Source organism: Litoreibacter sp. (genome assembly GCF_058136045.1).
The window spans coordinates 279781-365366 of the sequence record NZ_JBYVDD010000003.1; the positions used below are offsets into that span (position 1 = coordinate 279781).

At 56.1% G+C, this 85586-nt stretch carries 79 protein-coding genes and 2 tRNA genes (1 of these 81 running past the window's edge); 47 read left to right on the forward strand and 34 right to left on the reverse strand.

Features of this window, described 5'->3' with window-relative positions; all coding sequences use genetic code 11:
- The 4 genes from AC3Y7R_RS02710 to AC3Y7R_RS02725 all read left to right on the forward strand — a co-directional run.
- Positions 1 to 245, forward strand: partial view of a biotin transporter BioY gene (locus AC3Y7R_RS02710; RefSeq protein ID WP_490040467.1) — the end only. The gene continues 358 nt to the left of window position 1, outside the view; the window shows 245 of its 603 coding nt (coding positions 359-603); its start codon lies off the left edge, out of view; the stop codon is at positions 243 to 245.
- Positions 242 to 937, forward strand: a complete 696-nt coding sequence (locus AC3Y7R_RS02715) for a CoA transferase subunit A (protein ID WP_490040468.1) — start codon at positions 242 to 244, stop codon at positions 935 to 937. Before AC3Y7R_RS02710 ends, AC3Y7R_RS02715 begins: the two co-directional genes overlap by 4 nt.
- A gap of 3 nt (positions 938 to 940) precedes the next feature.
- Positions 941 to 1588, forward strand: a complete 648-nt coding sequence (locus AC3Y7R_RS02720) for a 3-oxoacid CoA-transferase subunit B (RefSeq protein WP_490040469.1) — start codon at positions 941 to 943, stop codon at positions 1586 to 1588.
- 180 nt (positions 1589 to 1768) lie between these two features.
- Entirely contained in the window at positions 1769 to 2245 is a 477-nt protein-coding gene (locus AC3Y7R_RS02725) for a GNAT family N-acetyltransferase (protein WP_490040470.1), read from the forward strand.
- Positions 2246 to 2687: 442 nt separating this feature from the next.
- Here the strand turns inward: AC3Y7R_RS02725 and AC3Y7R_RS02730 are convergent, their stop codons facing one another.
- From AC3Y7R_RS02730 to hemB, 3 genes are all read right to left on the reverse strand, one after another.
- A complete protein-coding gene (locus tag AC3Y7R_RS02730) occupies positions 2688 to 3245 on the reverse strand; it encodes a lipid-binding SYLF domain-containing protein (RefSeq protein WP_490040471.1) in 558 nt (185 codons plus the stop codon).
- 116 nt (positions 3246 to 3361) lie between these two features.
- Positions 3362 to 3748: a hypothetical protein gene (locus AC3Y7R_RS02735; protein ID WP_490040472.1), complete on the reverse strand. Its 387-nt coding sequence runs from the start codon at positions 3746 to 3748 to the stop codon at positions 3362 to 3364.
- Positions 3745 to 4743, reverse strand: coding sequence for a porphobilinogen synthase (hemB, locus tag AC3Y7R_RS02740; RefSeq protein ID WP_490040968.1), 999 nt, complete (start codon positions 4741 to 4743; stop codon positions 3745 to 3747). Before hemB ends, AC3Y7R_RS02735 begins: the two co-directional genes overlap by 4 nt.
- Before the next feature lie 197 nt (positions 4744 to 4940).
- Here hemB and AC3Y7R_RS02745 point away from each other — a divergent pair, with 197 nt between their 5' ends.
- The 6 genes from AC3Y7R_RS02745 to AC3Y7R_RS02770 all read left to right on the forward strand — a co-directional run bounded on the left by AC3Y7R_RS02745 (position 4941) and on the right by AC3Y7R_RS02770 (position 11698).
- Entirely contained in the window at positions 4941 to 5462 is a 522-nt protein-coding gene (locus tag AC3Y7R_RS02745) for a component of SufBCD complex (protein WP_490040473.1), read from the forward strand.
- Between the two features lie 54 nt (positions 5463 to 5516).
- Positions 5517 to 8963 (forward strand): transcription-repair coupling factor, encoded by a 3447-nt coding sequence (gene mfd / locus AC3Y7R_RS02750; RefSeq protein WP_490040474.1) that lies wholly within the window; start codon positions 5517 to 5519, stop codon positions 8961 to 8963.
- Between the two features lie 152 nt (positions 8964 to 9115).
- Positions 9116 to 9205 (forward strand) — tRNA-Ser (locus AC3Y7R_RS02755).
- A 131-nt stretch (positions 9206 to 9336) separates the two neighbouring features.
- A complete protein-coding gene (locus AC3Y7R_RS02760) occupies positions 9337 to 10242 on the forward strand; it encodes a hypothetical protein (RefSeq protein WP_490040475.1) in 906 nt (301 codons plus the stop codon).
- Positions 10243 to 10316: 74 nt separating this feature from the next.
- Positions 10317 to 10766 carry a hypothetical protein gene (locus tag AC3Y7R_RS02765; RefSeq protein ID WP_490040476.1) on the forward strand — a complete coding sequence of 150 codons (450 nt, stop codon included), beginning with the start codon at positions 10317 to 10319 and terminating at the stop codon, positions 10764 to 10766.
- A gap of 2 nt (positions 10767 to 10768) precedes the next feature.
- Positions 10769 to 11698 (forward strand): DUF4123 domain-containing protein, encoded by a 930-nt coding sequence (locus tag AC3Y7R_RS02770; protein ID WP_490040477.1) that lies wholly within the window; start codon positions 10769 to 10771, stop codon positions 11696 to 11698.
- A 27-nt stretch (positions 11699 to 11725) separates the two neighbouring features.
- On the opposite strand, the gene AC3Y7R_RS02775 is transcribed toward AC3Y7R_RS02770, so the two are convergent.
- Complete coding sequence (locus AC3Y7R_RS02775) at positions 11726 to 12634, reverse strand: LysR family transcriptional regulator (RefSeq protein ID WP_490040478.1); 909 nt, start codon at positions 12632 to 12634, stop codon at positions 11726 to 11728.
- A gap of 111 nt (positions 12635 to 12745) precedes the next feature.
- Between AC3Y7R_RS02775 and AC3Y7R_RS02780 the strand changes: the two genes are divergently transcribed.
- The 7 genes from AC3Y7R_RS02780 to AC3Y7R_RS02810 all read left to right on the forward strand — a co-directional run bounded on the left by AC3Y7R_RS02780 (position 12746) and on the right by AC3Y7R_RS02810 (position 20571).
- On the forward strand, positions 12746 to 13807 hold the full coding sequence (locus tag AC3Y7R_RS02780; protein ID WP_490040479.1) for a dipeptidase: 1062 nt from the start codon (positions 12746 to 12748) through the stop codon (positions 13805 to 13807).
- Positions 13808 to 13858: 51 nt separating this feature from the next.
- The gene (locus AC3Y7R_RS02785; RefSeq protein WP_490040480.1) at positions 13859 to 15454 is read left to right on the forward strand and encodes an ABC transporter substrate-binding protein; all 1596 of its coding nucleotides are present in this window, start codon (positions 13859 to 13861) and stop codon (positions 15452 to 15454) included.
- Positions 15455 to 16531 carry an ABC transporter permease gene (locus AC3Y7R_RS02790; RefSeq protein ID WP_490040481.1) on the forward strand — a complete coding sequence of 359 codons (1077 nt, stop codon included), beginning with the start codon at positions 15455 to 15457 and terminating at the stop codon, positions 16529 to 16531.
- Positions 16532 to 16542: 11 nt separating this feature from the next.
- Complete coding sequence (locus AC3Y7R_RS02795; protein ID WP_490040482.1) at positions 16543 to 17454, forward strand: ABC transporter permease; 912 nt, start codon at positions 16543 to 16545, stop codon at positions 17452 to 17454.
- Positions 17454 to 18311: an ABC transporter ATP-binding protein gene (locus AC3Y7R_RS02800; protein ID WP_490040483.1), complete on the forward strand. Its 858-nt coding sequence runs from the start codon at positions 17454 to 17456 to the stop codon at positions 18309 to 18311. The genes AC3Y7R_RS02795 and AC3Y7R_RS02800 overlap by 1 nt, the downstream gene beginning before the upstream one ends.
- Entirely contained in the window at positions 18308 to 19051 is a 744-nt protein-coding gene (locus AC3Y7R_RS02805; protein ID WP_490040484.1) for an ABC transporter ATP-binding protein, read from the forward strand. Before AC3Y7R_RS02800 ends, AC3Y7R_RS02805 begins: the two co-directional genes overlap by 4 nt.
- Positions 19052 to 19197: 146 nt before the next feature.
- The gene (locus tag AC3Y7R_RS02810; RefSeq protein ID WP_490040969.1) at positions 19198 to 20571 is read left to right on the forward strand and encodes an MmgE/PrpD family protein; all 1374 of its coding nucleotides are present in this window, start codon (positions 19198 to 19200) and stop codon (positions 20569 to 20571) included.
- Here AC3Y7R_RS02810 and AC3Y7R_RS02815 read toward each other — a convergent pair.
- Together AC3Y7R_RS02815 and AC3Y7R_RS02820 are read right to left on the reverse strand one after the other, a co-directional pair.
- A complete protein-coding gene (locus AC3Y7R_RS02815) occupies positions 20568 to 21335 on the reverse strand; it encodes a hydroxypyruvate isomerase family protein (RefSeq protein ID WP_490040485.1) in 768 nt (255 codons plus the stop codon). The genes AC3Y7R_RS02810 and AC3Y7R_RS02815 overlap by 4 nt on opposite strands.
- Before the next feature lie 53 nt (positions 21336 to 21388).
- Positions 21389 to 22606, reverse strand: coding sequence for a winged helix-turn-helix domain-containing protein (locus tag AC3Y7R_RS02820; RefSeq protein WP_490040486.1), 1218 nt, complete (start codon positions 22604 to 22606; stop codon positions 21389 to 21391).
- Between the two features lie 98 nt (positions 22607 to 22704).
- Between AC3Y7R_RS02820 and AC3Y7R_RS02825 the strand changes: the two genes are divergently transcribed.
- Together AC3Y7R_RS02825 and AC3Y7R_RS02830 are read left to right on the forward strand one after the other, a co-directional pair.
- Positions 22705 to 23466 carry an SDR family NAD(P)-dependent oxidoreductase gene (locus tag AC3Y7R_RS02825; protein WP_490040487.1) on the forward strand — a complete coding sequence of 254 codons (762 nt, stop codon included), beginning with the start codon at positions 22705 to 22707 and terminating at the stop codon, positions 23464 to 23466.
- Entirely contained in the window at positions 23463 to 24650 is a 1188-nt protein-coding gene (locus tag AC3Y7R_RS02830) for an FAD-dependent monooxygenase (protein ID WP_490040488.1), read from the forward strand. The genes AC3Y7R_RS02825 and AC3Y7R_RS02830 overlap by 4 nt, the downstream gene beginning before the upstream one ends.
- 465 nt (positions 24651 to 25115) lie before the next feature.
- Here the strand turns inward: AC3Y7R_RS02830 and AC3Y7R_RS02835 are convergent, their stop codons facing one another.
- From AC3Y7R_RS02835 to AC3Y7R_RS02845, 3 genes are read right to left on the reverse strand one after another with little or no spacing between them, the layout of a single operon-like run.
- Positions 25116 to 26099, reverse strand: coding sequence for a glucokinase (locus tag AC3Y7R_RS02835; RefSeq protein ID WP_490040489.1), 984 nt, complete (start codon positions 26097 to 26099; stop codon positions 25116 to 25118).
- 6 nt (positions 26100 to 26105) lie between these two features.
- Entirely contained in the window at positions 26106 to 27419 is a 1314-nt protein-coding gene (locus AC3Y7R_RS02840; RefSeq protein WP_490040490.1) for a GH1 family beta-glucosidase, read from the reverse strand.
- Positions 27419 to 28462 (reverse strand): substrate-binding domain-containing protein, encoded by a 1044-nt coding sequence (locus AC3Y7R_RS02845; RefSeq protein WP_490040970.1) that lies wholly within the window; start codon positions 28460 to 28462, stop codon positions 27419 to 27421. Before AC3Y7R_RS02845 ends, AC3Y7R_RS02840 begins: the two co-directional genes overlap by 1 nt.
- A gap of 283 nt (positions 28463 to 28745) precedes the next feature.
- On the opposite strand from AC3Y7R_RS02845, the gene AC3Y7R_RS02850 reads away from it, so the two are divergent.
- From AC3Y7R_RS02850 to AC3Y7R_RS02870, 5 genes are all read left to right on the forward strand, one after another.
- A complete protein-coding gene (locus tag AC3Y7R_RS02850; RefSeq protein WP_490040491.1) occupies positions 28746 to 30101 on the forward strand; it encodes an ABC transporter substrate-binding protein in 1356 nt (451 codons plus the stop codon).
- Between the two features lie 376 nt (positions 30102 to 30477).
- A complete protein-coding gene (locus AC3Y7R_RS02855; protein WP_490040971.1) occupies positions 30478 to 31497 on the forward strand; it encodes a carbohydrate ABC transporter permease in 1020 nt (339 codons plus the stop codon).
- A complete protein-coding gene (locus AC3Y7R_RS02860; protein WP_490040492.1) occupies positions 31497 to 32621 on the forward strand; it encodes a carbohydrate ABC transporter permease in 1125 nt (374 codons plus the stop codon). The genes AC3Y7R_RS02855 and AC3Y7R_RS02860 overlap by 1 nt, the downstream gene beginning before the upstream one ends.
- A gap of 21 nt (positions 32622 to 32642) precedes the next feature.
- The gene (gene bglA, locus AC3Y7R_RS02865; protein WP_490040493.1) at positions 32643 to 34295 is read left to right on the forward strand and encodes a beta-galactosidase BglA; all 1653 of its coding nucleotides are present in this window, start codon (positions 32643 to 32645) and stop codon (positions 34293 to 34295) included.
- Positions 34296 to 34311: 16 nt separating this feature from the next.
- Positions 34312 to 35418, forward strand: coding sequence for an ABC transporter ATP-binding protein (locus tag AC3Y7R_RS02870; RefSeq protein ID WP_490040494.1), 1107 nt, complete (start codon positions 34312 to 34314; stop codon positions 35416 to 35418).
- Here AC3Y7R_RS02870 and AC3Y7R_RS02875 read toward each other — a convergent pair.
- Positions 35415 to 35885 carry a GNAT family N-acetyltransferase gene (locus tag AC3Y7R_RS02875; protein WP_490040495.1) on the reverse strand — a complete coding sequence of 157 codons (471 nt, stop codon included), beginning with the start codon at positions 35883 to 35885 and terminating at the stop codon, positions 35415 to 35417. The two genes, AC3Y7R_RS02870 and AC3Y7R_RS02875, sit on opposite strands and share 4 nt — an antisense overlap.
- 106 nt (positions 35886 to 35991) lie before the next feature.
- Between AC3Y7R_RS02875 and edd the strand changes: the two genes are divergently transcribed.
- Entirely contained in the window at positions 35992 to 37797 is a 1806-nt protein-coding gene (gene edd, locus AC3Y7R_RS02880) for a phosphogluconate dehydratase (protein WP_490040496.1), read from the forward strand.
- A gap of 80 nt (positions 37798 to 37877) precedes the next feature.
- Positions 37878 to 38519: a bifunctional 4-hydroxy-2-oxoglutarate aldolase/2-dehydro-3-deoxy-phosphogluconate aldolase gene (gene eda / locus AC3Y7R_RS02885; protein ID WP_490040497.1), complete on the forward strand. Its 642-nt coding sequence runs from the start codon at positions 37878 to 37880 to the stop codon at positions 38517 to 38519.
- On the opposite strand, the gene AC3Y7R_RS02890 is transcribed toward eda, so the two are convergent.
- The 4 genes from AC3Y7R_RS02890 to AC3Y7R_RS02905 are packed head-to-tail and all read right to left on the reverse strand — an operon-like array spanning position 38520 to position 41304.
- A complete protein-coding gene (locus AC3Y7R_RS02890; protein ID WP_490040498.1) occupies positions 38520 to 39011 on the reverse strand; it encodes an enoyl-CoA hydratase in 492 nt (163 codons plus the stop codon).
- 35 nt (positions 39012 to 39046) lie between these two features.
- Positions 39047 to 39493: an anthrone oxygenase family protein gene (locus AC3Y7R_RS02895; protein ID WP_490040499.1), complete on the reverse strand. Its 447-nt coding sequence runs from the start codon at positions 39491 to 39493 to the stop codon at positions 39047 to 39049.
- 34 nt (positions 39494 to 39527) lie between these two features.
- Entirely contained in the window at positions 39528 to 40787 is a 1260-nt protein-coding gene (locus AC3Y7R_RS02900) for a ferredoxin reductase family protein (protein WP_490040500.1), read from the reverse strand.
- A 25-nt stretch (positions 40788 to 40812) separates the two neighbouring features.
- Positions 40813 to 41304 carry an EF-hand domain-containing protein gene (locus tag AC3Y7R_RS02905; RefSeq protein WP_490040501.1) on the reverse strand — a complete coding sequence of 164 codons (492 nt, stop codon included), beginning with the start codon at positions 41302 to 41304 and terminating at the stop codon, positions 40813 to 40815.
- A gap of 152 nt (positions 41305 to 41456) precedes the next feature.
- Between AC3Y7R_RS02905 and AC3Y7R_RS02910 the strand changes: the two genes are divergently transcribed.
- On the forward strand, positions 41457 to 41912 hold the full coding sequence (locus AC3Y7R_RS02910; protein WP_490040502.1) for a MarR family winged helix-turn-helix transcriptional regulator: 456 nt from the start codon (positions 41457 to 41459) through the stop codon (positions 41910 to 41912).
- Between the two features lie 18 nt (positions 41913 to 41930).
- Here the strand turns inward: AC3Y7R_RS02910 and AC3Y7R_RS02915 are convergent, their stop codons facing one another.
- Genes AC3Y7R_RS02915 through AC3Y7R_RS02925 form a run of 3 tightly spaced genes read right to left on the reverse strand, consistent with a single transcriptional unit; the run spans position 41931 to position 45097 of the window.
- Positions 41931 to 43091: a TPM domain-containing protein gene (locus AC3Y7R_RS02915; protein ID WP_490040503.1), complete on the reverse strand. Its 1161-nt coding sequence runs from the start codon at positions 43089 to 43091 to the stop codon at positions 41931 to 41933.
- 42 nt (positions 43092 to 43133) lie between these two features.
- A complete protein-coding gene (locus AC3Y7R_RS02920) occupies positions 43134 to 43931 on the reverse strand; it encodes an isocitrate lyase/PEP mutase family protein (protein ID WP_490040504.1) in 798 nt (265 codons plus the stop codon).
- Complete coding sequence (locus tag AC3Y7R_RS02925; protein ID WP_490040505.1) at positions 43928 to 45097, reverse strand: pyridoxal phosphate-dependent aminotransferase; 1170 nt, start codon at positions 45095 to 45097, stop codon at positions 43928 to 43930. The genes AC3Y7R_RS02920 and AC3Y7R_RS02925 overlap by 4 nt, the downstream gene beginning before the upstream one ends.
- Positions 45098 to 45344: 247 nt before the next feature.
- Here AC3Y7R_RS02925 and cysS point away from each other — a divergent pair, with 247 nt between their 5' ends.
- From cysS to AC3Y7R_RS02940, 3 genes are all read left to right on the forward strand, one after another.
- On the forward strand, positions 45345 to 46736 hold the full coding sequence (cysS, locus tag AC3Y7R_RS02930) for a cysteine--tRNA ligase (RefSeq protein WP_490040506.1): 1392 nt from the start codon (positions 45345 to 45347) through the stop codon (positions 46734 to 46736).
- Positions 46737 to 46812: 76 nt separating this feature from the next.
- On the forward strand, positions 46813 to 48429 hold the full coding sequence (gene cimA / locus AC3Y7R_RS02935; RefSeq protein ID WP_490040507.1) for a citramalate synthase: 1617 nt from the start codon (positions 46813 to 46815) through the stop codon (positions 48427 to 48429).
- Positions 48419 to 49171, forward strand: a complete 753-nt coding sequence (locus AC3Y7R_RS02940; RefSeq protein ID WP_490040508.1) for a squalene/phytoene synthase family protein — start codon at positions 48419 to 48421, stop codon at positions 49169 to 49171. The genes cimA and AC3Y7R_RS02940 overlap by 11 nt, the downstream gene beginning before the upstream one ends.
- On the opposite strand, the gene AC3Y7R_RS02945 is transcribed toward AC3Y7R_RS02940, so the two are convergent.
- From AC3Y7R_RS02945 to cobA, 3 genes are read right to left on the reverse strand one after another with little or no spacing between them, the layout of a single operon-like run.
- Complete coding sequence (locus AC3Y7R_RS02945; RefSeq protein ID WP_490040509.1) at positions 49168 to 50409, reverse strand: MFS transporter; 1242 nt, start codon at positions 50407 to 50409, stop codon at positions 49168 to 49170. The two genes, AC3Y7R_RS02940 and AC3Y7R_RS02945, sit on opposite strands and share 4 nt — an antisense overlap.
- A gap of 9 nt (positions 50410 to 50418) precedes the next feature.
- On the reverse strand, positions 50419 to 51720 hold the full coding sequence (locus tag AC3Y7R_RS02950; RefSeq protein ID WP_490040510.1) for a cobyrinic acid a,c-diamide synthase CobB: 1302 nt from the start codon (positions 51718 to 51720) through the stop codon (positions 50419 to 50421).
- On the reverse strand, positions 51717 to 52568 hold the full coding sequence (gene cobA / locus AC3Y7R_RS02955) for a uroporphyrinogen-III C-methyltransferase (RefSeq protein WP_490040511.1): 852 nt from the start codon (positions 52566 to 52568) through the stop codon (positions 51717 to 51719). The genes AC3Y7R_RS02950 and cobA overlap by 4 nt, the downstream gene beginning before the upstream one ends.
- 97 nt (positions 52569 to 52665) lie before the next feature.
- On the opposite strand from cobA, the gene AC3Y7R_RS02960 reads away from it, so the two are divergent.
- Genes AC3Y7R_RS02960 through AC3Y7R_RS02975 form a run of 4 tightly spaced genes read left to right on the forward strand, consistent with a single transcriptional unit; the run spans position 52666 to position 55715 of the window.
- Positions 52666 to 53709 carry a cobalt-precorrin-5B (C(1))-methyltransferase gene (locus AC3Y7R_RS02960; protein WP_490040512.1) on the forward strand — a complete coding sequence of 348 codons (1044 nt, stop codon included), beginning with the start codon at positions 52666 to 52668 and terminating at the stop codon, positions 53707 to 53709.
- Positions 53706 to 54437: a cobalt-precorrin-6A reductase gene (locus AC3Y7R_RS02965; RefSeq protein ID WP_490040513.1), complete on the forward strand. Its 732-nt coding sequence runs from the start codon at positions 53706 to 53708 to the stop codon at positions 54435 to 54437. The genes AC3Y7R_RS02960 and AC3Y7R_RS02965 overlap by 4 nt, the downstream gene beginning before the upstream one ends.
- Entirely contained in the window at positions 54424 to 55047 is a 624-nt protein-coding gene (locus AC3Y7R_RS02970; protein ID WP_490040514.1) for a DNA-3-methyladenine glycosylase family protein, read from the forward strand. Before AC3Y7R_RS02965 ends, AC3Y7R_RS02970 begins: the two co-directional genes overlap by 14 nt.
- Positions 55044 to 55715 carry an alpha/beta hydrolase gene (locus AC3Y7R_RS02975; RefSeq protein ID WP_490040515.1) on the forward strand — a complete coding sequence of 224 codons (672 nt, stop codon included), beginning with the start codon at positions 55044 to 55046 and terminating at the stop codon, positions 55713 to 55715. The genes AC3Y7R_RS02970 and AC3Y7R_RS02975 overlap by 4 nt, the downstream gene beginning before the upstream one ends.
- Here AC3Y7R_RS02975 and AC3Y7R_RS02980 read toward each other — a convergent pair.
- A complete protein-coding gene (locus tag AC3Y7R_RS02980) occupies positions 55681 to 56196 on the reverse strand; it encodes a hypothetical protein (RefSeq protein ID WP_490040516.1) in 516 nt (171 codons plus the stop codon). The genes AC3Y7R_RS02975 and AC3Y7R_RS02980 overlap by 35 nt on opposite strands.
- 204 nt (positions 56197 to 56400) lie before the next feature.
- On the opposite strand from AC3Y7R_RS02980, the gene AC3Y7R_RS02985 reads away from it, so the two are divergent.
- Positions 56401 to 56985, forward strand: a complete 585-nt coding sequence (locus AC3Y7R_RS02985) for an HNH endonuclease (RefSeq protein ID WP_490040517.1) — start codon at positions 56401 to 56403, stop codon at positions 56983 to 56985.
- On the opposite strand, the gene AC3Y7R_RS02990 is transcribed toward AC3Y7R_RS02985, so the two are convergent.
- On the reverse strand, positions 56982 to 57941 hold the full coding sequence (locus AC3Y7R_RS02990; protein ID WP_490040518.1) for a radical SAM protein: 960 nt from the start codon (positions 57939 to 57941) through the stop codon (positions 56982 to 56984). The genes AC3Y7R_RS02985 and AC3Y7R_RS02990 overlap by 4 nt on opposite strands.
- Before the next feature lie 191 nt (positions 57942 to 58132).
- Between AC3Y7R_RS02990 and zwf the strand changes: the two genes are divergently transcribed.
- From zwf to pgi, 3 genes are read left to right on the forward strand one after another with little or no spacing between them, the layout of a single operon-like run.
- Positions 58133 to 59587: a glucose-6-phosphate dehydrogenase gene (gene zwf, locus AC3Y7R_RS02995; RefSeq protein WP_490040519.1), complete on the forward strand. Its 1455-nt coding sequence runs from the start codon at positions 58133 to 58135 to the stop codon at positions 59585 to 59587.
- Positions 59584 to 60234: a 6-phosphogluconolactonase gene (gene pgl / locus AC3Y7R_RS03000; protein ID WP_490040520.1), complete on the forward strand. Its 651-nt coding sequence runs from the start codon at positions 59584 to 59586 to the stop codon at positions 60232 to 60234. The genes zwf and pgl overlap by 4 nt, the downstream gene beginning before the upstream one ends.
- Complete coding sequence (pgi, locus tag AC3Y7R_RS03005) at positions 60234 to 61835, forward strand: glucose-6-phosphate isomerase (protein WP_490040521.1); 1602 nt, start codon at positions 60234 to 60236, stop codon at positions 61833 to 61835. The genes pgl and pgi overlap by 1 nt, the downstream gene beginning before the upstream one ends.
- A gap of 51 nt (positions 61836 to 61886) precedes the next feature.
- Here the strand turns inward: pgi and AC3Y7R_RS03010 are convergent, their stop codons facing one another.
- From AC3Y7R_RS03010 to AC3Y7R_RS03025, 4 genes are all read right to left on the reverse strand, one after another.
- Positions 61887 to 62366: an acyl-CoA thioesterase gene (locus tag AC3Y7R_RS03010; protein ID WP_490040522.1), complete on the reverse strand. Its 480-nt coding sequence runs from the start codon at positions 62364 to 62366 to the stop codon at positions 61887 to 61889.
- A 5-nt stretch (positions 62367 to 62371) separates the two neighbouring features.
- Positions 62372 to 62445: transfer RNA gene (locus tag AC3Y7R_RS03015), tRNA-Gly, on the reverse strand.
- Between the two features lie 34 nt (positions 62446 to 62479).
- Positions 62480 to 64513, reverse strand: a complete 2034-nt coding sequence (locus tag AC3Y7R_RS03020; RefSeq protein ID WP_490040523.1) for an ASKHA domain-containing protein — start codon at positions 64511 to 64513, stop codon at positions 62480 to 62482.
- Positions 64514 to 64607: 94 nt separating this feature from the next.
- On the reverse strand, positions 64608 to 65366 hold the full coding sequence (locus AC3Y7R_RS03025) for a helix-turn-helix domain-containing protein (RefSeq protein ID WP_490040524.1): 759 nt from the start codon (positions 65364 to 65366) through the stop codon (positions 64608 to 64610).
- 134 nt (positions 65367 to 65500) lie between these two features.
- Between AC3Y7R_RS03025 and AC3Y7R_RS03030 the strand changes: the two genes are divergently transcribed.
- On the forward strand, positions 65501 to 65920 hold the full coding sequence (locus AC3Y7R_RS03030; RefSeq protein ID WP_490040525.1) for a hypothetical protein: 420 nt from the start codon (positions 65501 to 65503) through the stop codon (positions 65918 to 65920).
- Between the two features lie 61 nt (positions 65921 to 65981).
- Here AC3Y7R_RS03030 and AC3Y7R_RS03035 read toward each other — a convergent pair whose 3' ends face one another.
- The 4 genes from AC3Y7R_RS03035 to AC3Y7R_RS03050 form a co-directional block, all read right to left on the reverse strand.
- Complete coding sequence (locus AC3Y7R_RS03035; RefSeq protein WP_490040526.1) at positions 65982 to 67139, reverse strand: sterol desaturase family protein; 1158 nt, start codon at positions 67137 to 67139, stop codon at positions 65982 to 65984.
- A 116-nt stretch (positions 67140 to 67255) separates the two neighbouring features.
- On the reverse strand, positions 67256 to 68338 hold the full coding sequence (locus AC3Y7R_RS03040; RefSeq protein ID WP_490040527.1) for a dihydropteroate synthase: 1083 nt from the start codon (positions 68336 to 68338) through the stop codon (positions 67256 to 67258).
- 12 nt (positions 68339 to 68350) lie between these two features.
- Entirely contained in the window at positions 68351 to 69280 is a 930-nt protein-coding gene (locus AC3Y7R_RS03045; RefSeq protein WP_490040528.1) for a methylenetetrahydrofolate reductase, read from the reverse strand.
- A gap of 31 nt (positions 69281 to 69311) precedes the next feature.
- Positions 69312 to 69611 (reverse strand): virulence factor, encoded by a 300-nt coding sequence (locus tag AC3Y7R_RS03050; RefSeq protein WP_490040529.1) that lies wholly within the window; start codon positions 69609 to 69611, stop codon positions 69312 to 69314.
- Positions 69612 to 69871: 260 nt separating this feature from the next.
- Between AC3Y7R_RS03050 and AC3Y7R_RS03055 the strand changes: the two genes are divergently transcribed.
- Together AC3Y7R_RS03055 and AC3Y7R_RS03060 are read left to right on the forward strand one after the other, a co-directional pair.
- A complete protein-coding gene (locus AC3Y7R_RS03055) occupies positions 69872 to 71014 on the forward strand; it encodes a Ppx/GppA phosphatase family protein (protein ID WP_490040530.1) in 1143 nt (380 codons plus the stop codon).
- A gap of 71 nt (positions 71015 to 71085) precedes the next feature.
- Positions 71086 to 71829: an RlmE family RNA methyltransferase gene (locus AC3Y7R_RS03060; RefSeq protein WP_490040531.1), complete on the forward strand. Its 744-nt coding sequence runs from the start codon at positions 71086 to 71088 to the stop codon at positions 71827 to 71829.
- Here the strand turns inward: AC3Y7R_RS03060 and AC3Y7R_RS03065 are convergent.
- Both AC3Y7R_RS03065 and AC3Y7R_RS03070 read right to left on the reverse strand, forming a co-directional pair.
- Entirely contained in the window at positions 71826 to 72437 is a 612-nt protein-coding gene (locus tag AC3Y7R_RS03065; protein ID WP_490040532.1) for a class I SAM-dependent methyltransferase, read from the reverse strand. The two genes, AC3Y7R_RS03060 and AC3Y7R_RS03065, sit on opposite strands and share 4 nt — an antisense overlap.
- A gap of 72 nt (positions 72438 to 72509) precedes the next feature.
- The gene (locus AC3Y7R_RS03070; RefSeq protein WP_490040533.1) at positions 72510 to 72959 is read right to left on the reverse strand and encodes a YaiI/YqxD family protein; all 450 of its coding nucleotides are present in this window, start codon (positions 72957 to 72959) and stop codon (positions 72510 to 72512) included.
- A gap of 112 nt (positions 72960 to 73071) precedes the next feature.
- On the opposite strand from AC3Y7R_RS03070, the gene guaB reads away from it, so the two are divergent.
- The 3 genes from guaB to AC3Y7R_RS03085 all read left to right on the forward strand — a co-directional run bounded on the left by guaB (position 73072) and on the right by AC3Y7R_RS03085 (position 78107).
- Positions 73072 to 74520 carry an IMP dehydrogenase gene (gene guaB, locus AC3Y7R_RS03075; protein WP_490040534.1) on the forward strand — a complete coding sequence of 483 codons (1449 nt, stop codon included), beginning with the start codon at positions 73072 to 73074 and terminating at the stop codon, positions 74518 to 74520.
- A complete protein-coding gene (locus AC3Y7R_RS03080; protein WP_490040535.1) occupies positions 74521 to 75705 on the forward strand; it encodes an RsmB/NOP family class I SAM-dependent RNA methyltransferase in 1185 nt (394 codons plus the stop codon). It abuts the gene before it with no gap.
- A 71-nt stretch (positions 75706 to 75776) separates the two neighbouring features.
- The gene (locus AC3Y7R_RS03085) at positions 75777 to 78107 is read left to right on the forward strand and encodes a hybrid sensor histidine kinase/response regulator (protein WP_490040536.1); all 2331 of its coding nucleotides are present in this window, start codon (positions 75777 to 75779) and stop codon (positions 78105 to 78107) included.
- A gap of 38 nt (positions 78108 to 78145) precedes the next feature.
- On the opposite strand, the gene AC3Y7R_RS03090 is transcribed toward AC3Y7R_RS03085, so the two are convergent.
- A complete protein-coding gene (locus AC3Y7R_RS03090; RefSeq protein ID WP_490040537.1) occupies positions 78146 to 78901 on the reverse strand; it encodes a gamma-glutamyl kinase in 756 nt (251 codons plus the stop codon).
- 38 nt (positions 78902 to 78939) lie between these two features.
- On the opposite strand from AC3Y7R_RS03090, the gene recA reads away from it, so the two are divergent.
- The 3 genes from recA to AC3Y7R_RS03105 all read left to right on the forward strand — a co-directional run bounded on the left by recA (position 78940) and on the right by AC3Y7R_RS03105 (position 83163).
- Positions 78940 to 80046 carry a recombinase RecA gene (recA, locus tag AC3Y7R_RS03095; RefSeq protein ID WP_490040538.1) on the forward strand — a complete coding sequence of 369 codons (1107 nt, stop codon included), beginning with the start codon at positions 78940 to 78942 and terminating at the stop codon, positions 80044 to 80046.
- 173 nt (positions 80047 to 80219) lie between these two features.
- Positions 80220 to 82871, forward strand: coding sequence for an alanine--tRNA ligase (gene alaS, locus AC3Y7R_RS03100; RefSeq protein WP_490040539.1), 2652 nt, complete (start codon positions 80220 to 80222; stop codon positions 82869 to 82871).
- A gap of 1 nt (position 82872) precedes the next feature.
- Positions 82873 to 83163: a DUF1330 domain-containing protein gene (locus tag AC3Y7R_RS03105; RefSeq protein WP_490040540.1), complete on the forward strand. Its 291-nt coding sequence runs from the start codon at positions 82873 to 82875 to the stop codon at positions 83161 to 83163.
- Positions 83164 to 83235: 72 nt separating this feature from the next.
- Here AC3Y7R_RS03105 and AC3Y7R_RS03110 read toward each other — a convergent pair.
- The coding region (locus AC3Y7R_RS03110; protein WP_490040541.1) for a GcvT family protein at positions 83236 to 85586 on the reverse strand (2351 nt) is incomplete at its 5' end.

The following is an 85586-nucleotide window of genomic DNA, read 5'->3' on the forward strand; positions in this document are numbered from 1 at the left end:
GCGTGCTCGCCCGTCAGGGTTGGGATCGCTCGCCTCTCAAAATGGCTGGGGCCATGCTTCTTGGAAATATTGCAATATATGCCCCGGGATTGCTTTGGCTGGGTGTGTTTTATGGCTGGGATAAACCGATTTTGGCTTGGGGCCTGTATCCATTCATCATTGGCGACTTATTGAAATTGTCACTTGCCGCAATGCTTATCCCTGCAGCGTGGAAATGCATCAAAAGCAATAAAGGTTTAAAATGAGGAAAATATACACCAACGCCACCGAGGCTCTTGAGGGGGTCTTGAGTGACGGGATGTTAATCGCAGCGGGTGGATTTGGCCTTTGTGGTATTCCCGAATTGTTGATTGAGGCAATTAAGCGGGCTGGCACCAAGGGCCTCACATTTGCCTCTAACAATGCGGGCGTTGATGATTTTGGTATCGGGATTTTGCTCCAGACCAAGCAGGTCAAGAAAATGATCTCTTCCTATGTTGGCGAAAATGCTGAATTCATGCGCCAATATTTGAGTGGTGAGTTGGAGCTTGAATTTACCCCACAAGGTACATTGGCCGAGCGTATGCGTGCTGGCGGTGCTGGCATCCCCGGTTTTTATACCAAAACGGGCGTTGGCACAGTGATAGCCGAGGGCAAAGAGCACAAAAAATTCAATGGTGAAACTTATATCATGGAAGAAGGTATCGTTGCCGATCTTGCCATTGTGAAGGCATGGAAAGCAGATGAAACTGGCAATCTGATATTTCGTAAAACGGCGCGTAACTTTAATCCTCCTGCCGCTATGTGTGGCAAGATTTGCATTGCGGAGGTTGAGGAAATTGTACCCACGGGCAGTCTTGATCCTGATCTGATCCATCTGCCGGGGATTTATGTGCACCGTCTTATTCAGGGCAATCATGAAAAACGTATCGAACAACGTACAACGCGGGAGGCTTAGGCAATGTGGGATCGCAATCAAATGGCTGCGCGCGCAGCTCTTGAACTCGAAGATGGTACTTATGTAAATCTTGGTATTGGCATTCCGACTCTGGTGAGCAACTTCATTCCAGAAGGCGTAGAGGTAACGTTACAGTCAGAAAACGGCATGCTCGGTATGGGTCCATTTCCAACTGAAGATGAGATCGATGCTGACCTAATCAATGCTGGAAAACAAACCATCACAGAACTACCGCAAACTGCCTACTTCGATAGCGCTACATCTTTTGGCATGATCCGTGGCGGCAAAATTGCGATGGCGATCCTTGGTGCGATGGAAGTCGCTGAAAATGGCGACTTGGCCAATTGGATGATTCCGGGCAAGCTGGTTAAGGGCATGGGCGGGGCGATGGATTTAGTTGCAGGTGTTGGGCGTGTGGTGGTGGTTATGGATCATACAAACAAACACGGCGACAGCAAAATTTTGCCTGTTTGCACTCTACCTCTTACCGGCAAATCTGTAGTAGATCGGATCATCACCAATCTTGGCGTTCTTGATATTGTTGAAGGCGGCTTGAAAATCATTGAAGTCGCTGATGGTGTCACCGAAACCGAGCTACGTGCCGCAACAAAGGCCAAGATAATTCAACATAACCGTCACTATGGGGCATAATATCTTACCTAATTTTTACCCCATATCGGGGTCGTTTGCGGGAGAGTGTGAAATCCTACGTTAGTGCGTAGCAGCCGTTCGTGCAGCGCGCAGCAAATTCACTGAAGAGTCCCTTAGTGACAACGTTTTGCAATGCGGCAAGGTCTGCTTCTAAAGCGTTCTCGGAAAAGGAATAACGACTTGGAGAACACTGTCGCCATTCGGTATATTTTAGAAACCGATCATGGCCAGTGGCAAGTGCTGTGGGATCAGTACAATGAGTTCTATGGAAGAGCTGGCCCGACTGCACTTTCAGAGAATGTTGTTCAGTCCACTTGGCGAAGATTTCTCGAACCAAGCGAGCCCATGCATTGTTTGGTTGCCGAGTACGAAGGACGGCTTGTTGGCCTTGCTCACTATGTATTTCACAGAAACACTATTACGATAGAAAACACCTGCTATCTTCAGGACGTCTTTTCAACACCTACGCTACGTGGAAAAGGTATTGGGCGCAAACTAATTGCAGCGTTTTACAGCCAAGCTAGGCAAGCGGGAACTGTCGGGGTTTATTGGCATACTCATTCATCAAATAAGACCGCGATGAGCCTTTACGATAAGGTGGCCACGAACACTGAATTTGTTGTCTACAGGCATTCTATTGATACGAAGAATATCTGAAGCAGCCCTTCACGAGAGTGGCCTGAACGGCAACTAAGTCCCCCGACCTGTGAATTCGCGGTTTTAGATTTTCTGCGGCCTGCTCGAATGGCTGCAATCTCCGTCGCGTTGCAAACAAAAATTAGTCGGCAGTGCAGCATTTTCGGTGCTGCGAGCGCGTGCAGCGAAAATTCGAGACTTCTGCAATGGGCTCAAACCAGCCGTTAGCTGCAACATACACCAAAGTCCAGTTTGGGCCATTCGCTCGACTTTGCAAAGGCCACTACCTGCGCATAACTGCCGTTTAACACTTCAACCACAAATTACGATTTCGATTCAGCATGTCGGGCGATCATATCAACCCAAAATACGGATACTCGATTAATATTAGCTGAGAGAGCGGGGGCGCTGCCCCCGCGCCCCCGGGATATTTTAGGAACAATGATAGGGTGAAAGCGCGCGTCTAGGGGATGATGCGCGTGTATTTGTTGCCCTCGATTGTGGCACCTGCGATCAGGCCTGCTTGGCCGAAGACCACTGCAATCACGGGTGTCAGCGCCGTGGTGGTATCGACACCGAGGTTGCCGCCCTCGTTGGACACTGCGTAGCGCGCGTCGGCGCCGACCGTCCAGCCCGGCGCGCGGCGGAAATCACTGAGTGCTTCTTGTGTCATGAAGAACAGCGCGTGGGCATATTGTTGTGCGCCGATTTGGAAGCCGAATGTCGCCGCAGCCGTGGAGTAGTAATCCACCGTGGTGTCATTGACCCGCAACGCGCCGCGCCCATAAGAGCCGCCGACGCCAAAGCCCGCTTCCGAGATCAGCGGCATCATCAAGATGCCCGACGCCTTATTGGCGAGGTCCGTTGTGCCGCCAACATTGTTATAAAGGTAATCAAAGGCGCTATCGACGCGGGCGTCGATTTTAGCGCTGCCTTGTGAATTTATACCGTTGCCACAGGCCGCAAGCAAAGATGCGCTGCCGGAGGTCGCAAGAAAATTGCGCCGAGTTAGAATGCTCATGGAATCCGCCTATATTTATACTGCTCATGGCCTCTGAAACTGGGCCTTGTGGATAAAATACGCCGATTGGGCCGCGTTGTCACGCGAATTGCGTGACGCCGGTGGCGGGGTTTTGCCTACTCCGGCGGTATGGCGTCTGCATAGGTGGCCACAATTGCGGCGTATGCCTGTGGCGGGGACAACGTGAACACGCCTGCTTTGCCCTCGTCAAATACCGCGCGCCAAGCTTTGTAACCTTGCGTGAAAGCATCGGTGGTGGAGACCCCCTCCATGACCAGCTCAGCGCCCGTGAAAGCGGCGGCGGACAATGGCGCGTGGTCAACCTGAGGCCAGCCCTCATCTTCGGCATCATTTGAGGGCGCTAAAGTTACAGAGATGACCGCGCTATTGGCCGCATCCGCGCCCAAGTCTGCGGCGCTATCAATGTGCCCGATGGTGACGATCAATTGCGGGGTGTCATCGGTTCCCTCAAAGCTCCAAACCTGCCCTGTCGCGAGGGTCATGTGTTTAACAGCTTGGCGGCTTGTGGGGCGTAATAGGTCAAGATGCCGTCGCAGCCCGCGCGCTTGAAGGCCATTAGGCTTTCCATCATCACCTGTTCTTCGTTGATCCAGCCATTCGCGCCAGCGCCTGCGATCATCGCGTATTCGCCGGAGACTTGGTAGGCGTAGGTCGGCACGCCGAACTGGTCCTTCACGCGGCGACAAATGTCTAGGTAAGGCAAGCCCGGCTTGACCATGACCATATCCGCACCCTCGGATAAATCGCGCGCAACAAGACGCAAGGCTTCATCAGAATTGGCGGGGTTCATTTGATAGGTTTTCTTGTCGCCAACGAAAACGCCGGATGCGCCCACCGCGTCGCGGAACGGGCCGTAAAACGCCGAGGCATATTTGGCCGAATAACTGAGAATGGCCACATCTTGGAAGCCGTCAGCCTCCAGCGCGCCGCGCATCGCGCCGATGCGCCCGTCCATCATATCGGATGGGCCAAGGATATCCGCACCGGATTTTGCCTGTGCGAGGGCCATTTTGACCAGCGCGTCAACGGTCTCGTCGTTGACGATGATCCCGTCACGCACAAAGCCATCATGGCCGTTAATATTATACGGATCGAGCGCGATGTCGGTCATGATTGCCATTTCAGGCACCGCAGATTTGATCGCCGCCGTGGCGCGATTGGAGAGGTTGTCCAGCGACCATGCCTCCGCGCAGCTTTCAGTTTTCCGGGCTGGGTCAACATAGGGAAAGATGCAAATTGCCGGAATGCCAAGGCTATACGCCTGCTTGGCGGCCGTGACCGCGCGGTCAATTGTTAGTCGCGATACGCCGGGCATTGAGGCAATCGGATGGGCGTCATTGTCGCCCTCCATGACAAAAATTGGCCAGATCAGATCATCCACGCTTAAGGTGTTTTCCGCCATCAGGGCGCGCAAGGCGGGTGTGCGGCGCAGGCGTCGCAGTCGGGAAGTCGGGTAGGGGGCGGTGATCGGTGTCAGGCTCATCACAGGGGACTTTCTTGGGCGTGTTTGAGGTCGCGGTATTCACGCTTACAGTGGTGGCATGATTGCGGCATCATCTCAAGCCTTGGGTTTGGCTATTAACCCCCGTGAAACCCGCGGCTTGGCCTTTCCATCGCCGCAATGGCGCTCTAGGGTGCGCGCTCACGATCACCCCGTTGCACAAGGCCTTACGCGTGGATTTCTACACAACTGTTTTCGAGCTTATCAACATGCGCTCCTTCTCCAATCTTTGGTTCTGGATTATGCTGGCTTATGCGTGGTCTGCTGCGTCGCATTACGTGATCGGCGTGCCGTTTGATATGTTGGCGCGGGCGGCAAAATATGGCGGCGATCTGGAGACGGACCTCAAGGATTTGGTGCGCATCAATGCCGCTCGCTTCATCTACATTGCTGACATGTCCGGGTCCTGGCTGATTGGTTTTGCCTTCTTTGCGCTGACGGGCTTGGGGCTATTGGGCTTCGTCTACGGGCTGGAAATTTGTCAGGCTTTGTTCTTGATTGCAGCCCCGATGGCGGTGGTTTTCGCCCTTTCCGTGCGCTGTGCGCGCCGAATTGATCATAGCTCTATCAGTGATATTCGCTTGAAATTGAAACGCCACAGGTTGGCCGTTCAAGTGATTGGCATGTTTTCAATCCTTGTGACCTCAATGTGGGGGATGTTCCACAATCTGTCTGTGGGCGTGCTGGGTGGGTGATGAAGCCGTCGTCACCCGATATGAAGTCGTCACCCGATATGAAATAGGTCTGCTATGAAGAAAATGATCACCGTCTCTGGTGCCCCCGAGGGCTTTGACGCGCAGCTTGTGTTGCGCGAACTGGAACGTGGGCCGGTGATCCATGTTGCGCGCGACGATAAACGCATGGCTGCGATGCGCGCGGCGTTGCGGTTCTTCGCGCCCGAGGTTCTGGTGCTGGATTTCCCCGCTTGGGACTGCTTGCCCTATGACCGCATGTCGCCCAATGCCGATGTTGCGGCGGCGCGCATGGCAACGTTGGCAGGACTGGCACAAGGCCTGCCGGGACCGTTTGTCTTGCTGACGACATTGGCGTCTGCGACGCAATATGTGCCTGCGCGCGAGGTGCTGGAGGGCGCGTCATTCGTCGCCGAAGTGGGGCGTCAAATTGATGAGGCGGCCTTGCGTAGCTATTTGGTTCGTATGGGTTTTTCACAAAGCCCAACCGTGATGGAGCCGGGCGATTACGCGATCCGAGGTGGCATCATCGACATCTACCCGCCGGGCGATACAGGCCCCGTGCGCCTTGATCTGTTCGGTGATGTTCTGGACGGCGCGCGCAGCTTTGATCCTGCCACGCAACGCACCGTCCAAAAGTTGGACCGCATTGAGCTGGCACCTGTGTCGGAGGTCATTCTTGACGAGGCTGCGATTACGCGGTTCCGGCAAAACTACCGCATCGAGTTTGGTGCGGCTGGCACGGATGATCCGCTTTACGAGGCGGTTAGTGCTGGGCGAAAACATCAAGGGTTGGAACATTGGCTGCCGTTCTTTCATGCCCGCCTAGAGACCATTTTTGACTACCTGCCCAATGCGTCTGTGATGCTGGATGACCAAACAGAGCCGTCACGTTTGGCACGTTGGGACAGTATCGCGGACCAATATGATAACCGCACCGAGGCGCTGAAATCCAAGGCCCGCGTTGATAGCGTTTACAAGCCGGTTCCTCCGGGACTGCTGTACCTTGACGATGCTGCATTTAGGACGGCGCTGAGTGATACGCGTGTGGTGCAATTGGCGGCCTTGCCACAGGCAACGGGCTTTGGGGTGACGGATGCGGGCGGGCGTATTGGGCGCAACTTTGCACCGGAGCGTCAATCAGAAGATATAAATATTTTCAGTGTCTTGGCTGATCATCTTAATGCACTTCGCGCGGATAAGCCTGTGGTGATTGCCAGCTTCTCGGACGGCGCGCGCGAGCGGCTTCAGGGGTTGTTAGAAGACCAAGATATCCATGATGTTAAGCTGATACCCTCGTTCAAAGATGTCCGTGAGAGCGGTATTTATTTGACCGTTTGGGGGCTGGAGCAGGGCTTTACCTCGGCTGATCTTGCTGTGGTGTCCGAGCAGGACGTGCTGGGGGATCGCTTGATCCGGCGGGCACGCAAGGTGAAGCGGGCCGAGAACTTCCTGACCGAGACCCAAAGCCTGTCGCTGGGCGAGCTGATTGTGCATGTGGATCACGGCATCGGGCGCTATGTTGGGCTTGAAACCGTTACCGCCGCTGGCGCGCCGCATGAGTGTATTTTGCTGGAATATTCGGGCGGGGATCGGCTGTATCTGCCGGTTGAAAACGTCGAATTACTGTCGCGCTATGGCCATGATGAGGGGCTGCTTGATAAGCTAGGCGGCGGCGCTTGGCAGGCCAAAAAGGCCCGCCTAAAACAGCGTATCCGCGATATGGCCGACCGCCTTATCCGCATCGCCGCCGAGCGTGAATTGCGCCGCGCCCCGATTATTGAGGCCCCAGATGACATGTGGGAGGCCTTCTGCGCGCGCTTCCCCTATGACGAGACCGAGGACCAGTTAACTACTATTGAGGCGGTGATGGACGACCTTGCCAAAGGCCGCCCAATGGACCGCTTGGTCTGCGGCGATGTGGGCTTTGGCAAAACCGAAGTGGCGATGCGCGCGGCCTTTATTGCCGCCGCCTCTGGCATGCAGGTGGCGGTGGTTGTCCCCACAACATTGCTGTCGCGCCAACACACGCAAAGCTTCAAGGATCGCTTCCGTGGCTTCCCGATCAACGTGCGTCAACTGTCGCGTTTTGTTGGCACCAAAGAGGCCGCCGAGACCCGCAAAGGGCTGGCCGATGGCACCGTGGATATTGTCATCGGCACCCATGCGGTGATGGCCAAACAGGTGCACATCAAGAACCTTGGCTTGCTGGTTGTTGATGAGGAGCAGCATTTTGGTGTGCAGCACAAAGAGCGCCTCAAGCAGTTGCGATCCGACATTCACGTCCTGACATTATCGGCCACACCGATCCCGCGCACGCTGCAGCTTAGCCTGTCAGGGGTGCGTGAATTATCCATCATCGGCACGCCGCCGATTGATCGGTTGGCGATCCGCACTTATGTGTCGGAATTTGATACGGTTACGATCCGCGAGGCGCTGCTGCGCGAGCATTACCGTGGCGGGCAAAGCTTTTATGTAGTGCCGCGCGTATCAGATTTGCCCGACATTGAGGCATGGATGAAAGAACAGGTGCCAGAGGTTAAATATCTGGTGGCGCATGGTCAGATGGCACCGGGCGAGTTGGACAGCCGGATGAACGCCTTTTACGATGGCAAATATGACGTGCTGCTGGCCACAACTATTATCGAGAGCGGCATCGACATCCCAACCGCCAACACGATGATCGTGCACCGCGCGGATATGTTTGGCCTAAGTCAATTGTACCAAATCAGGGGCAGGGTGGGGCGCTCCAAGACCCGCGCGTATGCTTATCTGACGACAAAGCCACGCCAGAAATTGAACGCGGTTGCGGCCAAGCGCCTGCGGGTTTTGGGCTCGATTGATAGCTTGGGGGCAGGGTTCAACATTGCCTCGCAGGATTTAGACATTCGTGGCGCAGGCAATGTTCTAGGCGAGGAGCAATCGGGCAATATGCGCGAGGTTGGCTTTGAGCTGTACCAGTCCATGCTGGAAGAGGCGGTTGCCAAAATCCGCTCTGGCCAGATGGAGGGCCTGAGCGAGATTGACGACCAATGGGCACCCACCATTAACCTTGGTGTGCCAGTGTTGATCCCTGATACCTATGTGCCTGATCTGGACGTGCGTTTGGGGCTGTATCGTCGCCTAAGTGGGCTGACCACCAAGGTGGAGCTAGAGGGCTTTGCTGCCGAGTTGATCGACCGCTTTGGCAAGTTGCCGCGTGAAGTGAACACGCTAATGTTGGTGGTGCGGATCAAGGCGATGTGCAAACGCGCAGGTATCGCCAAGCTGAATGCAGGCGAGCGCGGGGCGACAATCGAGTTCCACAACAACAAGTTCGCCAAGCCCGAGGGGCTGGTGTCCTACCTGCAAGATGAGAGCAAAATGGCCAAGCTGCGCGACAACAAAGTTGTAGTGCGCGGCGAGTGGAAGCGCGAAGTCGACAGGATCAAAGGGGCTTTTGCTATCGCACGCGATCTGGCCGAATACGCAGGCACGTTCAAGCGGGCTAAGAAGGCAAAGTAGGATAATATTCGCAGGGATATTGGCGGCATCCCCCGTAATGTGATGTAATGTAGCCACTTTTTAGGCGATCCACACTTCGAGGCATATTTTGGGAAAAAGAGGCCAGTTGCCCCTTGCGCTTCCCCCGATATTTTAGCTACACCCTGCGCCACGGACAGGTGGCCGAGTGGTCGAAGGCGCACGCCTGGAAAGTGTGTAGGCGGGAGACCGTCTCCAGGGTTCGAATCCCTGTCTGTCCGCCATCATTCTTCCTTTGGTATACCTCGTGTGCTTCCCTGATGATACGCATGGGCGCAAGCCGCCGCTGAGTGTGCCTTTGACACGTTTAAACTTATGTGCGAGCTTTTTGTATTGATTTTAGGAAGTATTTGATATGCCACAGGATTCAGCCGACTCGGCAGAGATGCGATGTCCGGGAAAAATGGAGAACATTATCGTTCTCGGCTCGGAGCAATCTTACGATTTATTTTGGTTGAAAATGATGTTTTTCAGCCCCGGGTTTGGGTTGGCGCAGGGCGTGCTCTCGGTGCCACGCTGGACCCATGCGGACAGGACCACCGTTTTATATGTCCCGCACGGGTATTCGCGCTCCGAGCTTCTTGCGCTGGAGTTCTTGCGAACCATAGGCATTCATCTGGAGGCAATCTCGTCGGTCAGTGATTTGACCACCTATCTGAACACCCGCACGATTGATGGGGAAGAGTATGACATTCTCAGGTTGCTGTTTATTTGCCACGGGCTGCCGGGAAAATTTGCGCTGAATTACAGCGGCTCCCCCAGAGTGGATTTGACGACCAGAAACATGACCGGCATTAATGCCAGCAGCTTTTGCCAACATGCGCGGATATATTCGTATGCCTGCCGGACTGGTGTTTGGCGGGCGTTTGAAAACTTCAGCAGTCTTGCGCAGGCAGAGCCGGAGAACTCCTTGGCGCAAAAGATGGCGACGCATCTAGGTGTACCGTTCCATGCCTTCTATACCCGCACCTTGTTTGCCGAATGCATTCGTGACCCGGCAGATAGCACGACAATTGCTGCGGCGTGCAAAAGCAAAAGGGTTGGGCATGAGGGCAGCATTCTAAACCTCAATGCAGAGTTTGATGCCTTGCCACACGCCGGGCAGGGAACTTCCTCGGGTTGGAGCCCGTTTTCTAGCGGGCAGGAAAAAGAAGGCACGTCCGAATACTCGCTTTGGCGCAAGGCAGGGGGGCGTAACATGCCTGTTGCCGCGTCTTCACCGACGGGTTTGCCGGGCGCTATGGCGGTGTTTACCCCATGACAATACGCCGAAAAATAATGATTGGTGGCACAGCCTGTGCCGCTGCAATTGGTCTTTTTTACGGGTATGCATTTATGACAGATTTTGAGCAAAACGACTTTTGCCGCATTTTAGATAAGGCCGAGTTCAGCCGTCTGGAGGCGGCGTGGGCAACGGATGTGATGCAAAAACCGGGTGACGGAATTTTGGTGCGCCTGAAAATCGAGACTGATCTGCCGCAAGACGGCAAACAGTTGCTTTCGATCTCTTTGGGCAGTTTGGCGGATCCGAACGGTATCGAATACAAAGGGCCGCGCCACGATGAGGTAGAGCTTCGCGTGGCCTTGGCGCCCGATGAGGACAGCTTTCCGGTTTTTCCGTCAGTCCAGCTCTTGACCCCCGCGCGTCGGGCGGTTTGCGTGTGGGAGGCAGAGCAGGGGTTTGACGTGGAGCGCGGCGACGAGGTGGTTCGCAAACGTCTGATTTTGCACACGCAGCGCAAAGCGGGCGTCATGGGCTCGATCGAGATATTGGACGATACTTAGACATGGTGCGCCATGAGGCAATTGCGGGTGTTGTTCCATTAGAGGTGCAGTTTCCGGCCCCCGATGGGCCGCTTGAATTGCCGCAGGGGTTGCAGCTTGCCTTGTTTGGCACGTCGGATACCCCGACGTCTTGCTATTGTGTGCTGGATGCCGGACAAATTCCCAACCTTGCGGAAACTCTGGCACGCTCGGGTCTAGAGCATAAATGCCTTTTCTCGGGGCAATTGGCGGAGGAGCTAAGCGAGGTTTCCCCGTGGCTGGTCCGCTTGGATGCGGCCAAACGATTTACCCACGACCTGTTTACTGCATCCGACGCGCCGTGGCATCTGTGGGGCAAATCGCGCTTTATTATACTGCGCTCTGGTGCAGGGTTTCATGACCTTTGGAAGCATTTTCGCGGGGTAACCCGGATCAAGGATGCGCGGGGAAAAGGGTATTATTTCCGGTTCTGGGAGCCGGCCTATTTCGGGGCGGTTCTGAAGCAAGGAAGCCCAGAGGAGGCGTGCAGGCTGGCCCCGCCTCAGCTGATCACTGAGGCGCTAATGCCGAAGAAAGGCAGCTTGGAAATCATAGCACTGGCAGCCATGAGCACGCCACGCCCAACCGCAGAATTTATTCTGAGCGACCCGCTGCGTGATGTGTTCAGTGAGGTGGCGTTGAGCCTGTTCTATGAGCAGATGGAGGTCAGTTTTTGTGCAAGCGGACGTATGAGCGCGGAGTTGTTCACGGACTGCTTGCAGGATGCTTTGCGTGCGGGATTTCGGGCAAAAGACGTCTTGGAAGCCTTAATGGATTGGTGCGCCGAGCAAAAAGTGAACTTATTACAACAGCCTTGGGCCCGTGCATCTTTGAGTGCCAGCACAGGTTTTGAAGACGTCTCAAGATTGGGTCAACTAAGGCGCGCCAGTCGAAGACTTCTGCCTAACGGTTGAGTGCAGGGCGTTTCGCGAAGTGCAACCTTAGGCCTTTTGCGAGAATGGATCCTTGGAGGTGTGCAGTCGCAGATGTCTGATGAAGGCGCGTGCGATACTTGGCGTTGGGCGGTGGTCAGGCGTCACAAAATAGCTGCGGTAATCTATCTGCGAGGCAAAAGGGCGAAACACCACATCGTCGGCGCGGTAGTGAACCACAGGAAACGGGTTCACGATGGCCAGCCCCAGCCCCTCTTTGGCCAGATCAACTGCGGCAAAAGAGGTCGAGGCTTCGGCCACAATGCGTGGCTCGGCGCGCGCGCCATGCAGGACTTTTTCCAACTGGGCACGTCGGGCATGGCGGTGCGGCAAAGCAATCAAGGCCTGCTCATGCAAGTCCTCGGGATGTATTGTCGTGTTGCCGCTCAAAGGGTGGGTCGGGCACATGGCACAGACGGCACTGGACGTGCGGTAAGGTGTCAGCTGCACGCCGTCACGCGACAGCTCAACCCCAGTTAGGCCAAGGTCAAACCGCCCATCCAAAATGCCACGAATAACCTCTTCAGACGGGGCGACTTCTAGGCTGATGAAATAGCGGGGATTGGCTTTCAGGAAGGTCGCGATGTGGTGCACCAAGAAACGGTGAGCGTAGGTTGGCGGTGCTATAATACGCAGCGTTTCTTGCGCGGGTTCCGGCGGCCCGTCAATCCGGTCTAGCGCCACAAACAAGGGGTCAAGACGGCGGTTGAGCAGAGCCGCCTCATCGGTCGGGCGCAACCGGCCGCCGTCGCGCTCGAACAATATGCGTCCGGTGCGCGCCTCCAGGCTGGCAATTGAGCGGCTCACGGCGGATTGTGACAACCCAAGCCGAATGGCGGCCTTGGAGGTTGTCCCGCTTTCCATCAAGGCGCGAAGGGCCTGATACTCGGGCAAACTGTGCCAAGTTTTGGTCGCCATGCCTGCCTCTGCGTAAATATCATTGATGTATGATCTATTATCATACTAATTCCTATGGTCCATGAGGAAATATCGGGTAACGTTGGCGTTGTTCTGGGGGGACCACCTAAATTGACCAATCAAACTGTTCCGACATTTTTCGACGGCCACAATGATGTATTGCTAAAATTGCACCGCGCGGGCGGGCTGTCGGCGACTGAGACTTTTGTAACCGGGCGTGAGGGCGCAATCGACTTGCCGTCGGCGGCGGCTGGCGGATTTGGCGGCGGCTTCTTCGCGGTTTTTGTGCCATCTCCGATTGATCTCGAGTTCAAATTCGACGAAATGACCAAGCCCGCTTATGATTTGCCCTTGCCCGACCCGATTGACTGGGAGGATGCATTCCCCGTCGTGATGGCGCAGGCCGCGATCTTGTTTGATTTGGAAAAACGCGGTGCCTTGACCGTATGCCGCAGTGCCGCGGATATCCGTGGGGCTTTGGCGGCAGGGAAAATGGCCGCGATCCTCCATATTGAAGGCGCGGAAGGGATCGATGCGGATTTGAATACGCTTGAGGTGTTGTATCAGGCTGGTTTGCGGTCCGTCGGTCCGGTTTGGAGTCGCTCCACAGCTTTTGGCCACGGTGTGCCGTTTCGCTACCCAAGCAGCCCTGATATTGGACCGGGGTTAACGGATCACGGCTTGCGCTTGGTGAAGCGCTGCAATGAGTTGGGCATCATGGTCGACTTGTCCCACCTGAACGAGGCGGGATTTTGGGATGTGGCGCGCCACTCGACCAAGCCGCTGGTGGCGACGCATTCGAATGTGCATGCGATCAGCCCGCACAGCCGCAACTTGACTGACAAACAGCTTGCCGCCATCCGCGAAAGTGATGGCATGGTCGGGTTGAATTTTGCGGTGGCTTTCTTGCGCGATGACGGGCGCATGTTGGCGGATGTGCCGTTGGAGCAGATGATCCGCCATCTGGATTACTTGATTGAACATCTGGGCGAGGACCGTGTTGGTTTTGGCTCGGACTACGATGGTGCCGTCGTGCCGCAGGATTTGACCTCCTGCGCGGGGTTGCCCAAACTAAGACAGGCAATGGCAAAGCATGGCTATGACGATGCGTTAATGGCCAAGCTATGCCACAAGAATTGGTTACGTGTGCTGGAGAAAACTTGGGGGGAATAACCCCCGTTGCACGTAATTTTATACTGAAACAGAACAGGAGAGGTTCTAACAATGAATGCACTTAACAAACTACTGACAAGCGCCGCGATCGGCCTTGCTGTGGGGGTTACATCCTTCGCTGCTTTCGCTGAAACACCAGCTAACATGCTGGTTATCGCCAACCGCATCGATGATGTGACAACAATTGACCCGGCTGAAAGCTTCGAGTTTGCAGGCTCCGATATTAGCCGCAACATCTATAGCCGCTTGGTTATTCTTGATCCAAAAGATCTGGCTGCAGGCTATCAGCCTGATCTGGCCACCAGCTGGGAAGTCTCCGAAGATGGCAAGACCATCACCTTCACCATGCGCGAAGGCGTTAAGTTCCAGTCCGGCAACCCTGTGCGTGCCGAAGATGCGGCATTCTCGCTGCAACGCGCTGTTATCTTGAACAAAACACCTGCGTTCATCTTGGGCCAGTTTGGCTTCACCCCTGAAAATGCCACACAGACCATTAAGGCTGACGGCAACAAGCTGACCATCACAACGGACAAAAAATACGCAACGTCCTTCGTGTTGAACTGCCTGACCGCTACTATTGGTGGGATCGTGGACAAAGAAACCGTCATGGCTAATGAAGTCGACGGTGACATGGGCAACACATGGTTGAAAACCAACTCCGCAGGTTCCGGCCCCTACACATTGGCCAGCTGGAAGCCAAACGAGAGCGTTACCCTGACTTCAAACGCTGACTACTACGCCGGCGCGCCAGCAATGGAGCGCGTTATCGTGCGTCACGTCCTTGAAAGTGCTTCGCAGCGCCTTTTGCTGGAACGTGGAGATATTGATATCGCACGTAACCTGAACCCTGAAGATATCGCAGGTGCGACCAAAGCCGACGGCGTTAAAGTTGTGGACGAGCTGAAAGGCCGCCTGATGTATATGGCGCTGAACCAGAAGCACCCTGTGCTGTCCAAGCCAGAAGTGCGTCAAGCGTTCAAATATCTGATCGACTATGAAGGCATGCGCGACAGCTTCCTGAAGGGTCAGTACACAATTCACCAAAACTTCCTGCCAGCTACTTACCTTGGCGCGTCGGATGAGAACCCGTTCTCTTATAACATCGAGAAAGCCAAAGAACTGCTGGCTGCCGCTGGTGTTGAAGGCCTAGAAGTCGAAATTGGTGTTCGTGAAGCGCAAGAGCGTATCGAGATCGGCCAAGCGTTCCAAAATGCTGCCGCTCTGGCTGGCATCAAAGTGAACATCACCGTGGGCACTGCCAAGCAAATCCTGGCACGCTACCGTGCGCGTGATATCGACATCTACCTTGGTGCATGGGGTCCAGATTATCCTGATCCACAAACCAATGCTGGCACATTTGCCTATAACCCAGACAACTCTGATGCAGCCAATGCAACAGGTCTTCTGGCGTGGCGTACAGGTTGGGATGCTGGCGGGTTGACCGAAAAAGTCGAGGCTGCTGTGACCGAAGGCGAGCGCGAAAAGCGCGTGCAGATGTATCTCGACATTCAAAAGGAATTTCGTGAAATCTCACCTTTCATCATGATGTTCCAACAGATCGAGCAATCAGCAATGCGCAACAATGTATCTGACTGGTCAACTGGTCAGGCTGTAACTGCTGCTGCTTATTGGCAGGTTACGAAGTAAATGGCCCTCACTGAGGATCACAACGAGGGGCGCCCATCACGGGCGCCCCTTATCGAGACGGTTTGGCCGTTTGTGAAGAAAACTCTGCTGACGCTCGGCTCTATTGCTGTGACGCTGCTGGGGTTGTTGTTCATCACCTTCATCATCGGGCGCATCATGCCGATTGACCCAGTTCTGGCCATCGTTGGCGAACGGGCGGCGCAGTCCACTTATGATGCTGTTTACTATCAGCTCGGCCTCGATAAGCCGTTGCTTGTACAGTTTTTCTACTACCTATGGGATGTGATCCATCTGGATTTCGGCATCTCATTGTTGAACGCGCGGCCTGTGTCCGAGGACATTGCGCGCGTCTTTCCCGCCACGTTGGAACTTGCCACTATTGGCATCATCATCGGCATCGTTTTGGGTGTGCCCCTAGGCGTGCTTGCCGCCGTGCGCAAAGGCTCGTGGATCGACCAAATTGCCCGCGTTTTGGCCTTGGTCGGCTACTCCATGCCCATCTTCTGGCTGGGCCTTATGGGTTTGCTGGTGTTTTACGGCGTCTTGGGTTGGGTCGGTGGACCGGGCCGCGTTGGCATCTTCTATGTTGATGTCGTGCCCAGCGTCACAGGCCTCATCTTGGTTGATGCTTTGCTGGACGCCAACTGGGACGTGTTTAAAGACGCGCTCAGCCACATCATCTTGCCGGCCTCACTGCTGGGCTATTATTCGCTGGCCTATATCAGCCGGATGACACGCTCGTTTATGCTGGAACAACTCAGCGCCGAATACATCACCACCGCGCGCGTCAAAGGCATGTCGGAATGGAATGTCGTGTGGAAACACGCCTTCAAGAACATCCGCATCCAATTGATCACCGTCATCGCCCTTAGCTATGCAGGCCTACTCGAAGGCTCGGTGCTGACCGAGATCATCTTTAGCTGGCCCGGCATCGGCAGCTATATCACCACTGCACTGCTTAGTGCCGATATGAATGCCGTTCTTGGTGGCACAGTTGTTGTCGGCTTGGTGTTCATTGTGCTCAATATTTTCTCGGATCTGCTTTATCAGGTCTTTGATCCTCGTGCGAAGAAATAGGGGACTGATAGATGTCTGAGACACAATCATTACGCGCATGGCTGCTGACCGATACACCGACCTCACGCCGTCACGCCAAACTGTCGGCGCTCTATCAGGGCTGGCTGTCGTTTCGCTCCAATTCAATGGCCATGGTCGGCTTGGGCATCCTTCTATTGCTTTTGCTGATGGCCGCGGCCGCGCCACTATTGGCCCCGCATGATCCGTTCTCCCAAGACCTTGGCAACAGGCTTGCACCGCTCTGGGGCAAGGACCATATCTTTGGCACCGATAGCTTGGGGCGCGATATCCTCTCGCGGCTGATCTATGGCTCTCGCATCACGCTCTATATCGTGGCGCTGGTGGCCCTGATCGCGCCTATCGCTGGGCTGCTCGTGGGCACCGTGTCTGGCTATGTTGGCGGTTGGACCGATACCGTCTTGATGCGTATCACCGATATTTTCCTCGCCTTCCCACGCCTCGTCCTCGCGCTGGCTTTCGTCGCCGCCCTTGGCGCTGGCATCGAGAACGCAGTGCTCGCAATCTCGCTCACCGCTTGGCCGCCCTATGCACGCATCGCGCGCGCCGAGACGCTGACAATCCGCTCGACCGACTATATCAGCGCCATCCAGCTGCAAGGTGCAGGGGCGATGCGCATCATCACCAAACATATCTGGCCGCTGTGCATTTCCTCGCTGATCGTGCGCGTTACCCTCGATATGGCGGGCATCATTTTGGCCGCTGCGGGGCTTGGCTTCCTTGGCCTTGGCGCGCAACCACCTAGCCCTGAATGGGGCGCTATGATCTCGGAGGGGCGCCGTTTCATCCTTGATTACTGGTGGGTTGCGACCGTGCCGGGCTTGGCGATTTTCACCGTATCCCTTGGCTTTAATCTACTTGGTGACGGGCTGCGCGATGTGCTCGATCCAAAGGCAGGTGAATAATGACTACTCTTCTTGATGTTCAAAACCTTTGGGTGAAATTCCCGTCACGCCAAGGCGTCTTCGATGCTGTGCGCGGGGTCTCATTCACCCTTGGCCGCGAACGCTTAGGCATTGTTGGCGAAAGTGGCTCGGGCAAGTCCATGACGGGCCGCGCCATTTTGCGCCTGATCCGCTCGCCCGGCATTGTCGAGGCAGACCATATCAACCTTGATGGCGTGGACCTGCTTAAAAAGTCCGAGAAAGAGATGCGCGCCGTGCGGGGCCAGAAAATCTCGATGGTGATGCAAGATCCCAAGTTCTCACTGAACCCGGTGATGAACATCGGCAACCAAATCATCGAGGCCTACCGGATGCATAATTCGGTCTCCTACCAAGACGCCTATAAGAAATCCCTCGAGATGCTAGAAGCCGTCTCGATCCGTGACCCCGAGCGCGTGATGCGCGCCTACCCCCACGAGATGTCGGGCGGCATGGGCCAGCGCATTATGATTGCGATGATGCTAATCCCGAACCCCGAAATCTTAATCGCGGACGAGCCAACATCAGCCCTCGATGTCTCCGTTCAGCGCCAAGTTCTCGATATCATGGACGGCTTGGTCAAAGATCGCGGCATGGGGCTGATCTTCATTAGCCACGACTTAAACCTTGTGGCGGACTTTTGTGACCGGGTGTTAATCATGTATGCAGGGCGCATCGTCGAAGTCTGCGACGCCAAGAAACTACATGATGCAAAACACCCCTATACGCGCGGCTTGCTGAATTCGCTGCCGCGCCTTGATGCCCCTCGCGCGCGCCTTGATGTGCTGCAACGTGACCCGGAATGGTCCCAAACCCCAAGTGTGAGTGGCCAGATATGAGTATGGTAACAATCGACGCGCTGAACGTCTGGTTCGGGACGAAACGTGACCGCGTTGATGCGGTGGTGAATGCGAGTTTCACCGTCGAGAAGGGGGAAAGCTTCGGCCTCGTTGGCGAAAGTGGCTCGGGTAAATCGACCATTTTGCGCGCTATCACCGGGCTTGCCCCGAACTGGTCCGGCAAGATGAGTGTCGACGGAAACGCCATTGGGCATGGCGCGCGTCCAAAGGCGTTTTTCAAGCAGGTGCAGATGGTTTTCCAAGACCCCTATGCATCCCTGCACCCGCGCCATTCCGTCGACCAAGTACTGGGCGAGACGCTGCATTTGCACGGGTTCAAAGACATTGATGACCGCGTGGTGAAACTGCTCGATGATGTAGGGCTTGGGCAAAAATTCCGCTTTCGCTATCCGCATCAACTTTCAGGTGGGCAACGCCAGCGTGTAGCCATTGCGCGGGCCTTGGCCCCGTCACCGGAGCTGTTGTTGCTGGACGAGCCGACCTCGGCGCTTGATGTCTCGGTGCAGGCGGAAATCCTGAACCTGCTGGCGGACCTCAGGGCGGAACTGGGGCTAACTTATATGATGGTGTCGCATGACCTTTCGGTTGTTGGCCATATGTGTGACCGGCTGGCAGTGATGAAGGATGGCGAGATCGTTGAGGTCTTGGGCGTTGAGGCGTTGCGCGAACAAAAGGCGGTACACCCGTATTCGCAACATTTGCTGCAAGCCTCAGTCTGACCAATACGCAGGCCCGCAAGCTCCAAAGATGTCGTTTCTGGCTGGTTTTTCCGTAAATCAAGCCTGTTTGCCCGCCTCAAACGGGTCATATTTGCCCTGTGTAGGGCGGGAATGCCCTTTCAAAGAGGGGCAAGCCTGTGACTGACATGCAATCTTTGACACAGCCATCACCGCGGATGATTGATCTGGCGCGCTGGTTGCGGGATCTTGATAGCGATGCTTTACCGGTTGAGGTTTTAACCACCGCCAAACTGTTGGTTCTGGACCTGTTGGGCGTATTGGCCGCCAGCCATCCCCTTGATGCCGGACGCATCGCCCGTGATCACGCGGTAAAACACTGGGCGGCTGGCCCCGAGGCCCCTCAGGCGCGGCTTGCCTTTGATGGGCGCAGCGCCTCGTTGCCGGGGGCTGCATTTGCCATGGCCACGCAACTCGATAACCTTGATGCCCATGACGGCTGGCAACCCTCCAAAGGCCATGCGGGCGCGGCCCTGTTGCCCGCATTGCTGGCGCTGAGCGAGGATGCACCACATCTCTCCGGCCGCGAAGCCTTGACCTTGATGGTCGCTGGCTATGAGATTTCCTACCGCGCGGCGGCGGCGCTGCATGGCACCGTGCCGGATTATCACACCTCGGGCGCATGGAACGCACTTGGCTGCGTCGCCATGGGCGCGCGGCTGCGCGGGGTCTCGGATCAAGTGCTGCGCCACGCCTTGGGGATCGCCGAATACCACGCCCCGCGCAGCCAGATGATGCGCGAAATTGCCAACCCGACCATGCTGCATGACGGCACCGGATTTGGTGCGCCGGTGGGGCTCTATGCGCTGCTTATTGCCGAGGACGGCTTTACCGGCGCGCCCGCTGCTACGGTCGAATTTGGCGATGCTGCGGGCTATTGGAGCGATTTGGGGCAGGTCTGGCTAACCTGTGCGCAATACGTGAAACCATACCCTATTTGTCGCTGGGCCCATGCCCCGATTGATGCGGCTCTGGGGCTGCGTGAAGCCTATGAAATTGACCCGCAAGATATTGTATCCATTGATATTTACACCTTCCGCTATAGCGCCGAGTTGAGCGCCTCGGTGCCCAAAACCTCTGCCGCTGCGCAATACTCTTTGGCTTGGCCCGTGGCTTGTGCCTTTTTGCGCGGGGGGGTTGGCGTGGATGAAGTGCGTGCGCCTAGTTTTAGCGACCCTGAGTTGGTCCGGCTCACCAAGTTGACCCGCGCCCATGTAGATAAGCAATTCGAGGCAAGTTATCCCAGCCAAAGACGCGCCCGCGTTAAGGTTTCCCTACGCGACGGGCGCAGGTTTGACAGCGGATGTATCGAGGCTTCCGGCGGGCCTGATCCGCAACCAACCGAGGCTGAAATCATCGCAAAATTCCGCCGCTTTGCCGGGAGTGTTCTAGATCCCGAGCAGGTGGTCGCCTTAGAGAAATCCGTAATGGGGTTGGATGACAGAAACGCCAGTTTTAAGCCGTTGTCTGATCTTGTTTTTAACATTAAGATAGATGTCTAACGATATGAATTCATCCACTTTAATCTGCCATCAATTGAACCTCTTGGCTTGTACTCGGCACCGATTGGTGCGGCCCAGCCGCGCGCCTGAAACTCCGCCAGCAACCACGGGTAATTAAGTTCTCCGGCGTCTGGTTCACCCCGATTGGGAACGCCTGCGATTTGGATATGGCCTATTTGCGACTGACACGCGTTGAACAGGCGCAACAAATCGCCCTGCATGATCTGCAAGTGATAACAATCGAACATAATCTTAAGGTTTGGCAGGTCCACCGCACTCAAGGTTTCTTGGGCCTGTTGGATCGTCGAAATATGATATCCGGGGGCGTCATGTATGTTCAACGGCTCGACCAGAATTGCACGTTGGGTCAGAGCGGCCTGTGCGCAGGCATATCGCAGGTTTTGCGCAAAACAGGCCTTGCTGGCGGAGGAGCGGTCGGTGAACCCCGCCATCACATGCACATTGGGCGCGCCGATGATGCGCGCATAGGCCAGCGCCTCGTCAATGTAGCCCCGTGCTTCGGCCTCGCGACCCGGTATCGCCGCGCAGCCGTTATCCCCGGCCGCCACATCCCCGCGCTGCGTATTCAGGCCCAGACAGGGCAGGCCGGTTTCCTCCAGCGCCGCCTTGACCTCTTGGGCTGGCGTGGCGTAGGGCCAGTGCAATTCCACGGCTGAAAACCCCGCGTGCTTGGCCTCAAGGATCGCATCAGGCAGTGGAATATCCGCCCATAAAAACCCCAAATTTGCCGAGAAACTCACCATTCATCCCACTCCATACTGTTCTCATTGCTTTGTCGTGCATGCGCTCAGGTTGTTCAACGGGGCGCCGTAATCGCCGGTTTTTCCTTCAGCCAATCCGCTGCAAAATCAATGTCAGAGACCCCGGACAGGCGGGTACTGTGCTTAACCGCTGTTTTTAGGGATTTGATCCGGCCAGAGCCCATGCCCACGCCGCTTTCGGGCCAAAATGCGCGAACATTCATCACATCTCCCGCCCGATCGGCCTTCATATCCAGCCGCCCGATCAACCGATCCCCCTCGAGCACGGGGAAGACGTAATAGCCGTATTGCCGTTTGGCAGCGGGCACGAAAACCTCGATGCGATAGTGAAACCCAAACAGGCGTTCGGTCCGTTTTCGGTCGCGCAGGGCAGGGTCAAACGGGGATAAAATCCGAATGCGGCTGGTCGGCTCCTGCATGGCGAAGTCCAAAACCCCGACGCGTGCGAACGAGCGGCGGGGTTTGCCCGTCGCGGTTTCCAACATCACCTCTTGTAGCCGTCCTGCTGCCAGCTCTTGCTTGCACCATGCGCGTGCCTCAGCCGGGGTCACAAGGTCCCAGAATGCGGCGATTTCACCCGATGTTGCAAAGCCCAGCTTGTCCATCGCGATGTTGCAGGCGTGCTCGACCGTCTCCTCGGGGGCGCATTGCGCGTTGAGGTGGTGCGCGGGGATCACCCGCTCGGTCAGGTCGTAGAATTTGCGAAACCCTTCGCGCCGCGTTACCGATAACTTCCCCGCGCGCCACAGATACTCCAACGCGGTCTTGGACGGGTGCCAATCCCACCACCCGCCGGACCCTTTCTTCTCACCTGCGCCCACATCCGAGGAGCAACAGGGGCCATGATCCGATATCTGTTTGAGAACAGCGTCGAATTTTGCCTCAAACCCGTCGCGGTGCCAGTTTTTGTAGCGCACCCGCAAAGTCTGCGCATCCCGTGCGAATTTCAAACGCCAATGGATGAAATTATCCATGTGAATGGCCGAGGCATCATGGGTCCAATGCTCAAACACCTGCCGCTCAGCCAGCAATTGATCCAGCGCCTTGGGCCGGTAACTGGTGCGCCGCGTGTGCAAAATCATGTGGTGAGCCCGTGCCACCGTGTTGATGCTATCAAGCTGCACAAAGGTCAAATCATGCAATAAACGCTGCAAACCCTCGCCTTCACCCGCGCCGATCGGGGTTTCACACAGGCGATGTCGCGCAAGGTGGTGCTGGCGCACAATAGGCAGTGGGATCAGGGGTAGGGTCATAACGGGCCTTCCTAGCGATGTTTTGCCACTATGCGCAGCACAGGCCTTTCGCGCCACCCGTAACCTGCTAGTCTGCCTCAAAATTTAGGGGAAAGCAGATGGATATTTCACAAACAGTTGCCGTGGTTAGCGGCGGAGCATCAGGCCTTGGGGCCGCGTCTGCGCGGGCAATCGTGGCAGGCGGGGGGCGGGTGGTCTTGCTGGACCGAGACGCGACACGCGGTGCGGCTATGGCATCTGATCTGGGCGAAAACGCGCGCTTTGCACAGGCCGACGTGACGTCTGCGGATTCGGTTGAGACCGCGCGTGACTTTGCCCTTTCCGAGTTCGGAAAGATCACCGCTGCCGTCAATTGCGCAGGCGTTGCGACCGCGGCAAAAACCGTTGGCCGCGAGGGCGCACATCCTTTGGCCGAGTTTCAGCGCACCATTGATATCAATTTGGTGGGCAGCTTTAACGTCTGCCGTTTGGCCGCCGAGGCCATGCAAGATAACGCACCAAATGCCGATGGCGAGCGCGGGGTTTTGATCAATACCGCCTCGGTTGCGGCATTCGATGGCCAAAAGGGCCAGCCTGCCTATGCGGCCTCCAAGGGGGGCATCGCGGCGATGAGCCTGCCCATGGCGCGCGATCTGGCCAATATCGGCGTGCGCTCCATGGCTATCGCGCCGGGCCTGTTTCTGACACCTATGCTGGAGGGGCTTCCCGAAGCGGCTCAAGAGGCGCTCGCAAGTCAGCCGTTATTTCCGCAACGTCTTGGAAAACCTTCTGAATTTGGCAGCCTTGTGGCCTTTATTATCGGCGCGGCCTACCTGAACGGATCGACCATTCGCCTTGATGGCGGCATTCGTTTGCCATGACTAAACGGCGCGCAGTCATCGCAGGAGGCGGCATCGGCGGGCTGGCGTGCGGGCTGGCTTTGGCGCGCAATGGCTGGGACGTTGAGGTGCTGGAACAGGCCCCGAAACTGGCCGAAGTCGGGGCTGGCATCCAGGTTAGCCCCAACGGGATGGCGGTGCTTGACCGGCTTGGGATAACGCCGCTGATTGAGGATGCACTGTTCGAGCCAGAGGCCATCGAGTTGCGTATGGGGCGCTCTGGGCGGCGCATTTTCCGGCTGCCGATGAAAGGCTATGCCCAAAACAGGTGGGGCAATCGCTTCATCCAGATCCACCGTGCCGATTTGCATGATGCTTTGGCGCAGGCTTTGCGCGCGGAGCCATCGGCGCAGTTGCGCACCGGTGCAAAAATTACGGGCTACGTGCGCGAACGTGGCGGGGCCTCGGTCTACCTAGAGCGTGGCGAGCGGGTCTTTGGCGATGTGCTGATCGGCGCCGACGGTGTGCGCTCGGAAATCCGCCAGCAAATGTGTGGCCCTGACCGCGCGCGCTTCACTGGCAATGTTGCGTGGCGCTCGGTGGTGCCGGTTAGCGCCCTTGGGGACAACGCGCCGCCGCCCTTTGGCGTTATCTGGGCAGGGCGTGGCAAACATGCTGTGACCACCCGCGTGAAAGGCGGCACGCACGTTAATTTCGTCGGTATTGTCGAGCAAGATAGCTGGACCGAGGAGGGCTGGTCGATCCCCGGCTCAATCGAGGATGCATTGGCAGATTTTGGCGACTGGCAGCCCTGCTTGCGCGCCGTGTTGGAGGCCTCGGAGGGCTTGTTTCGCTGGGCGCTTTATGGCCGCCCGCCTTTGGCCTCGTGGTGCGATGGGCCGGTGACCTTATTGGGCGATGCGGCCCATCCGATGCTGCCCTCTATGGCGCAAGGGGCAGTGCAGGCGCTGGAGGATGCGGTGGTCTTGGCGGATATACTGGAGGGGGATATGGACCGCGACCGCGCCCTGAAATCCTATGAGGCCCTGCGCAAGCCGCGGGTGAGGCGGGTGCAGGCCCGCTCTGCCAATAATCTACGCATGTTTCACCGCCAAAACATGGTGTCCCAGATAGCAACTTACGGGCCAATGGCGATTGCGCAGCGGCTGTCGCCGAGTTTGATACATCGACAGCAAGATTGGATTTATCAAGTTAATTCAACTTGATACAATAAAGTATTCATGTGATTTTCCATGCCCGTCTGAGGCTGGTTGGGGCTGGGCTGGGCCATGTTTGGGCCTCGGCGCAGGGGAGAGCTACGCCGAGGGTCTGAACGCTATGGCACACTGGGGACGATGCTGGGAGCATCATATGGTACGTGCCTTAACGCGGGTTGTGATGCCCGACGGCCTGCAAAGGGGTAATCCTCGTCGAAAGCAGCGCAGCCGGGCGGCAAGTAGAGTTACGTCATAAAACAAGCGACGAAAAATTGCCGCCTATGAAAAAACTCTGCGCGATTGCGGGGACACAGATCAAGAAGAGAGTTAACCTCACGTAAAGGTCTGAAAAAATATGCATTAATTACAGTTGGTTGGCGGGTGTGAATAAGGTGTGAAACTAAATTCACAGATGTAATTAAGCTGGAATTAGTAAAACAGTGTCTCAAACACGATGCTGGCTGGGGGCAAAACTTAGTCGAAAGACGCCAGATATGTCGCGCAGCCAGTTAGGGCTGCGTAGTCGTCCTCAATCACCCCAACCTCAAAACCTTCCATAAACCCGGCGAAGCGACCTTTGTCGCGAAACGCCTCGGCGAACCCCAAGTTGGTGAAGTGACGCGCAAAGGCCCGAGCCACGCCACCAGCAAAGAAAACTCCGCCAAAGGGCAGGTGGATAAGGGTCAAATTACCGGTAACAGTGCCAAGCATTCGCACGAACATGGCGGCGGCTTCGGCAGCGCGCGGGTCGGTTCCCGCCTCGTATCCCGCCATAATATCAGCCGCACGGGCCTCACGCGGATCTCCCGCCTCGCTGCCCAGCCAGGCATAAACCCGCTCCAAGCCACGGCCTGACAGCATTTCCTCCACCGCCGGAAAGCCATGGGCCGTCTCGAAATGCTGTGCCAGCCGCACTTCTGCCTCTGTGCGCAGGGGCAAATTCGCGTGGCCACTTTCCGAGGGCGGGATGTGGCGACCAGCCCGTGTTTCATAGACCGGAGCGATATTAAAGCCGGTGCCCACACCCACCACCAACTTGGTGGCCATCGGGTCTTGCGCTGCGGCTCTGTCGGTGCCCGTCGCGGCAACAAGCGGGGTGATTGCCCCATCAGGCAACGCGCCTAAGGCATAGCCTTGGGCTTGTAAGTCATTGAGAAGGCATGTTGTTTCGGCCTTGGTCGCACGGGCCAACGTTTCTTCGTCGATCTCCCAGTCAAGGTTGGTCATGGTGCCACGACCATCCTTGACCGGCCCGGCCAAAGCAACACAGGCCCCTTTGCAATCCACATCATGGGTGTCGATAAAGGCGTGCAGGACCGTTTCCAGATCCGGATGATCGGCATTTGCGTAGCGGGTCACCGTGTCGGTTAACAGGCGTGTTCCCTCGGCCAAGGCAACGCGGGTGTTGGTGCCACCAATATCGGCCACAAGGGAGTAGGTATCTGCGGGATGTTTCATCTGGATTCAGGCTTTCAAGGCGCGGGCTAATGCGTGGTATGATGCTTTGGGTTTGCGCTCAAGGGTCTCGAAGTCCACATGTACCAATCCAAAGCGTTTTTCATAGCCTAAGGCCCACTCGTAATTGTCTAATAGGGACCAGAAGGTATAGCCTTTTAGCGGCACCCCCTCGGCAATGGCTGTGCGGGCGGCACCAAGGTGCTGGTTTAGATAGTCGATGCGCGCCACGTCAGGCGCATCGGGCGTGTCAGGGTTTGCCATACCGTTTTCGGTTATATAAAGCGGCAAGCCCTTCGTGTAATTTTCATGCACCCACGTTAGGAAATAATGCAGGCCTTGCGGGTATATCTCCCAGCCCATCTGTGTTTTCGGCAGGGGGCCTGCAACTTCACAATGGCCGGGCCAAGCATCCCCCGATGCCCCGATCCGCTTGCAGGTATAGTAATTTAGCCCCAACCAGTCGAGCGGCTGCCCGATAAGGTCAAAGTCACTCTCCCAACCTTTCGGCATATGGGGGGCCAACCCCTCCATCACATTTGCAGGGTATTCCCCTTTAAAGAGGCCGCCCAAAAAGAACCGGTTGTAATGGCCATCATATATGGCCGCCGCAGTCCGGTCTGCATCGCAATCAACGGCCGGATGGGCGTATTCAAAGTTGCACACAGCCCCTACGTTTTGAACGCCCAAAGATCGCAAAACCTCTACCGCGCGGCCATGGGCGCATAAAATGTGGTGCATGGCATGGGCGGTGGCGCGAATATCACGCAGGCCGGGGGCGTGGTGGCCTTCAAAATGGCTCAACCAGCCGACACACCAAGGCTCGTTCACCGGCGCGACCGAGAACATTCGGTCCCCGATGCGCTCCATGATAACTTGGGTGTAATCGGCAAACCACTTGGGCAGGTCCGGGTTGCGCCAGCCGCCTAAATCCGCCAGCGCGGAGGGCAACTCCCAATGATACAGCGTCGCCATTGGCTTCAGGTTGCGCTCCAGCATGGCATCCACAAGGCGGTCGTAGAAATCCAACCCTTCAGGGTTTGGCGTGCCGCGCCCCTCGGGTAAAACCCGCGCCCAAGAGGTGGAAAAGCGGTAGGCATCCAAGCCCATCGCCGCCATCAGGTCCAGATCCTCCTCATAGCGGTGGTAGTGATCACACGCCCGCGCGCCAGTTTCCGCGCGCACAACATTGCCCGGTGTTTGGGCGAAATCATCCCAATGGGTGCGCCCTGCGCCGCCGAAAGCATGGCCCTCAATTTGATAGGCAGAGGTGGCGGCGGCAAAGAGGAAGCCGTCGGGAAAGTCAGAGCGGTTGTGCTGCATTATATGTTTTCTCTAGGGGCGCGAGGGGCAGGGCCGGTGGACTGGCCAACAACCAATTCGGCCTCCCATAATTCAGTCAACGGGGTGTCTGTGGGGTATTCAATCTGGTGCATCAACATTTCACCACACCGCCGCCCCGCATTTCGCACAGAGGAGCGTGTCGCGGTGAAAATGGGTGATCCGGCGCCGTTTGGAAGGTAGGAAAGTTCATCATCAAAGCATATGATTGATATGTCTTTTCCTATGGTTAGGCCGCGTTCTTCAACTGCGCGACGCACCCCAAGCGCGGGGATGAGCGAAGAGGTGATGATTGCGGTCGGTGCATCCGCAAGGTCCAGCATTTCGCAGGTTTTTGCGTAGCCAAACGGCTCGGTCATCTCGAAGGAATGCAGTAAAGCCGGATCCTCAGCCAACCCGCGCGCGTCCAGCGCACAGCGATACCCGTCGCGCCTGCGCATGGCAAAATCCATATCCTCAATGCCGTTGATCAGGGCAATTCGGGTATGGCCAAGGTCCAGCAAAAAGTCCGTGGCGCGGCGCAAGGCAGAGCGGTTGTTCACGTCCAGCCAGCTATAGAGGCAGGTGCAATTACTGGACCGACCATGCACAACAAAGGGCAGCCCAAGGCCTTGCAGCAGGGGGATGCGCTCGTCGTCAATGCGTGGCCCGTGCACAATAACGCCATCCACCATGCCAGTTTCCGCCAGTCGGGTGTAGGCGGCGGTCTCGCTTTCGTCGTCCACCACCGAGACCCGCATATCATAGCCGTGTTTGGCATAGACCTCGCCAGCGCCGGCGATGAAATCCGAGAAAACACAGTTTACCATCTCGTGTTGGTTCGAGAGCGGTATCACGTGGCCAATAGACATAGTGCGCCCGGTGGCTAGGCTTTTGGCGCGGGTGTTGGGGCGGTAGTTATGGGCCGCGGCGGCCTCTGTTACGCGCTTACGGGTGGCTTCCTTGACCTCAGGAAAGCCGTTCAGCGCCCGGCTCACCGTGGTTTGGGACAGGCCCAAAATATCCGATAGCTCACGCAGATTCATAGATTCCATTTCCCGAATTCAAGGCCAAAGCGCTTTGAGGAATAGTTTGATTCTTAGGGGCATAACCGGGCGACGTCAAAGAGGAAATGAAGTTTCCAATCAGAGTTCACATGAGAGTTTACAGTATAAAGCGTAATTAATAAGCAATTTTTCAGAGAAATCGTTGACAGATGCACGTTGCTTTGCAAGTTTAACAGGTATTCAAAGCGCTTTGGAAGCGATTCTACAGCGCAAAGAGACAAAATTAGGCGGCGCAGCACGCGCCGACGCTTGGGAGGAAACCATGAAATCAAGTCTTTACACCTCAGTCGCCATTGTCGCGCTGAGCAGTGTTGCCGCATTCGCTGACGGTCATCTGTCTTTTGGCACTGACGGGGGCGACTTTACGTGGGGCAGCTACAATGACTTCGCCGCTGCCACAGATTTGACAGGTCAGACCTTGACCATGACCGGCCCATGGACAGGCGCAGAAAAAGAAAAGGTCGAGAAAATCCTCGCCTATTTCGCTGCTGCGACAGGGGTCGAGACCAACTATTCCGGCTCCGACAGCTTTGAGCAGGACATCGTGGTGTCTGCGCGCTCTGGCTCCGCCCCCAACCTTGCGGTTTTCCCCCAGCCCGGACTGGCCGCCGATCTGGCAAGCCAAGGTCTGCTGACACCGTTGGCCGCTGGCACTGGCGACTGGATCAAGGAAAACTATGCCGCGGGTCAATCATGGGTTGATCTGGGCACTTACGCCGACAAAGCTGGCACCGATCAGTTGTTTGGCATGTTCTACCGCGTCGATTTGAAGTCGCTGGTTTGGTATTCCCCCGAAGCCTTTGACGAGGGCGGCTACGAGATACCCGAAACCATGGAAGAGCTGAAAACCCTGACCGACCAGATCGTCACGGACGGCGGCACGCCTTGGTGCATCGGGCTAGGATCAGGTGCCGCCACTGGCTGGCCCGCGACCGATTGGGTCGAGGACCTGATGTTGCGCACTGCCAGCCCGGCGGATTATGATGCTTGGGTGACCAACGAGATGAAGTTCAACGACCCTAAGGTCGTCGCTGCCATCGAGGAATTCGGCTATTTCGCGCGCAATGACGCCTATGTTGACGGCGGTGCTTCGGCTGTGGCCAGCACCGACTTCCGCGACAGCCCGACGGGTTTGTTCTCCATCCCGCAGAAATGCTACATGCACCGTCAGGCGTCCTTCATCCCGGCCTTCTTCCCGGAAGGCACTGTAATGGGCGAGGATGCGGACTTCTTCTACTTCCCGTCTTATGCCAGCAAAGATCTGGGTAAGCCGGTTTTGGGGGCAGGGACCGTGTTGGCGATCACTAACCCATCTGACACGGCCAATGCGATGATCGACTTCCTAAAGCTGCCCATCGCGCATGAGATGTGGATGGCTCAGGGCGGGTTCTTGACGCCACACGCTGGTGTCAACACGGCGACCTATGCCGATGACACCCTGCGTGCGCAGGGTGATATTTTGCTCAACGCCACGACCTTCCGCTTTGATGCATCTGACCTGATGCCCGGCGAGATTGGCGCGGGCGCGTTCTGGACCGGAATGGTGGATTACGTCACCGGTAAAGACGCGACCGAGGTTGCCAAAGGCATCCAAGACCGCTGGGACGCAATCCAGTAGGTCAATGAATGCGGGATGCGGCGCAACTGCCGCCGCATCCCGACCAAAAACTGCCATTACCTGATCAAATACACTATGCCTACGACCCAAGCGAGGAGCCGCGCACGCGTTCCTCGGGTCAGAGTTGCACAATTTTTTCACCCGGAGGACCAGAGCCATGTCACCGCTGCTCCAAGGAATTTTAACCGTCTTTATCGGCGTTGGCGGCTGTGTTGGATACTTCCTTCTCTCCAACATGTTCATCGACAAAGTGCTATTCCGCCCCGTGGCCGTGGACGCTGCGACCACACAAAAGCGCCGCATTATCGGCCTTGGAGCCATGGTCTTGGTTTTGATGCTGCTGGCGGGCGCATTGGCCTTCATTTTGAATTCGGTCTTGCCGCCAAGCATCGTCGCCATTCTTGTGACCCCTATCGCCAGCCTTTTGGCTTTTGCGCAATGGGTGGGCGGGTCTTGGGGCGTTGGAATTCTCGCGGTGGCCCTCTTTATCATCATAGTCTTTGCGCCTTGGGCGTGGCTGCCCAAACGTGCAGTGACTTTGGGTGAAAACATCAACCGTGCCAACCTGATCCGCCCATGGCTGTTCCTTGCGCCCGGCCTCTCGGCCCTGACGCTTTATCTGGTCTATCCGGTGGTTGGTTCCTTCTACCGCTCGCTGTTTAACCGCAGCGGTGACGAGTTTATCGGCTTTGGCAATTACCGCATCATGTTCAGCGATGACACCTTCCAAACCGCGCTGTTCAACAACTTCCTTTGGGTGCTTATCGTACCTGCTGGCGCCACGTTCCTAGGCCTGTTGGTGGCACAGTTAACCGATCGGTTGTCATGGGGTAACATCGCGAAATCGCTGATCTTTATGCCGATGGCGATCTCTTTTGTCGGGGCATCGCTGATCTGGAAATTTGTCTACGCCAACAACCCAGACATCGGCCTGATCAACGCCATCCGCGATACCTTTGGCGCAGGCCCGATTGACCCGCTGCAACTGCCGTTCTGGAATAATTTCTTCTTGATGTTTATCTTGATCTGGATCCAAACGGGCTTTGCTATGGTCATCCTTTCCGCCGCTCTGCGCGGTATCCCGGAGGAGACCATCGAGGCCGCAATTATCGACGGTGCGAACCCGTTCCAAGTATTTTTCCGCATCAAAATTCCGCAGATCATGGGCACGATTGTGGTGGTTTGGACCACGGTGACCATCCTCGTGTTGAAGGTGTTTGATATCGTCTACACCATGACCGGCGGCAACTTTGGTACTGAGATTTTGCCCAGTTACATGATGAGCTACATGTTCCGCGATGACGGGCGCGCCACGGCGGTGGCCTTTGTAATCATGCTGATCGTGCTGCCGGTGATGATCTGGAACATTCGCGAATCCCGTAAGGAGATGAGATAATGGATAACATTGCAGGAACCAAATCCTCGCTGTCTTGGGCCGTTAACATCTCGGTGGTGCTGCTGATCGTCATCTGGCTGGTCCCGACCTTGGGGTTGTTGGTGTCGTCGTTTCGTGACCGCGACCAGATTACCGCTACGGGGTGGTGGAAAGCGCCCTTCGCTGTGGAGCAAAACTTCAAAGTCAAAGCCTCAATGGATAAGTTAAGCCAAGAGGCCGAGGTGCGGGTTCTTTCGGGAAATGTCTTTGAGGATGGCGCGGGCACCGTGGTGCGTTTTGGCGGTAAACGCTCGGCCCCGACAGAGCTCGCCGCAGGCGAAACAGCTAAATTAACGAAGGGGCGCGCGCTTACGGTCTACGCGGATGGTCGCTATGATTACCGGTCCCCTGTGGACATCAAACGGCCCCCGTCAATCTACTTTTCGGCCTCCACGCCGCCAAGTTTCTCGCTTGATAATTACCGCACGATTATGGCTTCCGACAATATGGACCTGGCTTTTATCAACACGCTGACGGTGACCATTCCGGCCACAATCATCCCGATCCTGATCGCGGCTTTTGCAGCCTATGCGCTTGCGTGGATGGACTTTGCGGGCAGGGGGTTCCTTATTGCCTTGGTCGTGGGGCTACTGGTCGTGCCGCTGCAACTGGCCCTCGTACCACTGCTGACATTGCACAATAAAGTCGGTATCGGCCAAAGCTTTCTGGGCATCTGGATGGCGCATACCGGCTTCGGGCTGCCGCTGGCGATATACCTGCTGCGCAACTATATGGTCGGCCTGCCGCGTGATATTATCGAGAGCGCCAAAGTCGACGGGGCTACCGATTTTCAGGTCTTCACCAAAATCGTGCTGCCGCTTAGTTTTCCGGCGTTGGCCAGCTTTGCGATCTTCCAATTCCTGTGGACATGGAACGATTTGCTGGTGGCCAAAGTGTTCTTGCCGTCGAACTCCGAGAGCTGGGTGATGACCGTCAAAATCGCAGACGATCTGCTCGGCTCCAAGGGCGGCGACTGGGGTATTCTGGCCGCGGCGGCGTTCATTTCCATCGCCGTGCCACTGCTCGTGTTCTTTACAATGCAACGCTACCTCGTGCGCGGCCTGCTGGCCGGCTCGGTAAAATAAACTGACAACCAAGAGATGACTATGAGCCAAATAGACCCAAAACTGAAAGCCCTCACCAGCGCGGATGCAGACTGGTGGCGCGGGGCGGTGATCTACCAGATTTACCCGCGCAGCTTTCAAGACAGCAACGGCGATGGCGTCGGAGATTTGCCCGGAATCACCCAGCGGTTGCCCTACATCGCGTCGCTTGGCGTGGATGCAATCTGGATCAGCCCGTTCTTTACCTCGCCGATGAAAGACTTCGGCTACGATGTCAGCGATTACTGCGACGTTGACCCGATGTTTGGTCAATTGGCGGATTTCGACACGTTGGTCGCCGCGGCGCATCAAAACGGCCTCAAGGTGATGATTGATCTGGTGCTTTCGCACACCTCCGACCAGCACCCGTGGTTTAAGGAAAGCCGTGTCAGTCGCGACAACCCACGCGCCGATTGGTATGTCTGGGCCGACCCGAAACCTGACGGCACGCCGCCCAACAACTGGCTGTCAATTTTCGGTGGGCCTGCGTGGCACTGGGATGGCCGTCGCGAGCAATATTACCTGCATAATTTCCTCGCCACACAGCCTGACCTGAACTTCCACAACCCCGATGTGCAAGACGCGCTTCTTGACGCCACACGGTTTTGGCTGGATCGCGGTGTGGATGGGTTCCGCCTTGATACGATCAATTTTTACTTTGCCGACAAGCAGTTGCGCGACAATCCCGCTTTGCCGCTTGAGGATCGCAACGCCACGATTGCGCCCTCGGTGAACCCCTATAATCATCAAGAGCACCTCTATTCCAAGAACCAGCCCGAGAACCTTGCCTTCCTCAAACGCTACCGTGCGTTGCTGGACCAATACCCCGCCACCACCACCGTGGGCGAGGTCGGGGATGCACAACGCGGCTTGGAGTTGCTGGGCGAATATACCGCCGGGGATGATCTGGTTCATATGTGCTATGCCTTTGAATTCCTTGCCAAAGACAAGCTCACCGCCACACGTGTCGCGGACACCATGTCGCGTCTGGATCAAGCCGCGCCAGACGGCTGGGCGTGCTGGGCGTTCTCCAACCACGATGTGATGCGCCATGTGACCCGCTGGGATCTGACGCCAGCGGCGCATCGCTGCTATACCTCGATGATGATGGGGCTGCGCGGCTCGCTGTGCCTGTATCAAGGCGAGGAGCTGGGCCTGCCAGAAGCCGACGTACCATTTGAGGACCTGCAAGACCCATATGGCATAGAGTTTTGGCCCGAGTTTAAGGGCCGAGATGGCTGCCGCACGCCAATGGTTTGGGAGCCATCCAACCAAAACGGTGGCTTTACCGAGGCCACGCCTTGGCTGCCCGTTAGCCATGATCACGTCATGCGCTCGGTCGAGGCTCAAGAGGCCGACCCGGCGGCCCCCTTGCACCATTACCGCCGGGCACTGAAATTTCGCCACGCCCATTTGGCGCTGGTGAAAGGCGATTGTCGCGATATGCGTGCGCAAGGCGACGTGCTTAGTTTCATTCGGAGCCAAGGCAGCCAGAGCATTTTCTGCGCCTTCAATCTGTCCGACACACCATCCACGATCGAGATGCCCGCAGGGGCATGGGCTGCGATCGGGGGCGAGCTTGGCTCGACCGGCGCTGCGCCAGATAACAAATTACACCTTGGACCGTGGCAGGTTTGCTTCGCGCTCAAAACTTAAACAGGAGGGACACCCAATGGCAGACCTGAAACTGACAAATATCGGCAAGTCCTACGGCGGCACCATTGAAGTGCTCAAAGGTATTAATCTCGAGATTGAGACTGGCGAATTGATCGTCTTTGTTGGCCCCTCGGGCTGCGGGAAGTCCACGCTTTTGCGGATGATTGCGGGCTTGGAAAAGATCACCGCAGGCGAGTTGCAAATCGACGGTGAGGTGATGAACGACATCCCGCCCGCGCAGCGTGGCATCGCCATGGTGTTCCAATCCTACGCGCTTTACCCGCACATGACAGTGCGTGAAAACATGGCCTTCGCGCTGAAGCTGGCCAAGAAAACCCCGGCCGAGATTGACGAGGCCATCACCCGTGTTGCATCGGTTCTCCAGCTTGATGAATACCTCGATCGCCTGCCCAAAGCCCTGTCCGGCGGCCAGCGCCAGCGCGTTGCCATTGGCCGCTCTATCGTGCGTGATCCCAAAGTTTACCTGTTCGACGAGCCACTCTCGAACCTCGATGCCTCCCTGCGCGTCGCCACCCGCATCGAGATCGCACAGCTTAAGGAATCCATGCCAGACTCCACCATGATCTACGTGACCCACGACCAAGTAGAGGCCATGACGCTGGCTTCGCGCATCGTGGTTTTGGCGAACAAAGGCATCGCACAGGTCGGCACACCGCTGGACCTCTACGAGCGCCCCGAGAACGAGTTCGTCGCGCAGTTTATCGGCTCTCCGGCGATGAACCTGTTGGCGGGCGAGGTCGTGGGGACCGGCAAGGTCACAACCCTGTCGCTGCAAGACGGTAAAGGCACGATCACCTCCACTGTTCCGACTGTGGAAGGCGACATCGGCCTCAAGGTTAACGTCGGCATCCGCCCCGAGGATATGGTCGCCAGCACCGATGACGCCAACTACGCTTTCTCGGATACGGTCGCAATTGTCGAGGCTTTGGGCGAGGTGACGCAGCTCTACTTCAAAGCCCCAAGCTCCAGCGACGAGACCGACACCGTGATTGCGCGATTGCCCGGCATCCACACCGATATGCGCGGCAAAACGCTGACATTGACGGCGGATCCGGCCAAGGTTCACCTGTTCTCGGAGGGCAAGTCGCTGTTGTACCGCTAGGTGAAGGCCTTGCGAAACCGCTGCCCGGAGGCGGGCTTGCGGGCATAGCCGAGCGCGCCATAAAATGCCTGCGCCCTGTGGTTGGCGTCATTGGCCCCGATCACCATATAGCTTGCACCGTGGTCTTTGGCATAGCCCTCTGCCGCCTCGATCAAGGCGCGGCCAACACCGTGAGCACGCGCTTCGGGGTGCACAAACAGATGGTGTAAATCCATGCCACGCAGCCCGTATTGGGCCTGCGCATGGGGCATTAACAAAGCATACCCCAGCGGTTTGGACATCGCCCCATCCACGCCATCCGACCCGCGTGCAATCAGCCCAATCAACCAGCCATCCGACAGATCCCGCGCAAGGCTAGCCGTGCTCGCGCGCGCTACATCCCCGTGATGCGCCGCCAAGGCCTGCACCATGCCCAAAAGCGCCTCTGCATCTTCCGGGCCGGTTTTTGTGATGCTAAAATCAACCATAGGTGGTATTTATGACGTTACGCAGATCACTGCAATCCAAGTGATTTCTAGGGCTTTACCGTTAGCGCTAACACGACTATACGAGGCACAACACACGGAGGTCTCCATGCAGCTCAACGCCACAATCCAAGACGTCACCCAGCGGATCATCGCCCGCTCTAAGCCCACGCGCACCACCTATATGAGCCGGATGCGCCAAGCCGCCGAGGAAGGCCCGCGCCGCGCCCATCTGACCTGTGGCAACCAAGCCCACGCCTATGCGGCGATGGAGCAGGACCAAGCCCCGATGCTCGACGGGCAGGGCGGCAACCTCGGGATCGTCACCTCCTACAACGACATGCTTTCAGCGCATCAGCCGTTCAAAGATTTCCCTGATCTGATCAAGGCCACAGCCCGCGCGCATGGTGGCACCGCACAGGTTGCAGGCGGCGTGCCCGCGATGTGCGATGGTGTCACCCAAGGTCAGGTCGGCATGGAATTGTCGCTGTTTTCGCGCGACGTTATTGCGCTGTCGGCAGGCGTTGCCCTTAGCCATAACACCTTTGATGCGGCCATATATTTGGGCGTTTGCGACAAGATTGTCCCCGGTCTGGTGATGGCCGCAGCAACCTTCGGCTACCTCCCCGGTATCTTCCTGCCTGCTGGTCCAATGGCCTCGGGACTTCCCAATGACGAGAAAGCCAAAGTCCGCCAGCAATTTGCAACCGGCGAGGTCGGGCGTGACAAATTAATGCAAGCCGAGATGAGTTCCTACCACTCTCCGGGCACCTGCACCTTCTATGGCACGGCCAATTCCAACCAAATGCTGATGGAATTCATGGGGCTACATTTGCCCGGCACAAGCTTCGTAAATCCCGGCACTGATATGCGCGACGCCCTGACCGCATATGGCGCCAAACGCGCCCTTGAGATGACAAACTTGGGCAATGATTACACCCCCGTGTGCGACATCCTCGACGAGAAAACCTTCGTCAACGGTCTGGTCGGGCTGATGGCCACGGGCGGCTCGACCAATCTGGTGATCCACATCATCGCCATGGCCCGCGCGGCGGGCATCATCCTTGATTTGCAAGACCTGTCCGATCTGTCCGAGGCCACGCCCCTCATGGCGCGCGTCTACCCCAACGGGCTGGCCGACGTGAACCACTTCCACGCGGCGGGCGGGCTGACCTACATGATCGGCGAGCTGCTAGCCGCAGGCCTGCTACACCCCGACACCCGCACGGTCATGGGGGGCGGCCTCGACCTCTATGCGCGAGATCCTAAACTGCGCGACGGCCAACTCACATGGGAAGATGCCCCGCGCGAAACTCAAAACGACCGCATCCTGCGCCCCGTGTCCGATCCCTTTGCCCCCGAGGGCGGCCTGAAACAACTCAAGGGAAACTTGGGCCGCGGCGTTATCAAAGTCTCCGCTGTCGCTGCCGAGCGCCACATCATCGAGGCCCCCGCGCGCATTTTCCAAACCCAAGATGCGGTCAAAGCCGCGTTTAAAGCAGGCGAATTCACCACAGACACAATCGTCGTGGTCCGCTTTCAAGGTCCCAAAGCCAACGGCATGCCGGAACTGCACGGGCTAACGCCAGTGCTGGCGGTCCTCCAGGATCGCGGCCTCAAGGTGGCGCTGGTCACCGACGGGCGCATGTCCGGCGCATCCGGCAAGGTGCCCGCCGCCATTCACGTCTGCCCCGAAGCCGTGGACGGTGGCCTCATCGGAAAACTGCAAGACGGCGACCTGATCCGCCTTGATGCCACCAAAGGTACGCTCAACGTCCTGACCAAAGGCGTTGAGACCCGCACCGCCGCCACATCCGATCTCAGCGACAACGGCCACGGCATTGGCCGCGAGTTGTTCTCGATCTTCCGCCAAACCGCTGGAACCGCAGCCGACGGGGCAGGGGTGGTGGTCTAATCCCCATCATTGTTCTAAAAATATCCCCGCCGGAGGCTCAAAATCATTAACTCCGACGCCCACCATAAGGACTGCCCAAAATGACTCCACAAGACGCCAGCCAAAAAGCCCGTGAAATCTGCGACCTCGCCCCGATCGTCCCCGTTCTGGTCGTCGATGACGCAGCCCATGCGCAGCCTTTGGCCCAAGCGCTGGTCGCAGGCGGGTTGCCCGCCCTCGAAGTTACACTACGCACGCCCGCAGCCCTGGAAGTCATCACCGAGATGGCAAAAGTCCAAGGCGGCGTCGTCGGTGCGGGCACGCTCCTAACCCCCGCCGATGTGCACGCGGCCATTGATGCGGGCGCCACGTTTGGCGTTTCGCCCGGTGCCACGGACCGCTTACTGGATGCCTGCGAGGAAGCGGGCCTGCCGCTGTTGCCCGGCGCCGCCACCGCGTCCGAGGCCATGGCTCTGCTCGAGCGCGGCTACACCATGCTAAAATTCTTCCCCGCTGAGGCATCTGGCGGTGCTCCTGCGATCAAAGCCATCGGCGCGCCAATCCCACAGGTTACTTTTTGCCCCACTGGCGGCGTCAGCCCCGCAAATGCGGCGAGTTATCTGAGCCTGCCTAATGTTATCTGCGCTGGCGGCTCATGGGTCGCGCCCAAGGACAAAGTGCTGGCAGGCGATTGGGACGCCATCACCGCACTTGCCAAAGCGGCCGCCGCCTTGCCGCGCTAATCACACCCCCAAAACCTGTTGCGCGCGCTCACGGCTTGAAATCTTAGGCCTGAACGCGCCCAAAACCATCTCTGCAATCAGCGGGATAATGTTGGACATCCCCACCATTTTCTCTTTCCCTTCAAGGGCATGAAATGCATCGCTCAGATGCCCCGCTGGCACGGATGCCTCTGCCAACCCCAGCAGTTGCGGCATCATCGGCACTAAGAACACAAAGGCATTCACGGCCAAAAACGCAGTGCACAGCAGCTTTATTCGCATCCACCAAGCCCGCTCATGATAGCCAAACCACAAGGTCAAATCCGTCAAGATTTTCACCCCCAAACCGGGCAAGATCAAAATATAAGCGCTCTCCAGTTTGTAGGTGTAAACCGTCGAAATTACCTCTGGATCAGCACCGGCAAATACAATCCCGATCACAATATGCGACAGAATTCCGCCCACATACATGATCGTTCCAACCTCATGGATAAATCCGATAAGCTTGCGCATTCAACACCTCCTGCAACCGGTGTGCGGGCTTTCCATCACGCGCCACCCGCAACAGCAAGGAACGCAAATAACACGAAGACCGCACCGGCCAGTACAGTCCGAGGCAGGTGCAACCCGCCCCAAGCTGCCAAATCGCGCCCCATCTGATCAGAGTTAACGTCAGCCCCCTCAGCCATGATCCTGTTGTTAACCGGCATCAGGATTTTGATCGTGTAAGGCCCGCTCAATTGCAAAACCACAGCGCCGGTAAGCCAAAGCCACCCTCCGCCCATAAGCGAAATCACAAGGCTTAGCCCAAGCACGATGAGCGACAGGACCAATTGTAAATGGGCCGACTTATGGAAAAACGGCGCGAAAAATCCCACGGCCACATCGCGACTGCTGGCCATCATCGCGGGATGGGCTACGGCGGAGGCCGACACCGCATAGCCAAAGACGATCGCCATCAAGGTTAGGTTTAGTACAATAAAGATCGTTAACATTTTAAGGCTCCTATCGAGCTGGATATTACAAGATTTAACGGAATTCGAAGGCTTCGGTGTGGATGTTGGAGCGGATCACACCCTCCGCCCTCAGGCCTTTGGTGATGCCTTCAACCATCGGCTTCGGGCCGCACATAAAGTAGTGATAACTGTCCAGCGGATCAGGCAATTTTTGCTTCATCATATCGACCCGGGCGAAATTTCCCTCATCCGAGAACAGCGGCACCAAAGTCACATTTCCAAGCGCAGCAGCGCGGTCCTTCAATTCCTCAAGGAAGATCGCATCCTGCGCCTCGCGCGCGGCATAGACCAAGTGAATTTGCCGCCGGTCACCATGCTCCATCGCCCGCAGTTTGGACAAAAACGGCGTCAAACCAATGCCACCCGCAAGCCAGATTTGCTTATCACCAGCACGGGTTGCATCAAATCGGCCGTACGGGCCGCGCACCATCACCTTGCCACCGGGCTGCATTTCCTCACGCAGTTTTCGGGTCCAATCCCCAAGCACCTTGATGGTAAACCGAAGATGTTCCTCGCCCGGCGCACTGGAAATCGTGAACGGATGCGGCTCGGACCATTCTTTGCCCTGAATTTCAACGAAAGCGAATTGCCCCGGCTTGAAGTCCAGCGACGCCCCCACAGGTTTCAGCACAAGCTCTGTCGCACGCTCAAGCGCATTTACCGCCTCAATCGTAAAGGGCAGGGCGGTCCGCTTGTTCATCCCAAACAGGGAGTAAAACAGCGCAACCAACCCGACAGCCGCCGCAAACATAAGCATAAAACCCGACGCGCTGAACTTCTCAAAAAATACCGTCGGGGCCGACATAAAGTGGCCAATCACCAACAGGTAAACCAGCGCCATGACCTTATGGGTCGGACGCCAGCGCGAGTACCTGATTTTGCGGTTCAACGCGACGAACAGACCAATCACCAAGAAGATCAACCCAAGCATGCCAAACGGCGCGGAGGGCACCATACTATGCAGCAATGGATCAGCCCCCGCAGGCAAGTCCTTCGGTACTCCAAAGAAATGAACCAATGCGAATAAGGCCGTCATGACCCCCGCGACGCGATGGACCTGATACATCCGGTCAAGCCCGCCAAACAGGGTCTCAAGACTGCCCAACCGAGTGGAGAGGACAACCGACATCGTCATCAACAAGAATGCGATGCCACCCAACATTGTGGTCGCGGTGGTGCGCATATCGTGCTGCTCGGGGGGCAGCTCCAAGTGTAAGATGATGAAGATGGTAATGACGCCCAAAATGGCGAAAATCCCTTGCTTGCGTAACATGGCTGGCCCCTCCTAGGTGGCAAAATTACTCGACAGGTGCCGGGTTTATGGCCGCGCGAAGGGCAACCATGACCGAGAACCCCGAGGTGAATTCATCGCGCGAAAGCACAGCATTATTGTCTGTATCCGCCCGCTGGAAATCAAAGTTCATGGACAGGCGGTGCTCGGTTTTGGAAATCATATTGTCGCCATTGCGATCCCAAAAAGCGAACACAACGCGCAGTGCCGTCTCGTAAGCCGCTTCGCGACCGACCTCTTCAGCGAGAGGTTTCATGCCGTAATCCCAGCTTAAAAATTCCTTCAAGGTCAGCTTTTTATTGTCGTCGGAATCCATTGAGGTGAAGACATCGGAGCCGAAGCTGTGAAATTGCCCTTGGTCAATATACCCGCGATCTGAAGTGTCGGCAGATGCGAATGCGAGTTGGGCCAAACGCTGTCCTTCCGACTGTTGAGCCGCAGAAATCGTTGGGATCGAGAGTGCGGCGATTAGGGCTAACTTGGTCATAATTGGTTTCATGTCGTGGCTCCTGAGCTTGGTTTGATGATTCTTTCACTTGACTTGCCTATGCATAACTTGCAATTACAAGTCTTGTAAATGCAAATATTAAAACGCAACACTTGCTGCTTGCAAGTTTCGGGGGTATTGCCATGCACAGGGGACAGTACCTGATGACACAAGTTTCAAAATCGCAGGCCATCCGGGAAAATAGTTTTGGGTTCTTGGTCCAATCCCTATCGCGGACTCTGGATGCAAAAATGAAGGCCGAGCTGAAAGCGGTTGGCGTTAACGTCAAGCTCTTCGCCGCGCTCATGTTGCTGTCCGAGGAGGATGGCATCAACCAACGCAAAGTCGGGGAGAGGCTTAACTTTCCTGAATATTTTACCAGCCGCAATATCGACGCCTTGGTAAAGGCCGGATTTGCCGAGCGTCGCCCAGACCCCGAAAGTCGCCGCAGTTTCTTGATCTATTTGACTGCGGCTGGCCGCGCGAAAGCCGCCGAGCTTCCCGCCATCGTCAAACGCGTAAATTTGGAAGTCCTAAGTACTCTTTCAGAGCCAGAGAAAGCGCAAGCCGTCACCTTGTTGAAGAAAGCCGCCGGAATTTCTGCCCCCAAAGGCGGGTAGTTCGGGTTTTCGGCGTCTCTACCAGCTACCCGACGCGCCACCACCAGAAGAGCTGCCGCCTCCAAAGGAAGAGGACGACGACGAGCCGGAAAAACCGCTACGTCCGGAGGAAGAGCTGGAGCTGCTTTTGTTCAGCATTGGAGTGGATTTCTTTTCCGTGGCCGTGTGGCCGCAATTGCGACAGCTATGGTGTAGCTGCACGATGCCCATGCTCATGGTGGTTGCATGTGACAAGGTTTCGCGCGCGGTCTCATAGGTGTGGTATTTGCAATTTGGGCAGGCTTTGTGGCGTGAAAACAGGGTTCTAAACCCCATAACTGTTACGTGCTCGTCCTCGGGGCAAAACCAAACACCGTAATCGCGCGAGCTCACTTGCTCTTCGACCAATTGCCCGTGATCGAGGTATTGCTCTTCCTGCGCCTCGCCCAGACGCAGCATCACGCCATTGCATTGCGGGCATTTGCGCGGGCGATAGCGTTGCACGCCATGGTAGCCGAAAAACCCTGCAATCGCCGTGACCAAAGCCATGATCCCCGCCAAAACCGGGTTGTCACCAGCGGCGTGGGTCATCCGGTCGATAAGCCCCAAGGCCCCCTGATCTTGGGGCTCTGGCGGTTGCTCAACCACCTGCACTTGCGGGGCTGTTTCCGGCACCGTTGTAATCGCGGCGGCGGGGGCTTCTCCGGGCATGTGCAACTGGGCAAGTGCGGCGCGGGTGCCAGCCAAAATGCCATCGGCCACGCGGCCTTCCTTAAATGCCGGGATAATCTTGCTTTGGATGATGCGCGCGGCGATGCCGTCTTGGCGGGCAGGGTAGCCTGCGCCCAAGGCGATGCGCACCTCGCGGTCCTCAATGGCCACCAGCAGCAAGATGCCGTCGTTTAACTCGACGTTGCCGATGCCCCAGCCGTTGAACAGCGCCTTTGAGAAGCTGCCAATATCACTGGAGGGCGCGTAATCCTTGCGTGAGCGAATGGTCACAACCGTCATCTCGCGGCCCCGTTGTTCGCGGGCGGCGTTGATCTCGGCGTTGATCATCGCCTCGGCTTCGGGGCTTAGAATATCGGCGAAGTCATTGGTTAACACGGTGTAATGTTGCGGGTAGGCGGGTTTGTCCTGCGCGGAGGCCGCCATCACCGAAGCTGCCAATAGAACCAATGTGCAAAGAAGCCGAGCCATCAAAATCACCCCAATAAAATTACTTAGGGGCACTGATGCCCTTTAACTTAACATCTTGTCCACCTCTGCGCCGGAAATTACCTGCATTAAGGGGGTGAAATCGCCCGTGTCGAACATTGCAACAGCAGCATCATTGATCACACGGTGCGTGACCCGCGCCAAAGCTGACCCCAACGAGATACGCGCAGCCCCCATCGCCGCAAACTCGGATTGGCTGATTTTGGCATAGGGGCCTGCCGCCAACACGTTCACCGGCTTGTCTGTGGCGGCAATGATGCGCTTCAAATCCTCTACCGTTTTGGGCATCGGCACATAAATCCCATCTGCGCCTGCCGCGTCAAAGGCCTGAATGCGCCGTATTGCTTCCTCGATGTCATAGGCATCCGTCATCACCCCGTCGGCGCGCGCCACAAAGAAAAAATCCTGGCGCAAGCCCCGTGCCGCGCTGGATGCCGCGCGCACCCGCTCGACGGCCAGATCAAAATCATACACGCGGTCCGAGGCCTCGATCGTGTCCTCGATGCAAATCCCCGCCAACCCCACTTCGCCTGTCAAACGCACCGTTTGCGCGCAGGCGTCCGGTGCCTCCCCAAAGCCGTCCTCGAAGTCGCCCGACACGGGTACATTTACCGCCGCGATCAGATCTTGCGCATGGGCCAACGCCTCGTCACGGCTCACCGTGCCCCCGTCTGGACGCCCCAAAGTAAATGCATGGGCCGCCGAGGAGGTGGCAATCGCGCGCGCCCCCAAGGCTTCCAACATTTTGGCCGATCCTACGTCCCATGCATTCGCCAAAATGAACGGCTCTCCGGGGCGGTGCATCTCGCGAAATCGCATCATTTCTGCTCCTTGGCAAAATCAATAATCTCTTGGAGCGCAGTGGCAAATGCTCCGTCCTCCACGGTCATCGCCACCCGCACATGGCCTGCTGCACTTTGCCCGAAACTCTCGCCCGGCATCACCGCGATTTTGCGCTTGTCCAGCAGCTTGTCAGCAAAATCGTCGCCACTCAGACCCGTGCTGCGCACGTCCAGCATCAAATACATCGCTCCGCCCGATGGCACCAAGCCAACCACATTTTGCCCCGCCAGAATGCCCGTCGCAAGCGCGCGCCGACGTCGGAAAGGGGCCGCAATCTTCTCCTCCAGCACCGCACCTTGCCCCAAGGCAAACTCCGCCGCGTCCTGGATATAGCCCGGCACCCCATAGGTGGTGTGGGTGGCCAAAGTGATCATGCTGTCAATCGCCCCGGCAGGCCCGACGACCCAGCCAATCCGGCTGCCCGTCATCGCGTGGCTCTTGGACATTGAGCCGACGACAAGCGTGCGTTCGGCCATGCCATCCACCGCGCGCGGGCTTACGTGGCTGCCATCCCAGACCTGAGTGTCATAGACCTCATCCGAGATGCACCACATGTCATACTCACAACACGCCCGCGCAATGCCGGCAATTGTCTCTGGCGAATAAACCACGCCAGTGGGGTTGTTGGGCGTATTTACCAAAAGCGACTTAGCGCAGGAAGACTTCGAGGCAATGTCGGAAAACGTCGGCTGAAACGCGTTTTCTACCAAGCAAGGCACCGCGCGCGGCACTGCGCCAATGCTGCGGATCGTGCCGGGGTAGGTGGCATAATAGGGGTCGCAATAGAGCGCCACGTCGCCCTCGTCACACACCGCATGATGGGCCGCACAAAGCGCCGATTGCCCCCCCGGCGTGATCAACACATTGTCGCGTGATGTCGCGACCCCCGTCCGCGTCGTGACGCGCGCCGCCACCGCATCGCGCAAACTGTCAACGCCCGGTATCATCGCATAGCCCGTGTGCCCGCCGCTGGCCGAGACATGCATCGCATCTAATATGCTCTGATCCGTGCCAATATCATGCTCGCCAATCGTCAGCTCTGTCACCTTAACGCCTTGCTCGATCATCCGCCGCGCTTTGAAAAACAAGTCCCACCCGTCCGAGCCACCGCCCGTCAAATTTGATATCCGCTTCGACAAATCCATGCACCACTCCTCTAATCTTCCGGCAATCTGGGCCTGCCATGACACCCGCTGTCAATTCGATTTTTGTGATGGGGCCTATTTGTGATTTGTATTTGAGGCTGTTGCTGCTATTCATGCCCCATGACGACACGCACCATCCTTATTTGTTGCTGCATTACCATCTGAGAATTCTCAGGCGGGTCGTTTCTGTTTTCCATCTTCACACAGTTTCGCTACACCCGCCGCTACCCCTGCGCGTGAGGCCCCTATGACGATCAAGCTGTACAACACCAAGACCCGCTCCAAGCAGGGTTTTATCCCGTTAATTTCAGGCCAAGCCAGCATGTATGTCTGCGGCCCCACAGTCTATGAGCGCGCCCACTTGGGCAATGCGCGCCCGGTACTGGTGTTCGATATGCTGTTCCGCCTGTTGCGCCACACCTATGGCGTGGATCAGGTCACATATGTGCGCAATTTCACTGACGTGGATGATAAAATCAACGCCCGCGCGGCTCAAACTGGCCGCACTATTGGCGAGATCACCGACGAGACCATTGGCTGGTTCCTCGATGATATGTACGCTTTGGGCGCGCGGGAGCCAAACCACGCACCCCGCGCCACAGCCTTTATTGGCGCTATGGTGACAATGATCGAAGCGCTGATCGCCAAGGGTCATGCCTATGCCGCCGAGGGTCATGTGCTGTTCAAAGTGCGCAGCTACAAGGAGTATGGCAAGCTGTCTGGCCGCTCGGTCGATGATATGATCGCTGGCGCGCGCGTCGAAGTTGCACCCTATAAAGACGATCCGATGGATTTCGTCCTGTGGAAGCCGTCCTCAGATGATTTGCCCGGCTGGGACGGGCCGAAGGTGGATGGCGTAAGTGTTGGCCGGGGGCGTCCGGGCTGGCATATTGAATGCTCGGCCATGGCGTTTGAACTGCTGGGCGATGCGTTTGATATCCACGGCGGCGGCAATGATTTGACCTTTCCGCACCACGAGAACGAGATCGCGCAGTCCAAATGCGCAGGCCATGATTTTGCAAACATCTGGATGCACAACGAGATGCTTCAGGTTGAGGGCAAGAAAATGTCCAAATCCCTTGGCAACTTCTTCACCGTGCGCGACTTGCTTGATCAGGGCGTGCCGGGCGAGGTGATCCGCTTCGTGATGTTGTCGACGCATTATCGCAAGCCGATGGACTGGACCGACAAGAAACGCGATGAGGCCCAGAAGACGCTGCGCAAATGGGCGCAACTGGTAGGCGGCGTGACGCCAGCCGCACCGGATGCGAAATTTGTGGGCCTTCTGTCTGATGATCTCAATACCTCCGGTGCAATCGCGCGCTTGCATGAGTTAGCAAATACCGGACAGCACGAGGCGCTCGCGGGGGCGCTTCACATGTTCGGCTTTGATTTAAGCGCGGACCTCAACCATGGGCAAAATACCAAACTAGGCACCGAGGCCGGCGTTGACCTCTCTCTTCTAGCTGATCGCCTGCAAACGGTGCGCGAAGTTGCTATGGCAACAAAAGACTTCGCGGCTGTCGATGCGTTGAAATCACAATTGGCCAGCGCGGGTGTCGAGGTTCGAATGTCAAAAGATGGTGTGGACCTTTCCGCGGGTCCTGATTTCATGCCCACCAAATTGGGTGATATCTGATGCTGACCCTACAATATCGTGCAAATCTTACAAAATTGTGTACGTCATGTACGCTATGTCCCAAAAGGGCTCTGATATGACCCGTGAACGTCTAACCCTTTTCGACACGACGCTGCGCGATGGCCAGCAAACCCAAGGCGTGCAGTTTTCCACCCCTGAAAAGCTGGAAATCGCCCAGATGTTGGACCAGTTGGGCATTGATTATATCGAGGGCGGTTGGCCCGGTGCGAACCCAACGGACAGCGAATTTTTCTCAAGCGTTCCAAAGACTTCCGCGACGATGACGGCCTTTGGGATGACCAAAAGGTCAGGCCGCTCTGCCGAGAATGACGACGTTCTTGCCGCCGTCTTGAACGCGGGCACCCCCGCCGTCTGTCTTGTGGGCAAGACCCATGACTTCCACGTCAAAACAGCTTTGGGCATTACACTTGAGGAAAACATTGAAAACATTGAGAAAAGTTTTCAACACATCGCCAAGCAAGGCCGTGGAGCCCTGTTCGACGCTGAGCATTTTTTCGACGGCTACAAGTCCAATCCCGACTACGCTTTGTCGTGCATTCATGCCGCTTTCAGCGCGGGTGCTTTGATCGTTTTATGTGACACAAACGGCGGCACATTGCCCGCAGAAGTCACTGAAATCGTTGGTAAAGTCATCGGTAGCGGCATTCCCGGTACGCGCCTCGGCATCCACACTCATAACGATACAGACAACGCTGTCGCCAACTCTCTGGCCGCCGTAGACGCAGGCGTGCGCCACATCCAAGGCACACTCAACGGGCTGGGCGAGCGTTGTGGTAACGCAAACCTTACCTCCCTGATCCCGACGCTGCTGTTAAAGGAGCCCTATAAATCATGCTATCGGATTGAAATTAAAGAAGAAAATCTACCACTCCTAATGCTCGCTTCGCATAAATTGGACGACATTTTAAATCGTGTCCCTAATAAACACGCTCCCTATGTTGGTGCCTCCGCTTTTGCCCATAAGGCGGGCCTGCATGCCTCCGCGATCCTCAAAGACCCGACCACTTATGAGCATGTCGACCCTGCAATCGTTGGCAACACACGCATCATCCCGATGAGCAATCAGGCAGGGCAGTCAAACTTACGTAAGCGACTGACTGAAATGGGACTTAAGTATATAGATAACAACGCTTTACCGCGCATTCTTGATGTAATAAAGCAGCGCGAAGATGTGGGCTATTCCTACGACACCGCCCAAGCTTCTTTTGAGCTTTTGGCCCGTCAGGAATTGGGCCTTTTGCCGAAGTTTTTTGAGGTGAAGCGCTACAAAGTCACGGTGGAGCGGCGCAAGAATAAATATGACAAGATGATTAGCCTATCGGAGGCTGTCGTTGTGGTAAAAGTTGGCAAGAACAAGATGTTATCGGTGTCTGAGAGCTTGGACGAAAGCGGCTCAGACCGCGGGCCGGTGAATGCATTGTCCAAAGCGCTGGCAAAAGACCTTGGCCCCTATAGCGCACTGATTGAAGACATGCGGTTGGTGGATTTCAAGGTCCGCATCACCCAAGGCGGCACCGAGGCCGTGACCCGCGTCATCATCGACAGCGCTGATAATAAAGGCCGTCGCTGGTCAACCGTTGGTGTGTCACCAAATATCGTCGATGCCTCGTTCGAGGCCTTGTTGGAGGCGATAAATTGGAAGTTGGTGCAAGAGGGTGCGCATGAGCCTTGAAGCCTGCGCCGCATTGGTGCAACGCGCTGATCCTGTTAGGTTTTCCGCCGCGCAACTTGCCCCTGTTGAGGCGCAAAAAGTGCTCTGGCCGCTCTATGCGATGAATGTTGAGGTTAGTCGCGCGCCTTGGGTCACCAAAGAGCCGATGATCGCAGAGATGCGCCTGCAATGGTGGCGAGATGTTCTGGAGCAAATAGCCCAAGGCAGCCCGGTGCGCCACCACGAGATAACCACTCCTTTGGCGCAAGCGATTGGTGCACCTGAAGCAATTTCGCTTGATAATCTCGTCGCGGCGCGTCGCTGGGATATTTACAGCGAGGCTTTTGAGGATGAGGCCGCGCTGTTTGAGTATCTGGACCAGACCTGTGGCGGGTTGATGACGGCGGCGGCTACGGCTCTTGGGGCCAGTGATGTGGGGCTCACAGATTTGAGTGCTTATGGTCGTGGTGTCGGCTTGGCGAGGTTCCTGCAAGCCGCGCCTCAATTAGAGGCGTTAGGGCGCCGCCCCTTGGTAGATGGGCACCCGACTGCACTCTCGGATCTGTGCGAGCAGGTGCTTGCTGAGATGCCTAAGGTCCTAACTTTAAAAAGAAAACTTGGGCCGCTGGCCGCCTCAGTGGTCACAGAAGGCTGGCAAACACGTGCGCTATTACGGCAGGCAATTGCCACCCCTGAGCGCGTTGCCAAAGGTGAATTGGCCTTAAGCGAGTTTAGCAAACGGTGGCGGTTGCTGTTTAGTTAAGACGTTGATTTTGGCCGCATGGAAAGCCAGATCAGCGCGCCACCTGCCAGCGTTAGAAACGGGATCATCGCAATGTTTACGGCGCTCCAGCCCTCGACCGGGGTGCCGCCGGAGCAGTTCATCAACCCGCCGGATGCCAAAGAGGCCAAAGTCACACAGCCAAACACGATCGAGTCGTTCAACCCTTGGATCACGCCACGCTCCGAAGAGGTATGTGACGATGCCAGCATTGTGGTGGCCCCGATGAAGCCAAAGTTCCAACCAAAGCCCAATAGAATAAGGGCGGCAAAGAAATTACCCAAGGTGACACCCGTCAGCGCCACGATGCCCGCGAGCCCCAAGATAGCCAGCCCTGTGGCCATGATTTTCTCAACGCCAAAGCGGTTGATCAAATGGCCGGTAAAGAATGACGGTATAAACATGGCCAACACATGCGCCGACACCACGTCATTGGCGTTTCCCGAGGTGTATCCGCAGCCCATCACGGCCAGCGGTGTAGAGGTCATCACCAAGTTCATCAAAGCGTAGGATACCATGCCGCAAATGATCGCGACCCCAACCCGCGGCGTGCGCAGCAGCTCCATTTTGGAGCGCACAGCCTCCACAGTCTCGGACGCTTTGGTGGCGGCTATGGCGGCGGCGTTGGGCAGGTCGAGAAGGAAGAATAAGAACAACCCGGCAAGGTTCAAAACCACGATTGCAATATAGCTGCCCAAAAAGGGAACAATGGTGAAATCAAACATTAACTTGTTTAGCTGGGGGCCAATGATCGCAGACATTAGCCCGCCCGCCATAACATATGAAATGGCTTTCGGGCGGAAGGCCTCAGATGCACCATCGGCGGCTGCGAACCGGTAAAAACCCTGCGCAGACATATAGATACCGCTGATGTAGCTGCCGAGCAGTAGCAACAAGAAGGACCCGAAATAGAGGCCAAGGCCAGCCACAGTAGCCCCCAATGCGCCGCCCAAAGCGCCAATAATGAAGCCAGTACGCCGACCATGGCGCTGCATCAATGGGCTGATCCAAGGGGCGGTGGTCATCGAGCCAAACACAATCATTGAGATCGGCAGCGTGGCAAGGCAGGGGTTGGTGGATAGCGAATTGCCAACCAGCCCCCCAACCACAAAGAGCATGGGCATTTGGCTGCCAAGAACGGCCTGTGCCGCAACCAGCACCATTACGTTGCGTTTGGTGCGTGGATCGAGTTTCGGGGCGGGGAATGCTGCATCTGTCATAGTGTATCGCTAAGCCTTGCGCGCAGGAGTGTCCAGACGGTCGATGATATGCGCGAAAGAGCCGCAGACTCGGCCTTGACGCAGGCCCATGGGGGCAAGGGGGGTGCCCTCGGCAGTATGGGTTTGGAATAAGGGAGGGCCGTCGGCGCGGATGGTCGTGGCGTAATGAAACTCGTGGCCGTTAAATGTGCCGCTCAAGGGGCCATGATCACTTATGAGGGTCCGGTATCCTAAGTGCAGTTTTCGGCGTGCGAAACTGGTTTCAAGTGGCAATAGGCCTGCCATCTTATGAGGCGCGCCATCTGCGTCGATTAAGGTCTCTCCTAGCACCATATAACCACCGCATTCTCCATATATATCAGAGCTTTGTGAGGTGACTTTTAAGCTACTCATAAAATTTGAATTACCTGCGATCCGTGCGGCATGAAGCTCTGGGTATCCCCCTGGTAGGAACACCAAATCACAATCAGGAACCGGATCATCATTCAATGGGGAGAAGGTCTGGATGCTGGCCCCTGTGGCGCGCCAGTCTTTCAATAAATGCGGATAGGAGAAGGCAAAGGCCTCATCCTGCGCCACGGAAATTCGTGCGTAGCCTTGGCCAAAGATTCCGTGAGATGCGGTTTGGTTCTCGGTGTGATCAATTCGGTGTGATGGCAGGTCATCCAGCGCAATATGTATCTCAACGAGATCGGCCATTTCGTCCAGCCAAGTATCTAGGTCGGGCCGCTCAGCGGCCTGCACGAGCCCCAAGTGTCGTGACGGCAACGCAAGGTCATCGCGACGGGGGAGCGCGCCTAACACTGGAATTTCCGCGGGGAAATGGCGTCTTAGCATTGCCTCATGACGCGGGCTGGCCACCTTGTTCAAGATCACTCCGGCAACATGAATGTCTTTGCGGTGCCCTGCAAAACCCTGCGCGATTGCCGCCGCACTTTGCCCCATACCTGTTGCGTCAATCACCAAAATCACTGGTAAATTAAGAATACCGGCAACGTCGGCGGCAGAGCCTGCCCCATCGGGCGGCGCGCCGTCAAACAGGCCCATGGCCCCCTCGACGATCAGAAAACTGTCGTCCTCGCAATGCGCCAAATCATGAATTCGACCCGGGGTCATCGCCCAAGCATCCAGATTATAGCTGGGCTGACCACAAGCGGCCTCATGGAAGCGTGGGTCGATATAGTCAGGGCCGGATTTGGCCCCGCGCACAGGGCCTCGCCGCGATAAGGCGCGCAGCAATCCAAGGGTAAGTGTCGTTTTTCCAGAGCCAGAGGAGGGCGCGGCGATCAGCATCCCGTGGCCGGGGGTCATGTGTTTTCCGCCGGTTTCCCACGTCCTAACGGGTCCATGTTACGCGGTTTAACTCCGGCTATTTGCCCTTGCCAGTCAAGGACTTGACGCATGGTTACGGCTTGGCCGACGCAGATGATCGCAGGTGGCTCGGCGCCTGATGTTGCAATGTCAGCAACGCATGTTCCCAAGGTGGTTTCCAGAACGGTCTGGTTTTTTGTCGTCGCGGTTGTGACGATAGCCACGGGTTCTGAAGGAAGGCGGCCTGCTTGGATTAATTGCGCTGTGATGTGGGCGATATGCTTCATGCCCATGTAGATGACGATGACTTGTGAGCCGCGCGCGATGGCCTCCCAGTCGAGGCTCCCGGTGGCTTTGCCGGACTGGTCATGGCCGGTCACAAAGGTCACGGATTGGTTAACGTCGCGGTGGGTCACGGGAATGCCAGCGTAGGCCAGCCCCCCGATGCCAGCGCTAATGCCGGGGATAATGCGGATGGGAATGCCGTGTTGCACCAAGGTTTGCGCCTCTTCCCCGCCGCGCCCAAACACAAAGGGATCGCCGCCCTTCAGGCGCAACACGCGCTTTCCCTCCTTGGCCAGATCTACAAGGCGCAGGGAGATATCGCGTTGTTTGGCGGAGGGTTTGCCGCCGCGTTTGCCTGCATAGATGTGCTCGGCTTGCGGGGCCCAGTCCAAAATCGCCTCTTGGACCAGCGCGTCGTAGATCACCACATCGGCTTGGCGTAATGCGTTTAAGGCGTGCAAGGTTAACAGGCCGGGATCACCGGGGCCTGCACCGCACAGCCAAACCCAGCCGGGCTCTAGGCTGGGCCATTGGTTTTGCGGAAGGGAAATTGAGTCGCTCATATGCCCCTTATGGCCTGTAACCTGCGCGTGCAAAAGCGAAACTGCGACATCGCAATCGGCATTGGCGGCGCGCGGGCAGGGCGTTAAGGTCAGCGCTATGAATGATGATACCCCTCCCAAATTGCGCCGTGGTTGGACCACGGGTGCCTGCGCTACTGCGGCGGTGAAAGCCGGGTTGCAAATGCTGTGGGGTAGTGAGCATCCGCGTGAGGTATCCCTTGTGCTGCCAAGGGGCGAGACGCCGACTTTTATGATCGAAAACACGGAGCGCGGTGACGGTTGGGTGCAAGTTAGCATCGAGAAAGACGCCGGTGATGATCCGGACGTCACTCATGGGGCGCTTATTGTGGCCCGGGTTTGCGCATCAAAGGGCGGCGTGGTGTTCCGCGCGGGCGCAGGCGTTGGCACCGTGACCAAAGCCGGGCTTCCGATTGGCGTGGGGGAGCCTGCAATTAACCCTGTTCCGCGTCAAATGATGGCGGCTGTTGTCGATGAGATGGCTGATTTATATGGGCGTGAGGGGGATGTGGAGATCACTATTTCCGTACCCGGAGGTGCCGAGATCGCCTTGAAAACATGGAACCCACGGCTGGGTATTGTCGGCGGTTTGTCAATCCTTGGCACCACAGGCATCGTACGCCCGTTCTCTTGTGCGGCTTGGATTGCATCCATTCACCGGGGCATTGACGTCGCGCGGGCGGGGGGGCAAACTCATGTGGCGGGATGCACCGGGGCCACTTCGGAGCGCGTGGTGCAGCAGCTTTTGGGCCTGCCGGATCATGCGATGTTGGATATGGGGGATTTCGCCGGAGGGTTGCTAAAATACTTGGCGCGACACCCCGTAGAGCGGATCACCATTGGCGGTGGGATCGGGAAAATGACCAAACTGGCACAGGGCGCGCGGGATTTGCATTCCAAGCGATCTCAGGTTGATTTTAACGCGCTGAATGAATGGGTTATGGCGGATATTTCAAGTGCTAATACGGCCCTAGAGGCGGTAACGTTGGCCCCCGAATTGGCGGGCAAAGTCGCGCATGAAGCCTTGGCACAGGTGCGCCTGATCTTGAAGGACGCGCCTGTGACCCCGAGCATCGTGGTGATTGATCGCGCAGGGGAAATACTAGCGAAGGCAGGGATATGAGGGTTTTGTTGCTGGCAGGCACAAGCGAGGCGCGCGCCCTGTCCCTTGGGCTGATGGAGCGGGGTCATGACGTCATTGCATCGCTGTCGGGTGCGACCCGCGCGCCGCGTGATTTGGGCTGCGAGGTGCGTGTTGGCGGCTTTGGCGGGGATCAGGGGTTTCGCGATTGGCTGGCGGCCCATCCGGTTGATTTGGTGGTCGATGCAACGCATCCATTCGCGGAGGAGATATCTGTGCGCACGGTCCGAATTTGCGAAGATGAACAGGTCATGAATTTGCAAGTTATACGTGAGCCTTGGGTCGCAACCATGCATGATAATTGGATTTTTATTGATTTTCCAGAACAGACTTCTCACCATATTCCGAGTGGATCAACGGTATTCTTGGCAACGGGGCGTCAAACTCTTCCACACTATGGTGGCCTGTCATCTTGCCATTTGATTTGTCGCCAGATTGACCCGCCGGACGAGCCGTTTCCGTTTCCAAATGGTGATTTCTTGGTCGGGCGGCCGCCATTTTCCATCGAGGATGAGGTGGCGTTGTTCAAGCGGTTGAAGGTCGATTATTTGGTGGTGAAAAATGCGGGGGGAGCTATGTCGCGCTCGAAGCTGGACGCGGCGCGGCACTTGGGGATGCCGGTTCTGATGATCAACCGTCCGATCCCGCCCAAAGGACCAAAAGTGGCGACGGTCAAGGCCGCATTGGAGTGGATTGATGCGCATCATTAAGGGCTGTTCCTGTGTGACTGAGGGGGCCGAATGGCTGGCCGCCCAAGAGCCTCGGTTCGTGTGGGCGATGGAGCAAACCGGCCCATTGCCCCTGCGCCTGAAGCCAGAAGGCTTCGCGGAATTGCTGTCGGCTATCATGGGGCAACAGGTGTCGATCGCGTCTGCGGCAGCGATGAATACGCGGCTGCGGGACGCGAATTTGATGGATGAGGTGCGTGTTGCGCAGGCCAGCGAAGAAGACTTGCGTGTCTGTGGGCTGTCACGCCAGAAAATTAAATATGCACATGCCTTGGCGCGATCTGGAATTGATTTCAATGCCTTGCGAGGCATGGAAACCGCGCAAGTTATCAAAACGCTGACCGCAGTGTCGGGTATCGGGTCATGGACCGCCGAAATTTACGCCATGTTCTCGCTTGGGCATGCAGATGTTTTTGCCTCGGGGGATTTGGCGTTGCAGGAGGCGGCGCGAATTTTGTTCGAGTTGCCCGCGCGCCCAAAGGAAAAAGAGATGCGCCAAATGGCGTTGCAATGGTCACCGTGGCAAAGCGTTGCCGCCCGCATCTTGTGGGCTTACTATCGGGTGATAAAGGATCGAGAAGGGATCACATGACACGCGTTTTGGAAAGCAGCCGTAAGGCATCAAAATCGGGCGAAGATAGCTCACTGGTGATATTTCTGCACGGCTATGGGGCGGATGGTGCCGATTTGCTGGGGTTATCGGACCCGTTGTCCGAGCATTTGCCGGATACAGTGTTTGCTGCGCCGAACGCGCCAGAACGCTGCACGGGCAACCCTATGGGATTTCAATGGTTCCCGATTCCATGGATTGACGGCTCCAGCGAAGAGGATTCAGAGCTGGGCATGATCCAGGCGGTCAAAGATTTAAACGCCTATATTGACGCCACAATGGAGGAGGAGGGCCTGTCCGAGGCCGAGACAATCCTCGTGGGGTTCTCGCAAGGCACCATGATGGCGCTGCATGTTGCACCTCGGCGTGCGGATCAGTTTGCGGGTGTCGTCGGGTTCTCTGGCCGGTTGTTGCGCCCTGAATTGCTGGCGGATGAGGTGCTGTCGAAGCCGCCGGTGCTGTTGATCCATGGTGACCAAGATGACGTGGTGCCGCCGATCTCAATGCCGGAGGCCGGTGACGCCCTGCAAGAAGCTGGGTTCCCCGTCTATGGGCACGTTATGAAGGGCACCGGGCATGGTATTGCGCCCGATGGTCTGGGCGTGGCTTTGTCGTTTATCGGGCAGCAGTTTGGCCTAGATCTAGGCTAAGGCGGCGCGTTGCACCCGTCAGTAAGGCGCGGGAATATAGCTCATGTAGGGGGTGTAATACCCTGAACATAAACCCTAATTCCTGCGCACCCTTAGCCGGAGTGACGGCGGACCCAAAATAAAGGCGGGTCTTTTCCTGCTCTGGCACGCACATAAACCAAGACCGTGTGCGTGAGGCCATATCGCACATTAGCAATTGGTTATCTGCGCGGTCCTCGACGTCCCATGCTGCAAAGCGCTGGATGCGCCCTTGCGCCACCTCTGCGGCCTGCTGGTCGGTTGAGGGGCGGCGTACGCAAAGCTTCAAAATGACCCGCTCGCAGCGAAAAAGCGGGGCAGTGTAGAAAGCTTCGACGAACTCGGGCAAGCCAATCGGGGCGGGGTAGAGCGTGGAGAAGCAATCCGTGTAGCAGCTGTGGTCTTCGCTATATCGGCGCAGTAACGCGCTGTCTGGCAGTGTGGTTGAGAGGATGTCGCTCATGCTGTCTCCGATGGCTGGGTCAAATAAGATGTTATCAGCTCAAACGCATTATTCCGCTGCGCAGAATCGCCACATATTCCTTACGAAGCCATGCTCTTTTTGAGCTGTGCCTGCGCTATATGCGGGGGTTGTCAGCTTTGAAATACGATATATAGTTTTCAAAGTGAGTTTGCACAATGCAAAGTAGCAGGAGACTTCTTTCCGATGGATGGTGACTTCAGGCAAGATTTTGTGCGTGGGTCGGGGGCGTTGAGGCATAATCCGGCACTTGTGTTGAACGCAGATTACCGGCCTTTATCATATTTACCGCTGTCCTTGTGGTCATGGCAGGATGCGGTGAAAGCGGCCTTTTTGAACCGTGTTACAATCCTTAGCGAATATGATGATGTGGTGCGCTCCCCGACGATGGAGATCCGCATTCCCTCGGTGGTCGTCCTCAAGGATTATGTGAAGCCGCAAAAGCAGGCGGCATTCACCCGCTTTAACTTGTTTTTGCGTGATAAATTTAGTTGCCAATATTGCGGCGCGCCCGGAGATTTGACCTTTGATCACGTCATTCCAAGGGCGCGAGGCGGGATGACCTCTTGGGAGAACGTGGTGGCGGCCTGCTCACCGTGCAATTTGCGCAAAGGCTCGCAAGAGTTGCGGCATTCGGGCCTGTCACTCAGAAAGCCGCCATCGCGACCATCGGTTGGGCAGTTGTTGAATGCGGGTCGTAAATTCCCGCCAAATCATTTGCATGAAAGCTGGATCGACTTTTTGTATTGGGACGCCGAATTAGAGAGCTAGGCCGAGCAGCTTGCCCCGCCCAAGACGCAGAATTTAGCACAATGCGGATGGTTGAGTTGCACCGAGCGCTCTGCCTGTTCAAGGGTTTCGCCCAACTCAAATTCGGGCGCATAGGGCAACAAAGTGCAGGCCAGCACAGTCGGGCTGGACGCCCCCTTGCGCTTCACCACCATGCGAGATGAAGCGCACATGATCGCGTCGGGGGATTTGTCTAATATGCCCCAGCAAGAGGTGGTGATCTCGGGCACTTCAACACGCTCGTCCATTTCAGGGAAAAGTACTGTTAAACCGGGGCTTTGCGCATCTATCTTAAAGTTGTATTTGGCGTAAATACCGGCGTATCCCATACGCGCTGCCGTCTCACTTTCGGCCCAAATAGAGCGGCCAGCGACGGCCATTTTCGCGCCCTCATCGCGTAGCCATTCCATACCATTAATCGTTTTGGAAAAGGCGCCCTTGCCGCGTTCTTTATCATGCACCTCAGGTGACCAGTGATCGAGCGAGATGCGCAGGGTGAGTTTGTCGCCAAAGTCGGCAATAAGGGAGGATAGGGCCGTTTGGGTGGTTTTGCGCATCATTGGGCGCATGGCATTGGTCAGGATTAACACTTCATATCCGCGCTCCAAAGCGGCGCGGGCCATGTTGCACATGTCGGGGTTCATAAACGGCTCGCCGCCGGTAAAGGCAATTTCGCGCACGCCCCATTTGCGGGTTTCTAGCTGGTCAAGATAGGTTTCAACCTCTGCCGTGGTAATGTAGAGCAAGGCGTCATTGGTGGGCGAGGACAAGATGTAGCAGTTTTCGCAGGTGATGTTGCACAGGGTGCCAGTGTTGAACCAAAGTGTTTGCGGGTCGGACAGCGCCACCGAGGCACGAGGCTCGCCCTTTGCGGTTACAAACGGGTCGCTAAATTTCCCCTGATTGGCCGGAACCTGTGGGGATACTTGATCTTTCATGCGGTCCGCTCCGTAGTTTGTTCAATATGGCTAGCGCGTTGTGCGGGGAAGAGAAAGTCTTTGGTGGCGTTCTGACAAGCTTGTTACCAATCAAAGGCATGATAGGATAGCTTGCGGCAGAAAATGCTGGAAGTGCGGTGTCGTTAGCGCTAACAACGCCGCAACAGAAAGTCACATGAAAGGAGCCTCCCATGGTTTCACGCGTCATACCCGTCGATAGTTTCGATTTGGTGATTTTTGGTGGCACAGGCGATTTGGCACGCCGCAAAATCCTGCCGGGCCTTTATCGCCGCTTTCTTGCTGGGCAAATGCCTCCGGACGCGCGAATTATCGGGGCTGCGCGTAGTGCGCTGGATGATGATGGATTTCGCGACTTAGTGCGCGCTTCGATCAAGGAATTCGTGGATAAGGACAAGTGTGACAAAGAAACAGTTGCCGCTTTCCTAGCGCAGCTACATTACACCCCGATTGATGCAAAGGGCGAGGCCGGCTGGGACCGATTGGCAGAACTGGTGCGCAAGGATGTGGTTCAGGCCTTCTATTTCTCGGTGGGGCCAAGCCTGTTTGGGGATTTAGCGACGCGGTTGCACAAGCATGAAATTGCCAGCGCCGACAGTCGCATTGTGGTGGAGAAGCCCTTCGGGCGCGATCTTGCCTCGGCAAAAGCGCTGAACGCGGTGTTGGCGGCCAGCTTTGACGAGCACCAAATCTACCGTATTGATCACTATCTGGGCAAAGAAACGGTACAAAATCTGATGGCCGTGCGGTTTGCCAATGTCTTGTTCGAGCCGCTTTGGAATGCGCAATATGTGGACCATGTGCAAATCACGGTTGCCGAGACCGTTGGGGTTGGCGGGCGTGGTGGCTATTATGACCGCTCTGGCGCGATGCGCGATATGATCCAAAACCACCTGATGCAGCTTTTATGCCTGACGGCAATGGAGCCGCCCTCGCAATTCGATCCCGATGCGGTGCGTGATGAAAAGCTCAAAGTGATCCGCGCCTTGGATCCGGTTACCTCCGAGAATATTGTGCGGGGGCAGTATGGCGCAGATGAGGAGCAGGCGTCTTATATCGAGCACTCCGAGAACCCGGATTCGCGGACGGAAAGTTTCATTGCGATGAAGGTTGATATCTCGAATTGGCGCTGGAAAGGCACGCCGTTTTACTTGCGGACCGGCAAGCGCTTGCGGGGGCGAATGTCTGAAATCGTCATTCAGTTTAAAGAAACCCCACATTCGATTTTTGGTGAAAATGCTGGCAGCAAGGCCAATGTCCTTGCCATCCGCTTGCAACCCGATGAGGGGATCGACTTGCGCGTGACGATCAAAGAGCCGGGGCCGGGGGGGATGCGCTTGCTTGATGTTCCCTTGGATATGACCTTTGCCGATGCTTTGGGGGCACATGCATCCGATGTGCCCGATGCCTACGAGCGGCTGATTATGGATGTGATCAGGGGGGATCAAACCCTGTTTATGCGCGGTGACGAGGTCGAGGCGGCTTGGGCCTGGACCGACCCGATCATCGAGAACTGGCAAAGCCATGGTCGTAAACCTGTGGAATATGAGCCCGGATCAAGTGGTCCGGACGATTCCTTGATGTTGCTACATCGTGACGGGCGACGCTGGCGGGAGATCCGCGGATGAACATGATCGAGTATCCTGACCGTGATTTGATGATGATTGATCTGGCCGGCCACTTGGCTGATGAGTTGAGCGATTGCCTGATGACCCATGAGAGCGCCAGCCTTGCGGTGCCGGGGGGCTCTACGCCGGGGCCGGTATTTGACGCGCTTTGTGCAGCCAATCTGGATTGGAAACGGGTTAATATTATGGTCGGTGACGAGCGGCGCGTGCCTGCTGATCATGCGCGCTCGAACGAGCGGATGATCCGCGCACGGCTGCTGCAATCGCGCGCGGCGGCGGCCAATTACGTGTCGATCCGCCCGGATGAAAACGGGAATTTACCAGATATCAGCCTACATTTACCCCTATCTATTCTGGTGGTCGGCATGGGGGCGGATATGCATACGGCCTCGCTGTTTCCCGGCTCCCCTGATTTGTCGGTGGCTTTGTCCTCTGGTGCGCCAGACTTAATGTTGGTTGAGGCCTCGGACGGGTTGGAGCCGCGGATCACCATGAGCGGCCAAGTGTTGGCAGGCGCGATGAGCACACATGTTCTTATCGTGGGCGATGAGAAGCGCGAGGCCATTGAACGTGCCATGCAATTGACCCCGACCGATGCTCCGATCCTGACCGTATTGGCGAACGCAACTGTACATTGGGCCCCGTGATGACTGTGTTGAACTGGACAGAGCTGGCTGAACGCGCCGCGAAGGCAGCAAAATTGGCTGACCTATTTACCGCTAACCCAAAGCGGGCAGAGGATTATTCGCTGCGGCATGATGATTTGCTGTTTGATTTTTCCAAGACCCATATCGGGCCTGAGGATCGTGCGTTTCTGATCTCTATGGCGCGCACTGCGGGCGTTGAGCCTCGCCGTGATGAGATGTTTTCTGGCGCTGTGATCAATGAGACTGAAGGGCGTGCGGTTTTGCATACGGCGCTGCGCTATATGGGGGACGGCGCGATTGAGGTCGATGGCGCAGATGTCATGCCCGCGGTGCGCGAGACGCGCACGCGCATGGCCAAATTCGCCAATGATGTGCGCGATGGCGTGCTTGTGGGGCAGGGCGGGGCGATCACCGATGTGGTGAATATCGGCATTGGTGGATCGGACCTTGGACCTGCCATGGCGGTGCTGGCCTTGGCCCCTTATCATGATGGGCCACGGGTGCATTTTGTCTCTAATGTAGACGGCGCGGATGTGGCGGATACGTTGCGTGGGCTTGATCCAACGACGACGCTTGTGATCGTTGCCTCCAAGACATTCACCACGATTGAGACCATGACCAACGCGCGCACCGCGCAGGCTTGGATGGCCGAGACTGTCACCGAGACTGGCGCACAATTTGCAGCACTTTCCACCGCCGCGGAAAAGACTGCTGAGTTCGGCATTGCACCGGATCGGGTGTTCGGGTTCGAGGATTGGGTCGGCGGGCGCTACTCGCTTTGGGGGCCGATTGGGCTGTCGGTGATGCTTGCCATCGGGCCGGATAATTTCGATGCCTTTTTGCGTGGCGCCGATGATATGGATCGCCACTTTCAAGAGGCCCCGCTGGAGCAAAACATCCCCGTTTGGCTGGCGCTGGTGGGGGTTTGGAACAACCAAGGCTGCGGTCATACCACGCGTGCGGTGCTGCCCTATGATCAACGCCTGACGCGGCTGCCCGCCTATTTTCAACAGTTGGAAATGGAGAGCAACGGCAAGTCGGTTGCCATGGATGGCTCTGCTTTGACGGTGCATTCTGGCCCAGTTGTTTGGGGCGAGCCGGGGACCAACGGGCAACATGCGTTCTACCAATTGATCCATCAAGGCACGCGCGTTGTGCCCTGCGAATTTATGGTGGCCAAGACAGGTCATGAGACCGATTTGGCCCATCAACATGAGTTGCTTGTGGCCAATTGTCTGGCGCAATCCGAGGCCTTGATGCTGGGGCGTGATCTAGATGCTGCGCGCGCAATCATGGCCGCGCGCGGGTTGGAAGGCGACGAGTTGGACCGCCAAGCCCGCCACCGGGTCTTTCCCGGAGATCGGCCATCAACAACGCTGCTATACCCGAAACTGACGCCCTTTGTGTTGGGCCAGATCATTGCGCTCTACGAGCATCGCGTCTTTGTTGAGGGGGTGATGCTGGGCATCAACTCCTATGATCAATGGGGGGTGGAACTTGGCAAAGAGCTGGCAAATGCCTTGACCCCAGTGCTGCGCGGCGAGGCGTCAGACGCGGGCAAGGACAGCTCGACCCGGATGCTTTTGGACTACCTGCGCTGACCTAATGGAGCGGGCTTCGCCCACCCGTCATTTTTCATTTGGGGCCAGTGGTTAGCTTGCCTCTTCAACAGCGCCATCGCGCGTCATTAAGGTGTCGCGCAGGTTTTGGTTTATCTCTTGCTTCGTCCCATTGTGATTCAACATGACAATGATGGCGTGTGATGTGGCGCGCAGGGTGCCGCCAGCCCAAATGGCATAGTCCATCCGAAAACTTGTCCGGCGCAGCGCGGCGGTGCGCCCGGTCACGATGTAATCCTCGTTGAGCAGCATTTCTTGCAGGTAATCGACCTGCACCTGACGCAACACCAGTTTCGGGGCTGCGGCGCTCAAGTCCGAGATGTCGTAGGCGCGCAGGTATTGAATGCGGAAATTTTCCAGCCAGCCCAGATAGGCCGCATTATTGATGTGGCCAAGCGCGTCTAATTCCCCAAATCGGGTGCGATCTGCCACGCCAAAGCTCCACGGCTCGGGGATGCCAAGCTTGCGCAGCGCGGCGGTCTCAAGGGGGGTATGGTAGGGGATATTTGTCATATTTTTGGAGCGGGTAACGAGAATCGAACTCGTAACTAAAGCTTGGGAAGCTGCCGTGATACCTTTTCACCATACCCGCGTTGGCCATGAATTATGCCAGTGGCGCGGTGGCGTCAAGTGCGTCTGCGATGTCTTCTTCCGCCAGATTTATCACCGCCGCCGGTGTTGAAGTTGGTATCGGGCAGGGTGACGATGCCGGCAAGGTTTGGGAATTTCTCCACTGCGTTGGGGATGTTGGAGGCGTTGACGAAATGCTCTTGGAAGCGCGGCTCGATGGCGGTCTCGATCTTGTGGATGTTGTGCACGGTTTGCTCAATCTCGGTGCGCGCGTCAGTGTTGAGCAATGCGATGCGCGCGCCAGTGCCTGCGGCGTTGCCCGCCGAGGTGACCTTATCCAAGGGGGCGTCTGGGATCATGCCCAAGACCATGGCGTGTTTGGGTGAGATATGCGCGCCGAACGCCCCAGCAAGGACGATGCGGTCAACTGTGTTAACCTCAAACTTATCCATCAACAGGCGCGCGCCGGAATAGAGCGCGGCCTTGGCCATTTGAATTTCTCGAATGTCGCGGTTGGTCACGGTAATGGGGCGCTCGGGGTCGTTATAGACCATATAGCTAAAGGTTCTTCCGTCTTGAAAACAACGGCTTGTACCTGTTTGTTCAGGTGATCCGATCAAGCCGGGGCCATCCACAATACCCGCCATGCGCATCTCTGCGACCATCTCGATAATACCGGAACCGCAGATGCCAGTGACGCCAGTTGAGGCGATGATGTCGGAAAACCCATCCTCATCGGACCAGATGTCGGAGCCAATAACCTGAAAGCGCGGCTCTTTGGTTTGCGGATCAATCTCGACCCGTTCAATTGCGCCGGGGGCGGCACGTTGGCCGGAGCTGATCTGCGCCCCCTCAAAGGCCGGACCGGTGGGGGACGAGCAGGCCAGAACCCGATCTTTGTTGCCCAGAAGGATTTCCGCGTTGGTGCCAACATCAACAACCAGCACCAGATCATCGGATTTATGAGGGGCTTCCGACAAGGCCACAGCAGCGGCATCGGCCCCAACATGGCCGGCAATGCAGGGCAAGATATAGACCCGCGCCGATGGATGAAGATTTAACCCTAACTCCATGGCCTGTAATGATAATGACCCGGAAGTAGCAAGCGCGAACGGGGCTTGCCCCAACTCGAACGGGTCAATGCCAAGGAACAGGTGGTGCATGACGGGATTGCAGACAAACACCGCGTCGACGATCAGAGTGCGGTCAATTTCAGCCTCCGCGGCGATCTGCACAAACAAGGCGTTCATGCCTTCGCGCACCGCTTGGGTCATCTCCTGCGCGCCGCCCGCATTCATCATAGAATAGCTGACGCGGCTCATCAGGTCTTCGCCAAAGCGGATTTGTGGGTTCATAATGCCCGAAGACGCGACGACCTCTCCCGTTGCCAAATCACATAGATGACCGGCAATTGTGGTCGATCCAAGGTCCACTGCCAGCCCGTAAATGGAACCCTCGTAGAAGCCCGGCCAGATGTGCATGATCCGCGGGCCAAACAGGTTGTCACCAAGGTGAACGGCACATGTGACCTTCCACTCACCTTTGCGTAAAATGGGTTGTAGGGTTCTGAGCAGATCCAAGTCGACATCAAGATCCGGCAGGTCCCAGTCGTTGCGTAAGGCTTTGATTAGGCGCTCTAAATCGCCCGAAGGCTCGTGCATGTCGGGCTGCTCTACCTCGACATAAAACAGCTTGGTGGACGGGTTCAAGGTGATGTCACGCGCCTCGGCACGTTTGCGCACAACTTGCTTATGGACTTGGCTGCTTTCGGGCACGTCGATCACGATATTGCCCTGCACCTGCGCCTGACAGCCCAACCGACGCCCTTTGGTTAACCCGCGTTTGTCATCGTAGCGCTGCTCGACGCTGTTCCATTCGGACAAAGCATCCTCGCGTACCGTGACGCCATGTTTGGGAAACTCGCCATAGGAGGGTGTAACTTGGCATTTTGAGCAAATCCCGCGCCCACCACAAACGCTATCGAGGTCCACGCCCAATTGTCGTGCGGCGGTTAACACAGGCGTTCCCACGGCGAAATGCCCGCGCTTGCCGGACGGAGTGAAGATCACAAGGGGGTCTGTATCGGCCATGGGGTGCTCGCTCGTTCTTGTCGCCTGATTTGTAAGCGATTTTTGCCGAGTTGCAAAGGATGGAGGGGCAGTTTGATCTGCGTTTTTGACAGAGTTATAGGCCGTTTAATATCGCATCGGCTTCCGACGTCGCGGGGAACATCAATTCGATTTTCAGGTCGGTGATTGTCAAATCCTCCGCTCCGCCGAATTGCGCGATGGTGGAGAAAAGCGGCAGCCGCAGTGATCCCACGGCATAGATGGTTGAAACGACAGGCGGAAGCGGCGAGGGCGCATCATACTCCGCAACGACCGGATCGCGCGCGAGTGTTTGGATGGCAGTGTCGAGCGCGCGCAACCCGCCAGCGGCACGGCTCTCGGCCCGCAACCGTTGCAACATGTGGTGGCCAACCTCCGCCCAGTTCTCGATAACCTTGGCGGCAGAGTTGGGGGTGGTCACGAAGTCCAGCAAGTTTGCCCCTTGGCCAAGCCCCGCAAGCTGGAACAATTTTTCGGCAGGTTTGTTAAGCTGGACAAGCACCCAATTCGCATCAAGAACCATCGCAGGATAGGGCGCATGGTTTTGCAGCAGTCGCGACATCGCGGATGACACCATCCTCATATGCTCGTCCGACAGTCTTGATTGGGTGTGCTGAGGGGCAAAACCTGCGGCGTCAAACAAATCATTTCGACGCGCTGAGGGAACTTCGAGAATGTCACTTAGATGTTGGATCATGGAGCGGCTTGGCGACGCGCGGCCAGTTTCCAAAAACGAGATATGGCGCGATGACACATCCGCCTCAACGGCGAGTTGTAATTGGCTTAAATGGCGCGCTTTGCGCCAGAACTGAAGGTGGGGTCCAAATTTGCTCATGCCCTCACGATACCGCATCTCCCGCGCAATTTCACTTACCTTCGGGGTAATTGTTTTACGGCAATTGAGCGACGTAATCGTGCAGTGACCTTTACTTGGATTAAACGGAGACCAGACCGATGGATATTGAAACGATGAGCCGCAGACTAAAGATCGTGGGCATAGCGAACCTGATAATGGGCATAAACTTCGCATTGGCCGCCTTGCCGATGCTAAACCTTCCAGCAATGCTATTCGCCGACGTTGTGATCTGGCCGGTTGACGGGGCTGAGGACGGCACCGCGCCAGTGGCAAGATTGATGCTGGCCATATCAGGTGGTGTGATTGTGGGGCTCGGTTCTATCTGGCTTGCGGCAGCAGGGGCGCCATGTCGAGAAGCGCCGCAAGTGGTTCGCAAGTTGCTAATTGTCGGCGCGGTGACGTGGTTTGTTGCCGACAGCACAGGATCGCTGCTGGCTGCGGCCCCGCTTAATGTGGTCGGCAACATCCCCTTTCTTGGGCTTTTGTTGTGGCCGGTTTGGAAGGCAGACGCATTGGTGCCTGCGAGGGCATAGCGACCCAAAAGCTGGCCCCGGGTCAAAGCCGCGGGGCCAGCCATAAAATGTGAAGTTTCGACTATTTCGTTGTCGTAGTTTTTGGAGCTGGCACCTTTTTCTTGGTGAACGGGTGAATGAACTGGCGCACAAAGCCGCGTGGGACTTGCTCTCCTGCCACACCGTATCGTTTGGGCCAGCGGCCTTCTGGCATGTGGTAGGTCCCAAATAAGCGATCCAAAATAGGGAAGTGGATGGCGTAATTGACGTCGATGGCTTCGCGCTCGGCCCCGTGATGCCAGTGATGAAAGCGTGGGGTGGCGAGGAGTTTTTCGACGGGTTTCAGGTTCCAGCCGATGTTGGAGTGGATGAAATGAGAGTAGAAATATACAATCAGCACATAGGCTTGAATGGCCGCCGGATCGAATCCCAGAGTAAACATCGGGATGGCCGTGACACTACGCAGGACCGCGATTTCAATGAAATGCATGCGCGAGCCAGCGAGCCAGTCGAGGTGCTTTGCAGAATGGTGTACCGCATGAAAGCGCCACAGGGCCGGGATCGTATGGAACAGCCGATGCACCCAGTATTGTACGAAATCCGAGAACACTAAGATTGCGAACATCTGCACTGCAAAGGGCAGGGTGAAAACCCACTCCTGTATCGGCCCCATATTGATGTAGCTGGTGATTAAATTGGATGGCATCAATGTCAAAAAGGTCAGAACTTGGACCATCAGGGATGATACCAGATAGTAAAACATGTCTTCTTGCCACTCGGGGCGAAAGACCGTCTGATCATCATCTTGTGGGAAGTAGCGCTCTAGCGGCACAAAGAGAAAACCAAGGAACACGACGTTTAGGATAAAGAAATCTAGGCCAAAAAAGAGTGGCGCGGTTAGGGTGGAGCTGTCATCGGGCGCTCCGATTAGCGAGGTGATGACAATGAGAAACAATGCGGTCCAGCCAAGGATTTTATCGCGCGAAAGCAAGAGGGACAGCAACGCGAAGGCGTAGCCCAGAAGTAATACCACTTGAAGGAGAAATTGTAGATGTGCTTGCGTGATGACTTTTGAGAGGTCAGGGGTGGAAAATAGCCCCGGAAAATACATGACCGCCAGAAGTGCCGCAGCGGTGAGGCCCGCCAAAAGCGCACCTCCGCCAGACAACCAGCCACTACCAAACGGGCGATCTTCGCGCGGGCGCTCCAGTTGAAATTTTAATCGGCGGACAAAGGACATGGGCAAAGCTCCTAGATAAAATACCCCTAGAGCTTGCCGAATATAGGCGGGCAGGAAAAGTGAAATATGGCGCTCCGCCATCCATTGCAGTTGGGCGGTGCCTAATTGTCCCTGACTTAGCCTCGACGGCGACGACCGCCGCTGCGGCCACCGCGGGCACTGGCGGCACTGCCATCGGCATTTTTGGGCTTGTTGGCGGTGATCCAAGCGCCGCCGGATGGGTCTTGGTTCATCAAGAAATTAGCGGCGCGGATGGCTTCCATTTCGCGACCAGATTGCGGCTTGGTTGATCCCATACCCGTCAGATATGCCAGTAATTCCGGATCAATATCATCGGGAACAATAATGCCTGCTGCCGCCAATGCATCCAGCTTTTCTTGCATCTTCTTGGGGCCAACAGGCAATGCAATCGGGTTCATGATCGCGCTGGTCATGCCCGCGCCCATGGCCATGGGCAGGAAGGCGTTGTTGATGCCGTGACGGTTGGGCAGGCCGAACGAGATATTGGAGGCTCCACAGGTCGTGTTTACTCCAAGTTCCTCGCGCAGGCGGCGCACCAAGGTGAAAACCTGCAAACCCGCAGTGCCCATCGCACCAATGGGCATCACCAGCGGGTCCACCACGATGTCATGCGCCGGAATGCCGAAATCGGCGGCGCGCTCGACGATTTTCTTGGCGACTGCAAAACGCACATCGGGGTCTTCCGAGATGCCAGTGTCATCATTGGAGATTGCCACGACGGGGACGTTGTATTTCTTCACCAGCGGCAAGACCAACTCCAGGCGCTCTTCCTCGCCGGTGACCGAGTTCAGCAAGGGACGGCCTTCGGCAGCAGCAAGGCCGTTTTCCAGCGCGCCGGGAACCGAGCTGTCAATGCACAGCGGGATATCAACAACGGCTTGAACGCGCTCGACAAGTTCTTTCATCAAGGCCGGCTCGACAAAGTTGTTGTCGGCATAGCGCGGATCTTCGGCCATTTTGTTGGAAAACACCGCGCCAGAGTTAATATCAAGCACATTGGCGCCCGCAGCCGCCTGCGCAATGGCGTCGGCCACAACGCGGGAAAAATCACCGCGTTCCAGCTCTTCGTTGAGAATTTTGCGACCCGTGGGATTGATCCGTTCGCCAATAACGCAAAACGGCTCATCAAAGCCAATAACAGTAGTTTTTGTCTTTGATTCTATAATGGTACGGGTCATTCTTAATCCTCTTTAGTGTTGCTCTGCCGGGGCTGCGGATGCGCCACCGTGTTTGATGGCCCAATTGGCGTTGGTCTTGATACCGCCCAGCGGGAAGAAGTGCACGGATTCAATGTTGAAATCAGGATTTGCGGCCTTGTGAGCGGCTAATTTGGTTAACACCTCGGTCGGCTCATAGGGCAGCAGCAGTTTGGTCACATCCATCGCACGCTTTTGCAGCACTTTTAGGGAGGGGCCAACGCCGCAGGCAATGGCGAATTTAATCAGCGTTTGCAGTTTTGCGGGGCCTGCAATGCCAATATGAACGGGCAGCTCGAGGCCTGCTGCTTTGATTGAATTGGCCCATGCGATAATCGGGTCCGCCTCAAAGGCAAACTGTGTCGCAAGTGCCATTTTGGCATCCGATGTATCGGAAAATTTTTGTTTCCAAGCAAGAGCTTCATCGACGATCTTCATCCCGCCATTCGGGTCAATGTCGCGATTGCCTTCAGGGTGGCCTGCAACATGCAAGCGGGTGAAGCCAGCTTCACCGAACAGCCCGGTTTCTAATAGCTGCATGGAGGAATGGAAGTCGCCATGTGGCTGCGCCACACCGCCTGCAAGCAACAGGGCTTGCTTGACGTCAGCCTCGCCTTGGTAGCGGGCAATCCAATCGGCGAGCATGGCCTTGTCTTTGATAATGCGCGCAGGGAAATGTGGCATGACAGTGTAGCCGTCGCGCGCCAGACGAGCCGCGGTGGCGACCATATCCTCGATCGGGGTGCCCTCAATATGGGCCACGTAAACACGGGTGCCTTCGGGCAGTAGCGCGCGAAAGTTTTCGACCTTTTGGGCCGTGCGCGGCATCACCTCGATGGAGTAATCTTGCAAGAAGCTTTCCACCTGCGGATTAACAGGACCCTCATCCGACACAGCGGAGCGTTTGAAATTCAGCAAGGCCATGAGCCCCTCCCTTATGCGCATTCCAAGTGGATCAGGCGGCATTGCCATCGTTCGCGATGAGCTGCTTGATCCTGTCCGTGTCGTATTCTGCCTCAAGGCGCACCGCTTCGGCTTTTGCGACATCTTGAGGCTCGCCATCGACAGGGTAGGGGCTGGCTTTGCGCCAATCGGCCAAATAGGCGTCCGCATCCTTGGCCCCGACCTTCATGGCGGCACGATCAATGGCTTGCTCGAAGCGTTCTTCCAGTTGAACTTTATGGGCGCGGCGCCCTTTGCCCACGATGACTTGAGCCGGAATATCGCGCCAGTAAACGATGGTAACGTCGGGCATAGCTTAGTTTCCTTAATGAAGCCTGTGCGTTTTATAGTAGATCACTGGCGCACTGGAGCGAGGCGTGTTTTCGACATTTGATCGAATGTGAACGACCCAAGAATATTTGCCCCCTTGCTAGGCAGGATTGCCCTATTAGGCCAGCGCGTGGAGGGCTCGAAATTTTCATGGTTTTTATGAAATTGAGGCAAGGCTTTGCTTGCGTCAGGGGCCGCGCGCTCCTACGTTGTTGATAACCCTGTATTAGGAGGCCCTGCGCCATGGCGAAATATCCGCCGCACAGCGCGGGCCCGTTCGTCAAACCGGCCCTTGTGCCGACCGCGCGGCCCGCGACCACGCCTGCACCAGCGGGCAAACCTGATTCAGCCGATCTGTATGCGGCGCTGGATTTAGGCACGAACTCTTGTCGCATGTTAGTTGCGCAGCCCAAGGGCAGCCAATTTCATGTGGTCGATAGCTTTTCCAAATCTGTCCAGCTTGGGGCCGGGCTGGAGAGCACGGGAAAACTGTCGCGCAATTCGATGGCGCGCACTGTTGGGGCCTTGAAGATTTGCCAGAAAAAGCTGCGCCATCATAATGTTAAGCGCATGCGCTTGGTCGCGACCGAGGCTTGCCGACGCGCGAGTAATGCAAGTGAGTTCATCAAACTGGTAACCCGCGAGACCGGGTTGGAGTTGGAGATTATCAAGCCCGAAGAGGAAGCGCGCTTTGCGGTGATTTCCTGTGCACCGCTGGTCTCGGTCAATACCGAGCAATTGCTGGTGGTTGATATTGGCGGTGGCTCGACCGAATTGGTTTGGATCGACCTGAGCCGTGTTCCCAAGGTGGACCGGCCTCGCGCTATCATGCGGCTGCACACCGGGTTTGACCCCAAGGACAGCGAATTTCCGGCAGCCAAGGTGGTGGACTGGATTTCCGTGCCCTTGGGCGTTGCGACCCTGCGCGATCAATTTAATGACGTGGATGATGATGGGGCGCGGTTTGCCCTTATGTCGTGGTTCTTTGAAGAAAACCTGGCCGAGTTCACCCCCTATATTGACGCCGATCAAGTGCGCGACGGATTTCAGATTGTGGGAACCTCGGGGACGGTCACGACTGTGGCCGCGTCTCATCTGGGGTTAAAGCGCTATGACCGCAATAAAGTAGACGGGCTGCGGATGACTTCGGATCAAATTGACCGGGTGATTCAGGAGTATTTGCATATGGGGCCGGAGGGGCGCCGCGCTGACCCGCGTATTGGCAAGGATCGCCATGCGTTGATCATGTCGGGGGCTGCGATTTTGCAAGCCTTGCTGCGGGTCTGGCCAACGGATCGTTTGTCGGTGGCTGATCGTGGGCTTCGCGAGGGGCTGCTTTATGCCCAAATGTCGAGTGACGGGGTGCTTGAGGAAGGCCCCTATTAAACCTGCGCCGTTGCTGTTGGTGGTTTGCGTCGTTATAGCCCGTATTTTAAAGAACAAAGAAGATGAGTGTCATGGCCAAATCACCCACCGGACCTAAAGGCGGCAAAAGCGGAAACACCTCGGGGCGCGGGCAGCGTGAGCTTAAGGTTAAGGTGAAATCCGCGCGGGGGCGTACGCTATCGTCTACATTGTGGCTGCAACGGCAGTTGAATGACCCCTATGTGAAGCGGGCCAATGCCGAGGGTATGCGCGGACGTGCGGCTTATAAAATCTCGGAGATTGACGACAAGTACCGGTTTTTGCTGCCCGGGAAGCGGATCGTGGATCTTGGTTGTGCGCCGGGTGGTTGGTGTCAGGTCGCGGCCAAGCGGGTGAACGCACTTGGTGAGCGGGCTGGGAAGGCTCAGGGTTATGTTCTGGGGGTGGACTTGCAGGAGGTCGAGCATGTTCCGGGCGCGGAAATTCATGTGCTGGATTTCCTCGACGAGGGGGCTGATGATCAGGTTAAGGAATGGATAGGAGGCACTGCCGATGTTGTGATGAGTGACATGGCGGCGGCCTCCTGTGGCCACAAGCAGACCGACCACTTACGCATCATCGCCCTTTGCGAGGCCGCGGCTTACTTTTCCTTCGACGTGCTGGAAGAGGGCGGCGTTTTCGTCGCCAAGGTTCTTGCCGGTGGGGCTGAAGGGGAATTGCAGCATATCTTGAAGCAAAAATTTACGAAGGTGGCGAATTTCAAACCCGGAGCCAGCCGTCAGGGTAGCTCCGAGAAGTTTGTTGTGGCTCAAGGCTTTAAGGGGCGTGGTGCCTAGGTCGTTTTGGCTATGAATATATCATGCTCGATTGTCCATGCCATGTTATGACTGCGGGCCCAGTCGACCAATGCATCCAGTGACGGGTAATCGCTATAGGCCGGGTCATCGGTGCCAAAGCAACGAACATCATCAATCATTACAGTGACTTGCCCGTAGTTGCCGCGATTGGCATCAAGCGTTTGCAACTCGACCAGAACGGGGCAATCAGTTTCACCTTGAAAAGTTGAACCGGCCGAGTAATGGCCATCGAACCAGAAATTCATGTCGCCGGACAGGCTCGGTAAGAGCTTGGGTAATATTTGTTCACTTGTGCCATTATGGACCGTGATGTTGCTCTTGGCCGCAAATTTTTTCACCGCCCGATCATAGTACTTTTGCGCAGGCTCAATGGTATGGACGTTGCCACCTAGGCTTGAAAGAAACTTAGTTGTGTCCCCTTTAAAGGTGCCTGTTTCGATCCACGTTCCACCGGGGACGCCGTGTCTCTTGAACACTTTTTCTTTTATGAATTGAGGGCTTTGCGCACCAAAGTTGCGCCTCTTCCAGCGAAAAAACTCCCTTAGCGGACGCAAAGTGCCGCCGATAAAACCTGTATGTTGGGCCATGCTCAATTCCTTTTTGCTAGCAATATCGCCTGTGCTCGGGTTGGTCAAATTATCACTTTGGAAAGCCGCAATTTAGCTGCGCAGCAGCCGGGTAAGCTCGCGGTCCAATGCGTTTAGAAAGTTGGAGCGGTCTTTGCCTGAGAAGGGGGCCGGGCCGGAGGTTTGCTCTAGGCCTGCGCGCAGATCGGCCATGATGGCCCGCGTGGCGATTGCCCCGCCTATATTGGAGGTGTTGAATGGCTTGCCCGTGGGGCCTAGCACTGTGGCGCCAACCTCAATGCAACGCCCTGCCAACAAGATATCAGCAGTAATGACCACGCAAGAGGGGGTGGCGGTATCGGCGATCCAATCATCGGCGGCGTCAAACCCGTCAGAGACAACTTGCATGCTCAGCAGTGGGTGGTTTGGCAGGCGCAGGTAGCTATTGGCGACCAAGGTGACGGGAATATTCAGGCGGTAGGCGACCTTAAAGATTTCCTCTTTGACGGGGCAGGCGTCGGCATCGACCAAAATAGTGGGCATATTTTACGTTCCTTGCGGGGTTGAATGCGTTTGGCATAAATTCCCCCCTTTCGCACGGGCCAAATCCATGAAATAGGAAACTGCCAAACGAACCCTCCCCAAGGAGTACCCCATGGAGATTCGCGAGGCCCTTACCTTTGACGATGTTTTGCTTGTTCCAGGCGCATCCAACGTGCTGCCATCAACGGCTGATACGCGCACTTTTGTGACCCAATCTATTGCGATGAATATCCCGTTGCTGTCGTCAGCAATGGACACTGTGACCGAGGCCCGCATGGCGATTGCCATGGCGCAAGCTGGTGGCATGGGCGTTATTCACCGCAACTTGGACGTGGAAGAGCAAGCGCGCCAAGTGCGCCGCGTGAAGCGGTTCGAGAGCGGTATTGTCTATAGTCCGATCACATTGAGCGCCAATCAGACATTGGCCGATGCCAAGGCGCTGCAAGAGCGCTACAAAGTGTCCGGCTTCCCAGTGGTCAATGAAAAAGGTCATGTGCTGGGCATCGTGACCAACCGCGACATGCGCTTTGCTTCGGATGACGCGACACCGGTGTCGGCGATGATGTCTAGTGACAATCTTGCCATGCTGCGCGAACCTGCTGATCTGGGCGAGGCCAAATCTTTAATGGAGGCGCGCCGGATCGAGAAGCTTCTGGTCGTTGACGGAAATGGCAAATTGACCGGGCTTTTGACGCTGAAAGACCTTGAACAAGCTGTTTTGAACCCTCAGGCCTGCAAAGATGATTTGGGGCGCTTACGGGTTGCTGCCGCCACCACTGTTGGTGATGCCGGGTTTGAGCGCTCGCAGGCATTGATTGATGCTGGCGTTGATCTGGTCGTGATCGACACGGCGCATGGGCATTCTGAGGGCGTTGCGATTGCAGTTGAGCGGGTAAAGAGGATCTCGAGCGACATTCAGGTGATGGCAGGAAACGTGGCCACCGCGGAAGCCACGCGTGCGCTGATTGGCGCGGGCGCGGATTCAATTAAGGTGGGTATCGGGCCAGGATCTATCTGTACCACGCGCATGGTTGCAGGTGTTGGGGTTCCCCAATTGACGGCCATTATGGATTGCGCATCTGGGGCAGGAAATATTCCGATAATTGCGGATGGTGGCATCAAATTTTCCGGCGATTTTGCCAAAGCAATTGCCGCAGGTGCGTCATGTGCCATGGTCGGATCAATGATTGCTGGCACGGACGAATCTCCGGGAGAAATCATTTTGTATCAAGGGCGTAGCTTTAAAAGCTATCGTGGCATGGGCTCGCTTGGGGCGATGGCACGCGGTTCGGCTGACCGTTATTTCCAAAAGGATGCGGCCTCTGACAAACTGGTGCCTGAGGGCATCGAGGGGCAGGTGCCTTACAAAGGGCCAGCGGGCACGGTTATTCACCAATTGGTTGGCGGTTTGCGCGCCTCAATGGGCTATACAGGATCGGCCACGATCACAGACATGCATGAGCGGGCAAACTTTGTGCGCATCACCGGGGCAGGGCTAAAGGAAAGCCATGTGCATGACGTGCAGATCACGCGTGAATCCCCGAACTACCGGATCGGCTAAGTGACCCCCGCAGCACGCCTTTCAGCCGCTATTGAGGTGCTTGACCAGTATTTGGCAGGCTCAGCGGCTGAAAAAGCATTAACCAATTGGGCGCGCCGGTCGCGGTTTGCGGGCTCTAAGGATCGTGCTGCGGTGCGCGATATCGTGTTCGATTGCTTGCGTAAACGTGGCACTTACGCGCGATATGGTGCAGAGCTGACTGGGCGGGGCTTGGTTGTCGGCCATGCACAACAGGGCCGTGATTTTCTCGAGGTGCAGGCGCTATTTACTGGAGAGGGTTATGCACCCGCGCGGTTGAATTCCACCGAGGAGAGCGCCATAATCGCCACCCCTCATATGACGCCGGATATGTCATTTAATATGCCCGACTGGCTAAGGGATGAGCTCATTGCATCTGTGAATGACGAGGCGCTCGCCGTGGCTCAAGCTTTTTGTGTGCGTGCCAGCGTTTTTCTACGGGTAAACCTGTCAAAAATTTCACGACAGGGCGCGATTCAGTCGCTTGCAGGTGATGGTATCGTCGCGGTTCCGCACGATCTGGCGAAGACCGCCTTGGAAGTAATTGAAAATCCTAGGAAAATATCTACCAGCCATGCTTACAATAACGGGCTGGTTGAGCTGCAAGATGTAGCATCACAGGCCATTTGTTTGGGCTTGCCTAAGGCATCGCGTATGCTGGATTACTGCGCCGGCGGCGGTGGTAAAGTGCTGGCCTACGGAGACCAAAACGATGCTAGGCTTTTTGCCCATGATGCAATCCCCGCACGGCTGCGCGATCTTTCACCACGGGCCAAGCGGGCAGGGCTGTCAGTTGATGTTCTATCAACGGCTTCTTGCCGTAAGGCGGCGCCCTTTGATCTGGTCTTGTGTGATGTGCCGTGCAGCGGCAGCGGCGCTTGGCGGCGCTCGCCAGATGGAAAGTGGTCCCTCTCTGAAGAGGATTTCCATAATCTATTGAACTTGCAGCAAGAAATATTGAATGCAGCCTCCAATCTCGTGGCCCGAGATGGTGTCTTAGCTTATGTAACTTGTTCGGTTTTTTCGCGAGAAAATGAGGCGCAAATTGCAGAGTTTTGTCATCAAAATAAAGGATGGAGCAGTAGCTATCAACGCCGCTATTCCCCGCTAGAGGGTGGTGATGGGTTCTATGTCGCGTACTTGACACACGCAGTTTCTGATCAGTAACATTCGGAATGTTTACTATCTTAAGGGTGAATTAAGGATTTCGCTCGATAGTTTTGACTGGAATGATTCTTTTGGAGTATGGCGATTTGGCCCATCTGGCGAAGGCAGGCAGCTTTTGGAACAGGGCAACCAAGGGGCTGACACGACGCATCACGGTTCTTTACCTGACTGCTGTATTGGCAGCTTTCGCAAGCGTCTTGACCCCTGACCTGCGACTGGCGGTTTTGCTGGCTGGGTGCGGCCTAACGCTCGGTTTGATCGCGACGACCCTTAAACTGCGCGGCACTCACAAAGACGACAGGGGGACCCTATCAATTGATGGTCTAATTGCATTTGATGAACATGCCGTCTTCGTCACCGATGCCACGGGCCATATTCTTGCTCAAAACTTAGCAGCGCGGGATTTAGCACCGATTTCTAATGGCGAAGCGATTGACCAAGCCGTGGGGCAATTCTTGAGCAACGCCAGCGCAATTGTGTTTAGGCTGCAAGCCAAGGCTTATAAAGTAGATACAGCCTTTGAAGACGTCGTGACGCGACATGGGCGGTTTCGATTGGCTGTGCATCGGATTGCGGACACAGAAGATTTGATTTGGCGCGTGCATTACCCCGTGGAGCAGAGCGCATCTGGCCACCCGGCGGACAGGCTCTCTTTGCCAATGTTTACGATTGGTGGGTCTGGGGCTGTATTGTTTATGAATGATGCCATGCGCAAACTCGTCGGCGCTCGGGCCAAATCCTTGGACGATTTATTCGTTGATCAGCCTACGGTAAGTGGACAGAATACAGTTCTCAATGGTGTTGATGGTCCCATTGATGCGTTAGCCATCATTTTACCCTCTAACCTTGGGCGAACTGAATACTTTATGGCCCCGACGTCCGATGCGGAAGCTGCAACGACTTCGGCAGCAATGACACGCCTAGAAGACTTTCCGGTGGCCCTTATAGAACTCGAAATTGATGGGCGATTGAAAGACTATAATGGACTCGCACGCAACTTGCTCGGCCTTGACAAATGCCCGGCTGAAACGTTGTCAGATTTGATAGAGGGCCTAGGGCGCCCAGTTGCCGATTGGTTATCGGAAGCCTCAGAAGGCAAAGGGTTGCATCGCCCTGAAGTGTTGAAATCACGTCGCGGACCGGATGAGGTTTATATTCAGGTTACACTGGGGCGGGCCATACAAAATGGGGAAATATCCCTTATTGCATTAATAAATGACGCGACCGAATTGAAGTCGCTTGAAGCGCAATTTGTTCAAAGTCAAAAGATGCAGGCGATTGGTCAATTGGCAGGCGGCGTGGCACATGATTTCAATAACCTTTTGACGGCAATTTCGGGCCACTGCGATCTCTTGATGTTACGCCATGACGCAGGAGACCAAGATTATGCAGATCTTGAACAAATTAACCAAAACGCAAACCGAGCAGCTTCACTCGTGGGGCAATTGCTGGCATTCTCACGCAAGCAGAACCTTCAGCTAGAAATATTGGATATGCGTGACACGCTCTCTGACCTAACACATTTGTTGAACAGATTGGTTGGCGCGCAAATTTCCCTTACCCTTTCACATGACCCCAATTTAATGTCCGTGAAGGCTGATCGAAGGCAGTTAGAGCAAGTTCTCATGAATCTGGTCGTAAATGCACGCGATGCGCTTGGTGGCAATGGTGAGATCGTAATTGAAACCCGTAATATCAACCTAACATCTGAATTAAAAAGAGACCGTGCGGTAGTTCCGGCTGGTGATTATGTTCTTGTGAAGGTGAGTGATGACGGCTGCGGGATTCCAATTGATAAGTTGCCGAAAATATTTGAACCCTTTTATACAACGAAGAAAACTGGTGACGGAACTGGGCTTGGTCTTTCAACTGCGTATGGGATTATCAAACAGTCCGGCGGCTTTATCTTTGCCGATAGCGATTTAGGACAGGGAACAGTTTTTTCAATCTATTTCCCGACACACGATCGACCGGTCGCTAAAACTCTTGCCACGGAGGAAGTTTTATCTCCGGCAATAGAACCTGGACTCGCAGGAGGAATTGTATTGCTCGTTGAGGATGAAGCTCCGGTTCGAGCGTTTGCCAGCCGTGCGCTTCAACACCGTGGCTTCCAAGTTATTGAGGCCGATTGCGCAGAAGCGGCACTCAGCATGCTAGACGACAAAGAACTGGACGTTGATGTAATCTTGACCGACGTTATCATGCCGGGCATGGATGGCCCAACTTGGGTTAAGCTAGCTCGTCAAGACCGTCCAGACTTGAGGGTTGTCTTTATGTCTGGCTATGCAGACGGCAATACAATCGACGAACAATCATCCGTTCCGAACTCCGTATTTCTGCCAAAACCATTCTCCCTCGATGAATTGACCACGACGGTTCGGCGCCATGTGAATGCGGCCTAATTGGAGTTAAAGCCGTAACCTGACACACCCTTAAAGCATCACGATATGGATAATGGACCATCCTTCAAGGCTTCAAATATTTGGAAGTCTAAGTGGAGAGCGCTGTGTACCTGTGAAACCAAGTTATCTGATAATTTTAGGGTCTTCTCCGGGGACTTATTGAGTACGTTTAACTCGATTGGCACCTTCAAACGGTTTGATAAGAACTCGATTGCAACTGGTAAGTCATTGTATGAAAATAAATGGTTTACCAATAAATCCCCACTGTCATCCGTCACAAAGCGCCCCTGAGATCCAATATCGGCAAAGGGTGGTTTCACATCCAATAGATATGCTTCGACAAACTGGTCGAAGCTAACATTTTCAGTGCTGTTTGGGTGCCCGGAGAGGGCATCGCGTCGACGATACCGATACCAACTTCCAAGCCAGTCAAGGGGGTCGCGCATAACGGCCATTGTTTCTAGTGATTTTAAGTTCTTCCGCTCAAATAGGTTGCGATAGTTTTTTTCAAATCCACGCGCATTTGTATGCTTCAGGCCTGGTGGATCACGAAAAAGAACAGAAACACGAGAGCTAAGCGCGCGCTCGATCGCAGAAGTACCCGTTTTTGGAACCGCGAGAAAAACCAGTCGTTCTTTAAAGAAAATCATCATCTTATAAGGTGTGTAGCAGATTTCTGAGCCACTTAAACCAAACTTTAACGAAAAGCGTTGAAAGATGTTTAAAGAATTTACTTGAAATGTTCTCTTTTTGTGCTCATACAACGGGAACAACAGGCGAACATAAGCACCCATTGCCGCGCTAATGGCAGTGTGAAATAAGGGCGGAAACCATGGCAACAGCAGAACTCCTGAAAATGAACCCAAAAGACCAATCCAACAAACAAAAGGCGCTAGATTCAGCGCTGGCCCAGATTGAGCGTCAATTTGGCAAGGGATCCATTATGAAGCTGGGTGGTGAAAATGCCATTCAAGAGATCGAGGCAACCTCGACTGGTTCTCTCGGGTTGGATATTGCCCTTGGGATAGGCGGCCTACCAAAGGGACGGGTCGTTGAAATTTACGGCCCAGAGTCGTCGGGGAAGACGACTTTGACGCTTCATTGTGTTGCTGAGGCGCAAAAATCTGGTGGGGTCTGTGCTTTTGTGGATGCTGAACACGCATTGGATCCGATGTACGCGCGCAAACTTGGCGTGGATTTAAGCGAGTTACTGATTTCGCAACCTGATACTGGCGAGCAGGCACTGGAAATTGTCGATACACTGGTACGCTCAAGTGCAGTTAACATGATCGTAATTGACTCGGTTGCAGCTTTGACGCCAAAATCCGAGCTTGAAGGTGATATGGGTGACAGCTCGGTTGGTGTCCATGCTCGTTTGATGAGCCAAGCAATGCGTAAATTAACGAGCTCAATTGCTCGATCAAATTGTACAGTTATTTTCATTAACCAAATTAGGATGAAAATCGGCGTTATGTTTGGCAGCCCGGAGACCACGACAGGCGGCAACGCCTTGAAGTTCTATTCCTCGGTGCGTTTAGACATCCGCCGTATCGGAGCAATAAAAGACCGCGACGAGGTGGTCGGAAATCAAACCCGCGTTAAAGTCGTGAAAAATAAGGTGGCTCCGCCGTTCAAGCAAGTTGAATTTGATATTATGTACGGCGAGGGTATCTCTAAAATGGGCGAGCTTCTGGACCTTGGCGTCAAGGCTGGTGTCGTTGATAAGTCGGGCTCATGGTTCAGTTACGGTGATGATCGAATTGGTCAGGGCCGTGAAAACGCCAAAACTTTCCTAAGGGAAAACAGCCATATTGCCTTGGGTATTGAGGATAAAATTCGTGCTGCGCATGGATTGGAATTTGATTTAGCTGCTGCTGAGAAGGCCTCTGCGAAAATGAATGCAGATACGCCAAATGATGACGGGTTGGTTGAAGATTAGCCCTAGCGGCACACCGAACTTAGTCTCGCGGCTTGGTCACGTTAAAATCAAAATGGATTTGGGCTGCCTTTTGGCAGCCCTTTTTTCATTTCAGAGCTGCAATTGTTGACGCATGTCTTTACCTACCCGCCGAGGGGGGATATTTGCTGTTTAACCAATGCAAAGTGAGCCCTATGCCCAGCCTTAACGATATCCGCTCGACCTTCCTGCGCTATTTCGAGAAACAGGGTCATTCCATCCAGCCGTCCAGCCCACTGGTGCCGCGCAACGATCCAACTTTGATGTTTGCCAACTCCGGCATGGTGCAGTTTAAAAACCTGTTTACCGGGGTTGAGACCCGAGATTACAGCCGCGCGACAACAGCGCAAAAATGTGTACGTGCTGGTGGCAAGCATAATGATCTTGATAACGTCGGCTACACCGCACGCCACCACACATTCTTCGAAATGATGGGGAATTTCAGCTTCGGGGATTACTTTAAGGCTGATGCGATCCACTATGCGTGGCAGATGCTAACCGAAGAGCTGAAAATTCCAAAAGAAAAGCTCTACGTTACGGTCTATCATACCGATGATGAAGCTGCCGAGATATGGAAGAAAGTTGCAGGGCTTGGGGATGACCGGATCATCCGCATCGCGACGGATGACAACTTTTGGATGATGGGGCCAACGGGTCCTTGTGGGCCATGTTCCGAGATTTTTTATGACCATGGCGACCACATTTGGGGCGGCCCACCGGGTAGCCCTGAAGAGGACGGCGATCGATTCGTTGAGATATGGAACCTTGTGTTCATGCAATATGAACAATTCGAGGACGGCACACGGGTTGATCTGCCGAACCAATCAATCGACACCGGAATGGGGATCGAGCGGGTTGCCGCGCTGTTGCAAGGCACCAACGACAACTATGCCACCGATTTGATGCGTAACCTGATCGAGGCCTCCGCCAACGCGACATCTAGCGATCCTGACGGCCCGGGCAAAACACATCACCGTGTGATTGCGGATCATTTGCGCTCCACCTCGTTTTTAATCGCCGACGGTGTGATGCCCTCCAATGACGGGCGCGGATATGTGCTGCGCCGGATCATGCGTCGGGCTATGCGTCATGCGCATTTGCTTGGGGCAAAGGACCCGGTCATGCACCAACTGGTGCCCTCTCTGGTGCAACAGATGGGAGCGGCTTATCCGGAATTGGGGCAGGCCCAGGCGCTCATCGAGGAGACGCTTCGCGCCGAAGAGACCCGTTTCAAGCAGACGTTGGAGCGCGGATTGCGGTTGCTGGATGACGAGCTTACCGGCCTAGCAGAGGGTATGGAGCTGCCTGGAAAAGCCGCCTTCAAACTTTACGACACCTTCGGGTTTCCGCTCGATCTTACCCAAGATGCCTTGCGTGAAAAAGGCCGCGGGGTTGATGTGGACGGGTTTAACGACGCTATGGCCGAGCAAAAAGCCAAAGCACGCGCGTCTTGGTCGGGTTCTGGCGAGGCTGCCGATAGCACGATTTGGTTCGACGTCGCAGACAGGCATGGCACGACTGACTTCTTGGGCTACGATACGGAAGTGGCCGAGGGCCAGTTGCTGGCAATCATGAAAGATGGCGCGCAGGTTAATGTGGCCACGGTTGGTGACAGCGTTCAACTCATTTTCAATCAGACACCATTCTACGCTGAAAGCGGCGGGCAGGTGGGTGATAGCGGTACGATCAAGACCGACACGGGCGCAGGCACGATCACTGAGACGCGTAAATCTGCTGGCGTATTCATCCATTTCACCGACGTGTCCGAGGGCGAATTGCGCGTCGGCACAGGGGCTGAACTGGTCGTAGACCCGATCCGGCGCAGTGCAATTCGCGCCAACCACTCAGCGACACATCTGTTGCATGAAGCACTGCGCGAGGCATTGGGCGAGCATGTCGCACAACGTGGTTCACTAAATGCTCAAGACCGTTTGAGGTTTGATTTCAGTCATAACAAAGCTTTGTCGGCCGATGAATTACGTAAGGTGGACGCGGATGTGAACCGGTTTATCCGCCAGAACTCGACCGTCGAGACACGGATAATGACGCCAGATGATGCGCGCGGAATTGGCGCGCAGGCGTTGTTTGGTGAAAAATATGGTGATGAGGTGCGTGTTGTGTCGATGGGGCGCGCGCAAACTGGAAAAGGGGCTGATGGGCAAACCTATTCCATAGAACTTTGCGGCGGCACCCATGTGAAGCAAACCGGCGACATCGGCATGTTTGTAACTTTGGGTGACAGTGCCTCCAGCGCTGGTGTGCGCCGGATTGAGGCACTGACTGGTCAGGCTGCGTTTGATTATTTGAGCGGGCAGGACGCGAAGCTTGCGCAAACGGCAGGGATGTTAAAATCCGCCGTAAGCGATGTGCCAGACCGGGTTAAGGCATTGCTTGAGGACCGCAAAGCGCTGTCCAATGAGGTTGCCCAATTACGTCGCGAGTTGGCGATGAGTGGCGGGGCCGCGCAGGTGGCGGACGAGGATGTCTCGGGAACGGCCTTCTTTGCGCAGGTGTTAAGCGGCATCTCAGGCAAAGATTTGCCCGCGCTGATCGACGAGCACAAAGCGCGCATGGGCACGGGAGCCGTCTTATTGATCGCGGATGCCGGCGACAAAGTTGCAGTGGCCGCAGGCGTGACGGACGACTTGGTCGCGACATTATCGGCAGTCGATCTTGTCCGCGCAGCAGTTTCAAAGCTGGGTGGCAAAGGTGGCGGCGGGCGACCTGCCATGGCCCAAGGCGGCGGCACGAGCGCGGATAATTCAGACGCAGCAATTAACGCGGCAAAAGCCGTAATTGGAGGATAGAATGCCTACAGCCCTATGGATCGCACATGTGAAGGTCACGGACCCTGATCGCTATGCGAAGTACGCAGCCGGTGCGACAGTGGCGATTGCGGCTCATGACGGCGTGTTTTTGGCACGCAATGGCGCCTATGAACAGTTGGAAGGCAATGATCGGGCGCGCAATGTTGTGGCTCGATTTTCATCCCTAAAACGCGCACATGAGTGTTATTATTCAGAGGCTTATCAGGCGGCATTAAAGTTTGCAGAAGGCGCTGCGGAACGCGATCTGATGATTGTTGAAGAGCTAGACTAGCACACTTCAAAGTTTGTTTTATGTATACCCTCCGGAGAGATATCCGGTGGGTATATTTTTACTAAAGAGAAATTAGCCACGCATTTTGACACCATCGGCATCAAATGGTGGCTCGACAATAAGTGTGGCAGAGCGCATTTGGCCGAGGATTTCTATCTCTACTTTTAGGCCATCATGTGCATGTTCGCGCGGGATCAGTGCCAAGGCGATGGATTTGTTCGAATGATGTGCGAAGCCGCCTGATGTGCAAAACCCTTGGACCTCTCCGTCAATGAAAACCGGCTCGTACGCCACAACGTCTGCGTCATCTGCATCAACCTCAAAGGCACAGAGTTGGCGCTCTGGTGGGGTGTCACGTTCAGCTTCAGCGGCTTCCCGGCCAATGAAGTCTGCGTCCTTTTTGAAGCTGATGAAGCGATCCATACCGGTTTCGGCTGCGGTATAGTCCGGTGAAAACTCTGACAGCCACGAGCCAAAGAATTTGTCGAGGCGCAGCGACATCATGGCGCGCATCCCAAACGGGGTGAGGCCTTTGGGCTGGCCTTCTGACCATAAGGTTTGCCACAATTGGCGCTGATCCATCGGGTTGCAGTAGATCTCGTAGCCCAGATCGCCCGTGTAGCTGACCCGTTGCACGCGGCATGCGGTTTGCCCGATTGTCATCTCGCGGACATCAAGGAAGCGCATGGCGGCGACATCATCGCGGGTGCAGGCTTGCAGTATCTCGCGCGATTTTGGCCCTGCGATTTGAAATCCCGTGAGCTGATCCGAGATGTTTTCAACCGATACGCCGTCTTGTGCGTTCTGCTCGAACCAGCGTTTGTGGTAGGATTGGCTGCCGTAGGATGCGGTCAGGTAGAATTCGGTCTCGGAGGCGCAAGATACGGTGAAATCCCCGATTAGGCGGCCTTTGTGCGACAACATCGGAGTAAGTGACAAGCGGCCCTTTGCGGGAATTCGGCCAGCCATGAGGCGGTCAAGCCATGCGCGCGCATCAGGTCCGGTGACGCGGAATTTTCCGAAATTCTGCACCTCATTGATGCCCGCAGCGTTACGAACCGCAGCGACTTCGCGCGCCGTAGCCTCAAAAGCATCGGAGCGGCGGAAGCTTGGGGTCTCGAATGTTGGCTCGTCGCCAGTGGCAAAGTAATTGGCGACCTCAAGGCCGAATTGCTGCCCCCAGACCGCGCCCATATCGGTGAAAATATCATACATTGGCGTTGTGCGGTGCGGGCGCGCGGCGGGGAGCTCTTCGTTCGGGTAGCTGACCGAGAAGCGGCGTTGATAATTCTCGATCACCTTCGGGCGGGTGTAGCCCGGTGTGATCCAATCGCCGTAGCGCGAGATATCCATGGCGAAAGTGTCGCGTTCGGTTTCACCCTCGATCATCCATTGGGCCAGCATCAAACCGACGCCGCCGCCTTGGCTAAAGCCAGCCATAACGCCGCAAGCCGACCAATAATTGCGCAGGCCAGGTACGGGGCCAACCAGAGGATTGCCGTCAGGCGCAAAGGTAAATGGGCCGTGGATCACGGATTTCACCCCTGCGCGTTCCAGCACGGGGAACCGCTTGAAGGCAAATTCGATGCTGTCTTCGATCTTGTCGAAGTCATCGGCCAAAAGCTCGTGGCCGAAGTCCCAAGGCGTGCCATCAATTGCCCAAGGGCGGCAGGGTTGCTCGTAGAATCCAATGCAAAGGCCACGGCCTTCTTGGCGCAGATACGACTCGCCAGCAGGGTCCATCACATGCGGATGCTCGGCGTCGCGCTCGTATATTTCGGGCGTTTCTTCGGTTACCAAATACTGATGCTCCATCGGGTGTAGCGGCATATATGCCCCCGCCATGGCCCCAACTTCGCGCGCCCATAACCCCGCTGCATTCACCACATGTTCGGCGTGGATCGTGCCCTTGTTGGTCACCACATCCCAAGTGCCATCGGCGCGCGGATTGGTTTCCAGAACCCGAACGTGGGTCTCGATCGTGGCCCCGCCCATGCGCGCGGCTTTGGCGTAAGCATGAGTGGTGCCGGAGGGGTCGAGGTGGCCGTCAAGCGGATCAAAAAGCCCGCCGACGATGCCGTCAATATTGGTGATCGGTGCGATTTTTGCAATCTCTTCCGGCCCGACAATCTCGGTTTCCAGCCCCATGTAGCGGTGCTTGGCGCGCTCTGCGACCAGCATATCAAAGCGGTCTTTGTTATCGGCCAAGGTCACGCCGCCGACGTGATGCAACCCACACGACATGCCGGTGATCTCTTCCAGCTCGCGGTACAATTTGATGGTATAGCCCTGTAGCGCTGCCATGTTCGTGTCGCCGTTCAGCGTGTGAAACCCGCCCGCAGCATGCCATGTAGAGCCGGACGTCAGCTCGGAGCGCTCAAGAAGTAACACATCAGACCAGCCTAGTTTTGTGAGGTGATACA

Bases quoted from the DNA above. Each gene is read 5' to 3' on its own strand.
- AC3Y7R_RS02715 (WP_490040468.1), top strand. From the start codon at position 242: ATGAGGAAAATATACACCAACGCCACCGAGGCTCTTGAGGGGGTCTTG.
- AC3Y7R_RS02720 (WP_490040469.1), top strand. From the start codon at position 941: ATGTGGGATCGCAATCAAATGGCTGCGCGCGCAGCTCTTGAACTCGAA.
- AC3Y7R_RS02730 (WP_490040471.1), bottom strand. From the start codon at position 3,245: ATGAGCATTCTAACTCGGCGCAATTTTCTTGCGACCTCCGGCAGCGCA.
- AC3Y7R_RS02735 (WP_490040472.1), bottom strand. From the start codon at position 3,748: ATGACCCTCGCGACAGGGCAGGTTTGGAGCTTTGAGGGAACCGATGAC.
- mfd (WP_490040474.1), top strand. From the start codon at position 5,517: ATGAAGAAAATGATCACCGTCTCTGGTGCCCCCGAGGGCTTTGACGCG.
- AC3Y7R_RS02760 (WP_490040475.1), top strand. From the start codon at position 9,337: ATGCCACAGGATTCAGCCGACTCGGCAGAGATGCGATGTCCGGGAAAA.
- AC3Y7R_RS02765 (WP_490040476.1), top strand. From the start codon at position 10,317: ATGACAGATTTTGAGCAAAACGACTTTTGCCGCATTTTAGATAAGGCC.
- AC3Y7R_RS02770 (WP_490040477.1), top strand. From the start codon at position 10,769: ATGGTGCGCCATGAGGCAATTGCGGGTGTTGTTCCATTAGAGGTGCAG.
- AC3Y7R_RS02775 (WP_490040478.1), bottom strand. From the start codon at position 12,634: ATGGCGACCAAAACTTGGCACAGTTTGCCCGAGTATCAGGCCCTTCGC.
- AC3Y7R_RS02785 (WP_490040480.1), top strand. From the start codon at position 13,859: ATGAATGCACTTAACAAACTACTGACAAGCGCCGCGATCGGCCTTGCT.
- AC3Y7R_RS02790 (WP_490040481.1), top strand. From the start codon at position 15,455: ATGGCCCTCACTGAGGATCACAACGAGGGGCGCCCATCACGGGCGCCC.
- AC3Y7R_RS02795 (WP_490040482.1), top strand. From the start codon at position 16,543: ATGTCTGAGACACAATCATTACGCGCATGGCTGCTGACCGATACACCG.
- AC3Y7R_RS02800 (WP_490040483.1), top strand. From the start codon at position 17,454: ATGACTACTCTTCTTGATGTTCAAAACCTTTGGGTGAAATTCCCGTCA.
- AC3Y7R_RS02805 (WP_490040484.1), top strand. From the start codon at position 18,308: ATGAGTATGGTAACAATCGACGCGCTGAACGTCTGGTTCGGGACGAAA.
- AC3Y7R_RS02810 (WP_490040969.1), top strand. From the start codon at position 19,198: ATGCAATCTTTGACACAGCCATCACCGCGGATGATTGATCTGGCGCGC.
- AC3Y7R_RS02815 (WP_490040485.1), bottom strand. From the start codon at position 21,335: ATGGTGAGTTTCTCGGCAAATTTGGGGTTTTTATGGGCGGATATTCCA.
- AC3Y7R_RS02820 (WP_490040486.1), bottom strand. From the start codon at position 22,606: ATGACCCTACCCCTGATCCCACTGCCTATTGTGCGCCAGCACCACCTT.
- AC3Y7R_RS02825 (WP_490040487.1), top strand. From the start codon at position 22,705: ATGGATATTTCACAAACAGTTGCCGTGGTTAGCGGCGGAGCATCAGGC.
- AC3Y7R_RS02830 (WP_490040488.1), top strand. From the start codon at position 23,463: ATGACTAAACGGCGCGCAGTCATCGCAGGAGGCGGCATCGGCGGGCTG.
- AC3Y7R_RS02835 (WP_490040489.1), bottom strand. From the start codon at position 26,099: ATGAAACATCCCGCAGATACCTACTCCCTTGTGGCCGATATTGGTGGC.
- AC3Y7R_RS02840 (WP_490040490.1), bottom strand. From the start codon at position 27,419: ATGCAGCACAACCGCTCTGACTTTCCCGACGGCTTCCTCTTTGCCGCC.
- AC3Y7R_RS02845 (WP_490040970.1), bottom strand. From the start codon at position 28,462: ATGAATCTGCGTGAGCTATCGGATATTTTGGGCCTGTCCCAAACCACG.
- AC3Y7R_RS02850 (WP_490040491.1), top strand. From the start codon at position 28,746: ATGAAATCAAGTCTTTACACCTCAGTCGCCATTGTCGCGCTGAGCAGT.
- AC3Y7R_RS02860 (WP_490040492.1), top strand. From the start codon at position 31,497: ATGGATAACATTGCAGGAACCAAATCCTCGCTGTCTTGGGCCGTTAAC.
- bglA (WP_490040493.1), top strand. From the start codon at position 32,643: ATGAGCCAAATAGACCCAAAACTGAAAGCCCTCACCAGCGCGGATGCA.
- AC3Y7R_RS02870 (WP_490040494.1), top strand. From the start codon at position 34,312: ATGGCAGACCTGAAACTGACAAATATCGGCAAGTCCTACGGCGGCACC.
- AC3Y7R_RS02875 (WP_490040495.1), bottom strand. From the start codon at position 35,885: ATGGTTGATTTTAGCATCACAAAAACCGGCCCGGAAGATGCAGAGGCG.
- edd (WP_490040496.1), top strand. From the start codon at position 35,992: ATGCAGCTCAACGCCACAATCCAAGACGTCACCCAGCGGATCATCGCC.
- eda (WP_490040497.1), top strand. From the start codon at position 37,878: ATGACTCCACAAGACGCCAGCCAAAAAGCCCGTGAAATCTGCGACCTC.
- AC3Y7R_RS02890 (WP_490040498.1), bottom strand. From the start codon at position 39,011: ATGCGCAAGCTTATCGGATTTATCCATGAGGTTGGAACGATCATGTAT.
- AC3Y7R_RS02895 (WP_490040499.1), bottom strand. From the start codon at position 39,493: ATGTTAACGATCTTTATTGTACTAAACCTAACCTTGATGGCGATCGTC.
- AC3Y7R_RS02900 (WP_490040500.1), bottom strand. From the start codon at position 40,787: ATGTTACGCAAGCAAGGGATTTTCGCCATTTTGGGCGTCATTACCATC.
- AC3Y7R_RS02905 (WP_490040501.1), bottom strand. From the start codon at position 41,304: ATGAAACCAATTATGACCAAGTTAGCCCTAATCGCCGCACTCTCGATC.
- AC3Y7R_RS02910 (WP_490040502.1), top strand. From the start codon at position 41,457: ATGACACAAGTTTCAAAATCGCAGGCCATCCGGGAAAATAGTTTTGGG.
- AC3Y7R_RS02915 (WP_490040503.1), bottom strand. From the start codon at position 43,091: ATGGCTCGGCTTCTTTGCACATTGGTTCTATTGGCAGCTTCGGTGATG.
- AC3Y7R_RS02920 (WP_490040504.1), bottom strand. From the start codon at position 43,931: ATGATGCGATTTCGCGAGATGCACCGCCCCGGAGAGCCGTTCATTTTG.
- AC3Y7R_RS02925 (WP_490040505.1), bottom strand. From the start codon at position 45,097: ATGGATTTGTCGAAGCGGATATCAAATTTGACGGGCGGTGGCTCGGAC.
- cysS (WP_490040506.1), top strand. From the start codon at position 45,345: ATGACGATCAAGCTGTACAACACCAAGACCCGCTCCAAGCAGGGTTTT.
- cimA (WP_490040507.1), top strand. From the start codon at position 46,813: ATGACCCGTGAACGTCTAACCCTTTTCGACACGACGCTGCGCGATGGC.
- AC3Y7R_RS02940 (WP_490040508.1), top strand. From the start codon at position 48,419: ATGAGCCTTGAAGCCTGCGCCGCATTGGTGCAACGCGCTGATCCTGTT.
- AC3Y7R_RS02945 (WP_490040509.1), bottom strand. From the start codon at position 50,409: ATGACAGATGCAGCATTCCCCGCCCCGAAACTCGATCCACGCACCAAA.
- AC3Y7R_RS02950 (WP_490040510.1), bottom strand. From the start codon at position 51,720: ATGACCCCCGGCCACGGGATGCTGATCGCCGCGCCCTCCTCTGGCTCT.
- cobA (WP_490040511.1), bottom strand. From the start codon at position 52,568: ATGAGCGACTCAATTTCCCTTCCGCAAAACCAATGGCCCAGCCTAGAG.
- AC3Y7R_RS02960 (WP_490040512.1), top strand. From the start codon at position 52,666: ATGAATGATGATACCCCTCCCAAATTGCGCCGTGGTTGGACCACGGGT.
- AC3Y7R_RS02965 (WP_490040513.1), top strand. From the start codon at position 53,706: ATGAGGGTTTTGTTGCTGGCAGGCACAAGCGAGGCGCGCGCCCTGTCC.
- AC3Y7R_RS02970 (WP_490040514.1), top strand. From the start codon at position 54,424: ATGCGCATCATTAAGGGCTGTTCCTGTGTGACTGAGGGGGCCGAATGG.
- AC3Y7R_RS02975 (WP_490040515.1), top strand. From the start codon at position 55,044: ATGACACGCGTTTTGGAAAGCAGCCGTAAGGCATCAAAATCGGGCGAA.
- AC3Y7R_RS02980 (WP_490040516.1), bottom strand. From the start codon at position 56,196: ATGAGCGACATCCTCTCAACCACACTGCCAGACAGCGCGTTACTGCGC.
- AC3Y7R_RS02985 (WP_490040517.1), top strand. From the start codon at position 56,401: ATGGATGGTGACTTCAGGCAAGATTTTGTGCGTGGGTCGGGGGCGTTG.
- AC3Y7R_RS02990 (WP_490040518.1), bottom strand. From the start codon at position 57,941: ATGAAAGATCAAGTATCCCCACAGGTTCCGGCCAATCAGGGGAAATTT.
- zwf (WP_490040519.1), top strand. From the start codon at position 58,133: ATGGTTTCACGCGTCATACCCGTCGATAGTTTCGATTTGGTGATTTTT.
- pgl (WP_490040520.1), top strand. From the start codon at position 59,584: ATGAACATGATCGAGTATCCTGACCGTGATTTGATGATGATTGATCTG.
- pgi (WP_490040521.1), top strand. From the start codon at position 60,234: ATGACTGTGTTGAACTGGACAGAGCTGGCTGAACGCGCCGCGAAGGCA.
- AC3Y7R_RS03010 (WP_490040522.1), bottom strand. From the start codon at position 62,366: ATGACAAATATCCCCTACCATACCCCCCTTGAGACCGCCGCGCTGCGC.
- AC3Y7R_RS03020 (WP_490040523.1), bottom strand. From the start codon at position 64,513: ATGGCCGATACAGACCCCCTTGTGATCTTCACTCCGTCCGGCAAGCGC.
- AC3Y7R_RS03025 (WP_490040524.1), bottom strand. From the start codon at position 65,366: ATGAGCAAATTTGGACCCCACCTTCAGTTCTGGCGCAAAGCGCGCCAT.
- AC3Y7R_RS03030 (WP_490040525.1), top strand. From the start codon at position 65,501: ATGAGCCGCAGACTAAAGATCGTGGGCATAGCGAACCTGATAATGGGC.
- AC3Y7R_RS03035 (WP_490040526.1), bottom strand. From the start codon at position 67,139: ATGTCCTTTGTCCGCCGATTAAAATTTCAACTGGAGCGCCCGCGCGAA.
- AC3Y7R_RS03040 (WP_490040527.1), bottom strand. From the start codon at position 68,338: ATGACCCGTACCATTATAGAATCAAAGACAAAAACTACTGTTATTGGC.
- AC3Y7R_RS03045 (WP_490040528.1), bottom strand. From the start codon at position 69,280: ATGGCCTTGCTGAATTTCAAACGCTCCGCTGTGTCGGATGAGGGTCCT.
- AC3Y7R_RS03050 (WP_490040529.1), bottom strand. From the start codon at position 69,611: ATGCCCGACGTTACCATCGTTTACTGGCGCGATATTCCGGCTCAAGTC.
- AC3Y7R_RS03055 (WP_490040530.1), top strand. From the start codon at position 69,872: ATGGCGAAATATCCGCCGCACAGCGCGGGCCCGTTCGTCAAACCGGCC.
- AC3Y7R_RS03060 (WP_490040531.1), top strand. From the start codon at position 71,086: ATGGCCAAATCACCCACCGGACCTAAAGGCGGCAAAAGCGGAAACACC.
- AC3Y7R_RS03065 (WP_490040532.1), bottom strand. From the start codon at position 72,437: ATGGCCCAACATACAGGTTTTATCGGCGGCACTTTGCGTCCGCTAAGG.
- AC3Y7R_RS03070 (WP_490040533.1), bottom strand. From the start codon at position 72,959: ATGCCCACTATTTTGGTCGATGCCGACGCCTGCCCCGTCAAAGAGGAA.
- guaB (WP_490040534.1), top strand. From the start codon at position 73,072: ATGGAGATTCGCGAGGCCCTTACCTTTGACGATGTTTTGCTTGTTCCA.
- AC3Y7R_RS03090 (WP_490040537.1), bottom strand. From the start codon at position 78,901: ATGGGTGCTTATGTTCGCCTGTTGTTCCCGTTGTATGAGCACAAAAAG.
- recA (WP_490040538.1), top strand. From the start codon at position 78,940: ATGGCAACAGCAGAACTCCTGAAAATGAACCCAAAAGACCAATCCAAC.
- alaS (WP_490040539.1), top strand. From the start codon at position 80,220: ATGCCCAGCCTTAACGATATCCGCTCGACCTTCCTGCGCTATTTCGAG.
- AC3Y7R_RS03105 (WP_490040540.1), top strand. From the start codon at position 82,873: ATGCCTACAGCCCTATGGATCGCACATGTGAAGGTCACGGACCCTGAT.